This window comes from Niveispirillum fermenti (assembly GCF_052474395.1).
In genome coordinates, this window is the sequence record NZ_CP156679.1 from 633526 (window position 1) to 747352 (window position 113827).

General features: G+C 64.6%; 106 protein-coding genes and 1 pseudogene (2 of these 107 running past the window's edge). 42 read left to right on the plus strand and 65 right to left on the minus strand.

Annotated elements, in window-relative coordinates:
• The 8 genes from ABC728_RS07075 to ABC728_RS07110 all read right to left on the minus strand — a co-directional run.
• Nucleotides 1-69, minus strand: the 5' portion of a protein-coding gene (locus ABC728_RS07075; RefSeq protein WP_416617741.1) for a TonB-dependent receptor. 2379 nt of this gene lie to the left of the window's left edge; the window shows 69 of its 2448 coding nt (coding positions 1-69); the start codon lies at nt 67-69; its stop codon lies beyond the left edge, outside the window.
• A 340-nt stretch (nt 70-409) separates the two neighbouring features.
• Nucleotides 410-1066 carry an EthD domain-containing protein gene (locus tag ABC728_RS07080; protein ID WP_416617742.1) on the minus strand — a complete coding sequence of 219 codons (657 nt, stop codon included), beginning with the start codon at nt 1064-1066 and terminating at the stop codon, nt 410-412.
• Entirely contained in the window at nt 1063-1401 is a 339-nt protein-coding gene (locus ABC728_RS07085; protein WP_416617743.1) for an NIPSNAP family protein, read from the minus strand. The genes ABC728_RS07080 and ABC728_RS07085 overlap by 4 nt, the downstream gene beginning before the upstream one ends.
• Nucleotides 1398-2621: an iron-containing alcohol dehydrogenase gene (locus tag ABC728_RS07090; RefSeq protein WP_416617744.1), complete on the minus strand. Its 1224-nt coding sequence runs from the start codon at nt 2619-2621 to the stop codon at nt 1398-1400. Before ABC728_RS07090 ends, ABC728_RS07085 begins: the two co-directional genes overlap by 4 nt.
• A 13-nt stretch (nt 2622-2634) precedes the next feature.
• Nucleotides 2635-4182 (minus strand): long-chain-fatty-acid--CoA ligase, encoded by a 1548-nt coding sequence (locus ABC728_RS07095; RefSeq protein WP_416617745.1) that lies wholly within the window; start codon nt 4180-4182, stop codon nt 2635-2637.
• 23 nt (nt 4183-4205) lie between these two features.
• On the minus strand, nt 4206-5681 hold the full coding sequence (locus ABC728_RS07100; protein WP_416617746.1) for a 2-oxo acid dehydrogenase subunit E2: 1476 nt from the start codon (nt 5679-5681) through the stop codon (nt 4206-4208).
• Between the two features lie 5 nt (nt 5682-5686).
• Nucleotides 5687-6703: an alpha-ketoacid dehydrogenase subunit beta gene (locus tag ABC728_RS07105; protein WP_416617747.1), complete on the minus strand. Its 1017-nt coding sequence runs from the start codon at nt 6701-6703 to the stop codon at nt 5687-5689.
• Nucleotides 6704-6718: 15 nt separating this feature from the next.
• Entirely contained in the window at nt 6719-7687 is a 969-nt protein-coding gene (locus ABC728_RS07110) for a thiamine pyrophosphate-dependent dehydrogenase E1 component subunit alpha (RefSeq protein ID WP_416617748.1), read from the minus strand.
• Between the two features lie 260 nt (nt 7688-7947).
• Between ABC728_RS07110 and ABC728_RS07115 the strand changes: the two genes are divergently transcribed.
• From ABC728_RS07115 to ABC728_RS07150, 8 genes are all read left to right on the plus strand, one after another.
• Nucleotides 7948-8823, plus strand: a complete 876-nt coding sequence (locus ABC728_RS07115; RefSeq protein ID WP_416617749.1) for an enoyl-CoA hydratase — start codon at nt 7948-7950, stop codon at nt 8821-8823.
• 22 nt (nt 8824-8845) lie between these two features.
• Nucleotides 8846-9211, plus strand: a complete 366-nt coding sequence (locus tag ABC728_RS07120) for a Rieske (2Fe-2S) protein (RefSeq protein ID WP_416617750.1) — start codon at nt 8846-8848, stop codon at nt 9209-9211.
• A gap of 38 nt (nt 9212-9249) precedes the next feature.
• Nucleotides 9250-9567, plus strand: coding sequence for a 2Fe-2S iron-sulfur cluster-binding protein (locus tag ABC728_RS07125; protein ID WP_416617751.1), 318 nt, complete (start codon nt 9250-9252; stop codon nt 9565-9567).
• Between the two features lie 260 nt (nt 9568-9827).
• Nucleotides 9828-12638 carry a TonB-dependent receptor plug domain-containing protein gene (locus ABC728_RS07130; RefSeq protein ID WP_416617752.1) on the plus strand — a complete coding sequence of 937 codons (2811 nt, stop codon included), beginning with the start codon at nt 9828-9830 and terminating at the stop codon, nt 12636-12638.
• Between the two features lie 74 nt (nt 12639-12712).
• The gene (locus tag ABC728_RS07135) at nt 12713-13984 is read left to right on the plus strand and encodes a spinster family MFS transporter (RefSeq protein ID WP_416617753.1); all 1272 of its coding nucleotides are present in this window, start codon (nt 12713-12715) and stop codon (nt 13982-13984) included.
• Nucleotides 13984-14850, plus strand: a complete 867-nt coding sequence (locus tag ABC728_RS07140; protein WP_416617754.1) for an SDR family oxidoreductase — start codon at nt 13984-13986, stop codon at nt 14848-14850. Before ABC728_RS07135 ends, ABC728_RS07140 begins: the two co-directional genes overlap by 1 nt.
• Nucleotide 14851: 1 nt before the next feature.
• Nucleotides 14852-16042 carry a CaiB/BaiF CoA transferase family protein gene (locus tag ABC728_RS07145; protein ID WP_416617755.1) on the plus strand — a complete coding sequence of 397 codons (1191 nt, stop codon included), beginning with the start codon at nt 14852-14854 and terminating at the stop codon, nt 16040-16042.
• 26 nt (nt 16043-16068) lie between these two features.
• Nucleotides 16069-16992 (plus strand): SMP-30/gluconolactonase/LRE family protein, encoded by a 924-nt coding sequence (locus ABC728_RS07150; RefSeq protein WP_416617756.1) that lies wholly within the window; start codon nt 16069-16071, stop codon nt 16990-16992.
• Between the two features lie 73 nt (nt 16993-17065).
• On the opposite strand, the gene ABC728_RS07155 is transcribed toward ABC728_RS07150, so the two are convergent.
• Nucleotides 17066-19276, minus strand: a complete 2211-nt coding sequence (locus ABC728_RS07155) for a TonB-dependent receptor (protein ID WP_416617757.1) — start codon at nt 19274-19276, stop codon at nt 17066-17068.
• Nucleotides 19277-19317: 41 nt separating this feature from the next.
• Entirely contained in the window at nt 19318-20826 is a 1509-nt protein-coding gene (locus ABC728_RS07160) for an aldehyde dehydrogenase family protein (RefSeq protein WP_416617758.1), read from the minus strand.
• 315 nt (nt 20827-21141) lie between these two features.
• Between ABC728_RS07160 and ABC728_RS07165 the strand changes: the two genes are divergently transcribed.
• Entirely contained in the window at nt 21142-23346 is a 2205-nt protein-coding gene (locus ABC728_RS07165) for a beta-glucosidase (RefSeq protein ID WP_445376396.1), read from the plus strand.
• A 136-nt stretch (nt 23347-23482) separates the two neighbouring features.
• Here the strand turns inward: ABC728_RS07165 and ABC728_RS07170 are convergent, their stop codons facing one another.
• A complete protein-coding gene (locus tag ABC728_RS07170) occupies nt 23483-24745 on the minus strand; it encodes an NAD(P)/FAD-dependent oxidoreductase (RefSeq protein WP_416617760.1) in 1263 nt (420 codons plus the stop codon).
• A gap of 463 nt (nt 24746-25208) precedes the next feature.
• Between ABC728_RS07170 and ABC728_RS07175 the strand changes: the two genes are divergently transcribed.
• Nucleotides 25209-26840: a methyl-accepting chemotaxis protein gene (locus ABC728_RS07175; protein WP_416617761.1), complete on the plus strand. Its 1632-nt coding sequence runs from the start codon at nt 25209-25211 to the stop codon at nt 26838-26840.
• A 59-nt stretch (nt 26841-26899) separates the two neighbouring features.
• Here ABC728_RS07175 and ABC728_RS07180 read toward each other — a convergent pair whose 3' ends face one another.
• On the minus strand, nt 26900-27643 hold the full coding sequence (locus tag ABC728_RS07180) for an aspartate/glutamate racemase family protein (protein WP_416617762.1): 744 nt from the start codon (nt 27641-27643) through the stop codon (nt 26900-26902).
• 204 nt (nt 27644-27847) lie between these two features.
• Here ABC728_RS07180 and ABC728_RS07185 point away from each other — a divergent pair, with 204 nt between their 5' ends.
• The 6 genes from ABC728_RS07185 to ABC728_RS07210 all read left to right on the plus strand — a co-directional run bounded on the left by ABC728_RS07185 (nt 27848) and on the right by ABC728_RS07210 (nt 37363).
• On the plus strand, nt 27848-30553 hold the full coding sequence (locus tag ABC728_RS07185) for a LuxR C-terminal-related transcriptional regulator (protein WP_416617763.1): 2706 nt from the start codon (nt 27848-27850) through the stop codon (nt 30551-30553).
• Between the two features lie 131 nt (nt 30554-30684).
• Nucleotides 30685-32250: a hydantoinase/oxoprolinase N-terminal domain-containing protein gene (locus ABC728_RS07190; protein ID WP_416617764.1), complete on the plus strand. Its 1566-nt coding sequence runs from the start codon at nt 30685-30687 to the stop codon at nt 32248-32250.
• Nucleotides 32251-32262: 12 nt separating this feature from the next.
• Nucleotides 32263-33363: a DUF917 domain-containing protein gene (locus tag ABC728_RS07195; RefSeq protein WP_416617765.1), complete on the plus strand. Its 1101-nt coding sequence runs from the start codon at nt 32263-32265 to the stop codon at nt 33361-33363.
• A 192-nt stretch (nt 33364-33555) separates the two neighbouring features.
• Nucleotides 33556-35640 carry a TonB-dependent receptor gene (locus ABC728_RS07200; protein WP_416617766.1) on the plus strand — a complete coding sequence of 695 codons (2085 nt, stop codon included), beginning with the start codon at nt 33556-33558 and terminating at the stop codon, nt 35638-35640.
• Nucleotides 35641-36066: 426 nt separating this feature from the next.
• Nucleotides 36067-36891: a tetratricopeptide repeat protein gene (locus ABC728_RS07205; protein WP_416617767.1), complete on the plus strand. Its 825-nt coding sequence runs from the start codon at nt 36067-36069 to the stop codon at nt 36889-36891.
• Between the two features lie 238 nt (nt 36892-37129).
• A complete protein-coding gene (locus tag ABC728_RS07210) occupies nt 37130-37363 on the plus strand; it encodes a (2Fe-2S)-binding protein (RefSeq protein ID WP_416617768.1) in 234 nt (77 codons plus the stop codon).
• A 46-nt stretch (nt 37364-37409) separates the two neighbouring features.
• Here ABC728_RS07210 and ABC728_RS07215 read toward each other — a convergent pair whose 3' ends face one another.
• Nucleotides 37410-37859, minus strand: a complete 450-nt coding sequence (locus tag ABC728_RS07215; protein ID WP_416617769.1) for a tetratricopeptide repeat protein — start codon at nt 37857-37859, stop codon at nt 37410-37412.
• Between the two features lie 254 nt (nt 37860-38113).
• Here ABC728_RS07215 and ABC728_RS07220 point away from each other — a divergent pair, with 254 nt between their 5' ends.
• Nucleotides 38114-38632: a PAS domain-containing protein gene (locus tag ABC728_RS07220; RefSeq protein ID WP_416617770.1), complete on the plus strand. Its 519-nt coding sequence runs from the start codon at nt 38114-38116 to the stop codon at nt 38630-38632.
• Nucleotides 38633-38638: 6 nt separating this feature from the next.
• Here the strand turns inward: ABC728_RS07220 and ABC728_RS07225 are convergent, their stop codons facing one another.
• Nucleotides 38639-40576, minus strand: coding sequence for a cache domain-containing protein (locus ABC728_RS07225; RefSeq protein ID WP_416617771.1), 1938 nt, complete (start codon nt 40574-40576; stop codon nt 38639-38641).
• A gap of 343 nt (nt 40577-40919) precedes the next feature.
• Here ABC728_RS07225 and ABC728_RS07230 point away from each other — a divergent pair, with 343 nt between their 5' ends.
• Nucleotides 40920-41333 carry a VOC family protein gene (locus ABC728_RS07230; RefSeq protein ID WP_416617772.1) on the plus strand — a complete coding sequence of 138 codons (414 nt, stop codon included), beginning with the start codon at nt 40920-40922 and terminating at the stop codon, nt 41331-41333.
• On the opposite strand, the gene thiL is transcribed toward ABC728_RS07230, so the two are convergent.
• The 9 genes from thiL to rpiB all read right to left on the minus strand — a co-directional run bounded on the left by thiL (nt 41330) and on the right by rpiB (nt 48645).
• Nucleotides 41330-42331 carry a thiamine-phosphate kinase gene (gene thiL, locus ABC728_RS07235; protein WP_416617773.1) on the minus strand — a complete coding sequence of 334 codons (1002 nt, stop codon included), beginning with the start codon at nt 42329-42331 and terminating at the stop codon, nt 41330-41332. The genes ABC728_RS07230 and thiL overlap by 4 nt on opposite strands.
• Nucleotides 42328-42885, minus strand: coding sequence for a transcription antitermination factor NusB (nusB, locus tag ABC728_RS07240; RefSeq protein WP_416617774.1), 558 nt, complete (start codon nt 42883-42885; stop codon nt 42328-42330). The genes thiL and nusB overlap by 4 nt, the downstream gene beginning before the upstream one ends.
• A 15-nt stretch (nt 42886-42900) precedes the next feature.
• Nucleotides 42901-43365 (minus strand): 6,7-dimethyl-8-ribityllumazine synthase, encoded by a 465-nt coding sequence (locus tag ABC728_RS07245; protein ID WP_416617775.1) that lies wholly within the window; start codon nt 43363-43365, stop codon nt 42901-42903.
• Nucleotides 43366-43395: 30 nt separating this feature from the next.
• Complete coding sequence (gene ribB / locus ABC728_RS07250; RefSeq protein ID WP_416617776.1) at nt 43396-44538, minus strand: 3,4-dihydroxy-2-butanone-4-phosphate synthase; 1143 nt, start codon at nt 44536-44538, stop codon at nt 43396-43398.
• Between the two features lies 1 nt (nt 44539).
• Nucleotides 44540-45130, minus strand: a complete 591-nt coding sequence (locus ABC728_RS07255) for a riboflavin synthase (protein WP_416617777.1) — start codon at nt 45128-45130, stop codon at nt 44540-44542.
• Between the two features lie 80 nt (nt 45131-45210).
• Entirely contained in the window at nt 45211-46317 is a 1107-nt protein-coding gene (gene ribD / locus ABC728_RS07260; RefSeq protein WP_416617778.1) for a bifunctional diaminohydroxyphosphoribosylaminopyrimidine deaminase/5-amino-6-(5-phosphoribosylamino)uracil reductase RibD, read from the minus strand.
• 12 nt (nt 46318-46329) lie between these two features.
• A complete protein-coding gene (nrdR, locus tag ABC728_RS07265; RefSeq protein ID WP_416617779.1) occupies nt 46330-46794 on the minus strand; it encodes a transcriptional regulator NrdR in 465 nt (154 codons plus the stop codon).
• Between the two features lie 96 nt (nt 46795-46890).
• Nucleotides 46891-48180 (minus strand): serine hydroxymethyltransferase, encoded by a 1290-nt coding sequence (glyA, locus tag ABC728_RS07270; RefSeq protein WP_416617780.1) that lies wholly within the window; start codon nt 48178-48180, stop codon nt 46891-46893.
• A gap of 30 nt (nt 48181-48210) precedes the next feature.
• Nucleotides 48211-48645 carry a ribose 5-phosphate isomerase B gene (rpiB, locus tag ABC728_RS07275; protein ID WP_416617781.1) on the minus strand — a complete coding sequence of 145 codons (435 nt, stop codon included), beginning with the start codon at nt 48643-48645 and terminating at the stop codon, nt 48211-48213.
• A gap of 401 nt (nt 48646-49046) precedes the next feature.
• Between rpiB and ABC728_RS07280 the strand changes: the two genes are divergently transcribed.
• A complete protein-coding gene (locus ABC728_RS07280; RefSeq protein WP_416617782.1) occupies nt 49047-49469 on the plus strand; it encodes a MucR family transcriptional regulator in 423 nt (140 codons plus the stop codon).
• Between the two features lie 255 nt (nt 49470-49724).
• Here the strand turns inward: ABC728_RS07280 and ABC728_RS07285 are convergent, their stop codons facing one another.
• From ABC728_RS07285 to ABC728_RS07300, 4 genes are all read right to left on the minus strand, one after another.
• Nucleotides 49725-49928, minus strand: a complete 204-nt coding sequence (locus ABC728_RS07285) for a DUF6898 family protein (protein ID WP_416617783.1) — start codon at nt 49926-49928, stop codon at nt 49725-49727.
• A gap of 18 nt (nt 49929-49946) precedes the next feature.
• Nucleotides 49947-50420 (minus strand): MarR family winged helix-turn-helix transcriptional regulator, encoded by a 474-nt coding sequence (locus tag ABC728_RS07290; protein ID WP_445376397.1) that lies wholly within the window; start codon nt 50418-50420, stop codon nt 49947-49949.
• A 155-nt stretch (nt 50421-50575) separates the two neighbouring features.
• Nucleotides 50576-51106: a hypothetical protein gene (locus tag ABC728_RS07295; protein ID WP_416617784.1), complete on the minus strand. Its 531-nt coding sequence runs from the start codon at nt 51104-51106 to the stop codon at nt 50576-50578.
• Nucleotides 51103-51777 (minus strand): response regulator, encoded by a 675-nt coding sequence (locus tag ABC728_RS07300; protein WP_416617785.1) that lies wholly within the window; start codon nt 51775-51777, stop codon nt 51103-51105. The genes ABC728_RS07295 and ABC728_RS07300 overlap by 4 nt, the downstream gene beginning before the upstream one ends.
• Before the next feature lie 268 nt (nt 51778-52045).
• On the opposite strand from ABC728_RS07300, the gene ABC728_RS07305 reads away from it, so the two are divergent.
• The gene (locus ABC728_RS07305; protein WP_416617786.1) at nt 52046-52867 is read left to right on the plus strand and encodes a class I SAM-dependent methyltransferase; all 822 of its coding nucleotides are present in this window, start codon (nt 52046-52048) and stop codon (nt 52865-52867) included.
• 386 nt (nt 52868-53253) lie between these two features.
• Entirely contained in the window at nt 53254-53796 is a 543-nt protein-coding gene (locus tag ABC728_RS07310; protein ID WP_416617787.1) for a PadR family transcriptional regulator, read from the plus strand.
• A gap of 158 nt (nt 53797-53954) precedes the next feature.
• Here the strand turns inward: ABC728_RS07310 and ABC728_RS07315 are convergent, their stop codons facing one another.
• The 8 genes from ABC728_RS07315 to ABC728_RS07350 form a co-directional block, all read right to left on the minus strand.
• Nucleotides 53955-54200: a hypothetical protein gene (locus ABC728_RS07315; protein WP_416617788.1), complete on the minus strand. Its 246-nt coding sequence runs from the start codon at nt 54198-54200 to the stop codon at nt 53955-53957.
• Complete coding sequence (locus ABC728_RS07320; RefSeq protein ID WP_416617789.1) at nt 54200-54604, minus strand: hypothetical protein; 405 nt, start codon at nt 54602-54604, stop codon at nt 54200-54202. Before ABC728_RS07320 ends, ABC728_RS07315 begins: the two co-directional genes overlap by 1 nt.
• Nucleotides 54605-54672: 68 nt before the next feature.
• Nucleotides 54673-55587 carry a ribokinase gene (locus ABC728_RS07325; protein ID WP_416617790.1) on the minus strand — a complete coding sequence of 305 codons (915 nt, stop codon included), beginning with the start codon at nt 55585-55587 and terminating at the stop codon, nt 54673-54675.
• A 70-nt stretch (nt 55588-55657) separates the two neighbouring features.
• Nucleotides 55658-56242, minus strand: a complete 585-nt coding sequence (locus ABC728_RS07330; protein ID WP_416617791.1) for a hypothetical protein — start codon at nt 56240-56242, stop codon at nt 55658-55660.
• Nucleotides 56243-56344: 102 nt separating this feature from the next.
• Nucleotides 56345-57532: an acetyl-CoA C-acyltransferase family protein gene (locus tag ABC728_RS07335; protein WP_416617792.1), complete on the minus strand. Its 1188-nt coding sequence runs from the start codon at nt 57530-57532 to the stop codon at nt 56345-56347.
• Between the two features lie 137 nt (nt 57533-57669).
• On the minus strand, nt 57670-58452 hold the full coding sequence (locus ABC728_RS07340) for an enoyl-CoA hydratase (protein ID WP_416617793.1): 783 nt from the start codon (nt 58450-58452) through the stop codon (nt 57670-57672).
• Nucleotides 58453-58480: 28 nt separating this feature from the next.
• Nucleotides 58481-59623 carry an isobutyryl-CoA dehydrogenase gene (locus tag ABC728_RS07345; RefSeq protein WP_416617794.1) on the minus strand — a complete coding sequence of 381 codons (1143 nt, stop codon included), beginning with the start codon at nt 59621-59623 and terminating at the stop codon, nt 58481-58483.
• A 175-nt stretch (nt 59624-59798) separates the two neighbouring features.
• The gene (locus ABC728_RS07350; RefSeq protein WP_416617795.1) at nt 59799-61298 is read right to left on the minus strand and encodes a CoA-acylating methylmalonate-semialdehyde dehydrogenase; all 1500 of its coding nucleotides are present in this window, start codon (nt 61296-61298) and stop codon (nt 59799-59801) included.
• A gap of 915 nt (nt 61299-62213) precedes the next feature.
• Here ABC728_RS07350 and ABC728_RS07355 point away from each other — a divergent pair.
• From ABC728_RS07355 to ABC728_RS07370, 4 genes are all read left to right on the plus strand, one after another.
• Nucleotides 62214-62786, plus strand: a complete 573-nt coding sequence (locus tag ABC728_RS07355; RefSeq protein ID WP_445376332.1) for a helix-turn-helix domain-containing protein — start codon at nt 62214-62216, stop codon at nt 62784-62786.
• A 57-nt stretch (nt 62787-62843) separates the two neighbouring features.
• Nucleotides 62844-64223, plus strand: coding sequence for an aspartate aminotransferase family protein (locus ABC728_RS07360; RefSeq protein ID WP_416617797.1), 1380 nt, complete (start codon nt 62844-62846; stop codon nt 64221-64223).
• Nucleotides 64220-65608: a glutamine synthetase family protein gene (locus tag ABC728_RS07365; RefSeq protein ID WP_416617798.1), complete on the plus strand. Its 1389-nt coding sequence runs from the start codon at nt 64220-64222 to the stop codon at nt 65606-65608. Before ABC728_RS07360 ends, ABC728_RS07365 begins: the two co-directional genes overlap by 4 nt.
• A 112-nt stretch (nt 65609-65720) precedes the next feature.
• Entirely contained in the window at nt 65721-67364 is a 1644-nt protein-coding gene (locus tag ABC728_RS07370) for a YjbH domain-containing protein (RefSeq protein ID WP_416617799.1), read from the plus strand.
• Here ABC728_RS07370 and ABC728_RS07375 read toward each other — a convergent pair whose 3' ends face one another.
• Both ABC728_RS07375 and ABC728_RS07380 read right to left on the minus strand, forming a co-directional pair.
• Entirely contained in the window at nt 67365-68792 is a 1428-nt protein-coding gene (locus ABC728_RS07375; RefSeq protein ID WP_416617800.1) for an ATP-binding protein, read from the minus strand.
• A complete protein-coding gene (locus ABC728_RS07380) occupies nt 68789-69520 on the minus strand; it encodes a response regulator (RefSeq protein WP_416617801.1) in 732 nt (243 codons plus the stop codon). The genes ABC728_RS07375 and ABC728_RS07380 overlap by 4 nt, the downstream gene beginning before the upstream one ends.
• Nucleotides 69521-69710: 190 nt before the next feature.
• On the opposite strand from ABC728_RS07380, the gene ybaK reads away from it, so the two are divergent.
• Complete coding sequence (ybaK, locus tag ABC728_RS07385) at nt 69711-70193, plus strand: Cys-tRNA(Pro) deacylase (RefSeq protein ID WP_416617802.1); 483 nt, start codon at nt 69711-69713, stop codon at nt 70191-70193.
• A gap of 117 nt (nt 70194-70310) precedes the next feature.
• Nucleotides 70311-71330, plus strand: coding sequence for a GGDEF domain-containing protein (locus tag ABC728_RS07390; protein ID WP_416617803.1), 1020 nt, complete (start codon nt 70311-70313; stop codon nt 71328-71330).
• Between the two features lie 153 nt (nt 71331-71483).
• Here the strand turns inward: ABC728_RS07390 and ABC728_RS07395 are convergent, their stop codons facing one another.
• From ABC728_RS07395 to ABC728_RS07440, 10 genes are all read right to left on the minus strand, one after another.
• Nucleotides 71484-73196: a long-chain-fatty-acid--CoA ligase gene (locus ABC728_RS07395; protein WP_416617804.1), complete on the minus strand. Its 1713-nt coding sequence runs from the start codon at nt 73194-73196 to the stop codon at nt 71484-71486.
• Between the two features lie 238 nt (nt 73197-73434).
• Nucleotides 73435-73803, minus strand: a complete 369-nt coding sequence (gene mnhG / locus ABC728_RS07400; RefSeq protein WP_416617805.1) for a monovalent cation/H(+) antiporter subunit G — start codon at nt 73801-73803, stop codon at nt 73435-73437.
• Entirely contained in the window at nt 73790-74128 is a 339-nt protein-coding gene (locus ABC728_RS07405; protein WP_416617806.1) for a monovalent cation/H+ antiporter complex subunit F, read from the minus strand. Before ABC728_RS07405 ends, mnhG begins: the two co-directional genes overlap by 14 nt.
• Nucleotides 74125-74598, minus strand: coding sequence for a Na+/H+ antiporter subunit E (locus tag ABC728_RS07410; RefSeq protein ID WP_416617807.1), 474 nt, complete (start codon nt 74596-74598; stop codon nt 74125-74127). Before ABC728_RS07410 ends, ABC728_RS07405 begins: the two co-directional genes overlap by 4 nt.
• Nucleotides 74595-76166: a Na+/H+ antiporter subunit D gene (locus ABC728_RS07415; protein WP_416617808.1), complete on the minus strand. Its 1572-nt coding sequence runs from the start codon at nt 76164-76166 to the stop codon at nt 74595-74597. Before ABC728_RS07415 ends, ABC728_RS07410 begins: the two co-directional genes overlap by 4 nt.
• Nucleotides 76163-76522 carry a Na+/H+ antiporter subunit C gene (locus tag ABC728_RS07420; protein WP_445376333.1) on the minus strand — a complete coding sequence of 120 codons (360 nt, stop codon included), beginning with the start codon at nt 76520-76522 and terminating at the stop codon, nt 76163-76165. Before ABC728_RS07420 ends, ABC728_RS07415 begins: the two co-directional genes overlap by 4 nt.
• Nucleotides 76522-76920, minus strand: a complete 399-nt coding sequence (locus tag ABC728_RS07425) for a Na+/H+ antiporter subunit B (RefSeq protein WP_445376398.1) — start codon at nt 76918-76920, stop codon at nt 76522-76524. Before ABC728_RS07425 ends, ABC728_RS07420 begins: the two co-directional genes overlap by 1 nt.
• Nucleotides 76920-79238: a putative monovalent cation/H+ antiporter subunit A gene (locus ABC728_RS07430; protein ID WP_416617811.1), complete on the minus strand. Its 2319-nt coding sequence runs from the start codon at nt 79236-79238 to the stop codon at nt 76920-76922. Before ABC728_RS07430 ends, ABC728_RS07425 begins: the two co-directional genes overlap by 1 nt.
• A 244-nt stretch (nt 79239-79482) precedes the next feature.
• Complete coding sequence (locus ABC728_RS07435; RefSeq protein ID WP_416617812.1) at nt 79483-79611, minus strand: hypothetical protein; 129 nt, start codon at nt 79609-79611, stop codon at nt 79483-79485.
• 62 nt (nt 79612-79673) lie between these two features.
• Nucleotides 79674-80402 (minus strand): alpha/beta fold hydrolase, encoded by a 729-nt coding sequence (locus tag ABC728_RS07440; RefSeq protein WP_416617813.1) that lies wholly within the window; start codon nt 80400-80402, stop codon nt 79674-79676.
• Nucleotides 80403-80574: 172 nt separating this feature from the next.
• Here ABC728_RS07440 and ABC728_RS07445 point away from each other — a divergent pair, with 172 nt between their 5' ends.
• A complete protein-coding gene (locus ABC728_RS07445) occupies nt 80575-82215 on the plus strand; it encodes a DEAD/DEAH box helicase (protein WP_416617814.1) in 1641 nt (546 codons plus the stop codon).
• A 3-nt stretch (nt 82216-82218) separates the two neighbouring features.
• On the plus strand, nt 82219-82461 hold the full coding sequence (locus ABC728_RS07450; RefSeq protein ID WP_416617815.1) for an Lrp/AsnC ligand binding domain-containing protein: 243 nt from the start codon (nt 82219-82221) through the stop codon (nt 82459-82461).
• A gap of 141 nt (nt 82462-82602) precedes the next feature.
• On the opposite strand, the gene ABC728_RS07455 is transcribed toward ABC728_RS07450, so the two are convergent.
• The 4 genes from ABC728_RS07455 to ABC728_RS07470 form a co-directional block, all read right to left on the minus strand.
• The gene (locus ABC728_RS07455) at nt 82603-83328 is read right to left on the minus strand and encodes a hypothetical protein (RefSeq protein ID WP_416617816.1); all 726 of its coding nucleotides are present in this window, start codon (nt 83326-83328) and stop codon (nt 82603-82605) included.
• A gap of 144 nt (nt 83329-83472) precedes the next feature.
• Nucleotides 83473-84048, minus strand: coding sequence for a glutathione peroxidase (locus tag ABC728_RS07460; RefSeq protein WP_416617817.1), 576 nt, complete (start codon nt 84046-84048; stop codon nt 83473-83475).
• 64 nt (nt 84049-84112) lie between these two features.
• The gene (locus ABC728_RS07465) at nt 84113-84346 is read right to left on the minus strand and encodes a hypothetical protein (RefSeq protein WP_416617818.1); all 234 of its coding nucleotides are present in this window, start codon (nt 84344-84346) and stop codon (nt 84113-84115) included.
• Complete coding sequence (locus tag ABC728_RS07470) at nt 84334-84477, minus strand: hypothetical protein (protein WP_416617819.1); 144 nt, start codon at nt 84475-84477, stop codon at nt 84334-84336. The genes ABC728_RS07465 and ABC728_RS07470 overlap by 13 nt, the downstream gene beginning before the upstream one ends.
• Nucleotides 84478-84494: 17 nt before the next feature.
• On the opposite strand from ABC728_RS07470, the gene ABC728_RS07475 reads away from it, so the two are divergent.
• A complete protein-coding gene (locus tag ABC728_RS07475; protein ID WP_416617820.1) occupies nt 84495-85046 on the plus strand; it encodes an isochorismatase family protein in 552 nt (183 codons plus the stop codon).
• A 39-nt stretch (nt 85047-85085) separates the two neighbouring features.
• Here the strand turns inward: ABC728_RS07475 and ABC728_RS07480 are convergent, their stop codons facing one another.
• Together ABC728_RS07480 and ABC728_RS07485 are read right to left on the minus strand one after the other, a co-directional pair.
• A complete protein-coding gene (locus ABC728_RS07480; RefSeq protein WP_445376334.1) occupies nt 85086-87269 on the minus strand; it encodes an LPS-assembly protein LptD in 2184 nt (727 codons plus the stop codon).
• 250 nt (nt 87270-87519) lie between these two features.
• The gene (locus tag ABC728_RS07485; RefSeq protein ID WP_416617822.1) at nt 87520-89736 is read right to left on the minus strand and encodes an intermembrane phospholipid transport protein YdbH family protein; all 2217 of its coding nucleotides are present in this window, start codon (nt 89734-89736) and stop codon (nt 87520-87522) included.
• Between the two features lie 111 nt (nt 89737-89847).
• On the opposite strand from ABC728_RS07485, the gene ABC728_RS07490 reads away from it, so the two are divergent.
• The 8 genes and pseudogenes from ABC728_RS07490 to ABC728_RS07525 all read left to right on the plus strand — a co-directional run bounded on the left by ABC728_RS07490 (nt 89848) and on the right by ABC728_RS07525 (nt 97015).
• Nucleotides 89848-90426 carry a peptidylprolyl isomerase gene (locus ABC728_RS07490; protein WP_416617823.1) on the plus strand — a complete coding sequence of 193 codons (579 nt, stop codon included), beginning with the start codon at nt 89848-89850 and terminating at the stop codon, nt 90424-90426.
• 108 nt (nt 90427-90534) lie between these two features.
• Entirely contained in the window at nt 90535-91014 is a 480-nt protein-coding gene (locus tag ABC728_RS07495; RefSeq protein ID WP_416617824.1) for a peptidylprolyl isomerase, read from the plus strand.
• Between the two features lie 233 nt (nt 91015-91247).
• Complete coding sequence (locus tag ABC728_RS07500) at nt 91248-91496, plus strand: GlsB/YeaQ/YmgE family stress response membrane protein (protein WP_416617825.1); 249 nt, start codon at nt 91248-91250, stop codon at nt 91494-91496.
• A 148-nt stretch (nt 91497-91644) separates the two neighbouring features.
• Nucleotides 91645-92406: an ABC transporter ATP-binding protein gene (locus tag ABC728_RS07505; protein WP_416617826.1), complete on the plus strand. Its 762-nt coding sequence runs from the start codon at nt 91645-91647 to the stop codon at nt 92404-92406.
• A complete protein-coding gene (locus ABC728_RS07510) occupies nt 92403-93932 on the plus strand; it encodes a hypothetical protein (RefSeq protein ID WP_416617827.1) in 1530 nt (509 codons plus the stop codon). Before ABC728_RS07505 ends, ABC728_RS07510 begins: the two co-directional genes overlap by 4 nt.
• Nucleotides 93933-93996: 64 nt before the next feature.
• A pseudogene (locus ABC728_RS07515) lies at nt 93997-94953 on the plus strand (bifunctional transcriptional activator/DNA repair enzyme AdaA); the annotation flags it as partial.
• Nucleotides 94954-95093: 140 nt separating this feature from the next.
• A complete protein-coding gene (locus tag ABC728_RS07520) occupies nt 95094-95906 on the plus strand; it encodes an isocitrate lyase/PEP mutase family protein (protein WP_416617828.1) in 813 nt (270 codons plus the stop codon).
• 209 nt (nt 95907-96115) lie between these two features.
• Nucleotides 96116-97015, plus strand: a complete 900-nt coding sequence (locus ABC728_RS07525; RefSeq protein WP_416617829.1) for a DMT family transporter — start codon at nt 96116-96118, stop codon at nt 97013-97015.
• On the opposite strand, the gene ABC728_RS07530 is transcribed toward ABC728_RS07525, so the two are convergent.
• From ABC728_RS07530 to uxaC, 4 genes are all read right to left on the minus strand, one after another.
• Complete coding sequence (locus tag ABC728_RS07530) at nt 97016-98476, minus strand: ribonuclease J (RefSeq protein ID WP_416617830.1); 1461 nt, start codon at nt 98474-98476, stop codon at nt 97016-97018.
• Nucleotides 98477-98745: 269 nt separating this feature from the next.
• Entirely contained in the window at nt 98746-99504 is a 759-nt protein-coding gene (kduD, locus tag ABC728_RS07535; RefSeq protein ID WP_416617831.1) for a 2-dehydro-3-deoxy-D-gluconate 5-dehydrogenase KduD, read from the minus strand.
• Between the two features lie 32 nt (nt 99505-99536).
• Complete coding sequence (gene kduI, locus ABC728_RS07540; protein WP_416617832.1) at nt 99537-100382, minus strand: 5-dehydro-4-deoxy-D-glucuronate isomerase; 846 nt, start codon at nt 100380-100382, stop codon at nt 99537-99539.
• Between the two features lie 77 nt (nt 100383-100459).
• Nucleotides 100460-101872 (minus strand): glucuronate isomerase, encoded by a 1413-nt coding sequence (gene uxaC / locus ABC728_RS07545; RefSeq protein ID WP_416617833.1) that lies wholly within the window; start codon nt 101870-101872, stop codon nt 100460-100462.
• 405 nt (nt 101873-102277) lie between these two features.
• Here uxaC and ABC728_RS07550 point away from each other — a divergent pair, with 405 nt between their 5' ends.
• The 3 genes from ABC728_RS07550 to ABC728_RS07560 are packed head-to-tail and all read left to right on the plus strand — an operon-like array spanning nt 102278 to nt 104806.
• Complete coding sequence (locus ABC728_RS07550; protein WP_445376335.1) at nt 102278-103381, plus strand: methionine ABC transporter ATP-binding protein; 1104 nt, start codon at nt 102278-102280, stop codon at nt 103379-103381.
• The gene (locus ABC728_RS07555; RefSeq protein WP_416617835.1) at nt 103350-104015 is read left to right on the plus strand and encodes a methionine ABC transporter permease; all 666 of its coding nucleotides are present in this window, start codon (nt 103350-103352) and stop codon (nt 104013-104015) included. Before ABC728_RS07550 ends, ABC728_RS07555 begins: the two co-directional genes overlap by 32 nt.
• Nucleotides 104016-104026: 11 nt before the next feature.
• Nucleotides 104027-104806, plus strand: coding sequence for a MetQ/NlpA family ABC transporter substrate-binding protein (locus tag ABC728_RS07560; RefSeq protein ID WP_416617836.1), 780 nt, complete (start codon nt 104027-104029; stop codon nt 104804-104806).
• A gap of 45 nt (nt 104807-104851) precedes the next feature.
• On the opposite strand, the gene ABC728_RS07565 is transcribed toward ABC728_RS07560, so the two are convergent.
• From ABC728_RS07565 to ABC728_RS07585, 5 genes are all read right to left on the minus strand, one after another.
• Nucleotides 104852-105790: a hydroxymethylglutaryl-CoA lyase gene (locus ABC728_RS07565; protein WP_416617837.1), complete on the minus strand. Its 939-nt coding sequence runs from the start codon at nt 105788-105790 to the stop codon at nt 104852-104854.
• A 2-nt stretch (nt 105791-105792) separates the two neighbouring features.
• Nucleotides 105793-107001: a CaiB/BaiF CoA transferase family protein gene (locus ABC728_RS07570; RefSeq protein WP_416617838.1), complete on the minus strand. Its 1209-nt coding sequence runs from the start codon at nt 106999-107001 to the stop codon at nt 105793-105795.
• 25 nt (nt 107002-107026) lie between these two features.
• Nucleotides 107027-107635 (minus strand): 3-isopropylmalate dehydratase small subunit, encoded by a 609-nt coding sequence (gene leuD / locus ABC728_RS07575; RefSeq protein WP_029013476.1) that lies wholly within the window; start codon nt 107633-107635, stop codon nt 107027-107029.
• Nucleotides 107636-107638: 3 nt separating this feature from the next.
• Nucleotides 107639-109048: a 3-isopropylmalate dehydratase large subunit gene (gene leuC / locus ABC728_RS07580; protein WP_416617839.1), complete on the minus strand. Its 1410-nt coding sequence runs from the start codon at nt 109046-109048 to the stop codon at nt 107639-107641.
• A gap of 137 nt (nt 109049-109185) precedes the next feature.
• Nucleotides 109186-110598, minus strand: a complete 1413-nt coding sequence (locus ABC728_RS07585) for an aldehyde dehydrogenase family protein (protein ID WP_445376336.1) — start codon at nt 110596-110598, stop codon at nt 109186-109188.
• A gap of 115 nt (nt 110599-110713) precedes the next feature.
• Between ABC728_RS07585 and ABC728_RS07590 the strand changes: the two genes are divergently transcribed.
• Nucleotides 110714-111766: a nitrilase-related carbon-nitrogen hydrolase gene (locus ABC728_RS07590; RefSeq protein ID WP_416617841.1), complete on the plus strand. Its 1053-nt coding sequence runs from the start codon at nt 110714-110716 to the stop codon at nt 111764-111766.
• 22 nt (nt 111767-111788) lie between these two features.
• On the opposite strand, the gene ABC728_RS07595 is transcribed toward ABC728_RS07590, so the two are convergent.
• From ABC728_RS07595 to ABC728_RS07605, 3 genes are all read right to left on the minus strand, one after another.
• A complete protein-coding gene (locus ABC728_RS07595; RefSeq protein WP_416617842.1) occupies nt 111789-112097 on the minus strand; it encodes a DUF1330 domain-containing protein in 309 nt (102 codons plus the stop codon).
• Nucleotides 112094-113338, minus strand: a complete 1245-nt coding sequence (locus tag ABC728_RS07600; protein ID WP_416617843.1) for an MFS transporter — start codon at nt 113336-113338, stop codon at nt 112094-112096. Before ABC728_RS07600 ends, ABC728_RS07595 begins: the two co-directional genes overlap by 4 nt.
• A 129-nt stretch (nt 113339-113467) precedes the next feature.
• A protein-coding gene (locus ABC728_RS07605; protein WP_416617844.1) for an ABC transporter permease crosses the window boundary here: on the minus strand, nt 113468-113827 show its end. Its footprint extends 465 nt past the window's final position; the window shows 360 of its 825 coding nt (coding positions 466-825); its start codon lies beyond the right edge, outside the window — the gene reads right to left on this strand; its stop codon occupies nt 113468-113470.

Sequence of the window (113827 nt, forward strand, 5' to 3'; positions counted from 1 at the left end):
GCTGTCGCGCCGGGCGCGACATTGATTCTTGCTGTCGCGCCGGGCGCGACCTTGGTGAATATTGGACATTTTCCCTCCCTGGGTGGCGCTTATTTGCTTTTGTCGACTGACCCCTTGCGGGGCCGTCCAGGCGCCGTCTTGTTGATATCAGGCCGTGCCGCTCCTTTGCTGGATTGATTCCATACGTATGTAATCCAGGAAGGGCGTGTTTATGCAAGCTCGCTGATAATGGCCGTGCCGGACGGGGGTGGCGTGGTTACAAGACAGGCACTTTGGATGCCCGGTCGGACATCCATCGGCGGGTCTTCTTCTCCCTGCTGATGGTGATTCTTTTCGTTGGAAGGAAGCCTAGCGCGCAATCATGATACAGTCAATACTGACTGATAAAAAACGGAATGATTGCTTGTTTTCAGGATTGGTGAACCTCACCGTGCTGCCACAATACGGCTTCTTCCAGAATGACCATGCCATGAACCGTGACCGGACCAACCGTTTCCCAGGCGGATTGCAGGGATTGCGCGCTTTCCCACCAACTGCTTTCCACATGGCGGCAGCAGGGCCGCCCCAGGCTGTCGGGCCAGTTCCCGATCAGGATATCACGTTCCACCCGCAGCGCTTCGCCGTCCGGCAACAGAACGCTGTGCCGATCCTGGCTTGCCGGCGGCACGGGGCGGGCATCATCCAGGAACAGCATCAGCTTCACCCGGCCGGCCAGGGCCGGGCGTGTGGGGCCGGATTTCACGGTTCGCGTGGTCGTAATGGTCATGCGCGCACCACCGGACATGAAATTGGGCTCGTCCAGTGCTGCCCCGTGCAGATATTCCGGACAATCGCGCAGCCTTTCCACCGCGGTGGCATCGTCCACCCATACTTCCGGGCAGCCATCGCCAGCCCAGACCAGGCCGGGCAGGTCCAGCTCCGCGCGGTGGTTCTGGACATAGGCGCGCATGATGCCGGGCGCGACCAGGCGCAGTGCCAGTTCGCGATGGATGGTGCGCCAATGGTGGCTGAAGCTGGCAAGATCGATATCAGGCCGGCGATCCAGCAGGCTGATCAGCTTCATCATGCGGAAATCCCCGAACCGTCTTCGCCATAGGGCACGCGGGTCATCATGCTCACTACCTCCTCTTCCACGGCGCGGGATAGAATGGTGCGGTATTCGGCGAAGCGGGGATGCCGGGTGAAGGGCAGCCTTTCCTGGAAATAGGTGTCGGCGTCGGGCAGTTCCCAGATGACGCGCAGGGTGAACGCCCGGCCGACACGCACCTGCCAGGCCCCCACCAGCTTCCAGCCTGAGGCGATGATCAGCGGCGTGACTTCCTGCATCGTGTCCAGGAAGGTGCGGAATTCAGCCGGTACGATGCGCAGTTCGACATGCAGGAAAACAGGCTCGGCCATCATGCTCCCTCCCAGGCGGAACCATCTTCGGCCAGTCGCAGGATGGCCAGCACGTCATCCGGTCCATTCAGCGCGCGGGCATTTGTGCGGCCCCAGATATCGTGCAGGGTCTTTTCCGCGATCCGTGCATAAAGGTCCGGTCCCACCCCCACCTCTGCCAGGGTGCGCGGCATGCCCAGCCGCAGGATCAGCCGGTCCAGCACCTGCGGCACCGGCCGGTCACCGGCATCCAGGGCGCGGGCGATGCGCTGATGGGCGGCCGCGACCGTGGCACCGTTCCACAATTGCACGGCCGGCGCCATGACGCAGGAGGTGTGGCCGTGCGGCACGCCGGCCACCGCCCCCAGCGCATGGCCGATGGCGTGGCTGGCGCCCATCGGGATGCCGCCGGCCAGCGCCGTCATGGATTGCCAGACCCCGATCTGGCAGCGCAGGCGGGCCGCCAGGTCACCGGGCCGGTCCTTGACCCGGACCAGCCCTTCGCCCAGCAGGCGCAGTGCGCTTTCCGCCAGCCCGTCGCAATAATCATTGGAAAAGGGGGAGGTCAGCGTTTCCACCGCGTGGTCGATGGCCCGCACGCCTGTGGACAGGAACAGCCATTCCGGCGTGTGCAGCGTGATGGCCGGGTCCAGCACAACGCAGACCGGTGCCATGCCCGCATGCCGGAACCCGTGCTTTTGCGACAGCGCCTCGTCCTTGGCGCCGGCCAGGGTATTGAACTCGCCGCCCGACAGGGTGGCGGGCACGGCAACCAGGGGAATGTCGGGGGCTGCCAGACCCGCGTCGGCGATCCGGCCCTGTTCATCATAGTGAACCTTCAGCCGGTCCAGCCCTTCAAGATCATCCACCCCGTGGCGCAGCGCCAGGATCAGGATCTTGGCGGCATCGATGACCGATCCGCCGCCAACCGCCACGACCATATCGGCCCCGGCATCACGGGCGGCACGGGTGGCGATGACGATATCGGCCTTGGGCGCATGCGGGCGGATGCCGCAATGGGTGGCGACATGACGCCATGCCAGCGCATCGCGGATACGGGTGATCTCGCCGGTCTGCTCTGCGAGATGGCGCCCCGCCAGCAGGAAGACGCGCCGGGCCCCCTGGCGGGCCGCTTCGCCGGCCACGATGTCGGCGGCCGGATACCCCATGGTCACGCGGCCGATCCCGCTGCCAGCCAGCTCTGTCCGGGGCAGGCCTTCATGCGCGCTCTCAATTCCGCTCATGCGGCGGTTCCTTTCAATTGACGCGGCGGGAATGGCCCGCCCAGTAGCGTTCGCGCAGGTCGCGGCGCAGCACCTTGCCGGCCGCACTGCGGGGCAGGGCTTCGGCGAAATCGATGCTTTTCGGCAGCTTGTACCCGGCGATACGGCCGCGGGCCCATTCGATCAGGCCGGCCGGGTCGGGCGTGCAGCCCGGCTTGGGCACGATGACGGCCTTCACCGCCTCGCCCCAGCGCGGATCGGGAACGCCGACCACAGCCACATCGGCCACATCGGGATGACCGAAAAGCGCGTTCTCGACCTCTGCGGGATAGATGTTTTCCCCACCGGAGATGATCATGTCCTTCAGCCGGTCCTGGATGAACAGGTATCCCTGGTCATCCATCAGCGCCGCATCGCCTGTGCGCAGCCAGCCGTCGGCTTGCAACGCCGCCGTTTCCGCGGGCATCTGCCAATAACCCGCCGTGTTGGCAACCGACCGGACTGCGATCTCGCCTACCGTTCCGGCCGGCAGGGGCCGGCCGTTCCCGTCCAGAATGGCGATATCGATGCCCGGCAGTGCCCGGCCGGCCGACCGAAGGCGCGCCCTGTCCGGTGAAAGATGGTCCTCCGGTGACAGGGCGGCCACCGTACCGGAAGTTTCCGTCATCCCATACATCTGCACGAAACCGCAGCCGAACCTCTCCATGGCCGCCCGCAGCAGTTCTTCCGGAATGGGGGAAGCGCCGTACAGGACATGGCGCAGGCAGGAGAAATCGGTTTGCGCCGCCAGGGGATGACGGATGACCGACTGGATGGCCGACGGTACCAGGAACAGCTTCGTGACGCGGTGTTCGCCCACGGCCCGCAGGATGGCCTCAACCTCGAATTCCCGCTGCACAAGCAGCGTCGCCCCGCCCTTCAGCGCCCGCAGGCCTTGGCCCGTGCCGCCGATATGGAAACAGGGCATGGAAACCAGTGCCACCTCTCCCGGCGTCCAGGTGAACCAGTCCGGTTCCGTCAGGCAGACGCCGTCGCGCACGCGCAGCAGGTTGCGATGGCTCAGCATCACCCCCTTGGGCCGCCCGGTCGTTCCGGAGGTGTAGAGCAGCAGGACCGGATCATCGACCCATGATGGCGCGCCGGGGGATGCCCCGGCATCGCGTGTTGCCCAATCCCACAGGCCCGGCACCTCACCGGACTCTGTGGAGAGGACAGGGCAGGTGCCGGCGAGGACAGCCGCCCTGTCCATGAAATCGGGCGTGGCGAACAGCAGCGACGGTGTGCAGTCCGCCATCAGCCCGGCCAGTTCGGCCGCCGCCATGCGCCAGTTCAGCGGAACCACCATGGCGCGCACCCGTGCGGCCGCCAACAGCAAAATGAAATAGGCATCGCTGTTCTTGCCCAGATAGGCGATGCGGTCACCCGGACGGATGCCAGCCGCGATCAGCGCACCGGCCAGCCGGCCCATCATCTGGTCCAGACCGGCATAGGATGTCCGCCGTCCGTCGAAGATCAGCGCCGTTGCCGCCGGTCTGGCTGCCGCATGGACGGCGATCAGGTCCGGAAGGGTCGGATCATGCATGGATGTCCTCCTGTCCCGGCCCGTCAGGCCGTCAGTGCCGCTGGCTCTTCCAGCAATCCGCGCAATGTCGCCATGAACTGCGCCGCCAGGGCCCCGTCGATGGCACGATGATCGGACGACAGCGACAATTGCATCAATGTGGCGAAACCCAGCGCGTGGTTCATGTCGATGGGCTGCCGCCGGGCCGCACCGACCGCCAGGATGGCGCCCTGCGGCGGATTGATGATGGCGTCGAACTGGTCGATGCCGTACATGCCCAGGTTGGAGATGGAGAAGCTGCCACCCTGGAATTCGTCCGCCTGCAGCCGGTTGGCGCGCGCTCGCTCGGCCAGAGCCTTCACATCGGCCGCGATGCGGGCCACGGACTTGGTGTCGGCCGCCCGCACGATGGGGGTGACCAGCCCCTTTTCGGTCGCCACGGCGATGGCGATGTCGGCCTGCCCGAAACGGTGGATCTCGTCGCCATGCACCTGGATATTCATGGCCGGATGCCGTTGCAGGGCCAGGGCCACAGCGCGGACGACATAGTCGTTGACCGAGGGTGCTTCCCCCGTGGCCGCCTTGGCCGCAGCCCGCATGGCCTGCAGCGCGTCCACCCGCACGCTCATGCGCAGGTAGAAATGCGGAATCGTCTGCTTCGACAGGGACAGTTGCCGCGCGATGGCCTTGCGCATCGGCGACATCCTGACAATCTCCACCACGCCGGGATCCGCCGTCGCGGGTGCCGGCGGCGAGGCGACCGGTTCCGAACGGGGGGCCGGGGCGGGCGGGAGGGTTGCGGGCTGCGATGCCACACGTTCCACCCTGCCCAGCACATCCTGCTTGCAGATGCGCCCGCGCGGACCCGTGCCGGTGAGGCCGGACAGGTTCACCCCATGCTGCACCGCCAGGCGCTTGGCCAGGGGCGAGGCGAAGACGGTATCCAACCCCGTCGTGGTCGGCATGACGGATACCGGCGCACCGCCACCGACGCTGACCGGCGGCCGGCTGGCCTGATCCACATCCTGATGGGTCACGCGGCCATCGCGGCCCGATCCCGCGATGGCGCCCACATCCACGCCCCGGCCCAGGGCCAGTTCACGGGCAGCCGGACTGATGCGGACATGATCGGGGATGGGGGATGGAGCCGATGCTATGGGCGGCGGCGGGGCCGGGGGGGCAGCCGGGGAGGGGCCGGCCGCGTCACCTGCCGCCGTGGAAACATCGGCCGGCTTGAAGGCCGCGATGAAGGCATCCAGTTCGGCCGGCGACGCGGTGCCGTCGCTGAACACACCCAGCAAGGCCCCGACCGGCAGGGTCTGGCCGACCTGTGCCAGGACGCGGGCAAGCGTGGCGTCGAACTCTGCCTCGACCTCGTTGGTGATCTTGTCGGTTTCGATCAGGGTGATCAGCTGACCTTTCTTGAAGGCATCGCCTTCCTTCAGCATCCATTCCCCAATCGTCCCCTCTGTCATCTCGATGCCCCATTTCGGCATCGTGAAGGCGCGCAGTTTGGCCATGTCGCTCACCCCTGCCGATAGGCCAGCGTCCGGCGGACGGCATCGGCGATGGAGGTGGGGGAGGGCAGGTACGCCTTTTCCAGTTCACGGGCGAACGGCACCGGCGTGTGCGGCGGGGTCACCATCGACACGGGCGCCCGCAGGCTGGCGAACGCCTTCGATGCCACCAATCCCGCGATATCGACGGCCAGGCCGCAGCGCGGCGGCGCCTCGTCCACCACGATCAGGCGGCCCGTCGTCTCCACGCTGTCCAGGATCGCCTCTTCGTCCAGGGGGCTGGTCGTGCGCAGGTCGATCACGTCGCAGGCGATGCCTTCCGCTGCCAGCGTGTCGGCCGCACGTTCGGAGAAACCCACCATCTGTCCGCAGGTGACGATGGTGGCGTCGCGTCCCTCCCGCGTCAGCCGGGCATGGCCGAAGGGGATCATGTACTCCCCCTCCGGAACCTCACCCTTGGTCGCGTACATGGCCTTGTGTTCGAAGAACAGCACGGGGTCGTCGCTGCGGATGGCCGTGGTCAGCAGGCCCTTGGCATCGGCCGGCGTCGTGGGCATCACCACCTGCAGGCCGGGGATGGAGGTCATCATCTGATAGGCGGCTTGGCTGTGCTGGGCGGCGGCATTGACGCCGGCACCGTAGGATATGCGCACCACCGCCGGGCAGGTCGACTTGCCGCCAAACATGTAGCGGAACTTGGCCATCTGGTTCCAAAGCTGGTCCAGGCAGACGCCGATGAAGTCGGCGAACATCAGTTCGGCAACGGGACGCTTGCCGGCAAGGGCCGCACCGGCGGCGGCGCCGATGATGGCGCTTTCCGAAATCGGCGTGTCGATCACCCGGCCGGCACCGAATTTATCGTAAAGACCGATGCTGGTCTTCCAGATGCCGCCGATGGCCTCCGGTCCGCCCTCGGTTCCCATGCCGCCGACCACGTCCTCGCCCAGAAGGATGACGTTCGGATCACGCGCCATCTCTTGATGCAGGGTGAGGTTGATCGCCTCACGCATCGTCATGACAGGCATTGGCGCTCACTCCCCTCAATAGTTTATGTAGACGTCCTTCAGGACGTCCTCGGGCCGCGGCGGGGCGGCGTTGCGCGCGGCTTCCACGCTGGCATCGATCTGGCTGACAACGTCGGCATCGATCCGGTCCAGGTCGGCCCCTTCCAGCAGTCCTGCCTCCGTCACGCGCTGGCGGAAGATGGTCAGGCAATCGCGCTCGTTGCGCAGCCGCTCCACCTCGCCGGGGCCGCGATAGCGCTGCGGGTCGCCCTCGAAATGGCCGAAGAAACGCTCAGTATCCAATTCGACGGCGGCGGGGCCGTTGCCGGCACGGCAATATTCCACCACCTCGCGCATGATGGCGTGCGTCTCGAAGAAGTCGCAGCCATTGCCACGCCAGACCTTCATGCCGAAGGCGGCGGCGCGGCCCGCGATGTCACCGGAGCCGACGGCATATTGATGGCCGGTATGTTCGGAATAATGGTTGTTCTCGAACACGAAGATGCAGGGCGCCTTGGTGACGACAGCCATGTTCATGGCCTCGAACGTCGTGCCCTGGTTGCAGGCGCCATCACCGCTGAAGGCAACCGACACCTGGCCCTTGCCATCCAGCCTGGCCGCGATGGCGGCACCGACGGCAATGGGCGCACCGGCACCGACGATGCCATTGGCCCCCAGCATGCCCTTCGTCACGTCGGCAATATGCATGGACCCGCCCTTGCCCTTGCACAGGCCGTCGGCGCGTCCATAGATTTCCTTCATCATGCCATCGACATCGCAGCCCTTGGCGATGCAATGGCCATGGCCGCGATGGGTGGAGATGATGAAATCCTCATCCGTCAGGTTCTCGCAGACACCGACGGCCACCGCCTCCTGTCCGGCATAAAGATGGGTGAAGCCTGCGATCTCGCCCGTCATGATCTGGGCATGCAGGCGTTCCTCGAACTCCCGGATGGTGCGCATCTGCCGGTAGGCGCGCGTAAGGTCTTCCCGATTGAGCTGCATTTCCCTCGCCTCTCGGCCTTGTTGGATCGGCATGGCGGCGGGCCGGGCCGCCATCGCCTTCTGGATATGCGGCGGCGTCGCCGGCGGGGGCCGGGCACCGCCCGTCATCTGCCTGGTCTGTCGAATTTTCCGCGCTTTGAAGGCTTGCGGCGCGCGGCCAGGCGGTTATACTGCATGCGTGCATTATAAAGTCAGGACAGACTGTTTTTCAAGCGACAAAACACCGCCAGGACGAAGGCGGGCACAGGGGAGGCAAGGATATGGAAACGCCCCAGCCGGCGGCCACACCCGTCTACGAGACGGCAGAGCCGGTATTGACCCGTGTCGATGGCGCGGTGGCCTGGATCACGCTGAACCGGCCATCCTTCGCCAATGCCCAGAACGGGCAGATGACCTACGCCCTTGACGATGCCTTCCGCCGGGCGGTGGATGACGATGCCGTCCGGGTCATCGTACTGGCGGGAGCGGGAAAGCATTTCTGTGCCGGCCATGATATCGGCACGCCCGGGCGTGATGCCGATGTCACCCAGGACCGCCGCCACCTCTGGTACGATCATGTCGGCAAGCCGGGTGCGGAATGGGCCTATGCGCGCGAACAGGAACTGTATCTGGGCATGTGCCGCCGCTGGCGCGATATGCCCAAGCCGACCATCGCCATGGTGCAGGGCGCCTGCATTGCGGGTGGTCTGGCGCTGGCCTGGGTCTGCGACCTGATCGTCGCGTCGGAAGATGCTTTTTTTCAAGACCCGGTGCTGCGCATGGGCATCCCCGGCATCGAATATTTCGCCCATGCGTTCGAGATGGCACCCCGTATGGCCAAGGAGTTTCTGTTCTTGGGCGACAAGCTGCCGGCGCGGCGTGCCATGGAAATGGGAATGGTCAATCGCGTCGTCGCGCGGGACGAACTGGAAGCGACGGTGGCGTCCATCGCCGAACGCATTGCCGCCAATCCGCGCCTGGCGCTGGCGCTGGCCAAGCAGGCTGTCAACCATGTCGAGGAATTGCGCGGCAAGCGCACAGCCATGGATGCCGTCTTCCATATGCACCATTTTGCACATGCCCAGAACAACCTGCTGACCGATGACCGGATCGGCGGGGTGACACACCGCGACATCGCGCGGAACAACCGCTCCTGACAGATTGGAGAGAGAGAAGAAGATGAGTGAGACGTTTCACCGGTTCGGCGCCGTGGATGACATCGCGAACGGACAGAGCCGTGCGGTGGAGTTGAACGGCTGGCCGGTCCTGGTCTGCCGTCAGGAAGACAAGTTCTTCGCAGTCATCAACCGTTGCACCCATGCCGCTTCGGCCATGGAAGGGGGGCGCATCCGCCGCAACACGGTATCATGCCCGCTGCACGGCGCGCGCTTCGACATGGGCAGCGGGGCCTGCGTCGGCGCGCCCTACCTGCCCTTGAAGACATTTTCCGTGCGGGTGGAGGACGGGCAGGTGGCGGTGGCCGTGCCCGATACGCCGCCGGGCCCGGAACATATGCCGATCCGCGGCGCCTATCCGGCCGGCTGAGCGGAAACCATAAAGGTCGTAGACAAGGAGAAATGCGGATGGTGGACATCATCGTCACCGATCGCGACGCCAGTATCCACCGGCTGGATGTGGAGGATGGCCAGTCCCTGATGCGCGCCCTGACCGGAGCCGGGTTGGATGTGCCGGCCCTGTGCGGCGGTGCCCGCGCCTGTGCCACCTGCCACGTCCATATCGACCCGGACTGGGCCGGGCGTCTGCCGGCGCAGGAGGAGGGGGAGCGGGAGCTTGTGTCGGAGGAGCCATCCTTCATCGATGGCCGGTCACGTCTGTCCTGCCAGATACCGGTCACCACAGCGCTCGACGGGCTGGCCCTGACCCTGGCCCCCCTGGACTGATCGCGAGCGGCCTGTCGCTGGCGATACGCGCGAAAAATACAGTCATAGTTGACTGACACATTCATTTTGCATTTGAACAGTCACAAATGACTGTTATAGTGGGCTCTGCCTGTTACAGGGTGTCCGTTCTCATAGCCGGGCTGTTCCCTGTGGCCGCCAGCCCGCCGCGTCGGCCCGGGCACACAGGTTCAATCAAGCACCAATAACCCGCCCGGCCATCGGCCAGGGGCGGGAAGCCGACCTATAGGGGGAGGAAGAAAATGGCCCATAATCCCGACGCCATCCTTGCGTCCACGTCGCGGGCGGCAGGCCCGTTCCTGTCGTTACGTCCCTGGCTGCTGGCAGGTGCCGCCTTCATGGCCGCACTGCCTGCAGCAGCGCAGGGGCAGCCGGCCGAGATGGATCAACTGGAAGCCATCGTCGTCACCGGCAGCCGCATCGTGCGCGACGGGTACGAGGCACCGACCCCTGTCAGCGTCGTGACAGCCGTGGAAATCGCCAAATCGGCGCCCGTCACCATCGCTGATTACGTGAACCAGATGCCGGCCCTGTCGGGCTCCACAACCCCGCGCACCGGTCAGGCCCTGGTAGGCGGCGGCACGGCGGGTGCCAATCTTCTGAACCTGCGCAATCTGGGTCCGAACCGTACCCTGACGCTGTTGAACGGCCGGCGGGTCACGCCGTCCATGCTGACCGGGGCCGTCGATGTCAACACCATGCCGACCGCGCTGGTGCAGCGCGTGGATGTGGTGACGGGTGGTGCTTCGGCCGCCTGGGGGTCCGATGCCGTGGCCGGCGTCGTCAATTTCGTGCTGGACACGAAATTCAGCGGCCTGAAGGGCGAGGTGCAGGGCGGGGGGACGACGCATGGCGATGGCGGCAACTGGTCCGGCAACCTGGCCGGCGGCACGTCGTTCGCCGATGGTCGCGGCCATATCGTCGCGGCCCTGAACTATTCCAAGGCCAGGACGGTGCTGGCGGAGGACCGCGACTGGTTCCGGGGGCACAAGGTCGTGCCCAACCCCACACCGGGCAATGGCCAGCCGGCCCGCCTGCTGCTGCCGGGCACGTCGCTGAACGTCACGTCGGGTGGGCTTGTCACCACCGGCCCGCTGCGTGGCGTGCATTTCGATGCCAACGGGAATTACGACCCGACGCCCTTCAATTTCGGGCAGGAAAGCGGCATCTATGCCATTGGCGGCGACCAGGATGATTATTCGGGCCGCACGGCGGAAATCGCCCAGCCGCTGGAGCAGGGCAGCGTCTTCTCTCATGTCAGCTACGACCTGACCGAGAATATCAACGTCTTCGGCGAGTTCTCCTATGGCGATTCCCGCGCCATCAACCATTCCGGCCCCTTCTTCCGCACCAGCGGCCAGTTCGCCGTGCGGACGGACAATGCCTATCTGCCCGCGGATGTGAAGGCCATGGCCGATGCCGCCGGGATCAACAGCTTCGGCCTGGGCTTTTCGGGCGAGCGCTACGGCCGGCCGCAGGGTATCAACGACCGGTCGGTACAGCGCTATCTGGGCGGTTTCGAAGCGGAACTGGGCGGTGACTGGCGCATGTCGGGCTATGCCCAGCACGGCGTGTCCAAGGTCGGCAATGTCGTGGAAAACAATCCGATCCTGTCGCGTTTCTTCCTGGCGGCCGACGCCGTCGTGGACCAGACGACGGGCGATATCGTCTGCCGCTCCACATTGTCCAATCCCATGAACGGGTGTGTGCCCATCAATCCGTTCGGCGCCGCGGCCCCCACCGATGCACAGCGCAATTACATCTGGGGTCGCGCGGAACAGAATATCCGTATTCAGCAGGATGTCTTCGCGCTGGACTTCTCCGGTACGCTGGCCAGCCTGCCGGCCGGCGACCTGTCGGTCGCGTTCGGCGGTGAATACCGCAAGGAGAAGGGGGAAGCCGATGCCGATCCGATCTCGCAGCAGACCCAGTTCTATGTCGGCAACTACAAGCCGTTCAGCGGTTCATACGATGTCAAGGAAGCCTATGCGGAATTTCTGCTGCCCGTCTTCCGCGACAGCAAGCTGGGCCGTTCCCTGGAACTGAACGCGGCCGGGCGCATCGCCGATTATTCGGAAAGCGGCCAGGTGGAAACCTGGAAACTGGGCGGCACCTATCGACCCGTGGACGAGGTGCAGTTCCGTGTCACGCGGTCCCGCGACATCCGCGCGCCCAACCTGAACGACATGTTCCTGGGCGGTGCGACGGTCCTGACCAATCTGGTCGATCCCTTCCGCGCGAACGAAGCGATCCAGGTCAATGTGACCGTGGCCGGCAACCGCAATCTTCAGCCCGAAATCGCCAATACCCTGACGGCCGGCGTGGTATATCAGCCCGACTGGCTGCCCGGTTTCTCGGCGTCGCTCGATGTCTATGACATCAAGATCAAGGAAGCTATCGCCACATCCTCCGCCCAGCAATTGCTGAACGCCTGCTATGGCGGCGACCAGCTCTATTGCTCCTTCATCACGCGCGACGGGGCGGGTGGCCGGGTTTCCTCCGTCCGCGTGGAACCGTTCAACCAGCGGTCGGAGGTGGCGCGCGGCCTGGATATCGAATTCGGCTATCGCACCTATCTGGGTGAGGGGTCGCTCGACCTGCGCGGCATGCTGAACTATGTCGACAAGCTGGACATCAATTCCACCGTCGCCACCGTCTCCCGCGCGGGCGAGGTGGGCACCAATCTGGGCGCCGCGCAGGGCGTGCCGCACTGGCGCGGTCTGTTCACGGCCGGGTACAGTCTGAACCCGATCGATGTGCAGTTGAAGGCCCGCTTCATCGGCGCGTCCAAGATCGAGGCGGATTATGGCCCCGCCGACATCAACCGCAACAAGGTGCCGGCCATCGTCTATCTGGACGCCTTCTTCGGCTGGACCTTGCCCGTGGCGGAAGGCACGACGCAGCTTTTTGTCGGGGTGGAAAACCTGCTGGACCAGAATCCACCCATCTCGCAGTCGCAGGACAATTCCGGCTGCTGCTCGTCCGGCGCCAACCCCTTCGTTTATGACCTGATCGGCCGTTCCATCCGGGGCGGCATCCGGTTTAAGTTCTGATCGCATGGATCGCGGCCGGGGCCTGGGTCCCCGGCCGCAACCGCCTTCATGGACATGCGGAAGGGGATAAGGCCTTGCTGAAACGACTGGCGACCTCGCCGTCCTACGCGATGGTGCTGCTTTTCCTGGCCTATACGATGAATTTCGTGGATCGCCAGTTGATCACGGTGCTGCTCAATGACATCCGCGCCGACCTTGGTCTGAGCGATGCCCAGCTTGGCATCATCAGCGGCGCGGGTTTCGCGCTGTTCTACGTCATCGCGGGCGTGCCGCTGGGCTATCTGGCAGACCGCATCAACCGCAGCCGGCTGCTGGCCGCCTCCATCATCGTATGGAGCGGGATGACGGCACTCTGCGGTGCTGCGAGCAGCTTCACCCAGATGCTGCTGGCCCGGATCGGCGTGGCGGTGGGGGAGGCTGGTGGCACCCCGGCATCCCTGTCGCTGATCGGCGACTATTATCCGCCGGCTGTGCGTTCTTCCAAGCTCGGCATCTATTTCTCGGGCGCGGCGCTGGCCACCATGGTGTCCTATGCCGTGGGTGGCTGGGTGAACGAGATGTTCGGCTGGCGTGTGACCTTCGCCCTGTTCGCGCTGCCCGGCATCCTGATCGGGCTGGCGCTTCTGTTCACGATCCAGGAGCCGCCGCGCGGCCGGTTCGACGAGGGAAAGCCGGTCGCAGACCTGACGCTGCGCCGGGGCCTGGCCGTGCTGATGCGCACGCCGCTGTTCCCCACGCTGTGCCTTGGCTATGTCGGGTCGAATTTCGTGCTTTACACGGTGCTGACCTGGGGGCCCAGCGTGGCCATGCGCAGCTATGGGCTGGGCAGCGGCGATATCGGTCTCCTGATGGGACTGACATCCGGGATCGTGGCGGGTGCTGCCCATATCCTGGGCGGGTTGCTGGCCGACCGGTTGCGCCGGGCCGGCGGGCATGTGCCGCTCTACTACACTGCCGCGACCCAGGTGGCGTGCGCCCTGCTGGTCCTGGCCTTCCTGACAGCCGGCAGCTTCAGCCTGTTCGCCGTGTTCTTCGCACTGGCCTTCGGGGCCGGGGCGCTTTACGCCGCGCCATCCATGGCGGTGACGCAATCGATCCTGCCCCCCAACCTGCGGGCCATGGGTGCCGCCATCCTGCTGCTGTTCGGCACGGTGGCCGGGCTTGGGATGGGGCCGCTGATCGTCGGCGCGCTGAGTGATCATCTGCACCCCGTCCATGGCGAGCAGAGCCTGCGCCTGGCATTGCTGGTGCTGGTGCTGGTCGGGCTGCTGACATCGCTGGTCTATGCCTATGCCGCCTGGCGTTTGCGCGCCGATCCGCAAGACACAGCAATGGAGCCCGGCTGATGCAAACAAGGTCGCAAGCCTTCGGCCTGACCGACGCGGAACTGGCCACCCGCTCCACCGTCTATCGCGATGACGCGCTGCTGGGCCAGGTGATCCTGGTCACGGGCGGGGCCGGTGGGTTCGGCCGGGCAATGGCCATCCTGTTCACCCGGCTGGGGGCGGATGTGGTGATCGCCGGACGCGACGGCGACAGGCTGGCCGCCGCCGCCGCGTCCGTCGGCAATCTGACGGGCCGCACCCCCTTCCACCATCCCGTCAATATCCGCCAGCCCGACAGCGTCGATGCCCTGTATGACGCCGTCCAGGCACGGCACGGGCGTATCGATACGCTGGTCAATAATGCCGGCGGCCAGTTCGCGCAGAACGCTATCGATTTCAGCCGCAAGGGCTGGCTGGCCGTTATCGACACCAACCTGAACGGCACATGGTGGATGATGCAGGGCGCCGCCCAGCGCTGGCGCGATCAGGCCCGGCCCGGCAACATCATCAATATCGTTGTGCCCATCGCCCGTGGTATCCCCCAGACGGCACATACGACCGCGGCACGGGCCGGCATCGTCTATCTGTCCAAGACGGTATCGACCGAATGGGCGCCCTTGGGCATCCGCGTCAATTGCGTCGCCCCCGGCACCATCGAAAGCGACGGGTTCCAGCATTACGACCCGGTGGCCGTCGCCCGGTTCCGCAATGCCAATCCCTTGAAGATGCTGGGCGATGTCTGGGATGTGGCGGAAGGCTGCGCCTATCTGGCCGCCCCCTCCGCCAAGTTCATCACGGGCGAGGTGCTGACCATCGATGGCGGCATGCAGCAATGGGGTACGGCCTGGTCCGCCGGGCGGCCCGATTACTTCAAGGAAGGGGAATGACATGACGCAGATGGCAACCGGACCCCAGGCTGGTCCCCTGGCCGGACTGCGGGTGATCGACTGTACCCATGTCATCGCCGGTGCCTGGTGTTCCATGATCCTGGCCGACCTGGGCGCCGATGTGGTGAAGGTGGAAGGGCCACAGGGCGATGTGGCCCGCGCCCCCATCGGCCTGCACGGTTATGCCAACTATGATTATGTGAACCGCAACAAGCGTGGCCTGATGCTGGATCTGTCGCAGGAAGCGGGCCGTGATGCGCTGCGCCGGCTGCTGGTCACGGCCGATGTCTTTGTGGAGAACTACCGGCCCGGTGCCATGGACCGCATGGGGCTGGGGTATGCGGCGATGTCGGCCCGCAATCCGGGGCTGGTCTATTGCTCCGTCTCCGGCTTCGGCAACCGTGGTCCCTATCGCAACCGCGGCGGGCTGGACCTGGTGACCCAGGCGATGAGCGGGATCATGGGTTTCACGGGCCAGCCCGACGGCGATCCCATGCCCTGCGCCCTGCCGATTTCCGACCTGAATGCCGGCAGCTTCGCGGCGATCGGCGTGCTGGCCGCATTGCGGGAACGCGACCGGTCGGGGCATGGCCAGCATGTGGAGACCAATCTGCTGTCTTCCGCCTTCGCCTACACGGTCAACAACACCGGCGAATATCTGATGACGGGGCATCTGCCCCGGCGCACGGGCGGCCGTGGTGCCTATACAGCCCCCTATGAGGCGTTCCCGACGCAGGATGGCGATATCGTCATCGGGGCGGGGACGGAGGCATTGTGGCAGCGCACGGCCGCCGTGCTGGACGACCCGGTGCTGGCCACCGATCCGCGCTTCGCCACCACGCCGTCGCGGCTGGCCCATCATGCGACCCTGCGCGAACGCATGATCGCCGTGCTGACCACCCGGCCGCGGGCGCACTGGCTGGCGCGGCTGGGGGAGGCCGGTGTGCCCGTCAGTCCCATCAACAGCGTGGCCGAGGCCATCGATGACCCGCAGTTGCAGGAACTGGGCGCCGTGGTGACGGTGGAGGGCCGCCGCCATATCCGCACCCCCATCGATTTCAGCCGCACACCCGTTTCTGTGACGCGCGACGCCCCCCGGCTTGGCCAGCACGCGCGCGAGGTGCTGTCCGAGGCGGGCTTCACCGCCGACGAGATCGCCGCCCTGCTGGCCGGCCGCGAACCCACCGCCTGACCCAACCGACGCCCGAGGACAGATCCATGTGTGCCATCCGCGTGCTGACAGACAAGCTGCGCTTTCCCGAAGGTCCGGTCCCGCTGCCCGATGGCTCCGTCCTGGTCGTGGAAATCCAGGGACAGGCGCTCACAAGGGTTTATCCGGACGGCAGGGTGGAGGTGGTGGCCGAACTGGGCGGCGGCCCCAACGGTGCCGCACTGGGACCGGATGGCCGTGCCTATGTTTGCAACAATGGCGGCTTCCACTGGCCCGACCCCAAGGGGGGGGCGCTATTGCCCCATGGTCCCGCCCATGATTATCAGGGCGGCAGCATCCAGGCCGTCGACCTGTCATCCGGCAAGGTGGAAACCCTTTACACCCATTGCGGTGAGGTCGGCCTGAAGGGACCGAACGACCTTGTCTTCGACGAGACGGGTGGCTTCTGGTTCACCGATCACGGCGGGCACCATGGCCGCAGCGAATATCTGGGCACGATCTATTATGCCCGCCCCGATGGCAGCGCCATCAGCGAGGTGCTGTTTCCCTTCCGCCATGCCAACGGTATCGCGCTGTCCCCGGACGACCGGTCGCTTTACATCGCCGACAGTTTCGCCTGCCGTCTGTGCCGATACGATATCGTATCTCCCGGCGTGCTGGCGGATGACGGGCCTCGCCTGAGCGGACGGTCCACCCACTACCAGTCCCCGACCTATCGCGTGTTCGACAGCATCGCAGTGGAGGCGTCGGGCAATATCTGCATTGGTGTGGTGGCGGCGCAAGGCGGGATCGCGACCGTCAGCCCGCGGGGCGAACTGGTCGATTTCCTGCCGCTGCCCGACCCCGTCGTCACCAACATTGCGTTTGGCGGGCCGGATATGGACAAGGCCTATGTCACCCTGTCCAGCACGGGGCAGTTGCTGGAAATCGATTGGCCCCGGCCCGGCCATCCCCCGCATTTCGCGGGGTAAAGCCCGGCACGGGGGGCAATCGGGGGGCGGCTGGGTCACCCCGACACCATCCCCCCAACCGGAACGGACGGGTTCAGAACTTGTAACCCGCCGTCAGGGTCCAGGTCCGCGGTTCACCGACCGCGAGCGCCGCATTGCTTGGCGCCGTCGTGAAATATGAACGGTTCGTCAGGTTCTTGCCCGACAAGGTCAGGCTCCAGCTATCATTCTCCGACAGCAGGGCCAGCGAGGCCGCGAACAGGCCAACCGTGTCGGTCACGATCAGATTGGCGACGGTCGAATAATAATCGTCCTGATACTGATAGCTGCCGGACAGGCGCAGGCGGGCCTGATCCTGCCAGAAGGCGGGGGTTTCATAGGTGAACCCCGTCTGTACAGACCAGGGAGAGACCAGCGGCAGGTGTTTGGCACCGGCGGTGGCGCTGTCCGACAGCGGGTTCTTGGACTTGTACCTGTCATCCATCAGACCCAGGTTGGCGAAAAGATCCAGCCCGTCGGTGGCCCGCAGGGTCAGTTCCAGTTCGGCACCATTGACGCGGGCATTGCCGATATTGCGGATGGCATAGGAGCCTGCGGCCACCTGCTCGGTCTGCTGCAGGTCCTCAAGATCGTTGCGGTATACGGAAAGGTTTGCACGCAGGCGCCCATCCAGCATGGTGGCCTTCAACCCGGCCTCATAGGCCCAGACCGTCTGCGGATCGTAAACGGTGCCGAACACGACGGGGTTGGCAACAGCCAGCCCGTTGAACCCGCCGGCCTTGAAGCCCCGTGACACGGTGGCATACCCGAAGATGTCGTCGGTGAACTTATAATCCAGGCCAAGCTTGGGCGACCAGGAACTGAAGCGCGGCTCCCGCACGACGGGCACCAGCGCGATGGCCGGCCCGGGTGCAAAGGGCAGATAGTTCTGGATGGTGCCGTCCAGCTTCTTCTTGTCCTTCGTATAGCGCAGGCCGGCCGTGAACGACAGGCGGTCGTTCACATCATATGTACCCTGGGCAAAGGCGGCATAGCTGTCGGTGGTGCTGTCGATGGTCTGCGGCAGTACGGGCATGGAAAAGCCCGGCCCCAATACCAGCACATCCTTCATCACCTGCAGGCTTTCCTCACGGAAATAGTAAAGGCCGGTGATCCAGTTGAGGCGGCCGTCCAGCCCCTCGCCCTGGAACTGCACCTCCTGGCTGTACTGGTCGGTCCGGCCGCGGCCGTCCCGTACCAGGCCATTGGGGCGGTAGGTGCCATCGGGATCGCGGATGCCACCAGACAGGTCGAAGACGAAACCGTCGCTGGTGCCGACAAAGGCGGAGATGGAGCGCACCGTGACATCGCCCCAGTCGGCCGTGATGTCCAGAGACACGGCGGTCTGGTCGGTATAGCCGTCCGGTTCCGCCGTCGACAGGCTGACATAGCGCGAGCCCGCGCGCGCTGTGGCATCCCTGGTGGATACGGCGTTGGCCGCCTGTGTGGGGTAGGTGCCGGGGAAGGTGACAGGGATCAGGTTGGCCGGCCCGTCATTGCGATCCTGCGTGCGGGTGACCGACAAGGTGGCCTTCAGCCCGTCGCGGCCATAGAAATGCAGCTTGCCGCGCAGGGCCAGATTCTGCTGGCCGAACACATCCCGGTCCAGCGCTTCGTTATAGACATAGCCATCCTGGTCGCGGAACAGGACGGACAGCGACGCCCCCAGGCTGTCTTCGATCAGGTCACCGCCCCAGGAAGCCGAGGCATGGTATTCCTTGTGCGATCCGATGCCGGCCTGCACCTCGGCCCATTCATCCTCGCCCGGCGTGCGGGTGACCACCTTGATGGCACCGGAGAAGGAGTTGCGGCCGTAAAGCGTGCCCTGCGGTCCGCGCAGCACCTCGATCCGCTGGATATCGGCCAGTTCCAGGTTCGACCCGGCCAGACGGCCGCGATAGACATCATCGACATAGAAGGCGACGGCGGATTCGGAAGTGACCAGCCCGCCGGACTGTTCGGAGCCGCCACGCAGGCCAACCTGCAGGGTGGAGCGGCTGGCCGTCACGGGCATCAGCGTCAGGCCCGGCACGACGGCTGAAAGATCTTCGGCCGTGCCGATCTGCTGGTCGGCCAGGGCGGCGGCGGTCAGGGCCGTCACGGCGACGGGCGTGGTCTGCAGCGGCTGCTGCCGGCGTTGTGCTGTCACGATGATCTCGTCCAGCGTCAGCGTATCGGCAGCACCTTGGGCCAGCGCCGGCAACGTGGCGGCGGACAGCGCGGTCGCCAGCAACAGGGCACGTTGCCGTTTGACAAAGAAGTACATGAAAGAAGCATCCCTGCGTTTCTTGTTGCCATGCCCGTCGTTCAGACGACCATGCACACGGTTTTGATTTCCAGATAATTTTCGATGGCGCCGGCACCGCTTTCCCGTCCCCAGCCGGATTGCTTGAAACCGCCGATGGGCAGCGCGACGTCCCAGAAGGAATGGCAATTGACCCAGACGGTGCCGGCCCGGATGTCCGACGACAGGCGATGAGCCGCCGACAGGTCGCGGGTCCAGACGCTGGCGGCCAGACCGAACTCGGTATCATTGGCCGCGGCGATCACCTCGGTCACGTCATCGAAGGGGGCGGCCACCACCACCGGGCCGAATACCTCCTCGCAGACAATGCGCGATCCGGGATCGGCACCGGTGATGACGGTCGGCTCGATGAAGGTGCCGGCCGGCCCTTTCTGCCCGCCGCCTGTCACCAGCGTGGCCCCATCGGCGATGGCACCGTCGATATAGGCCTTCACCCGGTCAGCCTGACGGCGGCTGACCAGCGGACCCATCTGCGTCTCGGGCGCCAGCCCGTGGCCAAGGCGGATGGTGCGTGCGATCTCCGCCACGCCTTCCACCACCTTGTCGAAGACGGACCGGTGGATATAAAGGCGGGAACCCGCGACACAGACCTGTCCGCCATTGAAGAAGATGGCGTTGGCAGCACCGGCAATGGCGGCGTCAAGGTCGGCATCCGGCATGATGACGACGGGCGACTTGCCGCCCAGTTCCAGGGTGACCTTCTTCAGGTTGCCCCTGGCACCGTCCAGAATGGCGCGGCCGGTGGCCGTGGAGCCGGTGAACGCCACCTTGTCGACACCGGGATGGGCCGACAGCGCGGCACCCACGACCGAGCCAAGGCCCGTGACCACATTGACGACACCAGCCGGCACGCCGGCCTCCACCAGAAGTTCCGCCAGGCGCAATGCCGTCAGCGATGTCTCCTCCGCCGGTTTCAGCACCACGGTGCAACCCGCCGCCAGTGCCGGCGCCAGCTTCATGGCATGCATGATGAGGGGCGAGTTCCACGGCGTGATGGCGGCGACCACGCCAACCGGCTCCTTGGCGGTGAAGGCCTGGATGCGGGTGCCCGCCGGCTGATAGGTGATGGAAGAGGGGATCGTGTCGCCTGTCACCTTGGTGCAAAGACCGGCGAAGAACCGGAATTGCTCGGCCGCCATCGGGATTTCCGCCCAGCGGCCGACATAGAGGGCCTTGCCCTGGTCCAGGGTTTCCAGTTCCGACAATTCGTCGATATGGGCATCGATCAGGTCGGCGATGCGCCACAGGAGGCGGGCGCGCGCCGCCGGGACCATGGATCGCCATTCACCATCCTCGAACGCCTTGCGGGCCGCGGCGACGGCGCGATCCACATCGCCGGCATCGGCCGCTGCGATCTCCGCGATGGTCTCCCCCGTCGCGGGATTGACGGTGGGAAGGTAGCGTCCGGCGGCCGGGGCCACCCAGTCACCGCCGATCAGCAATCCGTGCCGGGGCTTCTTCAGCCACTCAAGGGCTGCCGGCTGTGCCGGCGCGAGATTTTCGATGCGCATTCCACCGCACTCCCAAGTTCGTAAGGGGCCGCCTCGGCCGGCGTTTTTTCTGCCAAGCAATAGAGTGCAGGGAAACGCAACCTGTCAGGGATGATCTGGCGTTTATCCGCTGTGTGGTGATAAACATTGCCTAATATGGGGCGCGGATGCCGGAAGAACGGTTTGTCGGACAATATCCATCTGGTTCTATGACCACCTGATGGACAGGTATGGCATTGGTGATGGTGATTGTTTCTTATCAGTGGATATTTGAAAACTTCACCCGCCAAATATTTGGCCGTATCAATATTGTTCCGGAGAGGTATGGTCATGTCAATGAACCGGGCCCTGAAGCCTGTGCTGGCTGTTGGTCTTTGCGCTGGCAGCCTCCTTTGCTACGCCGTGACGGCACAGGCGGCGGAGGGCTGGCGCAACCCGTCGCTGTCGCCCGATGAGCGGGCCCGCCTGCTGGTGCAGGAACTGACCCTGGATGAGCGGATCGGCCTGCTACATGGTCCCATGGCGCTGAGCTTTCCCGGCGGCCCGCCCTTGCCGGCCGGGTCGGTCGGCGGGGCCGGCTTCATTCCCGGTGTGCCGCGCCTGGGCATTCCGGCCCTGACGGAAACAGATGCAAGCCTGGGCATCACCAACCCGGGGAATGTCCGGCCCGGCGATACGGCCACCGCCCTGCCGGCCAGCATCGCACTGGCGGCCAGCTTCAATGCACCGCTGGCCTATCAAGGCGGCGTGATGATCGGGCGGGAGGCCGCCGCGCGCGGCTTCAACGTGCTGCTGGCCGGCGGCGCCAATCTGGCGCGCGACCCGCGCAATGGCCGCAATTTTGAATATCTGGGGGAAGACCCCCTGCTGGCCGGAGTGCTGGCGGGCGAGAGCATCCGGGGAATCCAGGACCAGAACATCATCTCCACGGTCAAGCATTTCAGCCTGAACGGGCAGGAAACTGGCCAATTCCACGCCAATTCGGTCATTGATGAGGCTGCACATCGCGAAAGCGATCTGCTGGCCTTTCAGATCGCCATCGAGAGGGGCCAGCCCGGCTCCGTCATGTGCGCCTACAACCTTGTGAACGGCGCCTATTCCTGCGGCAACGACCACCTTCTGAACAAGGTGCTGAAGGGGGATTGGGGCTACAAGGGCTGGGTGATGTCGGACTGGGGGGCCGTGCATGCGACAGATTATGCCCTGAAGGGCCTGGACCAGCAGTCGGGCGAACAATTGGATGAGCAGGTCTGGTTCGGGGAACCGCTGAAACAGGCGGTTGCCGCCGGGACCATCCCCGAAACCCGCCTGTCCGACATGGCGCAGCGCATCCTGCGTTCCATGTTCGCCGCCGGCCTGTTCGATGGCAAGCCGGTGAAGCCGGAGATCGATGCCGCGGCGCATGCCGCCATCGCCAAGCAAGTGGCAGACGAGGGGATCGTACTGCTGGCCAATGCCAAGGGCCTTCTGCCGTTGTCGCCGGCCGTCAGGACGATTGCCGTCATCGGCGGCCATGCCGACAGCGGTGTGCTGTCAGGCGCAGGGTCGTCGCAGGTGACGGCCACCGGTGGCAATGCGCGCGTTGTGCCGGTTGGCGGGGAGGGGCCGCAGGCCATGTGGGGCCGGCAGGTCTTTCATCCGTCCTCGCCGCTGAAGGCGCTGCGCGCGGTGCTGCCCGATGCCAGCATCACCTTCAATGACGGCCGGTATCCCGCTGCCGCGGCCGCGGCAGCGGCGCAGGCGGATATCGCCATCATCTTCGCCAATCAATGGATGGCAGAGGCGCTGGACGCCTATGACCTGTCGCTGCCGCAGGGCCAGGACGCGCTGATCGACGCCGTGACGGCGGCCAATCCCAACAGCATCGTGGTTCTGCAGACCGGCGGTCCCGTGCTGATGCCGTGGCTGGACAAGGTGGGGGGCGTGATCGCCGCCTGGTACAGCGGTCAGAAGGGCGGGGAGGCCATCGCCGATGTGCTGACCGGCCGGGTCAATCCGTCCGGCCGCCTGCCACAGACCTTTCCGGCCAGCCTGGACCAGTTCCCGCGTGCCGATCTGCCGGGCTGGGGCCTGCCGGCCAAGCAGCAATTCGACGTGGTCTATGACGAAGGGGCCGATGTCGGTTACCGCCTGTTCGCCGCCAGGGATATGAAGCCGCTGTTCCCGTTCGGCCACGGCCTGTCCTACACCAGCTTTGCCTATGACAAGCTGCGAGTGAGGGGCGGCGACACGCTGACCGTCAGCTTCGAGGTGAGCAATACGGGCGCGGTGGCGGGAAAGGACGCGCCGCAGGTCTATCTGGCCGACGCGGCCGGCACGCCGTTGCGGCGCCTGATCGGCTTCGACAAGGTGGAACTGGCGCCGGGTGAACACCGGACCGTCACCGTGAAAGCCGATCCCCGCCTGCTGGGGCACTTCGACGAAGCGGCCAACAAATGGCAGATCAAGGGCGGAAGCTACACGGTCGTCGTGGGCCCGTCGGCTGGCGTGGATAGCCTTTCCGCCAAGGCCCGCGTTCGCGCTCAACGCCTGAAGCCCTGAAGACGCGGAAAGGGCTGGCGGGCATCCCGCCAGCCCTTGTTCGGAATCCGAAGTTTTTCGCACTGTATTATGCATATTAAATCAATAGATAAGAAAAATTATCTTATCTATTGATTCATACGGAAAATATCCTGATCTATTCAGCCGGGGCCGGGGCCGGGGCGGCAGCCGCCATCAGGCTTTTCAGGTCGATGCCCGTATCAGCCAGCTTTTCCGGATCGACAGCGGCACGGGCCGTCACCAGCGCCCGGCACTGCATGAAATCCTTGGGCGAGCCCAGACAATCCAGCGCGATCAGCTTGCCCTGCTTCAGATAGGCGACGGAGAATGGAAGCTTGCCTTCCGTCCCACGGACCACGACCTGATCATGGCCGATCGACAGGCCTGCGGTCTGCATCTTCACCTCGTACTGGTCGGACCAGAACCAGGGCATTGCCGTATAGGGCTTGGGATTGCCCAGGATGACATCGGCCGCGACCTTCGCCTGATCGATGGCATTCTGCACCGATTCCAGCCGGATATGGGCGTCGGCGAAACCGTTGGGATGCAGGGCGCAATCGCCGATGGCCAGGATATGCGGGTCGGAGGAACGGCAGAACTCATCCACGGCCACGCCGTTGGGGCAGGGCAGCCCGGCCGCCGCCAGCGGTTCCACATTGGGAATGATGCCCACGCCGACCACCACCAGATCGGCCGGCAGCGTGCTGCCATCGGACAGGGCCACACCCGTGACGCGGCCATCCACGCCCGTCAGGCCGGTGACACCCGTGGACAGCATGACCTTGACGCCATGGCCTTCATGCAGGTTCCGGAAGAAGCGCGACACGGTGGGCGAGGTGACGCGCGCCAGCAGCCGGTCCTGCATTTCCAGGACGGTGACGCCATGGCCGAAGGACCGCAGCACCGCCGCCGCCTCCAGCCCGATATAACCACCGCCCACGATGACGATGCGGCGTCCGGGTTCGGTCAGGTCGGCCTTCATGCGGTCGATATCGGCGATGGAGCGGACATAATGGATACCTGCCAGCCCTGCACCTTCGCATGAAAGCTGCCGTGGCCGGCCGCCGGTCGCCCAGACCAGCCAGCCATAGGGCAGCGTTTCCCCGCTTTGCAGGGTGACGGAGCGTGCCGCGGCGTCCACCGCCGACACGCGCTGTCCCAGCCGCATGTCAACCTGACGCTCGGCCCAGAATTCCGGCTTGCGCAGGAAAAGGCGTGCGGCGTCGCGCTTGCCCGCCAGATAATCCTTGGACAGCGGCGGCCGCTCATAGGGCGGAAACGCCTCTTCCCCGATGACCGTGATGGTGCCCTTGAAGCCCCCCTGACGCAGGGATTGCGCCAGTTGCGCGCCGGCCTGTCCCGCGCCCGCGATGATGACCGGGTCCTGAACCTGTTCCATCTTCCTCGCTACCCTCCTCGTCTGGCGGGGAGACTGGTCCATTGTCCCTGTCCTGCGGGCATGGCGGGATCACGGCCCCTTGTCCTTGTTCTCTCCCCATGGGGGCAAAGCGATACAATGACAGGCGGGGTCTTGCCTACCCTCTTTGCTCCGGCAGGTTCACATATCGGCCTGTCGCTGCCCGGACCTGGGCTGCTGACTGCGACCCGGCTTGCATCTGAATGTTTCGTTTGGCTTGAAATTTAATAACCTGTTGTTCGAAATGAAAATATGAATATAGAAGTAATAAATACTGTAAATGTAAAATAAACCATTTTCATATCCCCTTGTATATCTGTATTTCGTGCGATGATTGTTTTAAATTAATGCTGAAACCATTTCCTTGGTTGTCCGCCTCAAGAGGATCATGATGGCTCTGTCCCGCTTCAGTATCGCGGTCCGCATTCTCTCTGTTCTTGGCTTGATGGGTATATTGACCGGCGTCATTGCGGTCTATGCCAGCGACCGGCTGTTTTCGATCGACGATCGCTATTCCCATCTGATCAACCATGAAGCGGCGGCGGCGGCCGAGGTCGTGACAAGTACCCGCGCCGTTATTGGGATCGGCCGCCAGACTTACAAGCTGATCGCCCAGACCGAAAAGGCTCGGATGGATGAAGCAGTTGTGACAGCCGCCACGAACGAAAGGCAAATGAGGGACACCCTTGCCGGTATCCTGAAGCTTCTCCCTGCCCGGGAACAGGAAATCAGCAAGTTGACCAGCCAGTTCGACAACCTGATGTCGATCTACAGGGAGATACAGCCCCTGGCCATGGCGAACAGGAACGAAGAAGCGCTCGACATCCTGAATACGCGCTTCGACCCGGCACTGGACAAATTGCGCGATGATACCGGGGAATTTGCCGAAAGCCTGCGTCGGGGGATGGCAGCCACATCCGATGCCGCCACGGAGAACTCAATCGCCACCCGGAACCTGTTGTTCACTTTGACGGCCCTGGGCCTTCTGCTCTGTGGCGGGCTGGCCTTCTACATCGCCCGGTTCACGATCACCAAGCCTGTCGCCCTGCTGACGGGTGCCATGACCCGCGTGGCCGGTGGCGACCTGACGGTGGATGTCCCCGGCGCGGGGCGCGGGGACGAACTGGGCCAACTGGCGGCGGCACTGGAGACGTTCAAGGCCAATGGCCTGGAGAACCGCCGCCTGGCGGAGGAGATGAAACTGGCCGAGAAGCGGGCCGAGGAGGACCGCCGCCGCGGCATGCTGAAGATGGCTGACAGTTTCGAGGCCAGCGTGATGGGGGTGGTGGCCCAGGTCGCGTCCGCCGCAACCGAACTGAACGCCAATGCCCAGTCCCTGTCGGCCGCGGCGGAACAGACCCGCTCGCAAAGCAGCATCGTGTCGGCCGCGACAGAGCAGACGAGCGCCAATGTGCAGACGGTCGCCGCCTCGGCGGAGGAGATGACCAGTTCGATCAGCGAAATCTCCCGTCAGGTGGGCACTTCGGCCAGCATTGCCCGTGCCGCCGCCGACCGGGCAGATGGCACGAACCGCACCATCCAGGAACTGGCAACGGAGGCCGACGCCATCGGCGCCGTGGTCAAGCTGATCGCCGAGATCGCCAGCCAGACCAACCTGCTGGCGCTGAACGCCACCATCGAGGCGGCCCGTGCCGGGGAAGCCGGCAAAGGCTTCGCCGTCGTGGCATCGGAAGTCAAGAGCCTGGCCAGCCAGACGGCCAAGGCGACGGAGGATATCTCCGTCCGCATCAACGGCATTCAGCAGGCCACCAACAGCGCGGTGACCGCAACACTGGAGATCACCCGCACCATTGAGGAGATCAACAATATCGCCTCGGCCATCGCTGCGGCGGTGGAGGAACAGGACGCGGCCACGCGGGAAATCGCGCGCAATGTCCAGCAGGCGGCCATCGGCACGCAGGAAATCAGCAGCAACATCGCCGGCGTCGAACAGACGGCCCAGAACACCAGCCAGGCGGCCGGCAACGTGCTGGAAGCGTCCGGTAGCCTCTCGCTTGAGGCGGAGACCCTGCGACTGGAAGTGGAACGGTTCATCCAGCAGGTCCGTGCCGGCTGATATAGCGTCGGGACGGAAGCCTGTCGCGCCGGGGTCCCCGTGGCCCCGGCGCCTGCCGTTTACCGGTCGATGGTGAACCCGATCAAGGGCTTGATGACGGGCGTGGCATAGGCCTTCTTGCTGTGCCGCAGGCCTGCACGCACCATGCCGGCCGCCATCAGGACCGTGGCCGGAATGGGGTCGATGACGGGGATGTCATACCCTTCCGCCAGCAGCCGCCGGCTGATCCGGTCGGCACAGCCAAGGAAACCCGTGCAGCCCAGCACGATCACGTCGGCATGCTGGTGCCGGACGGCCAGCAGCGCCTTTTCCGCCAAAGCTTCCTGCACCTCTTCCAGCCTTGCGTGCAGTTCCAGCACGGGAATGTCCACCACTTCCAGCGAGGCCAGCCGGTCGGCCACGCCATAGGCCCGTGCCAGATTGCCCAGCAGCGGTCGCACGCTTTCCAGCACCGTGACGATGCTGAACCGGTGCCCCAGCATGGACGCCAGATGCATGCAGGTTTCCGACGGGCCCAGGACCGGAACCTTGACCAGTTCGCGCACGGGCTTCAACCCCGGATCGGCCATGCAATCGATGACGATGGCATCCACCCCCTCGCGCTCCGCCTGCAATGCCTTGGCCAGGGTGCCGGGCACGGCCAGGGCATCATCGAACTCGCTCTCGATGGAGGGGGGGCCGATATCGATCATGGAATGGCTGAAGCCCAGATCAGCGCTTTCAAGATGCGCGATTTCCGCCAGGTCGCGGATGCCCGTTGTGGTGACGGGTGTGATCAGCCGGATATCGAATTTGCGTGCCATCGCCAGCCTTCCTTGTCATGGGATCGTGGAATGGCCGGATGATCGGGCCGTCCCGCCGCCCTGGGCAACCGGTCGCGGCGGGTAAGACCGTCCGTCCTACCCGCATCGCCCCCGTTTCCTACCCAAGGGCAGGCATGGCGGGGGCGACGCGGCATGGCATTGATGCTATGTGCGGATATCGGCTTTCCAAAACCGACGAGGCCCATGGACCCGATCCACGATATCCATCTTGCCGCCAAACTGACGCCGCCGCGCCAGATGGTGGCGCTGGTGGAAAGACCGGAACTGGCGCCCGTCGCCGACGGGCTGGCGGCGCGCGCCCTGACACTGGTGCGCACGCCGGCCGGCTATGGCAAGACGACGCTGCTGACCCAATGGTGGGCGGGCCTGGATGAAGGGGCGGTCCACCGGGCCTGGGTCACGCTGGAACCGGAGGACCGGGCGCCGCTGGCTTTCCTGTCCGCCATCGTCGCCTCGCTGCGCCGGGCCGGACTGGAGCTGGGGGAGGTGGTGCAGAGCGCGGAGCGCACGCTGCGCGACCTGCCGGCCAATTTCGTGCTGCGCCTGCTGCTGCGCGACGTGGAGACGGCGGCGCGCCCCATCGTGCTGATGCTGGATGATTATCATCTGGTGGAATCCAGCGACAATGACGCGCTGATGGGCTTCATCCTGCGCAACCGGCCGGAACACCTGCATCTGGTCGTCGCCATGCGCACGCGGCCCGGCTTTCCCGTTTCGGCGCTTCGCCTGGCCGGTGCGCTGGTGGAGGTGACGGAGGCGGCCCTGCGCTTCACCCCGGCCCAGATACAGCAATATTTCGCCGACCGGCTGGGACCCGATGATATCGCCCATCTGATCGACCGGACCGAAGGCTGGCCCGTCGCCCTGCAGCTTGTGCGCCTCTGGCTGGACCAGCAGGGCGATGTCGCGCAATGGGTACGCAGCTTCACCGGGTCGCGCGATGAGATGGCCGCCTATATCGCCGAGCAGGTGGTGGCCGGCCTGCCCGACAATCTGCGCGACTTCCTGGCCGCCACCTCCATCCTGGAACGGGTCAACGGCGAACTGGCCGATGCGGTGTGCGGCACGCAGGAAGGCTGGGCATTGCTGGACGAGCTGGCACGGCGCAATTCCCTGATCTTTCCGCTGGACCGGGAGGGGCATTGGTTCCGATACCACCAGTTGCTGCGCGAGTTCCTGGGCGGCTGGCTGCGCCGCTACCGGGGTCGTGATCTGCCGGCGCTGCACGGCAATGCCTCGCGCTGGTACGAGGCAAGGGGACAGTTGGTCGATGCCGTGCGGCATGCGGCACTGGCCGAGGACATGGACCGTGTCATCGACCTGATCGGCGGCAATGATTGCATGCTGGTGCTTCTGTCGCGCGGGGCGCATGTGGTGGATCTGATCCTGTCGCACGTGCCGCCGCATGTGGCCGCCCGCGAACCGCGCATTCAGGTGGCCCAGGCACTGCGTGCCGCCAAGCGGGGCCAACTGGCGGAGGCGCACCAGCTTCTGGACGCCATCCGCGCCCATCACCGGGCCGCCGATCCGGCCAGTCCCGATCCCGTGGAAGCCGACCTTCTGGTCATGGAAGGTCTGCTTGCGGCCTATCAGGACAATCGTCTGCCCCAGGCGCGGCTGGAGGCGCTGGAACAGGTGGGCGCCCGGCTGAACAGCAGCGATTATTACCAGGGGTTCGTGAACAATATCCTGTGCATCATCCATTACCGGCAGGGGGAGGTGGCCTTTGCCGGGGCCACGGCCGCCACGGCCGACCGGTTGTTCGTGCGGGCCAATTCCTCCTATGGCCGTATCTTCATCGCCATCCACCAGGGCTTCTTCCTGATTGAGCGGCTGCGCCTGGACGCCGCGGCCGAGGCTCTGGACCGTGCCCAATCCATGGCGAATACCGACATTCCCGACGATCGCCGCCTGCACGCCGTTCTGCAGGTCTTCCGCGCCACGCTGTTCTTCGAGCATGGCGAGCGGGAACCGGCGGAAGAACTGATCCTGGACGGGTTGAGCGGTGTGGAGGAGGGGGAGGGCTGGGTCGAGGTGTTCGCCACGGGATACCGCACAGCGGCCGGCCTCGCCTTTGCGCGGGCCGGGCTGGACGCGGCCCTGGCCATCCTGGACCGGGGAGAGGCCACGGCCCGCGCCCGTGCCCTGCCGCGCCTGTCCGCCCTGCTGCTGGGGCTGCGCATCGATCTGCTGCGCCGGGCGGGGCAGGTGGAGGCAGCCCGCCTGCTGGCCGATCGCTCGGGTTTCTCGGTGACCGGCGCCCATTGCACGCGACCCGAACTGATCCAGCGGCTGGAAGCGGTGGAAGCGGGGTTGACCCTGGCCGCCCTGGCCCTGGCGGAAGGACATCCCGACCAGGTGCTGGCCCTGCTGTCGCCCCTGGAGGCACCGGCGCGTGCCGGGGGCTTCGACCGCGGCGTGGCGCGCATCCTGCTGCTGCGCGCACTGGCGCTGGCCGCCAACGGCCGGCTGGAGCAGGCCGTGCCGGACCTGCGGCAATTGCTGGCCGTGACGCGGGAGGAGGGGGCGCGGCAGATCTTCATGGAACAGGGCGCCCCCGTCATCGGCCTGCTGCGCCAACTGGTGGTGCAGGTAGGTGCCGCGGGCCTGGCGCGCGCCAATCTTGACTGGATCGCCGACCTGCTGGTGGTCCTGGGGGACCATGATGGGGCGGCCGACCGCAGCCTGCCGGCCATGCTGCTGACCCCGCGGGAGCGGGAGATATTGCAGTCTCTGGCGGAGGGTGGTTCCAACAAGATCATCGCCCGGCGGCTGGACATGACGGACAATGCCGTGAAATTCCACCTGAAAAACATCTTCCGCAAGCTGGGGGCCAATGACCGCAAGCTGGCGCTGGCCATTGCCGAGCGGCAGGGGCTGCTGGAATAGCGACCGGGGAGCGGATGGCGGAATTCCGCTACCCATCACCGCCGCCCGGCCTACCCCCGGCCCCTGTCGCCTGCGCGTCCCGCCTTGGTCATGATCGGACCCAAGGAGCAAGCGACAAGGGAGCTGTGGCGATGCGCATAGGGGTGGATGTCGGGGGCACGAACACCGACGCCGTGATCATTCACGAGGGCAAGGTGATCGCGGCCCTGAAGACGCCGACCACCGATGATGTGGGCACGGGCGTGGTGCTGGCCATCCGGGGCGTTCTGGCCCAGGCCGGCGTGCCGCCGGCGGCCATCGGGCAGGTGACCATTGGCACGACCCATTTCACGAACGCCTTCGTGGAACGGCGGCGGTTGATGGAAGTGGCGGTGCTGCGCCTTTCGCTGCCGTCCAACACATCGGTGCGGCCCATGATCGACTGGCCGTCGGACCTGACGGCCGTCATCGGTGACCATATCTACTGGGCGCATGGCGGGTACGAGTTCGACGGGCGCGAGATCGCCCCCTTCGATGAGACCGAAATCGAGGCCGCGGCCCGTGACATGATGCGCAAGGGGCTGCGCCATGTCGCCATCTCCTGCGCCTTCTCCCCCATCAATGATGCGATGGAACAGAAGGCCGCGGCCATCCTGCGCGCCATGATACCCGGCGTGCATGTGACGCTGTCCAGCGAAGTGGGCCGCATGGGCATCATCGAGCGGGAAAACGCTGCCATCATGAATGCCGCGCTGTCGGCCATGTCGGGCACGGTGGTCGGCGCCTTCCGCTCGGCCCTGCAGAAACTGTCGATCACCGCCCCCTTCTATATCAGCCAGAATGACGGGACCATCATGGGGGCCGACCATGTGGAGCGGTTCCCCGTGCTGACCTTCGCATCGGGGCTGACCAATTCCATGCGCGGGGCGGCCTGGCTGTCGGGCCTGCAGGATGCCATCGTGGTCGATATCGGCGGCACCACCACCGATGTCGGCGTGCTGGCCCATGGCTATCCGCGGGAAACATCCATGGCCATCCAGGTGGGTGGGGTGCGCACCAATTTCCGCATGCCCGACCTTCATTCCATCGGCCTGGGCGGCGGCAGCCTTGTGGTGCGCCAGCCGGATGGCGCCGTCACCGTGGGGCCGCGCAGTGTCGGTTACGATCTGATCACCAAGGGGCTGGTGTTCGGCGGCGACGTGCTGACGGCCACGGACATCGCCGTAGCGGCCGGGCGCGGCGGGATCGGCGATGCCACCGCGGTGGCCGGTCTGGATCGCGGGCTGGTGCAAGGGGCGGTGGCGGCCATGCATGGCATGGTGGAAGCGGCGATCGACCGCATGAAGACCAGCGCCACGGCCGTGCCCGTCATCCTGGTGGGCGGCGGCGGGGTGCTGGTGTCCCGACCCTTGCCCGGCGTGTCGGAACTGCATGTTCCGGCCCATGCCGATGTGGCCAATGCCATCGGCGCGGCGATGGCCCAGGTGGGTGGCGAGGCCGACCGCATTTATTTCTATGACCGTATCGGCCGCGCGGCAGCCCTGGACAGCGCCAAGGCCGAGGCCGTGGAGGCCGCGGCAGCGGCGGGCGCCGATCCTGCCACGGTGCGCGTGATGGAGGTGGAGGAAACCCCTGTCGCCTACATGCCCGGCAATGCCATGCGCGTCCGCGCCAAGGCCGTCGGCGATCTGGCCACCCCATCGCGCAATGCCGCCTGAGGAACCGATACCATGCAGATTACCATCGACGATCTGGTTGATTTCGTGCGCGGTGCCGCCTTCCTGGGCACCGGCGGCGGCGGCGACCCCTATGTCGGCCGCCTGCTGTTGAAGCAGGAGATGGAGAATGGCCGCTCCCTGACCATCATCCCGCCCGAACAGGTGGATGATGGGGCACTGGTCATCCCCATCGCCGCGATCGGTGCGCCATCGGTCATGCTGGAGCGCGCACCGAAGGTGGAGGCACTGGAAGCGGCGCTGCGCACGCTGGAGGCCAAGCTGGGCCGCAAAGCCGATGCGCTGACCTGTATCGAATCCGGCGGGATCAACGCCACGCTGCCCCTGATCCTGGCGGCGCGCACCGGGCTGCCCATCGTGGATGCCGACGGCATGGGCCGCGCCTTCCCGGAATTGCAGATGGTCACCTTCAACATCTACGGCATGAAGGCGTCGCCCTTCGTCATGACCAATGACCGGTGCGAAACCGTGACCTTCGAGGTGGGCAGCAACCATTTCGCGGAGCAGCTTGCCCGCTCCACCGTCATGGCCATGGCAGGGGCCGCCCATCTGGCGATCTATCCCATGACAGGGCGGCAGTTGAAGGATGCGGGCGTGCCCGGAACCTTGTCGCTTGCCCTGGATATCGGCCGCGCCATCGCGCAGGCCCGGCGCGGCCGGGCCGACCCCGTGCAGGGATTGCTGGATTTCCTGCGCACCATGCCCCAGCCCCGCCACGCCGTCGTGCTTGCCGAAGGCAAGGTGGTGGATATCAGCCGGGAAACGCGCGACGGGTTCAATTTCGGCCGCGTGCTGGTGCAGCCCTTCGGCGATGCGGCGGGGGAGCCGGCGGAGATCGTCTTCCGCAACGAATATCTCACGGTCAGGCGGGGCGCCCGGTTCCTGGCCATGGTTCCGGATCTGGTCTGCGTGCTGGATGCGGAATCCGCCGAGCCGATCACCACGGAGACCTTGAAATATGGCGCCCGCGTCAAGGCTGTGGGCATCAGCACGCCACCCGTCATGCGTACCGATGCCGCCCTGGCCACGTTCGGTCCGCGCGCCTTCGGTATCGACAGCGACTACCTGCCGATCGAGGAACTGGTGCCCGCCTGACGGACCCACCCGCCGCTACCCTTTTCCGGGGCCGGGTCTACCCGCCCCCCGCTTTGACGGTGGCGGCGGGATTTCAGGAAGATGACGAACGGTAACACAAAGACGCGGGCGGCACCGGTGTGGCACACGGGCAAGTGTGTGCGAGACGAAACCGGTTCCGTGGCAAAACAATCAGCAGGAATGGGGATGCACATGGGACGGACCAATCACCACCGGTACTTGGGTGCCGGCATTTTCACAGGTTCCCTGGCCATTCTGGCCCTGGCGGCACCGGCCATGGCCCAGGATGGCCTGGTTCTGGAGGAAATCATCGTTACGGCGCAGAAGCGGGCCGAGCGGTTGCAGGAGGTGCCGGTTTCCGTCACCGCCTTTTCTGCCAGCACCATCGAGGATGCAGGCATCAAGACGGCGGAAGACTTCCTGTCCATGTCGCCGAACATCCGCATGGTGCAATCCTTCACGGTCGGCAACAGCTTCGTCACCGTGCGCGGCATTTCCCAGATCAACAACAATGACCCGTCGGTGGCCGTTGTCGTGGATGGCGTGCCGCAATCCAATCAGAAGCAGTTGGCCCAGCAATTCTTCGATATCGAGCGTATCGAAGTGCTGAAGGGGCCGCAGGGCGCCCTTTATGGCCGCAATTCGATTGGTGGCGCCATCAACATCATCACCCGCCAGCCCAAGGACAAGATGGAGGGTTCGGCTGAGGTCGGCTATGCCAGCGGCAATACATGGTCGGCCACGGCCGCCGTGGGTGGACCTGTCGTGCAGGACAAGCTGCTGTTCCGCGCCGCCGTCTCCTATCAGGACAGCGACGGGCTGATCACCAACACCTTCCTTGATCGCAAGGCCGATTTCTATCAGGACAAGACGGGCCGCCTGCAGGCCACCTGGATGCCGACCGACAGCATTTCCGTCGATGCCCGCGCCTCGCTGTCACGCACGGAAGGCGGCGCCGTTCTCTACAGCCAGTTGCCGACCAATGGCTTTTCCAACGCCACCTGGATCAAGCCGGAAGAGAATGTGCTGGGCGAAAGCCAGCGTGACATGGACGACCTGTCCCTGAAGGTCGACTGGGATTTCGGTGCCGCCACACTGACCGCCATCACGGCCTATTCACGGGTGAAGGAAAGCTATCGCGGCGATCTCGACTTCTCCTCAGTCCAGGCCCTGGGCCAGGGACAGGACCTGGATGTGGAGATGATCAGCCAGGAAGTGCGCCTGACCTCTCCCAACGATCAGCCTTTCCGCTGGATCGCCGGTGCCTATTACCTGCATACCGATCGCAGCCTGAGCACGACGGTGTTCGCCGACACCGACAGCACGGTCGCGGGCTTCGTTCCCCTCATGGTGTTCGGGGATGAAAGCAACGACAATGATGCCTATGCCGTCTTCGGGCAGGGGGCTTTCGACCTGACTGACAAGCTCGAACTGTCCGCGGCCCTGCGATATGACAGCGACAAGCGCGAACAGACCGACCTGCTGCGGGCCAGTGCCGTGCGGCAAAAGACCTTCAGCAAGTGGCAGCCCAAGGTCACCGCGAAGTACCAATGGACCGACGCGGTGATGACCTACGCCACCTATTCAACGGGTTTCCGCTCCGGCGGCTATAATGTTCCCACCGTGACGCCGCCCGTCTTCGCCAAAGAGACGACGACCAATTACGAGGCGGGCTTCAAGGCTACCATGGCCGACGGACGCCTGGTGCTGAACGGCTCCGCCTTCCATACCAGGCTCAGCAACGCGCAGATATTCAAGGTCGACCTGACCTCCGGTGCCCAGATCATCGACAATATCCGGCGCGCGACCCTGACCGGCCTGGAACTGGAGATGCAGACACGCCTGGCGCTGGGCTGGGACCTGTTCGGTGGAATCGGCCTGACGGACAGCGAGATCAAGGATTTCGACGGGACCGCCTCCTATCGCGGCAATCAGGTGCCGAACAATACGAAATTCACGCTAAACGCCGGCAGCCAGTACAGTTTCGAAATCACCGAAAATCTCGGTGGGCTTCTGCGTATCGACGTGGATCATCGTGGCAAGCAATATTACCATGCCGACAATACCGATTTCCGCCGTAAGATCACGCTGATCGATCTGCGGGCCGGGATGACTTATGAGAACTGGTCGCTGACGGCCTATGTCAAGAATTTGACCGATAAGCAATATTTCTCCGAATATGGCGATGCCTTCTGGACAGGCTCGCCGTCGGGGGAGGATGTCGGGCAATTGTCCCGACCGCGCACCTTCGGGGTAACCGCCAAGGTTCGTTTCTGAGTGTCCGTTCGAATAATTTCAGATGCTTCCAACTGTTTACAGGTCTTGTCTTTCAGCACCACCGTCACCCCGGCAAAGGCCGGGGTGACTGAATCAAGACATCAACATGCTGGAAAATAAGAAAACTTCTCAGACGGGCCCTAAGAATCACATTTTTTCGATTGGCTGCTGAAACTGGCCCCTGTCCATCCAGACAGGGGCCTCTTTTTGGCCGGTGAGTGCAAAGACCGTCTTTGTCTGCTATTGTCTCAATATTGGGTGAGTGAACGGGGCTGTTGCGGAATGAACCGGCGATGTGGGTTTTATGGCCAGCATGCGCAGCAACCACTCCGTCGATGGCTGCAACGCGGGGCATTAAAAGGCCTTTTGGCTGCGACTATCGTTACCGCCACATCCTTGGCCTCGGAAGTGAATGATGCAAGGGGAGTGGATGGCCTGCTGGTGAGGGTTTGCTCCGACGAGAGCTGTCTTCAGTCAGGCATCCGCTCTCTGGAGGGGCTGGCCGAACATGAGAAGGCTGCAGCGTTCAATACGTTGAAGCAAGCGGCATCGGGCAGAGATGCGTCATCCGTCAATGCAGCGAACCTTCTGGTCGGATGGTTTGTGCAAAGCCGTACTGCCGGATTAGGCAACATGTACGATCTTGCCCGCAAGGTGGCAGAGAGTGGCCATTACGTGTCGGGGGACGTCTATTATCTGCTTGCGCAATGCCATTTGGAGGCGCTTTGCGGGCAGGAACACGATGCGCATCTGGCGCTGCATTATCTTCGTATGGCAGCCGGAAAGGGGAATGCGAAGGCCATCAACAACCTTGTGCCCCACCTGGGCCGCGACACCGAAGAGGGCCGGACGACAGTGGCGGCATTACAGCGACTGGCGGAAGCAGGGGACTTACGCTCCATGCACAACGTAGCGGTTCTTCATGGAACCGGTTGGTTCGGGCAGGTGGATAATGACTTAGCGCGGCACTGGTACCACAAGGCATCGGCCAAGGGAGACAGAACCTCCCTTTTTTCACTGGGCCGGATGATGGTGATGGGCGTGGGCGGAGAGCAGAACCCGGCTCTGGGATATGCTCTGATAACCTTGGCAGCAGATGCGGGAGAACCGAACGCCAGCCGATACATCCGCGACAAGGGGACAGCCAGTATCGACGACGCGCAGGTGGCGGCGCTAAGACGGCAATGGCTGTCGATAAATGCATTGCCAGTATGTTTTGTGCCTGGGCGCTGTCCGAACCTCCACCCTTGAAGAGGCGCATCAATCCGGCGCCGTTCCGCCAAACTCAGGTGCGAATAATGCTCTCCCATGGCAGCATCCATTGCTAACCACCTGATTATAAAGAAGAGTCGCACTTCAAAATAGAATCTACCCCGCCCAAACGGGAAAGATTGATAATTTATCTTATGGAAAATATCTATATCGCGAATGGCTCGCAGAATCTGCTGGATTATGAGAGTGATTTGCAGTAACTATCTGACCAACACCCATGCACGAGCCTGGATTCGTTTCGACCATGTATGTCTGCATCTGCAACGCGATCAATTGCAAGTCGGTCCGCCGCAGTGTCGATGGCGGCGCGGGCAGCGTCGCCGGTGTATTCAAGGCCTGTGGCAAGACCCCGCAATGTGGTCGCTGCTTCACGACCATCCGGGAAATGGTCGGTTCGGCCAAGTCCGCCGCGGTGGCCGGGGGCATGGCGCCGGCTGTGGCTGCTGAATAACGGACGGCGGCGTAACGCTCGTTCAAATGTTCCGACCAATCTTCGGCTATTCGTTCGGTGTCACTGCCATTGCGGGCCTGTGTGCCTCGTCAAGACCCAGACGGGCGCGTAACAGCAATACCTGCTCCTCTGCCGCCTGGAACATCGGCACCGTTCCGCGTTGTCCGTTGAAAAGGAGCGCCGGCTTCCTTTCCCCGGACACATAGACGATGCGGTAGAGCCGATGGGCCTCTTCGTATCGCCCCAGTTCCTGGTTGATCTGGGCCAGGGCGAAATGGGCCTGCATATTGTTGGGCTGATCGCGGACGATCTCCTCATAGAATTGCAGCGCCATGACATAATCACCGGCTTCCCGTGCGGCAACCGCACGATCCGTGGCGCCGTTGCGCCAGGAGCCTGCCCCCTTCCCGCCCGGCGACCCCGAACAGGCAGGAATGGCTATCATGGTTGCCAGGATCAGCAGGCACAGTGGCAGGCGGGTCCTTTTATCCCTCATGATTTCGCCTTCCGTTCCTGTCCCCCTGCGGCCGCATCCACAGCCATTGCTGTCAGGGTGGCGCAACAGCGCTGAGCCTGCAAGAGGGGCTGCCGGTTACGATGTGCATGTGTATAGGATGGTATACGGTTGTTTACCAGGAACGGCGGAATACCCATCCTGCCGGCAAGTGAAGAACAGGAACAAAGAAGGCGGTTGGCGGCGTGATTGGTCCTGAACAGTCAGACATATCCATCCTCATGGCGGATCGCGGAATGCGGGCGCTGATCACCTTGTGGTGGCAAGAACGGGCGGCAGGCGGCGGCTCTGTGGTGCCGGCGCGCGCGCAGTTGGACCCCTGTGCCATTCCGCGCGGCATCCTGCCTTATATGTTCATTTATGAACGGGTGGCCGGCCGGCTGCGCTGCCGGCTGGCCGGTACCCGGCTCCGGGATATTTTCGGGCGGGATGAAACCGGTTGCCATCTGGACGAAGTCATCGCCCCGCAACATCTGGCAGGACGAACCGCCCTGTTCGACCGGTGCCTGGATGCCGGTCTGCCCCTGTTCTATCGCGGGTATCTGGTTCCAGCCGGCCGGCATTGGCGGGCTTTCAACCGGCTGCTGCTGCCGGCGGCCGCCAAGGCCGGGCAGCCGGCAACACAGGTGATGGGCCTGCTCAGGGTCTATGACCCGTCGCAGGCCAGGACCGTCGCCACCCTGCCTGCCGATGCGGACGGCTTGGTCGATTTCCGGCTGCTGGGTGAGGATGATTGCCGGTCGTTGCTGCTGTGACCGCCGTCAGGCCGCTGCCAGAACGGTCGCCAGCCTCTGCGCCGTTGCGTCGTCCATGCGGAACTGCACGCGCAGGACGCCGTCATCATTGCTGATCACACGCGCCGGCAACGCCGCGCCGTCCAGACCGGAGATATCGATCTCGTCCCCCGGGCCGGCATCAAGGGTGATGCGAAGAGCGGCGCCGGCCGTCGACAGATCGACCACGCGCCCCGCTACATCGGCGGCGGGCCGGTTGCGCCGCGCCCGGCTGGCAACACGGACCGGAATGTCAACGGCACGCCGTTCCACGGTGCGGCGCTCCCCGGCATGTTCCATGGACCGCAGGAATTCCTCCACCTCGCTGCGCAACTGTTCGGCCTGTTCGGACAGTTCGCCGGCTGCGGCATGCAACTGGCTGGACGCGGACATCGTGAAATGGGCGCCCTCCCGCACCGTCACGATGCTTTCCGAAACGTCCCCCGTGCGCAAGGCGGCTTCATGCACATTGCGGCTGATCTCTGCCGTGGCGGCGCCCTGCTGGTTCACGGCACTGGCGATGGCGCTGGAATTGTGCCCGATGCTGTCGATGATATCGGCAATGGCACTGATCATGCCGGCCGCGTCATCGGCAGCGGTCTGGACGGCGCGGGCCTGACTGCCGATATCATCGGTGGCGCGGGCCGTCTGCCCGGCCAGATTCTTCACCTCGCCGGCCACGATGGCGAAGCCCTTCCCGGCCTCCCCTGCCCTTGCCGCCTCGATCGTGGCGTTCAGGGCCAGCAGGTTGGTCTGGCTGGCGATCTCGCTGATCAGGCCGACCACGCCCTGCACATTGGCCACGACGGCCGACAAATCATCGACGATGCGCCTGGCATTGTGTGCCTTGTCTACAGCTTCCGCGGTGATCTGGGCTGTGATGCCCACCTGCCGGCCGATCTCCGCGCTGGATGCCGACAATTCCTCCGTCGCGGCGGCCACGGTTTGCGCGTTGTCACGCGCCACCTGGGCATTGTCGGCGACCAGGTTCGACTGGTCCCCCGTCATTTCGGCCTGCTTCTGCAATGCACCTGATGTGGCTTCCAGTTCCGTCGCGGCGGCGGCCACGGTCTTCAGCTTGCCGGCCACGGCCAGCTTGAAATCGCGCGTCAACACCTCCAGTGCCTGGCGGCGACGCTCCTTGGCCTCCTCCTCGCGCTGCTTCTCCGCCTCCAGCGTTCGGGCGTGCAGGGCGTTATCGCGGAAGACGGCAACGGCCCGTGCCATGGCACCCAGTTCATTTCGCGCATTGGTATCGGGTACATCGACTTCCAGCCGACCGGCGGCGAGACTTCCCATGAGGTCCGTCATGCGCGACAGCGGCCGGGCCAGCGTGCGGGCAATGGCGCTGGATGCGCCGGCGGCAAGCCCGCCCAGAACAACGACGGCACCGATCAGCACGATCAGCATTTCCCGGTATTTACGGCCGACATCATCCAGATAGACACCAGAACCGACCACCCAGTTCCAAGCGGGCAGCAACGTCACATAGGAAATCTTGTCCACGGGCCTGTCATGGCCGGGCTTGGGCCACATATAGGGCACGAACCCGGATTGTCCGGCACCGGTCGCCGCCTTCACGAACTCCCGGAACATCAGCGTGCCGGCCGGGTCCTTGAAGTGGGACATGTCCTGCCCGTCCAGTTCAGCGCGGATCGGATGCATGATCATCTGGTGATTGGTATCATTCACCCAGATATATTCCCCGGCGAACCGCATCGCCTTGACCGCTGCGAGCGCACGGGCCTGCGCCTCATCCCTGGTCAGGGTGCCCGCCCTCTCCTGCGCCATGTAGGCGTTGATGACGGACGCGGCCCCCTCCACCGCAGCCTGGGCGCTGGCATGGTACCGATCGCGCAATTCGGTGCGCTGAAGTTCACTGGCCAGAACGGCAAAAGCCAGGAGACCGGCAATCGAGAATATCACAACAAGGCCGAGTCTTTTTGAAATACTCGTATTATGGAACCAAGCCGAAATATTCGCTAACCACACCATTTTTATCCGCCCTAAATCTCATTATTTCTGCGATTGCAGCATATCGATGTCTTAAAGCGGGATTATACGAAAGTGAATATCCCGCCAATAGGGGATATTACCTATTGGCGGGATATTGTACGGAAACACTGGGTGGAGACGTGTATGGTCTTGATTTTCAAGGATACTGACCCGATGATTCTTGGTGAGAGAAGCCCGACCAACGTACATGTGTGCGGTATTGCGACACTGCGCCGCACCGAAAGGCGGGGCCATGAACAGGGGAGGAACGACGATGACAGTGCCCTTTGAACTCAAGGGACTGGACCATATCGTCCTGCGTGTTCGCGACATCGACCGGATGATCGGCTTCTACACCGATATACTGGGCTGCCGGATGGAGCGGATATTGCCGGAGGTAGGGCTTTACCAACTGCGGGCCGGCAACAGCCTGATCGATCTTGTGCCATTGGATGGCAAGCTTGGAGCGGCCGGCGGCGCCGGGCCGGGGGCGGAGGGGCGCAATCTGGAGCATTTCTGCCTGGAAATCAGCCCGTTCGATGAAGCGGAGATCAAGGCCCATCTCGCACGCCACGGCGTGGAGGCCGGCCCTGTCGGCCAGCGCTATGGCGCCGGCGGCGAGGGGCCGTCTCTCTATCTCCGCGATCCGGAGGGCAACAATGTGGAGTTGAAGGCCCGCTTGCCCTAAAAATGGCGCCAGCCACCGATGCCGAAATCAGGTGACATCCCTTCGGTACCCGATACGTCCAGCCCCGGGTCACCTTCAATCACCTTGCCGATGCGGGTAACCGCGATCCCGGCACTGGCGGCGGCGGCGGCGATGTCTTCCGCCTTTTCCTGCGGGGCCGTGAAGGCCACTTCGTAATCGTCACCGCCCGTCAACATCAGGGACCGCAGAGCGGGCTGGGACAGCAGGACGCGCAAGGCCGGGGCCGAAAGCGGCACGGCCCGGGCATCCAGGTGCAGGCGTACCTTGCTGGCCAGGGCCAGGTGACGCAGATCCGCGATCAGCCCGTCCGATATATCCAGGGCTGCCGTGCCGAACACGCGCAGGGATGCCACGAAATCCAGCCGCGGGCTGGGCCGGCGCAGCCGGGACAACAGATAGGCCCGGTCATTGTCCGCCACAGGGCTGGTCAATGTCCCCTGGGCCAGCTTCAAGCCAAGGGCCGCATCGCCGATATGGCCCGTCACGAACAGCGCGTCGCCCGGCCTGGCTCCCTTGCGGCGGATCATGCGCTGGAACGGCACCAGTCCCAGGGCGGTGACGGTCAGCGACAAAGGACCGGAGGTCGCAACCGTATCGCCCCCCAGCAGGTTGACCTTGAATTCCTTCTGCGCCCTGCCCAACCCGCCGGCAAAGGCACCGACCCATTCGTCCCCGACCGCGCGCGGCAGGGCCGTCACCAGGCTGTAGGCCAATGGCTCGGCCCCCTTGGCGGCAAGGTCCGACATATTGACGGCCAGCAGCTTGTACGCCAGGTCGGCCGGATCGTCCTGCGGCAGGAAATGCACGCCGGACACCATGGCGTCGGTCGTGACGACGAGTTGCTGGTCCGCGGGAATGTCCAGAACCGCGGCATCATCGGTCAGGTCGAAGGCACCGGGCACACCGACAGCCAGCGGCCGGAAGAAACGCTCGATCCGGCCGAACTCCCCCAGCCTGTCGCCAGCCTGTTCCGTCACGGCGTTCCCGCCCCGCCTTTTGCCGCCGTCCGGGCCGCCATTTCAGCCGGACGCAGGGTGCGGGCCAGCTTGTCCAGCACCCCGTTCACCATTCCCGGTTCCCGACCGGAAAAGAAGGCATGGGCCACATCGATATAATCATTGATGATGATGTGGGGCGGCACGGCCTCGTTGGCCAGCAACTCCCACGCCCCGGCCCGCAGGATGGCGCGCAGCAGCAGTTCCATGCGTTCCAGCGACCATTGCTGGCTCAGCAGGCCCCCCAGCATCTGGTCCACATCGGCCAGGCGGGCCTGCACGCCGCGCACGATGTCGGCGAACAATTGCGGCTCGGCCGTCACGAACTCGTCGCCATCCTGTTCCTGCCCGATCCGGTGACGAACGAATTCATGGATCACCGTCTCGCTGGAGGCGCCGGCCAGATCAATCTGGTAAAGGCCCTGGACAGCGGCCAGCCGGGCGGCACTGCGCCGGGCCTTGGCGGAGCCGGTGGGCTTGATCTTGGGCGGCGGCTCCGGCTTGGCGGGCGCGGTGATCTTCTTGCGGGGGGGCATGTCGGGACCTGGAACTCAGCGGGAATAGAGACGGAATTGCTTCTTCAGCTCGATCATCTGAAGGCAGGCATTGGCGGCGAATCCGCCCTTGTTCTTCTGGTTGACGGCGGCGCGGGCCCAGGCCTGCTCATAATTCTCCGTCGTCAGAATGCCGTTGCCGATGGCCAGCGTGTGGCGCAATGCCAGTTCCGACAGGCCACGGGCGCTTTCCTGACAGACATAGTCGTAATGCGTTGTCTCACCACGGATCACGCAGCCCAGGGCCACATAGCCGTCGAAACGGCGGCGACCGGAATAGAAATCCATCGATCGCACGGAAAACTGGATGGCGGCCGGGATCTCATAGGCGCCGGGCACCTGGAAAATCTCATAGGTCGCACCGGCCGCTTCCAGCGCCGCCACGGCACCCTTGACCAGTTCATCGGCAAGGTCGTCGTAGAAACGGGCCTCGACGATCATGATATGGGGCGCGTCGGCCATGGTCGTATCCTGTCAGACTGAAGGAATGGATCAGAAGAGGCTGGGTATGGCCCGCTGGCCGACAATGGTCAAGCCATAGCCTTCGAGGCCCACCACCGTCTTTTTGGTATTGCTCAGCAGGACCATGCGCTTCACACCCAGATCGTTGAGAATCTGGGCGCCGATGCCATAGTCGCGCAGCTCGCCCGCCAGGTCGGCATTGCCATCATCGATGGCGCGCAGCCGGTCAGCCAGCGAGAAGGGCTGTGCATCGCGCATCAGCACGATGACGCCGCGCCCATCGTCGCCCACGGCCTTCATGGCAGATTCCAGCCCGCCCACGGGGCCGTGGCGGTTGTCGCCCAGCAGGTCCTTCACGATGTTCAGGGAGTGCATGCGTACAGGCACCGGCACACCATCATGGATGTCGCCCTTGACGAGGGCGATATGTTCGGCCCCGCTGATGCGGTTGCGATAGACGATCATCTCGAACCGCCCGCCATGGTGGCTGTCCAGCACGGTGCGGTACGAGCGCTCGATGATGGTTTCCGTCCGGCGGCGATAGGCGATCAGGTCGGCGATGGTGCCGATCTTCAGGCCGTGCAACTGCGCGAACTTCACCAGGTCCGGCATGCGGGCCATGGTGCCGTCATCATTCATGATCTCACAGATCACGCCGGCGGCAGGCAGGCCGGCCAGACGGGAGAAATCAACAGACGCCTCGGTATGCCCGGCCCGGACCAGCGTGCCGCCATCGCGTGCCAGCAGCGGGAAGACATGGCCCGGCGTGACGATGTCGCGCGGGTCCACATTGGGATCGATGGCGACCTGGATGGTCCGCGAACGGTCGGCAGCGGAAATACCGGTCGTGACACCTTCACGCGCTTCGATGGAAACCGTGAAGGCCGTCTGGTGACGGGTGCCATTCTGCTGTGCCATCAGAGGCAGCCGCAGGCGCTCGTTCATCGGGCTGTCGATGGCCAGACAGATCAGGCCACGGCCGAACCGGGCCATGAAATTGATGGCCTCGGGCGTGGCCGCCGATGCGGGGATCACCAGATCCCCCTCATTCTCGCGATCCTCGTCATCGACCAGAATGAACATGCGGCCCTGGCGCGCCTCCTCGATCAGTTCCTCCGTGCTGGACAGCACGGGCCGATCCTCTTCCGTCAGGCGGGTTTCCGTGGCCGACATCTCAGGCTTCCTTTCCAACCAGCCGCGCGACGTAGCGCGCCAGCATATCCACTTCAAGATTGATGCGCGCGCCCGGCCCGATCAGGCCGAAGGTCGTCTGTTCTGTCGTGTGCGGGATGATGTTGACGCCGAAGACATCGTCCTCCACCTCATTCACGGTCAGGGACACGCCGTTGAGCGCCACCGACCCCTTGGCCGCGATGAAGCGTTTCAAAGTGCCCGGTACGCGAAAGCGCCAGCGATGGCTGTCGCCGTCGGGCGTCACCGAAACGACCTCTGCCACACCGTCGACATGGCCATAGACCAGATGTCCGCCCAATTCGTCCCCCAGTTTGAGGGATCGTTCCAGGTTCAGCGGCGTACCGACGATCCAGTCGCCGACGGTGGTCTTGGCAATGGTTTCTGCGGACACATCAGCCTTGTAGGCATGCGCCAGCTTCTCCACCACGGTCAGGCAGACCCCGTTGGACGCGATGGACGCACCCATGGCGACATGGTCCAGGTCGAACCGCGTCTCGATGGTCAGTCTCAGGTCGCCACGGCGCTCGATCTCCACGACGCGGCCGACATCGGTGATGATTCCGGTAAACATGGGCGATAACCTAGGGCTTGGCGCGACAATGCGCGAGAGGGCGATGGTTGCGCGGGGCGCATGGCGGGGGGGACCGGCCGTCAGCCTGACAGGCGATAGGACACCTGCTGGTCATCGGGGGGCAGAAAACGCAGGGCCTGGGCCAGGATGTCGGTTCCCAGCGGACCGATGGCCGCCAGCCCGTCACCACCGATCAGCATCGGCGCCCTGAACCATTCCACACGATCGACCAGTCCGGCCTTCAGGAAGGATGTAGCGACCGCCGCCCCGCCTTCCACCAGCACCCTGGTGATCCCCTGTCCGGCCAGCGTGGCCAGCGCGCCGGCCACCGGCAACCGGCCATCGGCATCGGGTGCCACGCGAAGCACCCGCACGCCCAGCGTCTCCAGCGCCGCGATACGGTCTGCGTCCGCGTCCGCAAGGGTGACGACCCAGGTGGGAGTCGCGGCTGCGCCGACCGCCAGCTTCGAGGTGACGGGCAGGCGCAGGCTGCTGTCCAGCACGACGCGGATGGGGCTATGATCCTCCAGCCCCGGCAGGCGGCAGGTCAGTTCCGGATCATCGGCCAGAGCCGTGCCGATGCCGACCAGGATGGCATCATGGTTGGCCCGGAGCATGTGCCCGCGCGCACGGCTTTCGGGGCCCGTGATCCATTGACTGTGACCGCTGACGGTGGCCACCCGCCCGTCCAGGCTGGTGGCCAGCTTCAGGGTGACGCCGGGTCGGCCTTTCACAATGCGCGTGATGAAACCGAAATTGACGTCCAGCGCTTCCTGCGCACACAGCCCCACATCCACGCGGATGCCGGCTTCGCGCAGCCGGCGGATGCCACCGCCCGACACGCGCGGGTCGGGGTCCTCGCAGGCCACCACGACACGCGCCACGCCGGCGGCGATCAGCGCCTCCGAACAGGGGGGCGTCCGGCCGTGATGATTGCAGGGTTCCAGGCTGACATAGACCGTGGCCCCGCCCGCGCCGGCACCCGCCTGTGCCAGGGCCTGCGGTTCACCGTGCGGCCGGCCGCCGGGGGCGGTGACGCCGCGGCCCAGGACGCGACCATCGCCGCCAACCACGATGCAGCCCACCGACGGGTTGGGCCAGACCCGGCCCAGATTGCGCCGCGCCAGCGCCAGGGCCGCCCCCATATGCGCGCGGTCATCCTCGGTGAAGGCCGGCAGGACGGTCATGCGGGAGCCGCCTCAGTCCGTCTTGGTGTCGGGCCGCAGCGTTTCGACGAACTGGTTGAAGTCCGACGCCTCGCGGAAATCCCGATAGACGGATGCGTAACGGATATAAGCCACCTTATCGATGCCGTTCAGATGGTTCATCACCATCTCGCCGATCTGGGTGGACGGGATTTCGGTCTCGCCGCTGCTTTCAAGCTGGCGCACGATGGAATTGACCACGCGGTCGACCCTGTCGGCATCGACGGGACGCTTGCGCAGGGAAATGCGCATGGACCGCAACAGCTTCTCCCGGTCGAATGGTTCCCGCTGACCAGAGCTTTTGACGACATACAACTCGCGCAACTGCACCCGCTCGAACGTGGTGAAGCGGGCCCCGCAGGCGGGACAGAAACGGCGGCGGCGGATGGCGGACCCGTCTTCGGTCGGACGGCTGTCCTTCACCTGGGTGTCGTCATTCCCGCAGAACGGGCAGCGCATGAAACCCCTCCGTCGTTATTGTCGTTGCACCAGCGGCCACTGCCAGAAAAGGCCCCCGGCCCTGTCACAGGATCCGGGGGCGGTACTCACGAGAAATCAAAGCGTCGGATAAATCGGGAAGCGGCGGCACAATTCCTGGACGCGGGCCCGTACCCTGCCTTCCGCGGCACTGTTGTCGCCATTGCTGACGGCCAGCGCGTCCAGCACCTCAACGATCATGTCGCCGATCTGCGCAAACTCCGCCGTGCCGAAACCGCGCGTCGTGGCAGCCGGGCTGCCCAGGCGCACGCCGGAGGTCACGAACGGCTTTTCCGGGTCGAACGGCACGCCGTTCTTGTTGCAGGTCATGCCGGAATTTTCCAGGGCATGCTCGGCAGCCTTGCCCGTCAGCTTCTTGGGGCGCAGATCGACCAGCACGATGTGGCTGTCGGTGCCGCCGGACACGATGTCCAGGCCGCCGGCGATCAGCCGTTCCGCCAGGACCCGCGCATTGGCCACCACATTGCCGGCATAGGTCTTGAATTCCGGCTTCAGTGCTTCGCCGAAGGCCACGGCCTTGGCAGCGATGACATGCATCAGCGGGCCGCCCTGCAGGCCCGGGAACACGGCGGAGTTGATCTTCTTGCCCAATTCCAGGTCATTGGACAGGATCATGCCGCCGCGCGGACCGCGCAAGGTCTTGTGCGTGGTGGTCGTGACGATATGGGCGTGCGGCAGCGGCGAGGGATAGACGCCGGCCGCCACGAGACCGGCATAATGTGCCATGTCCACCATGAGATAGGCGCCGATCTCGTCCGCGATCTTGCGGAAGCGGGCGAAATCGATCTGGCGCGGATAGGCCGAGCCGCCGGCAATGATCAGCTTCGGCTTGTGCTCACGCGCCTTGGCCTCCATGTCGTCATAGTCGATCAGGTGGGTGTCGCGGGTCACCCCATAGGACACAACCTTGAACCACTTGCCCGACTGGTTGGCCGGCGCGCCATGGGTCAGGTGGCCGCCGGCCGCCAGATCCATGCCCATGAAGGTGTCGCCGGGTTGCAGCAGCGCCATGAACACGGCCTGATTCGCCTGCGCGCCGCTATGCGGCTGCACATTGGCATAGGCGCAGTCGAAAAGCTGCTTGGCCCGCTCGATCGCCAGCGTCTCGGCAATGTCGACATATTCGCAGCCGCCATAATAGCGCTTGCCCGAATAACCTTCGGCATACTTGTTGGTCAGGACGGAGCCCTGTGCCTCCAGCACGGCGGTGGAGACGATGTTCTCCGACGCGATCAGCTCGATCTGGTCCTGCTGCCGGCCCAATTCCTTGCGGATGGCGGCGTGGAGATCGGGATCGGCCTCGGCCAGACTGTCGGTGAAGAAACGGGAACCCTGAATGCTGTCCATTTGCTCTTGGTCCTCATATACCGGTCGGGATCAACCCAACATGGCAACGCGGCGGGCATGTCGGCCGCCTTCGAATTCCGTGGAGAAGAAGGTGGCGACGCAGTCCTTCGCCACTTCCACCCCGATGGTACGGGCGCCCAGCACCAGGACGTTCGCATCATTGTGCAGGCGCGTCAGGCGGGCATCGGTGGGTGTATGGCAAAGGGCGGCGCGCACATGGCTGTGGCGGTTGGCGGCAATGGAAATGCCGATGCCGGTGCCGCAGATCAGGATGCCCATCTGGGCCCGGCCATCGGCCAGGGCCGCGGCCACCGCATCGGCGTAACGGGGATAATCGACCGATTCCGGACCGTTCGTGCCCAGATCCAGGACCGTGTGGCCGGCCTCCCGCAACTGTTCCGACAATTGCGCCTTCAGTTCCGGTCCGGCATGATCGCTGGCAATCGCGATGATCTGCGCACCCATGGACAATCCTTTTCCGGGCCGCATGCCCGGCGCAGAGAAATGGTTGCCGGCACCCAAACATAGTGGGTACCCGACGCGCTGGACCCTAGCAGAAGTGTTGCGCTTACACCAGTTTCCGCCCCCGGACGCCAAAGCAGCCCGGCATTGCCCATCACGCGCGCCTCATGCCCACCCTGTCCAAAAGGTAGATATTTCAAAATGGAAACAATTGAAACATGCAATCTGCAATGTCTCCACAAAGGAGATATGACATCAGGCCGAGCGCGTCACACAGGGGATACAAGAGCGCACAATGAAATATAAGTAATCAACACGAATACCCACTCAGTTCTTGTTGACAGCCGCGGGTGTGCATGCCATGTGACACATGCATGATGTTTACTGTTCAGGACCCAGAAAAAATGGATCAGCCGGACAACACTATCTCGGCCAATGAGCTTCTGCGGATGACGACGGACATCGTTTCCGCCTATGTGGGCCACAATACATTGTCCACGCAGAACCTGCCGGATGTGATCAACGCGGTCTATGGCACCCTGTCCGGCCTGCATGAAATCCCCGAAGAGGTGCCGGTGGAGCCGGTGCGTCCCGCCGTGCCGATCAAGAAGTCGGTGACGCCGGAATACATCATCTGCCTGGAAGACGGGAAGAAGCTGAAGATGCTGAAACGGCATCTGCGCTCCACCTACAACATGACCCCGGACGAATATCGGGCCAAGTGGGGGCTGCCGCCCGACTACCCGATGGTTGCACCGAACTATGCCGCGCAGCGGTCGGAATTCGCCAAGCAGATCGGTCTTGGCCGCGGCCCCTCGCGCCGCTGACGGCAGGGGGTGCCGTCCCAACCCGCTGTTTTAATTACCACCATGGCCATCCGCGTAAACCAGCCGGGCGGCCATGGTGCTTTAATACTATTTTGCGGTGACCAGAACCTATAGATTCTGGTCACCGCCCTCAATTGCCCGCGCCAACATTCGTTGGCGCGGGCGACGCCGCACGAGCGGTGCTGTGGCAGTCGCCGCCGGACCAAATTGCGTTGAGTTCTACTCATCGCACGTTGGTATAAGCAGGCAGGAACGTCACGAAACGCCGCCTGCCTTACGCAGCACATAATTCAACTTGGCCAGCGCGTTACGGGTCAGAACAAGGCGCCCGGCATTGGCCGGCCCCTGTATGACCACCTCCGTGTTGGTCACGGGGTCGATGGCGCTCACCCTTACGATGGCGCCCATCGGCTGGAATTCAATGAGCACGTCGCCTTCGTTGAGGGGGCGTCGCGGCATGATGCAACCCCATCCCGATCACTGCGTTCCCGGCGCCACATAGGCGCCATAGGAAAGCGAGGAGGTCCAGAACCGTTCCAGTTTGCGCATGGTGTCGTTAGCATTGGCCAGTTCGCCAGCCGCCAGGCCGTTCCGGTCCAGGGCATCTACCTGACGGGCGAACAGTTCGCTGATCCGGTCACGCAGCAGCAGGCCCTTATCCGACAGGCGCACCCGTACCGACCGGCGATCATGAGGCGAGCGTTCCTGCGTCAGATACCCGTTTTCGTGCATCTTCTTGACATTGTAGGACACGTTGGAGCCGAGGTAGTAGCCCCGGGCCGTCAACTCCCCAACGGTTAGCTCGTCATCGCCAATATTGTAGAGAATCAGGCTCTGAACATTGTTGATGTCCTGCATGCCGAGACGATCCAGCTCTACCTTCAGCACTTCCAGGAAATGGCGGTGCAGCCGCTCAATAAGCAGGATGCTATCGTAATAGGGTTGACGCAACGCCATCTCCATCCGTCGCAGATAATCGGCGGGAAGTGAACCAAGCAACAAACATCGCGTTTTAACACGATATTGCATAATGCCTAGTCAAAAACGATACCCCATTCGCGCCGCGATGGCCTCGCGGCACGGGAGAATATGGTTTTCCCGTTTAATCAGCTTGTTCGCTTGGCACCCAGCTTGGTCCGCGCCATCTGAAGCGAAAGGGCCAATGCCTGTCCCAATTGCCCGCCATCGCCCTTGATATCGTCACGGACCAGCGCGTGCATGGCATCAATATGCAGGCCGACCACCTGGAGCTGGGCCACCGTAGGAGCCGAAAGCGGGACGAGAAAATGGTTGAGCGAATTTGCAAAGTCCGACAGCAGATCATAGCCGAAGGTCTTGCCCAGCGTCATGATGCCGTCACTGATCTTGATGATGCGGCGCAGATGCTGGGCCCGCCCGTCCGTATCGGTCAGCGCCTGCTGATAGGCCTGCTGCAGGTCGGAAATGTCGAGCCGGGTCTGGGCATTGTGGGCATCCGACATGCGGGAGACATGCGTCATCGCCCGTGTCAGCGACATGGGATCAATGCGGCCCGGCTTGCCATCCGGCGAGCCACCCACCTTCTCGCGCAGCTTGTTGGGCCGCTTTATGATCTCAACACCGGATGCCAATGCTTCAGGCCTGAAATTGTCGTTCATGCGCTCACCCGACGGGTTCCGGCCTCACTATTGGCCGCACCCTCCTCCGTCACGGGAAGATCGGGATTCTCCATGGTTTCGGGCGCGCTGTCGATAACCATATGCGCGCCTTCGTCCACAACGCGCACATCTTCGGGGTTCATCAGACGTTTTTCGGGCCCGTCATAGGAAGTGGATTGTCGCCGCCGGTCCGGCCCGAAATAATTCGGCGCGCGGACGAACGATCGTGGCCGATCGATGATGGCCAGAAGCCGGGTGGCAACATTCATCACCGACATGGGCTTGGCCAGGTATTCCGTGACGCCATTGTCGCGGGCCAGCCGCACGGCAGCCTCGTCGGCCTCGCCGCTCATCATGACGAACGGCAGGAACCGGACCTTGTCGCTTTCGTGGCCGCGAACCCATTTCAGAAGGGCCACACCATCCATCGGTTCCATCAGATGGTCGGCGAAGATGATATCCACATCCCTGCCGGCCGTGCTGTCCATCTGCGCCGAAACGTCCAGGATGGCCATCGCCTCCTCACCATTGTCGGCCTGCAGCACCTTGCCGACCCCCAACGCCTTCAGGATGGTTACCATGATGGACCGTACGAAGCGGTTGTCATCCGCGACCATCACGGACAATCCGTCGAAGCGATAGAATTTTCCGGTGGAGGATTGCTTGCTCATCGGCCTGAATGCATGGGAGCGGGAAAGGCGTGATTAAACCTTCCACAGCTATCGGCCCGCAATCCATCGATTGCAAGCGCTGAAATGATATTCTTAAGCATAAGTTTATGGAGTCCCAATAGGCGGCGCCACCTTACGCAGGTGTTCATGCCTCATTAACATACGATTTCGCTTTTACATTGATCCTATTACAAAACGAACGCATGCCGAGAACAGTGGTACAACCGATGTTAATCATTTCTTAAAGCTAATGCAGAAGGGTGCAGTCATGGACTTGCAGGAACAGCTGCGCTGGACGCAAAGTGCCGACGCCTGGAGCCGATGGGCCGAACAGGTCGCGGACCCGGCGATCCGTATCAATATGCCGTTGTTGGACCTGGCGGCGGCAGCGCCGGGCGCACGGGTCCTGGACGTTGCGGCCGGTGTCGGCGAACCCTCCTTGAGCCAGGCGGAGAGGCTGGGTGGCAACGGGCTGATCGTGGCCTGCGATCTCGTGCCTGACATGCTGCGTACCTTGCGGGCGCGCGCTGCGGGCCGGACATCGGCGGCACCAGTACCTGTCGCGGCCGACATGACCGCCCTGCCCTTTCCGGACCGGAGCTTCGACCATGTCCTGTGCCGTTTCGGGCTGATGTTCGTGCCGGATGTGCCAGCCGCATTGCGGGAGATGCACCGCGTTCTGCGACCGGGCGGCAATGCTGCCCTGGCTGTGTGGGGAAACCGGGCGGAGAACAGCCTGTTCGATCAATTAGACCAGTGCCTGGACACTGTTCTGGGGCCCGATCCGGCGTCCTTGTTGCCGCCGCTGTTCCGTTTCGCCGATCCGGCCCCGCTCTTGCCCGCCGCCCGGCAGGCGGGATTTGCAGCGGCCGAATACAGGACGCTGCGGCTGCGCACCATGGCGGACGGGACAAGGCCATTCTGGCGCGCCACGCTGGACATGGCCTTCACACCACGGCTGGCCGGGGCGGACACCATGGCCACAGCCCGCCTTCACGACCATATCGCCAGCCATTACAGGGCCCTTGCGGACGCCCAGCACCGAGTCGAGGTCAGGAGCGCCGTCCACTTGCTGTGCTTCCAGGCCTAATACTATTTTGCGGTGATCAGAACCAATTGGTTCTGATCACCGCCCTCAGTCGCCGGCGCCAACATACGTTGGCTCGGGCGACGCCTCACGAGCGGTGCTGTGGCGGTCGCCGCCGGACCAACGTGCGATGAGTTCTACTCATCGCACGTTGGTATAAGTGCCAAATTACGATCACGAGAAGGCAGGGGTCCAGAATGACAGGGCCATGCTCGACGATCTGGCCCCTGGCCTTCGCCGGGGAGGTGGGAAAAAAGCAGCTAGAAAAAGAATAACTTCTCGACCGCCCCTCACCAAAGGGATTAGCGGTCCGAGATATATCAATTTGATGCATGCCTTGACTAAGTGAAGCCACGCTATATCGTGTCGGGACTTCAGACAGGTGTGTGATGATTGACGTTAAGACACTATGCCTTGGGGTTCTCAGCCGCGGCGACGCATCGGGGTATGAGATCCGCAAGGAGTTCGAGGACGGGCCGCTCAGCCATTTCAGTGATGCCGGCTTTGGTTCGATTTATCCGGCGTTGCGGCGCCTGCTGGACGATGGCCTGATCGTCATGTTGCCGCACAATGGCGATGGCCGCCCGGACAAGAAACTGTACCGCATCACGCCGGCGGGCCGCCATGCGCTGTATCAGACGCTGACCCGGACCCCCGCGCCGGACAAGCTGCGGTCAGACCTGATGTTCATCCTCAGCTTCGGGCATCTGCTGCCGCCGCGGCATCTGGACCGGATCATCGGGGACAGGATCGCCGATTACCGCCGGATCATCGCCACGCTGGAAGTGGAGGGGGAAACAACCCTGCGCACTCCCGGTGAGCGGTTCGTGGAGGGCATGGGTCTTGCCATCTACCGGGCCGTGGCAACCTATCTGGAGGAGCACCGTCATGAACTCGTGGCGGCTGCCCTGATGGAAAGCCAGGTGGCGTAACCGGTCCGCTTATCCGTATCTGCATTGATCAGAACCTATGATGCTGATCAATGCATCCCTCATGCGCCGGGCGCCGCCATCCGTGGGTTGGCTACGCGGCACGGGCCGCGCGGCGGCAGTCGCCGCCGGATCGGATTTCCCGTCAACGGAAAACCGCTCTAACGCAGCACGGTGCAGGTCCGGTCCCGGCACTGGATGACGACAAAAGCGTCCTTCTGGCCGGTACAACTGACCTTGTAAATAGTCTCTCCGACGCGGCCTGTGACCTGCTTCAGCACCTCCAGCTTGCCCGGGGCGCAATTGGCAGATCGGGCCGCTTCCTTGGCTTCCGCCTGCTGTGCGGCGGCAGGCATCGTCACAGACACCAGGACGGCCAGCAGAAGGATGGCGGTGATGCGCCGCATCACGGCTTCTTGCGCTGGGTGAACGCGGCGGCCAGTGCCTTCAGGTTGTCGGCCTGATCCGGTGCCCCGTCATCGGGTTTGGGCGGGGTGCCTCCCGTTCCCATGCGGGCGATGATGGCATCCATCATCTGCGGTGACAGCTTCTTCGGGCCGCCGGCCGGCCGGGCGGATCGGGCGATACCCTGGCCCGGCGCCGGCGACACCGGCGCGGCTGCGCCGCCGCCCCGGGCCACGCGATCCACGGCACTGCCGGCAATGGCCTTCAGAAAGGGCTTGCACAGGCCCCGAAGCAGTTGCTCGTCATCCAGCGCCCAGGTGATCAACACGCGCTGTGCCTGGGCACGACTGCCCTGGGCCACCTTCAAGGCTTCGCGAATCTTGAGCGTGACATAGGTGTCGCTCATGGCAAGGGCTCCCCTGGCTGGGTCCTTCCGCCAGAGTAACGAACCCGGCGGTCGATCCCAAGGCAATTTCACATGGCGGCGAGGACCTCTGTCGCTGTGGGCATGGCCGTTCCCGTCCCGATGCGGGTGCAGGCGATCGATGCGGCGACATTGGCATAGCGCAGCGCATCCCGCATGTCGTCACCGGCTGCCAGCCGCGCGGCCAGGCTGCCGACAAAGCAGTCACCGGCGCCTGTCGTATCGATGGCGGCTACTTTGCGGCCGGGCACCAGCACATGGGCATCCGCCGTCACGGCCAGCGCCCCCCGCACCCCCAGCGTGGCAATCACCGTCTGCCCCGCGCGGCGGAACAGGCGGCGGGCCGCATCGGCAATCGCCGCCTCGGTCGCATCGCCGGCCAGTTCGACGCCGGCGAAATGGCCCAGCTCGGTTTCATTGACGACGAGGATATCGGTATCGGCCCACAGGCCGGGCGGCGCGTCATCCAGCGCCGGCGCGGCATTCAGCAGGGTGCGGGCACCGGCGGCGCGGGCGCGGGCAAACAGGGTAGCGATGGTGTCCCGGGGCACCTCGAACTGGCTGACCAGCAAATCCCCCGCCCTGATGGGCAGACCGTCGGCGTCGGCCGGCACGATCTGCCGGTTCGCCGCGGGAATGACGACGATACGGTTTTCCCCTGTCGCCTCCACCAGGATCAGGGCGGAACCCGTCGCCTCGTCGGGGGACCGTCCCACATGGGTCGCCGCGATCCCCTTATCCTTGAAGAAGGACAGAATCCGGTCACCGAACATGTCCTGTCCGACCCGGCCGACGAAATGCACCTCCAGCCCCTGCTGCGCGGCGGCCACGGCCTGGTTCAGGCCCTTGCCGCCGGGCATCAGTTGCACCGTGTCGCCATTCACCGTTTCGCCGGCACGGGGCGCACGCCGCATGGTGGACAGGATATCGTAATTGATGCTGCCGACGACAATGACCTTGGACATGGGGCTTCCCCTCTCATTGGAGAGCCCTTCCTATCGCGTTCGCCGTCGGCTGCAAAGCCTTACGCGCGGCTCACTCGTGGCCCCAGGGCGCCGGCGGCGGGGGCACGGGACGGGTCAGGTCGAAAGTGACACGGAACAGCCGGCCCGGACGCGACAATTCATAGATGAACTCGGAACCCGGCTTCACCTCCATGGCCCAGACATTCTGCTGTGCGCCGGGCGGCAGCTTCTGCTCGGCGAACATGGTCTGTGAGAAGGAATCGACGGGAAATTCCTGACGCTCCGCCGTACCGGGGGCGGACGTGTCGCCGCCATATTGCGTGACGGCATCCTCGGACCCGTCCTCATGCCGATGGTCGTGCTTCAGGCGCAGCCCGTCCGCCGTGCGCGTCAGCACCCAGGTGCGCGACCGATCATCGCCCACATGAAAGGGCACCTTGACCTGATCGGCGGCACATTCGCGCACATGCATGACAAGCCGCTTGCCGGCGAACGGATCGTTGCCCGGATTGGGGTCACTGTTGGCCGTGATGCTGCCTTCGAACGCCTGACCGCACAGGGCGTTCAACCGGGTCAGGAAATCATCGGCCGGTGCCGCGGCCGACGGGGAGGCAAGGCCAAGCGAAAGGATCGCCAGGGTCAGGATTTTGCGCATGGATCCAACCTTTTATCGTTCGTTCTTCATGTGGCCATAAAAGAAAAGGCCCGCCGCACCATTCCGGTGGGCGGGCCGATCCTAACCGCAATCGCGGGATGATTACAGCCGTTCGATCACCATTGCGATGCCCTGACCGCCGCCGATGCACATGGTGACCAGGCCGTACCGCCCGCCTGTGCGCTCAAGCTCGTACAGCGCCTTCACCGTGATGATGGCCCCGGTTGCGCCCACCGGGTGGCCCAAGGCCACGCCGGAGCCATTGGGATTGACCTTTTCAGGATCGAAGCCCAGCACCTTGGACACGGCACAGGCCTGCGCGGCAAACGCCTCGTTGCTTTCGATGACATCAATGTCCGCCAGGGTCAGGCCGGCACGTTCCAGCGCCACCGGCACGGCATGGACGGGCCCCAGTCCCATCACCTCCGGCTCCAGGCCGGCATGGCCCCAGGCCACGATACGGGCCTTCGGGGCCAGCCCGCGCTTCTCAGCCTCCGCAGCGGACATCAGCACCAGGGCGGCAGCCCCGTCATTGACGCCCGAGGCATTGCCGGCCGTGACCGTGCCATCCTTCTTGAACACAGGCTTCAGCTTGGCGAAGTCGGCTTCGCTGGCGTCGGCGCGGAAATGCTCGTCCGTGTCGAACAGGCGGGTGCCGCCCTTGGCCTTCACCTCCACGGGCAGGATCTGCGACTTGAACCGGCCCTCCGCCGTGGCGCGGGCGGCCCGGCGATGGCTTTCCAGGGCCAGCGCGTCCTGCGCGGCGCGGTCGATATCATGCCGCGCTGCCACATTCTCCGCCGTGACCCCCATATGGATCTTGTGGAACGGATCGGTCAGTACCGTGACCATGGCATCCACCACGGCGGCATCGCCCATGCGCTGCCCCCACCGCACCGACGGGATGATGTGGGGCGACCGGCTCATGCTTTCAGCGCCGCCGGCGACGGCGACCTCGCACTCGCCCAGCTTGATCATCTGCGCCGCGGAGATGATGGCCTGAACCCCGGACCCGCACAGGCGGTTCAGCGTCAGGGCCGGCGCCGCCACGGGAACGCCGGCTTCCACGGCGGCGACGCGCGCCAGATAGGCGTCATGCGGCCCACTGGGAATGACCTGGCCCAAAACGACATGCTGCACGTCGCCGGGCGTGATGCCGGCACGGCTGACGGCTTCCTTGATGACCAGGGCACCCAGTTCGGCCGGGGTGAAATCCTTCAGGCTGCCGCCGAAACCGCCGATCGCGGTACGGGTGCCCGCTACGATGACCACATCATTCAACGCGCTCATGGAAATCCCTCCGGTCTATTTTATTGCACCGCAGCGAACCTAAGCGGTCGGTAGCGGTCTGGCAACCGTTACAACAGGTGCCCTGCGAAAGAGGGGGCGGGAAAGCCGTCTGCCTTCCCGCCCCCTCTCTCCTGTCGTCAGCGATCCGTGAAGTTCGGGGGACGCTTGTTCACGAAGGCGTCCATCCCCTCCTTCTGGTCGTCCAGCGCGAAGGTCGCATGGAACACGCGGCGCTCGAACAGCAACCCGTCGTTCAGGCCGGTTTCCAGGGCGCGGTTCACGCTTTCCTTGGCCATCATGGTGACGGGGCGGGAGAAGCCGGCGATCTTCTCGGCCGTCTTCAGTGCTTCGTCCATCAGGTCGGCGGCCGGCACGACGCGGGCCACCAGGCCGGAGCGCTCGGCCTCCTCGGCATCCATCATGCGGCCCGTCAGGCAAAGCTCCATGGCCTTTGCCTTGCCGACGGCGCGGGTCAGGCGCTGGGTGCCGCCCGCGCCGGGAATGGTGCCGATGGTGATTTCGGGCTGGCCGAACTTGGCATTGTCGGCGGCGATGATGAAATCCGCCATCATGGCCAGTTCACAGCCGCCGCCCAGGGCATAGCCGGCGACCGCGGCGATGGTTGGCTTGCGGCATGTGGCCAGACGACCCCATTTCTTCGTGATGAAATCGTTGAGATAGGTGTCCTGATAGGTGAACTTGGCCATTTCCTTGATGTCGGCGCCGGCCGCGAAGGCCCTTTCCGACCCGGTGACGACGATGACATGGATGGCCGCGTCATCCTCGAACGCATTCAGCGCCTTTTCCAGGTCCGTCACCAGGCCGTCGGACAGGGCGTTCAGGGCCTTGGGCCGGTTCAGGCGGATAATGCCCACCTTGCCCTTGGTTTCCACCAGGATGTTCTCGTAGGTCTCGGTCATTTCCCTCGTTCCTGTCTTGGTGTCAGGATCAGCCTTCGGCCAGCAGCCGCCGGGCGATGATCACGCGCATGATCTCGTTCGTACCTTCCAGTATCTGGTGGACGCGCAGGTCGCGCAGGATGCGTTCCACCGGATATTCACGGATGTACCCGTAACCGCCGTGAAGCTGAAGCGCATCATTGGCAACCTTGAAGCCCGCATCGGTGGCAAAGCGCTTTGCCATGGCACAGTAAAGGCTGGCATCGGGGTCGCCGGCATCCAGCTTCACGGCCGCCCGATGCACCATCAGGCGGGCCGCTTCCAGCTCCGTCGCCATATCCGCGAACTTGAACTGGAGTGCCTGGAAATCGCTGAGCTTGCGGCCGAACTGCTGGCGCACGGCCATGTGCGCCCGCGCCGCATCCAGACAGGCCCGCGCGCCGCCCAGCGAGCAGGAGGCGATGTTCAGCCGGCCGCCATCCAGCCCTTTCATGGCGATCTTGAAGCCGTCCCCCTCCCCGCCCAGCCGGTTCGACACAGGCACCCGGCAATCCTCAAAGATGACCTGGGCAGTGGGCTGGCTGTTCCAGCCCATCTTCTTTTCCTGCTTGCCGAAGGACAGGCCGGGCGTCCCCTTCTCCACCACCAGGCATGAGATGCCCTTGGGGCCAGCCCCGCCGGTGCGGACCATGACCACATAGATGTCCGACGCACCGCCACCGGAAATGAAGGCCTTGGAGCCGTTCAGCACGTAATGGTCACCATCCCGGTCCGCCCTGGTGCGCAGCGACGCGGCGTCGGAGCCGGCGCCCGGCTCGGTCAGGCAATAGCTGGCGAAGGACGCCATGCTGAACAGGCCCGGCAACCATCTCGCCTTCTGGTCCTCGTCACCGAAGGTGTCGATCATCCAGGCGGCCATGTTATGGATGGAGATATAGGCGGCGGTCGATGGACAGGCCGCCGACAGTTCCTCGAACAGGATGCTGGCATCCAGCCGGCCAAGGCCCGTGCCGCCATGGGCCTCGCTGCTATAGATGCCGGCGAAACCCAACTCTGCCGCCATGCGCAGCGTATCGATGGGGAAATGGTGATGTTCGTCCCATTCGGCGGCATGGGGGGCCATATATTCGGCCGCAAAGCCGCGGGCCAGGTCCTGGATGGCGCGTTGATCCTCGGTCAGGTCGAAATCCATCGCGGGCGATCCTGTCTTCTCTTTCAGGAGTTCGGGCATTCCCAAGGGTCAGGATCGCCCAACGGAAAGATGGACGGCACCGCCGGCGGGACCAGGCCCGGCAGCGACACCGCCCCAGTTTGGCGGCTCCCCGGCTGGGAGAGCGGAAAGGAGCCGCATGAACGCGACGCCGCGGTCAGCCCATGGTCGGAATGACGAAGCTGGCGCCCGATCGGATGCCCGACGGCCAGCGCTCCGTCACCGTCTTGGTGCGGGTATAGAAGCGCACGCTGTCCGGGCCATGCTGGTTCAGATCACCGAAGCCCGACCGCTTCCAGCCGCCGAAGGTGTAATAGGCCAGCGGCACGGGAATCGGCACATTGATGCCGACCATACCCACATCGACGCGCGCCGCGAAATCACGTGCCGTGTCACCGTCGCGGGTGAATATGGCAACACCATTGCCATATTCGTGCTCATTGGGCAGGGCCAGGGCCGCCTCATAATCGGGGGCGCGCACGATCGACAGGACGGGGCCGAAGATCTCCTCCTTGTAGATGCGCATGTCCGGCGTGACACGGTCGAATAGGACGCCACCCATATAGAACCCGTTCTCGTAGCCCTGCAGGCGCATCTCGCGGCCATCGACCACCAGTTCGGCCCCTTCCTTGACGCCGATATCAACATAGGACTTGACCTTGTCCAGGTGCTGGCGGGTCACGACGGGGCCGTAATCGGCCTTCTCGTCCGTCGACGGACCGACCTTCAGCGCCCGGACGCGCGGAGCCAGGCGGGAGACCAGCTCGTCCGCCGTCTTCTCGCCGACCGGAACGGCGACGGAAATGGCCATGCAGCGTTCCCCGGCCGACCCGTAGCCGGCACCGATCAGCGCGTCCACCACCTGATCCATGTCGGCATCGGGCATGATCAGGGCATGGTTCTTGGCGCCACCGAAGGCCTGCACGCGCTTGCCGTTGGCGGTGCCGCGCGTATAGATGTATTCACCGATGGGGGTGGAGCCGACAAAGCCGATGGCCTTGATGTCGGGATGGTCCAGGATGGCGTCCACTACCTCCTTGTCACCATTCACGACATTCAGGATGCCCTTGGGCAGCCCGGCCTCATACATCAGTTCCGCCAGCATCAGCGGCACCGACGGATCACGCTCGGACGGCTTCAGGATGAAGGCATTGCCGCAGGCGATGGCCGGCGCGAACTTCCACATCGGGATCATGGCGGGGAAGTTGAACGGCGTGATGCCAGCCACGACCCCCAGCGGCTGCCGCATTGAATACATGTCGATTCCGGGGCCGGCGCCTTCGGTATATTCACCCTTCAGCAGGTGCGGGATGCCGATCGCGAACTCCACCACCTCCAGGCCGCGCTGGATGTCGCCGCGGGCGTCGGGCAGGGTCTTGCCATGTTCCAGTGCCAGCTTCAGGGCCAGTTTCTCATAGTCGCGCTGCAGAAGTTCCAGGAACTTCATGAGGACGCGGGCCCGCTTCTGCGGGTTGGTGGCGGCCCAGCCCGGCTGCGCCGCCCGGGCATTGGCCACGGCCCCGGCCAGTTCCGCGGTGCTGGCCAGCGGAACCTCTGCGGAAATCTCGCCCGTCATGGGCGTGAAGATGGGGGCGAAACGGCCGGACTTGCCCTCGACTCGGGCACCGCCGACGAAATGATACAGCTTCTCGACCAACTGAACCTCCCTGGGTGTTTGGCCTGGACAGTGGCACGTGACGACGCGCACGACAAGGCGCGCATAAACCCATTCCATCGTGCATAAACCCCCACACCGTCCCCGGACATCCCTAAATGGGGATCACCGCAGCAAGAGCTTGGAGGGCAAACATTTCCATCCTTGCGATCCTGTCTCCGCCCCCTTGCCAGAACGGGGCGGAGACGGACCGGGAACCTTGCACATGGGGAGCGGCCATCCTATCCGATTGTCGGATTTTTATGATTCCGTCCAGTTCACATGCGGGGTTTCTACCTGTCGGTTGATATGGAACCAAGGAAGAAAGGTATAGGATATCCGTCAAAAAGTTCGCCTATCGCATCTTCCATGATACTGGAATCGATCGAAACTTTGCGCATGATTACTTAAATTATTTTTTCCTTATATAATTATATTCTTATATTTCTCTAGGATAATGGGATAAATTTCACATACAATCCGATAAAAATCACAAGACGAAAGTATAATTTCTTATAATCCTGGAATGCGCCTTAAAACAACGAATTAAAAATTATTGCCTGCCTTCATCAGTTTTGAAAGTCCCGTTTTGAATATGGGAGCATGCAACCGATGATATTTGATGTTGATCAAGAAATGCGTCTTTTCCTATCGGATAACTTTTCATAAGGTGAGATTATCGCCGGGCAGACGGCACCCGTTGGCAGTGACGGCACAGTGCCGAAAGCGATTGTCCGCAGGCAAATCAACCTGGGTAGGGAGGATACAACCTAACCCTTTGGACGATGCGCCCGGCCTTTCCGGTTAAAATCAATGCTGTATGTTTCTGCCTGACTGTACAAGGATACACAGGGGAGACACGGTCAAGTGCAACATCATGACGGTATCCATCTGCGCATGATGCGGACCTCCCGGGGTATGAGTTTAGCTGCCCTGGCGACATCCGCCGGCCTTTCCAAAAGTGAAATCTCCAAGCTGGAGAACGGGGTCCGGCCCTTTCGGCCCGATCATGTCATCCGGCTGGCCAAGATTTTCGGCGTCGGGCCCATGGAGATGCTGTCTCCGGCCAGTCCGCTGCGCACAATGTTGAGCGACAGCAAGACGGACAGTGAGTTGCCATTGTTCGATGGCCGCGATCTGGCGCGGGAAGGGGCCAATGCGACGGCACGCAGCAGCGTGCCCCGCCCGCCGCAGATGCGCGGGACCACGCAGGCCTATGCCGTGACGGTGGCCGATCTGTCCAACGCACCGGCCCTGGCCATCGGTTCGACATTGCTGGTCGATCCCGACATGCCTGCCAATGTCGGTGATCTGGTCGTCAACCGCGTTTCCTTCGCACCGCTGGCCTTCTATCTGCGCCAGGATGACGAGGGCGGCATCTACGGCATGACGCTGTCACGCCGCCGTGTTGATCTGACCATTGAGGATGTTGAGAAACTCCACCGGGTCATCGGAGTTCTGGTTTCCTCACTGACCTTTTCCCGTGCTTGACGGCCGACCGTACCACGCCGGAAAATCATCGCCGTCGCAGTCAACGGGGTCAATGGAATGGCGGATGGGCCGGGTGGGGTCGGACAGGCGGCGATCGATGCGCTGATGAAGGCGGAGCAGGCGCGTTTCCGGGCGGGCCATCCGCAATCAATGGCCCTGGCGGGCGACGGGGCCGACGGCTTCTATCAGGGCGTTCCCATGCACTGGATGCGGGACTGGCCCCTGCCGTTTCCCCTGATCGTCACGGGTGCCCGCGGCGCCACCCTGACCGATGCCGATGGTCATGAACTGGCCGATTTCTGCCTGGGCGATACCGGGGCAATGTTCGGCCACTCGCCGGCGCCCGTGCGCGATGCCATCCGGGAACAGGCGGAGCGCGGTCTCACCTACATGTTGGCGACCCTGGATGCGCTGGTGGTCGGCCAATTGTTGCGGGAGCGGTTCGGGCTGCCGTTCTGGCAGGTCGCGACGACGGCCACGGATGCCAACCGTTTCGCTCTGCGCGTCGCCCGCGCGGTTACGGGACGGCCGAAAATTCTGGTCTTCAACGGCTGCTACCACGGCACGGTGGACGAGACCTTCGTCCGCCTGATCGACGGCGTTGCCGTCAACCGGCCGGGATTGCTGGGGCAGTTCACCGATCTGACGGCGGACACCAGGATCGTGGAATTCAACGATCTGCCGGCCCTGGAAGCGGCCTTGTCCGGCCGGGACGTGGCCTGCGTCATCACCGAACCGGTACTGACCAATTGCTGTATGGTGCTGCCCGATCCGGATTTCCATGCCGGGCTTCGCCGCGTGACGCGCGAGACCGGTACCTTGCTGCTGATCGACGAGACCCATACGATTTCCACCGGTCCCGGCGGCTATACCCGCGCCCATGGGCTGGAGCCGGACCTTTTCGTGCTGGGCAAGCCCATCGCTGGCGGGGTGCCGGCCAGCGTATGGGGATTCACGGATACCGTGGCGAATGCTTTGGACCGCGTGCGCGCCGATCTGCCGGCCGGCCATTCCGGTATGGGAACCACCTTGTCGGCCAACGCGCTTTCCCTGGCGGCCATGCGTGCCACCCTGGAACAGGTGATGACGGACGGGGCTTATGCCCATATGGAACGGCTGGCCGCCCGCCTGGCCACGGGGCTGACCGCCGCCATCGCACTACGGGGCCTGCCATGGCACGTCGTGCGGGTGGGGGCGCGGGTGGAGTTCATCTGCGCGCCCGGCCCCTTGCGCAACGGAACCGAGGCGGAGGCCGCACATGCCGGCCCGCTGGAACAGGCCATTCATCTGGCACTGCTGAACCGCAATATCCTGATCGCCCCCTTTCACAGCATGATGCTGGTCTGCCCGGCCACAACCGGGGAGCAGGTGGAAGCGCTGATCACCGCTTTCACGGAAGTGATCAGCCTGTTGGCCGGCGAAGGGGAACCGGCATGAGCGCTCCTTTCGACTATGGCGACGAGGCCACCGATTTCCTGGCCCGGCATCCGGAAATCGAGGCCATCGACATTGTGCTGACCGACGCCAACGGCATTGGTCGCGGCAAGATCATCCGTCGGCATGAACTGGCGGGGCTTTACCGCGACGGCCGGCACCTGCCCAGTTCCATCCTGGGCCTGGATGTGACGGGGCAGGATGTGGAGGAAACGGGCCTGGTCTGGTCGGTCGGAGATGCCGATCTGCGGGCCTGGCCCCTGCCCGGCACCCTGGTGCCCCTGCCCGGCACCGAACCGGCGCGCGGACAGGTACTGATCAGTCTTTATCAACTGGACGGGCGCCCCCATGGGGCTGATCCCCGCCATGCGATGGCGGCCCGGCAACGGGCGCTGGTGGCCGATGGACGGCACCCGGCCGGCGCCTTCGAACTGGAATTCTACCTGCTGGACCGGGAAGCCGGTCCGGATGGCAGGCCACGTCCGGCCGCCATGGCGCTGGACGGCCGTCGCCACGACCAGACCCAGGTCTATGGGCTGGATGACCTGGATGGCATGCAGCCTTTCTTCGGGCCGGTCTATGCGGCAGCCAGGGCGCAGGGACTGCCGCTGGAGACGCTGATCGCCGAATATGCGCCGGGCCAGTATGAACTGACCTTGCATTACCGGCACGACCTGCTGCGCGCCGCCGATGATCTGGTGATGTTGAAACGGCTGGTGCGTCTGCTGGCACGGCGCCAGGGGATGATGGCCTGCTTCATGGCCAAGCCGTTTGCGGGGCTGGCAGGATCGGGGATGCACCTGCATGTCTGCCTGAACGACAGGGAAGGCCGGAACCTGTTCGCGGAACCCGATGGACAAGGTCCGCCCGCCGAGATGCTTCGTCATGCCATCGGCGGTCTGGCCGCAACCATGGGCGACGCCATGCTGGTCTTCGCCCCTCACGCCAATTCCTGGCGGCGATATGTCAGCAACCTCTACGCGCCCGTACAGCCAAGCTGGGGCATCAACGACCGGTCCGTCGCCCTGCGTATCCCGGCCGGCCCGGCCGCATCGCGTCGCGTGGAGCACCGGCCGGCCGGTGTGGATGCCAACCCCTATCTGGTGGGGGCGACCGTGCTGGCCGGCATCCGGCATGGCATCGCCCTGTCCGTCGATCCCGGCCCCATGGCGCAAAATGACGGTTTCACCAGCGCCACACCGTTCACCAGCCAGATGCCGGCGGACTGGCGCACGGCCTGGGTCCAGGCCGGACGGTCGGACTTCCTGCGCGAAGCGCTGGGGTCGGACCTGCTGCGCGCTTTCCTGGCGATCAAACAGGCAGAGATCGGCCGTGTGGCTGGAACCATCCCCGATACCGATTACCTACTATATATAAATCACGTCTGATCATCGCTTTATGGTTGATCGGGCGGGCGGGTTGGGGAGATAGTGTGCCTGCACTATTCATCATCGCCTGCCATTGATGCGCCTTGGACTTGTTCTGATCCTTTTCTGCCTGATGATTGGTGCGGTCCGGGCGGAAAGCCCGCCGGCCGGCACACCGACAGCCTGGCTGCCGCCCGTAGGGTCCGCATGGATGCGGGTGGACGGCACGACGGACGGACGCCAACCCGTGGGGGGATTTGGGCTGCGTCCCGTGCGCCCCCTGGTGGCCGGCGTCCGGCAGGGGCGGACAGGGATGCTGGCCGATCTGACCTTCGAACTGCTGCCCCTGGACGAGGACTGGCCGGCCCTGGTGCTGGATGCACGCGGTATCGGTGGAGCCCCGGACGAACAGACGGACAGCTTGTTGCTGGGGCTGGATTTGTCGGGGCTGGAGGTTTCCGCCGGTGTCGGCTGGCATGGTACAGGGGCGAAACGGCCCGTCCTGCATCTGCGCCGGGAATTGCCGATAGAAGGCCGGCTGTGGATTGCCGGGGGTTTGGGCGGCCCGGACGGTCCTGCCGTCACGGCCGGATGGTACCCGCTGCCCGGCCTGTCCCTGCATGGCGGGTGGCAGCGGGACAGGGGTGCGGTGTCGGGCTTCTCCCTGATGCTGGCCGCCGATCGCTTCAACCGTCCCTGGCCGTTTGGAACAGGCAGGCCTGCCACGGGGTCTTCGCCGGCCGCCGCCAGCCCATGGCGGTCATCGGCCGCGCACTTGGCAACGGCCATGCCGGACAATGCGCAGGCACCTGTCACACTGGCCACCCACCGCCTGGGCCTGCCCGGCACGATGGTCACCATACCGGCCCGGGACATCGCCCCCTGGCACGTCCACCGGCGTAGCGGCGCCGAAATCCGCCGGCACGCACGTTTCCAGCGGGCCGGCACACCGTCGCACCTGGACCGGCACTGGGAACTGGTTGTGGATACAAGCCTGGACCTGGAGCCTCCCGGCACCGACCGGCAATGGCCACGGCGCCTGTCTGCCGGCCTGCTGGCCCATATATTGCCCTGGCCCGGCTGGATCGCCACAGCGTCCGGCCGGGCCGGCTGGTCGTCCGGTCTGCCGGCGACGGAAACGACATCAGCCATGGCCGGCAACGGCGACGCCGGCTGTTACCTGCGGCGGCATCTCATGTTGGAAAGGTTGCAACTCGCCCATGCCACTGCGCTGACCCCCGCCTTCGATCTGTTGCTGGAAGCCGGCTATCTTGATGCAATGCATGGCGGGGGTGGCGGAGAACTGCGCCTGCAGCCGCCGACAGCACGCTGGTCCGCCGGTCTGGCGGCGCATCAGGTCTGGAAACGGACACCATCAGATGGTCTCACCCTGGCCCGCGGAAGCCGCCGGCACAGCCTTCACGCCACCCTGGGATGGGACAGCGCCGATGCCGCAACCCGCACGCAATGGCTGGCCGGCCGATATCTCGCCGGCGACTGGGGCGGCGGCCTTATCCTGTCCCACCAGGCAGGAACGGGCGCCGTGCTCGCACTGGAAGCCACGGCGACGACACGGGCCAGCCATCTGGGTCTGACCCTGACATTGCCACTGGGCGGACCGGCGGACGGGATCGACCTGCTGGCACAGATGCGGGTGCGAAGGCTGGCACCGACCGGCGGGGCCCGGCCAGACCGGGTGCTGACCCTGGCCGACCTGCGTCACACCGCAGGCTATGGAAGGCTGATCACGGATTGGGACCGACAATTCCGTCCCTGATCAGGCCGCCTTCTTCAATGGCAGACTGTCATGCAGCGGCCGGGCCGTGATGGGCAGCATGGCGATGGCATCCAGTCCGCCATCCGACCGGTTGACCAGCCGGACATCGCCGCCATGGCCGCGGATCACAGACCGCGCGATGGACAGCCCCAGCCCGACCCCGCCCGTGCGGCGGTTGCGGGAGGATTCCAGCCGCACGAAGGGTTCGAATACCCGCTCCATCTCCGCTTCGGGGATGCCGGGACCATGGTCGGACACCACGATCTCGGCATGTGGCCCGACCACCCGGACCGACACCTGCGCATCACCGCCATAGGCCAGGGCGTTTTCGATGAGATTGCGCACGGCGCGGCGCAGGCTGCCCGTCCGGCAGACAACCGGCAGGCGCGCCGCGGGAGAGAACGCAACGGGGCGGCCGACATCGGTGAAATCGTCGCAAACACTTTCCACCAGGGAGGTGAGGTCGGCCCGTACCGCCTCCTCCCCCAACTCCTCCCGCGTGAAGGACAAGGTCGCCTCTACCGTGCTGCGCAGTTCGTCGAGGGTTTCCAGCATGCGGGCCTTGGTCTCGCCTTCCTCCAGCAACTCCACGCGCAGGCGCAGGTTGGTGATGGGCGTGCGCAGGTCGTGGCTGACCGCAGCCAGGATGCGGGTGCGGTCATCCACGAAGCGACGGATACGCTCGCCCATCGCATTGAAGGCGTGGGTGACGCGCCGTACCTCTTCCGGTCCGCGGCCGGCATCCAGAATGGTCACCGTCTCCCCCCGACCCAGCCGGTCGGCACTGTCGGCCAGTTGGCGCAAGGGACGGGAAATGCGGCGGGAGATATAGAAGGCCGCCGCGGCCACCATCAGGATGGAGGAAATCAGCCCCAGCGTAGCCGTGGTGCTCCACACTGTCGGTTGCACCATGCGGCGGTTGATGGCGTTCAACCATTGGCCATCGGGAAGCTGAATGGCGAATTTCATGCCCATGGCAACGGGATCGATCGCAGCCCAGGGATTGTGCAGGAAACCGGGATCGGCATTTTCCGACCGGTACCAGATCTTCAGCCGGACCTGGCCCTCCTCCAGCCCCAGCAGGTCGCGCAGGCGCGCCCTGGCGGCCTCCACCTGCTGCGGGTCGCTGCCGACATAGTCGGCGCGCACGGCCGGCTTGTCCTCCAGCATGAAGCGGGTCTCCGTCGTGCCCAGGGCCGACAGGGCATTCGCCCGGTGTTCGGCCGGCAGGCTGGCCATCACGCGCGTGGTGGCCGCCACTCGGAGCAGCATTTCCTCCACATGCGTGCGCCTCACCGCGGCGGCGCGGTCGTCAAGCGACACCGTCCAACTGCCGAGCTTGCCCATCAGCACGGCCGCAATCAGCAGCGCCACCATATGGGTGAACAGGCTGCGCGGCCGCAGCAGGAACCGGAAACCACGCATCATGAGCCCCGGACCTCCGTCGCCAGGCAATATCCCCCGCCCCACACCGTCTTGATCAGGGTCGGGTTGCGGGGGTCGGGCTCGATCTTGCGACGCAGGCGGCTGACCTGGTTGTCGATCGACCGGTCGAACACATCGGCTTCCCGGCCCTTGGTCAGGTCCAGCAACTGTTCCCGCGTTAGGACCATGTTGGGATGGCGAACGAACGCCTCCAGCAGCGAGAATTCCGCCGTGGACAATGACACGACGACCCCGTCGGCCCCGGTCAGTTCCCGCCGGCCGAGATCCAGCACCCAGCCATCGAAGGTCAGCCGCCGTTCCTCTGCCCGGCGCCGGGCGACATTGACTGGCAGGCTGTGGCTGCGCCGCAGCACGGCGCGGACACGGGCCAGCAATTCCCGCGGCTCGAACGGCTTGGTCACGTAATCGTCGGCACCCATTTCCAGACCGACGATACGGTCCGTCGGCTCCCCGATCGCCGTCAGGAAGATGACGGGCGTATCCGTTGTCTCCCGGATATGGCGGAACAGGGAAAGGCCATCCTCTCCCGGCATCATCACGTCCAGCACGATAAGGTCCGCCGCGCAGGCCCGCAGACGGCGGCGAGCGGTCGCCGCATCCTCCGCCGCGGTCACGCGCATGCCGTGCTTTTCCAGAAAGCGCGTCAGGGTTTCGCGGATGTCGCGATGGTCATCGACCAGCACGATATGGGGGGACTCGACGGGAAGCATTCTCTTATCAGCGGCAACATGACGGATCGGGGCAAGTGCGATCTCACCTTCGCATGGGGCCGGCCCGACCGGAAGCACAGGTTGGTATCAAAGTGTATCAAGGCGCGTTCCACCGGATGGCTTGACCGTCGGGGTGTCGCGCATTGAAAATGGCACCTTGCCAACTTCCTGAAAGCACGTGTCCCTTCCCATGTCCGCGAAATCGACCCCGGCGGTGATGGCCCTGAAGATGGCGGGCGTGGCCCACCGGCTGCTGGAATATGATTATGATCCCGATGCCGATGCCATTGGCATGGCGGCAGCGGCGGCGCTGGGCGTGGACCCCGCCACCCTGTTCAAGACACTGGTCACGGATGTCGAGGGGGCGGGCCTGGTGTGCTGCGTCATCCCCTCCCCCGCGCGGCTGGACCTGAAGGCCGTGGCTGGCGCCGCTGGCGGCAAGCGTGCCGCTCTGGCCGATCCCCGGCACGCGGAAAAGATATCCGGTTACGTGATCGGCGGCATCAGCCCGCTGGGCATGCGCCGCCGGCTGCCGACCCTGATCGACCGCAGCGCCGAAACCCTGCCGGAAATGATCATGAATGGCGGGCGGCGTGGCCTGCAGATCGCCGCTGCCCCGGCCGACATCGTGCGCGTCCTGTCGGCGCGACTGGCTGCCATTACCGCCCGGTGAACTTTCGGTCTAGGACCTGCTGTATCTATATTGATGGTGCTCACTACCGCCCCTGTCTGACTTGCATATACAAGTCTGTCGTAACACCTTGTCAGACAAGATTTGCAAGGAGGCGGAATGGACCAGGGTACGGTAGGTGGTTTAACCGAGGTCGTCGGCCGTGAAGGTTCACGGCTGTCGGCCCTGCATCGATATGATATCCTTGACACACCGCCAGAGCCGCAGTTCGACCGCATCGTGTCCATGGCTTCGCGGATGACGGGTGCCCCCATAAGCCTTCTGAGCCTGATCGCCGAAGACAGGCAGTGGTTCAAGGCCCAGGAAGGACTCGGCAGTACGCAGACACCACGCTCGCTTGCCTTTTGTGACCATGCCATCCGGCATCGCGGCGTCATGGTGGTAAAGGATGCGCTGACCGATGCGCGTTTTGCGGACCATCCGATGGTGACCGGCACCCCGAACATTCGCTTCTATGCCGGTGCCCCCCTGATCACGCGCGATGGACACGTCCTGGGTACGCTGTGCATCATCGACCGGCAGCCGCGCGCGCTTTCAGTGCGTGAGGAGGGGTTCCTGCTGGATCTGGCCGCCATAGCCATGGATGAGCTTGAGTTGCGCCTCGCCAACCGGGAACTGGCGGCGCTGGCCCGCACGGATCCGCTGACGGGATGTTTCAATCGCCGCACCTTTCTGACCCTGGCGGAACGGGAGATCGGGCGCCTTCAGCGGGCGGGCAATGATCTTGCGGTGATGCTGCTGGACATCGACCATTTCAAGCGGGTGAATGACCACAATGGTCACGAAGCCGGCGACCATGTGCTCAGCGCCTTTGCCCGGCGGATAAGTGACACGGTGCGTGTACAGGACATATTTGCCCGCCTGGGCGGCGAGGAATTCGGTCTGATCATGCCCGACACAAATCTGACCGCCGCACAGCAAACCGCAGAACGGCTTCGCGAGGCAGTGATGGCAACACCGGTGGAAACCGGCAGCCTGTCCATCCCCGTGACTGTCAGTATTGGCGTCGCTCAGGTGAAAAAAGGAGAAAGAAGCATCGACATCGCCATGCGTCGCGCCGATTGCGCCCTGTACCTTGCCAAGCTGGAAGGCAGGAACCTCGTGCGTACACATATTTGACACCCCGCTGCATTGATCAGAACCTGTTGCTCTGATCAATGCAGCCCAGGTGCCGGGCGGCGACATCCGGCGAGCGCGCTACGCGCGCCGAGGCTTGCGGGCGCTCAACGCGCCAATGATGCGGTGATGAATTGCTCTCGCCGCTGCCTGCGCTCAGCCTGTCTTTTTGCTATTGGCTTCCAACTCGTCCAGCAGGGCCTTGCGCGACAATTTGCCGATCATGGTCTTCGGCAGTTCATCGCGGAATTCGTAAAGCTTGGGCTGCTCGATGGTGGACAGCTTGTCCTCCAGGAAGGCCTTGATGTCCTCCTTGGTCAGGTCCTGTCCTTCGCGCTTCTTGATATAGGCCTTGACCGTCTGGCCGCGATAGGGGTCCGGCACGCCCAGCACGATGCATTCCGCGACGCCGGGATGCTGGTAGATCGCTTCTTCCACATTGCGGGGATAGACATTGTAGCCACCGGCCAGGATCATGTCCTTGATCCGGTCGACGATGAAGATATAGCCGTCATCATCGAAATAGCCGACATCGCCCGTGTGCAGCATGCCGCCGTCCAGCGTCTCCGCCGTGGCCTCCGCCTTGTTCCAGTAACCTTTCATGACCTGCGGGCCAATGATGCAGATTTCGCCCCGCTCACCGTGCGGCAGTTCCGTCTTGCGGTCCTCCAGGCTGATGATCCGGATCTGCGTGCCGGGCACCGGCAGACCGATCGAGCCGGCCCGATTGGCATGCGGCGGATTGATCGTGGCGATGGGGGAGCTTTCCGACAGGCCATAGCCCTCGACCAGCTTGCAGCCGGACAGTTCCTCGAACTGTGCCTTGACCTCCACGGGCAGCGGCGCGCCGCCGGAGTTGCAAAGCTTGATGGAGGACAGGTCGTACTTCGCCACATCCTTGTGATTGTTGATGGCCGTATAGATGGTCGGCACGGCCGGGAACTGGGTCGGCTTCTTCTTGTCGATGACCTGCATGACCTGGTCCAGTTCGAACCGGGGCAGCAGGATCATCTCCCCGCCCTTCATCAGGCTGAGATTCATCACGCAGGTCATGGCGAAGACATGGAAGAAGGGCAGCACGCCCAGCATCCGTTCCTCTCCGTCGACCGCCTCATGGAACCAGGTCACGGCCTGGCGGGTGTTGGCTGTGATGTTGAAATGGGTCAGCATCGCGCCCTTCGGCGCCCCGGTGGTGCCGCCGGTATATTGCAGCACGGCGACATCGTTCACGGCATCGATCGCCACCGGCGCCGGCCGGCCGTCATTGGCGATCAGGTCCTTGAACCACACATGTTTGTCGTCCGACGGGATGGTGGCGATTTCCTTGCGCTTGGCCAGCGGAAACAGCCAGTTCTTGGGAAAGGGCAGGACGCCGGCCATCGGCACGACGATGATCTTCTGCAACCGCGTCTGGCCGAACATCCTGGCCAGCTTGTCATAGGTCACCTTCAGATCGAGACTGACGATCCAGTCCGTCTCGCTGTCATTGATCATATGGACGATTTCCCGCTCGGCATAGAGCGGGTTGTAATTCACGACGGTGCCACCGGCCTTCAGGATGCCGAAATAGCAGATGACCGAGTAAGGCGTATTGGGCAGGAACAATCCCACCTTCTGCCCCTTCTTCAATCCCAGCTTCTGCAACCCCGCAGCGAACCGGTCGACCAGGGCGCCGACCTCCGCATAGGTGTATTTCTTGTCCAGGAAGTCGATGCAGGGCCGGCTGGCAAACCGCGCAACGGCATTGTCCAGCATGGCGGGCAATGATTGGGCGGGCAGGTCGATATCCCAGGAAACATCTGGCGGATAGCTCTTCTCCCAGATAAAGGGCTCGCGCTGTCCTTGCGGCTTCACTGCGGCATCGGCCATATCCGTCCTCCCGGTCCCGTGTCGTTGAGCGCCCGCTGCCCCGGCGCTTTCATTGACCTATATCGGGTGGGAAATCGCAACCTCAAGCGATTATTCCGGGTGACGTTACGGAAAGTGTGCCGATTTTTCGCAGAATGGAAGTCAAGTGGATTTTGAACGCTCGTCCCACATTTCCGGACATGCCGGCAAACCGGCGGTCAATGGCCCGCGAACCCGCTGTGTCCCTGGCAAATCCGTATCAATTCCCGCCCAGCCGATTGGCCGGATCATCGGGCGTGCCGCGCAATTCATCAACAACCATCCCACTCCACAATTTCTCGCTGCTGGCATAAAGCGCGCGGCCGATCATATGGGCGGCCACGGGGGTGGTCAGCAGCAGGAAAAGAATGGCCGCCCCCGCGCGCGCCACCACGTCGATACCGGGAAAGAACAGCGCCACGGCCACCAGGATCATGCCGCATCCCAGCGTGCCGGCCTTGCTGCTGGCATGCATTCGGGTCAGTGCGTCGGGCAGCCGGATGACCCCGATGGCGGCGATCAGGCTGAAAATGGCGCCGGCCAGAATCAGCAGGCCGAGAAATCCCTGCCAGATATCAAGGAACGTCATCTTTGTCCTCCGCGGCTTGCTTTTCCGGTGTTTCCGCCATCTTCTGATTGTAGACTGCCGCCTTGTGTTCCAGGAACCGTGCATAGGCGACCGTGGCAAAGAAGGCCACCAGCGCCAGCGCAATCGCGGCATCGAGGAAGACCACCTGATCGATATGGATGGCGAACAGCGCGATGAACGCCACGGCCAGCACCGTGAACAGGTCGGCCGCAACGATCCGGTCCCCTGCCCGCGGCCCGCGCAGCACGCGATACATGGTCATGACCATCGACAGGATGAGGATCACCAGCGAGACCTCAAGGCAGATATAGAAGAAGAAGGTCATCGCAGCACCTCCAGAATCCGCCGTTCCATGTTCGACTTGATTTCACGGCGCACCGCGTCCGGGTCGGAACCGAACATGGCGTGGATGTAAAGCGTCCGCCGGTCCGGCGCGACGTCCAGCGACAGGGTGCCCGGCGTCAGTGTGACGGCGCAGGCGAACAACTCGATCTCCCAGTCTGTCTCGACATCCAGCGGAATGGCGACCACGGCGGGTTGTACCTTCTCCCCGATGCCCACGATGCCGGCAGCCACCTTCAGGGCCGACCAGACGATCTCCTTTGCCAGCCACAGGGTGAAGCCGAGCCCGCCCCAGAGCCGCTGGAAGTAGCTCTGATCCGGATAGAGCGGCCTGGCGATCCACAGGATGAAATGCGACAGCACGATGCCCGAGATGAAGCTTTCCAGGCTGAAATCAGCCATGATGCCCATCCAGGCAAGCGCCAGCAGGATATTGACGACCAGCAGGCTCATTCCATGCCCTCCCCGCCCGCATCTTCTTCAGCGTGAAGGCCACCGATCAGCGTAGGCTGGCTGGCAGCAGGCCCCAGCACGGCATCCACATAGGTGGCCGGATCGCTGAGGCTTTCGGCGACACGGGTGACCGCGTTGGCCAGCGGTTCCGGCCGCAGGCCGATGGCGACCGTGATGATGGACAGCAGCAGCAGCGGGAAGACCAGCGGATAGGACCGGGCCGCGGGCATCTCCTCCAGGCTGGTCGTCCCCTCCTCCGGCGCCCGCTTCCATATCATCTCCACCCACACCCGGCCCACCAGCCAGAAGGTGAGCAGACCGGTCAGCAGCAGGGCCCCGACGATCACATAGTTCCCGGCCCCCAGACCGGCCTGGACCAGCATCAGCTTGCCCCAGAAACCCGACAGCGGCGGAAAGCCGGCCAGCGAGGCCATCGGAATGAACAGCAGGATGCAGAACCACGGCGCCGCCTTGAACAGGCCACCCAGCCTGTCATAGTCGGCGCTTCCCCCGGCCAGCCGCCGCACGACGCCCGCCCCCAGGAACAGGTTGGTCTTCACCACGATGTCATGCACCAGATAGAAGCTGGCCGCGGCCAGGGCCAGCGGGGTGGCGATGGCCAGCCCCATGACCATGCTACCGATATGGGCCACCACCTGCCAGGACCAGGCACGCTGAAGGTTCCGCACGGCCAGCGACGCCAGCACACCCGTGATCATGGTCAGCCCCGCCAGCCAGAGCAGGATGCCATGGGTCCAGGGCTGGTCGCCCGTGAAGATCAACGTGAACATGCGGATCAGCGCATAGACGCCGACCTTGGTCAGAAGCCCCGCGAAAATGGCCTGCACGGTCACCGCAGGGGTGTGATAGGCGGCGGGCAGCCAGGCGAAAAAGGGAAACAGCGCCGCCTTCATGCCAAACGCGATGATGAACAGCACGGCGATGGTGCTGACCAGCCCCTGATTGGCCACCTGCGGCAGGCGCACCGCCAGGTCGGCCATGTTCAGGGTGCCCGTGACGCCGTAAAGCAGCGCCACAGCCAGCAGCAGGCACGTCGTGGCCACCAGGTTGATGCCGACATATTTGACGGCACCGTCGATCTGCTCCCTCGTGCCGCCCAGCGACAGCAGCACGAAGCTGCTGATCAGCATGACTTCGAACCAGACATAGAGATTGAAGACGTCGCCTGTGATGAAGGCGCCGCAGACACCGACCATCAGCACCTGGAAGATGGCATGGAACCCGCCCTGTTCGCGCACCGGATCGATATCGCCCAGGCTGTAGATGGCCACACAAAGGGCCATGACGGACGAAATCCAGACCAGCAGGGCGGCCAGCGGGTCGGCCACCAGCGTGATTCCGAACGGGGCCGCCCAGGATGCCATCTGCACGACCTGGATACCATCATCCATGACGACGGACATCAGCAGGCCCGACAGGATGGTCAAGACCAGCGCACCGGCCAGCGAAAGCACGCGCTGCACCACCGGCCACCGCCAGAAGACCATGCAGAGCGCCGCGGTGACCAAAGGTGTCAGAATGGGGGAAACGGTCAGCCAGCCATTCATGATCTGTCACCCGGTTCCGCCGCACGCATATCGTTCGTGTCCAGCGTGTCCATTTCCTGATAGGCGCGCCAGCCCAGCGCCAGGGCAAAGGACAGAAGGCCGAAGCCGATCACGATCGCCGTCAGGATCAATGCCTGGGGCAAGGGGTTGGAAACGACCGTGGCCATCACCTCTTCCCCCTGGCCGATAAGCGGGGGCATGCCCTGGGTGATGCGCCCGACGGTCAGGATGGAGATGTTGACGGCGTTCGACAGCAATATGACGCCGAACATCATGCGCAGATATTGCCGTGACAGAAAAAGATAGACGGCACAGGCAACCATGCCGCCCACAACCAGGGCCATGATCACTTCCATCAGGCGGGCCCCCCTTCTTCCATCAGGGTCTGGACCATGGCCAGGATGCCGCCCAACACAACCAGATAGACGCCGATATCGAACAGCACCGGCGTGCCCAGGGCACCCAGCCAGAGAGCCGTCATGTAATTCTCTTCCGCAAAGGCCGCCAGCATGCCGGACAGCACACCCAGCAGCAGCCCGACGCCCAGAATGGTGCGGGGGGCGATCCGCAGCGCTTCCTTCATCGAAGCGACGCCGAATGCAAGCGCGTGCAGCGAAAAGGCCACGGCACAGATCAGACCGCCGACGAAGCCGCCACCGGGTTCATTATGGCCGCGCCACAGGATGAAGATGCTGAACAGCATCATCAACGGCATCAGCAGGCGCACACCCGTGCGCAGGATAAGACTGTCCATCATGGCTGTTCATCCTTGTCCTTGCGCCCGGACACACGCGCCTTCAGCAGGGCCAGCACGCCCAGCCCCGCCGTGGCGACCACCGTGATCTCGCCCAGCGTATCGAAGCCGCGGAAATCGACCAGGATGACATTCACCACATTGCGGCCATGGGCCTCCACATAGGACACGTCACCGAAGAAGCGGCTGAGATCGAGCGCCAGCGGCTGGTCCAACACGGCCAGCAGGATGGCGCTGGTCACGCCCCCAATGCCGATGGCGATGCCACCATGCAGCAGGCGCGCCGGGGGGGGCCTGTCACGGCCCTTTGGTAGCAATGGCAGGCGCGCCAGCACCAGGACCAGGATGATGGCCGTCAGCGTTTCCACCATCAACTGCGTGATCCCCACATCCGGCGCGCCGGACACCAGGAAGAACAGCGCGATGGAGACGCCCGTCACCGACAGCGACAGGATGGCCTCCATACGCGACACGGCCCGGACGGCACCGATGGAACCGATCAGCATGCTGACGGCCAGCGCGATCCCCACCGCGTCACTGCCGGCGACGGACAATCCCGGCCATGCCAACGCATCACGGAAGATCAGCGTGGCGCCCAACAGTACCAGAATGCCCGTGAACGCCATCACGAGATACCGGTTGAGCAGACCAGCCTGCAGGATCCCTGTCTGCCACGTGGCCAGACGATCGATCGCCGACAGGATGCGGTCCCAGGCCCTGTCGTGATCGATATGTGTCCTGGCCTGCAGGCGCTCCAGCGCCGCCTTGACCTGCGGCAGCTTGTGGAACAGCCCGACACCGATGGCGATGGTCACAGCCGACAGGCCCAATGCCGGGGTCAGCCCGTGCCACAGGGAAAGCCCCAGCGGAATTGCATCACCACGCACCGCCGACGCGGCCGCTGCCACCAGCCCCTGCGGCAGCCCGCCCCAAAGACCGAACAGCAGCGAGAGGGACGCCAGGAAAGCCGGACCCAGCCAGAGCTCCGGCCCCCCTTCATGCGCATGGCCGGTCGCCTTCGTGGGAGCGCCCGTGAAAGGCTTCAGGAAAACGAGGCCGGCGGCCCCCAGCATGGTGGCATTGGCCAGCACCAGCACCGCCAGCACCAGCCAGTTACCCCGCTCCAGCACACCCTCGTAGATGAGTTCCTTGCCAATGAAGCCGAAAAAGGGCGGCAGGCCGGCCATGGACAGCACGGCCAGCGCGATGAACAGCCCCGTGACGGGCATCTTGTGCCGCAGGCCACCCAACTCCCCCACCTCGCGCGTGCCGGTACCGTGGTCGACGGCGCCGGCACCCATGAACAAGGCCCCCTTGTAAAGGCTGTGGGCCAGCAGGAAAGCGGCGAAAGCGCCGACGGCCCCGTCCGTGCCCGTGCCGATCAGCAGCACCAGCACCCCCAACGCCATCAGCGTCGTGTAGGCCAGAATTTTCTTCAGGTCGGTGGAGCGCAGGGCCATGCCCCCGCCCCACAGCGCCGTGATGCCGCCCGCGATGGTCAGTGACCAGTACCAGGCTTCCGTGCCACCCATTTCGGGGTTCAGCCGGGCCAGCAGATAGACGCCAGCCTTCACCATGGTGGCGGAATGCAGATAGGCGCTGACCGGTGTCGGCGCGTCCATGGCGTTGGGCAGCCAGAAATGGAACGGCACCTGGGCCGATTTCGTGAAGCTGGCCAACAGCAACAGCACGAGCATGGCGGGATAAAGCGCGTGGGTGCGCAGATCGGTTCCCGATGCGGCGATGCCCGACAGGGTCCATTCCCCCGTCGCCTGCCCCATCAGCACCAGCCCGGCCAGCAGCGCCATGCCGCCCCCGCCCGTGACAAGCAGCGCCTGGATCGCGGACCGACGGGACCTTGCATCCTCATGGTTGAAACCGATCAGCAGGAAGCTGGTGACACTGGTCAATTCCCAGAACACGAACAGGCTGACAATGTCATCGGCCGTGACAAGCCCCAGCATCGCCGCCATGAAGCCCATCATGAACAGGTAGAACCGGCCTTCCCGCGGATGGCCACGCAGATAACCACCCGTATAGAGGATGATGAAGGTGCCGATGCCGCTGATCAGCAGGGCAAAAAGCAGCGACAACCCGTCCAGCCGGAAGGAAAGGCCCACCCCCAGCGATGGTGCCCAGGGTGTGTATTCCATCACCGGTTGCCCGGCGGCGATGCCGGGGACCTGCGTCAGGAACCAGCAAAAGGCCCCCAGCGGGACCATGGCCAGAAACCAATGGGATATGGCCGGAAAAATCCGGTTCAAGGTCGGCGCCACAGCCGCCGCCAGGATGATTGCGATGATCGATGTCAGGATCAAGGAACCGCCCGCCGTCATTCATGCTTATAGTTGACGGTGAATATAGGGATTGGCCCGTTCCAGCTTCAACCACTACCGGGAACATATGTGTCGTTTTGTCGCCACACCGTTCCCAAATAGCAACTCGCCAACAGGAAAAGCCGCCCTCGGCCGGTCCGGGCGGCTTTCTAATTCAAGGGGATGATGGGGAATGCCGGGAACCGGCTGTCTGCCGTTACCTGTTCCCGCCCGGTCACCCGCCTGCTTAATGGTGGCCGTGGCCACCATGATGCCCGTGATGAGCGTCATGGCCTTCGGGTGCCTTGATGGCGGCGATGCACAGGGCCGAAAGGACGCTGGCGGCGATGAACAGACCGATGGCGGCGAAACTCATGGGGAATCTCCAAATCCCGGAACGGCTGTAAACTTACCGGCCGGTGGACCGGCATGCAACCGCTATGGTGCCGCCGGCAGCGACAGCCAGTCTCTCATCAGTCCCGTCACCGTCTCCGGTTGCTCCAACGGGGCCAGATGCCCGCATCGCGGGATCACATGCAGCGCCGCGCCACGGATCATCCCCGCGATCTCATGTGAACGGTCCGGCGGCGTCTGGGCATCCTCGGCACCGACAATGACCAGCGTAGGCACCCGGATGGCAGGAAGATCCGGCCGGCTGTCGGGTCGCGACAGGATGGCAGACTGCTGACGACAGAAGGCGTCCCGGCCCACACGGGCCGTCATGGCCAGGACCACCCCGCCGATCTCCGGCACCTCAACATGGTCGGGATGGACCTGCGTGGCCAGCAGGCGGGGTGACATCCCGCGAAACCTGCCCATCCGGGCCAGCGTCAGAAGCGCCTGGCGCCGCTGGCGCTGTTCATCGGTATCGGCACGCGCGCTCGTATCCACCAGGCACAGGCGCGCCACCCGCTCGGGTGCCTGGCGCATGATCTCCATCGCGACATAGCCGCCCATCGACAGGCCGGCCAGCGCGAAACGCGCCGGTGCCTGCGCCAGCACGGCCGCTGCCAGCCCGCCCACCGAGTCCGCCATTGTCAGGTCCGGGACATGGCAATGGGCGATATCAGCAAGCTGCTCTGTCTGGTGCGCCCACAACGCATGGTCGCATAACAGCCCCGGCAGCAGGAGGAGGGGCTGCCTTGCGTCCGGCGTGGGGTGCATCATCGCCCGAAATCCTTGCTCTCAAAGGCCGAAATTGTTATCGAGAGCGCGACCGTAATCGAAGTGCCCCCCTCAAGGCCAATGCCGGGGACGCAAGGTTGTCAACGGTCGCTGTAAACCGCCGCCGACGTCACGGTGTTGTGCTTCGACGTCACTCAAGCCTGACGAAGGTCTAATGCTGTTCTCGGAACTTGGGCTCGGGTCCGAAGTCCTGCGCGCCGTTGAAGAAGTCGGTTACACCACGCCGACGCCGATCCAGGAGAAAGCCATCCCCTGGGTGCTGCAGGGCCGCGACGTGCTGGGCTGCGCCCAGACCGGCACGGGAAAGACCGCCTCCTTCACCCTGCCCATGATCGAAATCCTGGGGCGGGGCCGTGCCAAGGCACGCATGCCCCGGTCACTGATCCTGGAGCCGACGCGCGAACTGGCCGCACAGGTGGCGGAAAATTTCGAGCTGTACGGGAAATACCACAAGCTCTCGATGGCGCTGCTGATCGGCGGCGAGAGCTTTGGGGACCAGATCAAGAAGCTGGAACGCGGTGTGGACGTCCTGATCGCCACGCCGGGCCGCATGATGGATCTGTTCGACCGCGGCAACATCCTGCTGACTGACATCAAGGTTCTGGTGATCGATGAGGCCGACCGCATGCTCGATATGGGGTTCATCCCCGATATCGAGCGGATCGTCAGCCTGTTGCCGCGCAAGCGCCAGACCCTGTTCTTCAGCGCCACCATGCCGCCGGAGATCAAGCGTCTGGCCGACAAGTTCCTGACCTCTCCGGAAGAGGTGACGGTCAGCGCACCCGCCAGCACGGCCACCACCGTGGCCCAGCATCTGCTGGTCGTCCATGACGAGGACAAGCGCGGCGCATTGCGCCATCTTCTGTCGACCGACGACGTGAAGAACGCCTTCATCTTCTGTAACCGCAAGAAGGATGTGGCCGTCGTCCATGGCTCGCTGGTCAAGCACGGCTTCAATGCCGGCGCGCTGCACGGCGACATGGTGCAGTCCAAGCGCACCGAAACGCTGGAGGCCTTCAAGGCCGGCACCATCGATCTGCTGGTCTGTTCCGATGTGGCGGCGCGCGGCATCGATATTTCCAATGTCAGCCACGTGTTCAATTTCGACACGCCGCACCATGCGGAGGATTATGTCCACCGGATCGGCCGGACCGGGCGCGCCGGCAAGTCCGGCCGCGCCTTCACCATCGCCACGCCGGAAGACGGCAAGCTGGTGCAGGCCATCGAAAAGCTGATCGGCAAGGAAATTCCCCGGTTCGAGGTGGAAGGGATCGAGAAGGCTGAGCTGTCATTCGACGATGATGGCCGCCGCCGCCGGGGTGGGCGTCCCGAGAAGAAAGACGACAGGCGCCGTCCGGAACCCCGCAACCGCCGTGACCGGCCGGTGCGCGAAGCTACGGCCGAGCCCGTGGAGACAGTGGAAGCCGCTGCCGCGCCCGAGTCGCGGGAACAGAAGCGTGAGCGCCCCGACCGTGGCCGGTTTGAGGCCCGCGGAGAGGCGCGGGGCGAGTTCCGCCGGGACGAACATCGGCGCGAGCGCGATGACCGGCGTGACGATCGGCGTGATCGCCGTCCCCGCCGCGATGATCTGGACGATGATCGCGGCCCGCCCGTGGTCGGCTTCGGTGACGATGTTCCCGCCTTCATCCTGCGTCAGGCCCGTCCGCCGCGGGCGGCATCGGCCGTTGAATCGGAAGCGGGCACAGACGACCATAAGGCCGCCACGCCGGCCCGCCTTCCGTCGGAGCAAGCGCACATTCCTATTGCCGGTGAAGTCGATACCGCGGGGTCGTGAGCGATGCAGACGATCTTCATCCTGGTGAAGTGCGATTTGGGTCGGGCCTATGACGTCGCTGATCTGGCGGTGCAAAGCATCCCCGAAGTGTCGGAGGTGCATTCCACCTCCGGCCAGTATGACCTGATGATGAAGTGCTTTCTGGAAGATGGTGAGGATATCGGCCATTTCGTGACGGGACAGATACAGACATTGTCCGGCGTGAAGGACACCTTCACCATCATCACCTTCAAGGCCTTCAGTTGAAGGATTTTGACCAGAATTGAATGAACGAAAAAGGGTGGAACCACGTGGTTCCACCCTTTTTCGTTTGCAGAGACCTATGGTTAGAGCGGTTTTCCTTTGGACTTGAAACTGCTCTGGCGGCGACTGCCGCCGTCCGGATTTTCAGGGGAAACGGCAGACCTGTCCGGTGACTTCCACGAAGGAACGGGCGCCGACAGCGACAGTCAGGCGTATTTCCTTGTCGGCGGTGATCAGGGAATGTTCCAGGGGCAACACCCCGCTGGCCTGCGTGGCCTTGCCGGCTGCATCTGTGAACTGGATATTCACGGGCTTGGCCGGATCGTACCACGCCTCCGGATTGCCGCCCATATTGCGGGCCGGCACGCCTTCCCCCGTCACGGTGATGGCACCGTCCGCAAAGGCAACCGACGTGTTGGCCCCACGATAGATGGGCGTCGGCAGGACGAACCGCTTCGTCTCCGACTGGCCGCAGGATTGGGGATTGCTGGTCTGTTCAATAACGAAGGCCATGCGGTCGGGATTGACGCCTTCCGCCAGCTTGCGGGCCATCAATTCGTTCAGCTTGGCCAGGTCACCGCTGGGAATTTCGCGCTGCAGGCGGATTTCCAGTTCGTTGGCCCTGATCTCATGACTTTGGGCAATCTGCTGGACCTGCTGGGCACGTCGCTCCGCCTTTTCCCGCGCGGCGATGGCGGCGGCCAGTTCCTCCTGCATCGACCCCTCGCGGGATTTGAGCTGTTCGACACCGACCAGATAGGAAAAGCCGGCAACGACGCCCAGCACGCCCAGCCAAAGACCGGCCTTGCCAAGCCGCACCCAGAAGCGCCGGCGGTACCGCCGCTGATGATCATAAAGCCCGTAGCTCATCGCACACTGATAAATCAAGGGGATGACAGGCGCATCCACCTATGTGGACGCGCTCGCCGACCCTACTCCAGCCGGTCATGTAAATACAAGGGACGGGGAGCTGTCCTGAACAGGCAAGGGCCAAGGGGCGCCGCTCTGGTCCGTTCAGCCCTTGGGCAGTACCTGTTCGATCGCCGTCGCCAGTTCGGTAGAATCCGGCGTCACCTTGGACGAAAACGCTTCCACAAGGCTGCCATCCGGACCGATCAGATATTTATGGAAATTCCATTTCGGCTCACCCTTCTGGGCGGTCACCCATTTATAGAAGGGGTGCGCGGCACCGCCCTTTACGGGCTCCTTCGTCGTCATGGGAAAGTCGATGGCGAAATTGACCTCGCAGAACTCCTTGATCTCCTTGTCGGATCCCGGCTCCTGCCCGCCGAAGTCATTGGACGGCACGCCCAGAACGACCAGACCCCTGTCACGGTACTTGTCCCACAATTCCTGCAGGCCCTTGTATTGCGGGGTGTAGCCGCACATCGACGCGGTATTCACCACCAGCACCGCCTTGCCACGATACCCATCCAGCTTCAGCGGGCCGCCTTCAATGGCGGTAAAGCTGAAATCATGGGCGTTTTCCGCCTGGGCCGGGCCGGGCAGGCCCATCACCCCCATCATTGCGAGGCCACCGGCCAGCGCCAGAACAGCCCTGCGGCCCACGATCCCTGCCTTGTCGTCCATGATGCACCCTGCTGCGCGTCGATCCAGCCTGACAATGTAGTGCGCGAACACCATTCGTCCAGCATTACAGACGGGTCGCGACCTGCGCACCCGTCTGGCTGTTACGGACAAGGCACCGTTCCAGGGCGGCGCCGCGGACGGCGTTGGCCCCATCGCCCGGCATGGAGACCTGGACATAGTGGGCACAATTGGCGAAATGCGGATGTTCGTCGGCGATCTGCAGCGGCGGCGATACCGGTGCCCCGCCACAGGCGGCCAGCAAGGATGCCAGCGCCAGGATCGAAATCAAGCGGCCCATTGCCGCCTCCCTTTCATCATCGTGAAATTGCGAATATTGATGCCGACAATCACGTCTTCGCGCTTGCGGCGAAGTGATCCGCCGCACAGAGTCGCGATCGGGCGGGCATGGACGATGCGCGCATCCTGCATGGACCGGAGGAACCGTGATGACGCAGAATCCCCTGCCCCGCTTGCTGCTGTCGGATGACAGCCGGCTGGTCGTCATCGACATGCAGGACCGGCTGCTGGCCGCCATCGACCAGGGCAGCGCGGTCGTCACCCGGTGTGAAATCCTGTTGCGGGCGGCCCATCGCCTTGGCATCCCCATCGCCGCCACCGAGCAGAATCCGGCCGGCATCGGCCCCACGACGGCGGTATTGGGCGCGCATCTGCCGCTGCGGTTCGGGAAGGTCCATTTCTCCGCAGCGGAAGAAGCGGATTTCCTGGCCTGGGCGGCATCGGGCGGATCGGTGGTGCTGACCGGGACGGAGGCCCATGTCTGCGTGTTGCAGACGGCACTGGGTCTTCGGGCGTTGGGATTGCGGGTAGCCGTCGTCGCGGATGCCGTCGGCTCCCGGCATCCGGCCGACAAGCAGGCGGCACTGGACCGCCTTCGCCATCACGGGGTCGACATCGTGACGACGGAGATGGTCGTCTTCGAATGGCTGGGCCGGTACGACCGGCCGGAATTCAAGGAGTTGCTGCGGCTGATCAAATAGATCGGCCCCCACCGTCTCCCCTGCCCCCGCCTGTCTTTCCTATTGCTGCTGCCCGAATACCGACCCTGACAGGGACGGGCTCAGGAATTCGCCCAGATTCTTCAGCACGACGCGGAAGAATAGCCGGTCACCCGTGTCGATGCCGATCCGGCGGGTATAATTGCGCTCGCCGACAAGCTGGAAGGTCAGGCATTCCTCCTGATAGGTCAGGGTCGCGCTGCTCAGCACCGGGCCCCCGTCAGGGGCGAGATCACGGCGATGGCTGACGCCGACGGACCAGCGATCGGTCAATGCCGAACTGACGCCCAGCGACAATTCCTCCCGGTTGCGGGTGGCAAGTCCGCCATCCTGGATCTGCTTGTCCAGATAGATATAGCTGCCGGTCACGCGGAACTGCGACGGGCCGAAGACGCCCGACACGTCGTGCAACCGCTGGGCCAGCGTTTCGCTGTCCAGCCGGAACGAGTAGCTGACATCCAGCCAGGGGCTCGGCGTCAGCTCGACCTTGCCGACCACGTCGGAGGTGCGGCGGCGCAGGCCCGATCCATTGGGGAAATCGGTGTCGCCCTGCAGGCGATGGCTTTGCCCCAGGAACAGCGTGCTGGACCCGCCGCTGAAGCCGTAGAAGCCGGCCTTCATGCCGTAGGTCAGGCGCTGTCCGCCCTCCAGCCGGTCGATGCCGGGATAGCGCGAGGCCCGGAACAGGTTCGTGTAGTCGAACTCGATATCCTGGCTGTCCTCGTTGGGGATGTTGCTGCTGTTGGAGATATTCGGCGCCACCGACAGCATGACCAGGGGTTCCAGCAGCGTCTGGACCGTGCCATCCTGGCGCGCCAGCGGATAGCTGACGGTCCAGTCGGCATGGGTGAATCCGCGGAACCGTACCTTGTCGTCATCCAGCACGGTACCGTCCGACCGGCGCAGGTTGCTGACCCAATACCCATCGGTCCGTGCTTCGGCCTGTACGGTGGAAACCAAGCCGAATCCGGTCACATCGTCACGGCGCCAGCCCAGGCTGCCCGACACACGCCGCGTATCGTTGCCGTTGGACCGCAACAGCGACAGGAAACCGGCATCGGCCGACCAGCGCCCGCCCATCACGCCGCCGGGTTCCCCCATCGCGGCATAGGTCACCATGGGCAGGACGACGGGTTCCTCTTCCGGGTTGCCGGGGCGAAGGTCCTGGAAATCATAGACATTGATGGACAGGTAGTTCCGGGCGTCGAACTGCTCGACGAAGGCGCGGCTGGCCAGGATATCCTCTGTCGAATAATCGTAGCGCAGCAGGTGCGTATTGTCGGTCACCCGGCGCAGGTCGAAGCCCCAGCGCCATTGCTCATCAATGTCGAAACGGCCGGTGGCGAAGATATGGCCGCGGAATTCCTTCTTTTCCACCACGCCGGCCCCGGTATCGCGGGCGCGGTCGGTATAGACAGCGCTACCGGCCGCCGTGATGGAGCCTGTGGCGAAACGCTGCCGATATTCACCGCCCAGCAGCAGGCCGTCCTTCGTGCTGGGCGTCACCTCCAGGGTGAAATCCTTCGACTCGTCGATATCGAAGAAATAATAGAGCCGCGCATAGGTACCGAGATCGGAACTGATGCCGCCACCGGGGGAAAGAAAGCCGCTCCGCCGTTCCACGGTCGGGTCGGGATGGCCGAAAAACGGCAGCCAGAAGATGGGAATGCCCGCCACCTCCAGCGTGGCATCGCGATAATAGACGTCGCGCTTTTCCTGGTCATGGGTGATACGGGCCGCCCTGATCTGCCAGATGGGCGGGCGCGACGGGTCCTCCGCGCACAGTTCGCAAGGAGAGTAGACGGCATTTTCCATGCGCGTGTAGCGCCCCTCCAGCCGTTCCCCCTCAAGCGCGGCAAACTTGGAATTGTCCGACATCAGAATTCGGACCTGATCCACGAAGCCGCGCGACATGTCGTCGGTCAGTTCCAGGTAGTTGGCGAACAGCACCTCGCCCGTCGGCTCCAGGATGGAGACGTTACCCGATGCCGTGACGACATTGGTCTTTTCAGAAAAACTGACCGTGTCGGCCAGCAGCAACCGGGCCCCCTGGCTCAGTTCGACCTGTCCCCGCGCCGTGACGATCCCCAGGTCCTGATCATAGTCGACCCGGTCGGCATAGAGCAGGACCGGCTGCCCCTGGCCCTGCCCGGTACCGTCGGCTGCAGGGTCTGCGCCCGGGCCATGGGCACGGCCAGCCCGCAAGCCAACGCCGTGGACAACAGCAAGCGGCGAAAGGAACGGGCGCTGTTCATCGTCTTGGTCGTCTCACGGATCACGGGACATGGTCGAATGCTTGTCCCCGACCGCTGCGCATGTGTCAACTGAAGCCTCCCGCGGCGCAACCGCGCCATGCCATGGTCGCGCGGCAATCATATGCTGGTTTCAGCAAGGGGATAGGGTCCGTCTGCGGCATTTTCATGCCCTTTTTGCCGCCGGCTCGACAGATGGAGACCTATTCCCCCATCGCCTTGAAGGCGGCGATGGCCGACGTGATGTCGTCCGGCGGCGCCGACGGTGGCGGCGGCGGCACCCGGAATGGGGCCAGACGCAAGGACATGTTCATCGGATAGCCGCCATAAAGGCCGGGACTGGCCCCGGACAGGTCCAGCCGGCGTTCCAAACCATCAAACGACAATTCCAACCCGTCATAACGGTAGTCATTCAGCGCACGGGTCACCAGCGCCAGGCTGTCATTGTGGCCGGGGTCCAGCCAGACAGGTATGGCCGGAGAGGCCAGCGCCAGGCGCCCGGCCCCGCCGGCATGCAGACGGCCGGGTCCCAGCCGGACCCCGGCCGCATCCCATCGCAGCGGCAGCCGCCCCGACAGCGCGCCATCGGCATTCAGCCCCATCACCCCCACCGCCCGCAACGCATCCGCCAGCGGCAGGCCAGCCACCTCGATCCCCATATCCAGTCGGGAACTGCCCAACCGATAGGTGGTGGCTGCGACCGTCACGGGATTGTCTGTCCACCTGAAAGCCTCCGGTGTCAGCCTCAGCACGCCATCACCCGGCAGTTCAAGGCCGACGGCGCCCGCGCGCAACGGGACGCCGACATCGGCCAGCGCCACGGACAGCCGCTGGGCCGGCATGGACAAGGGGGACAAGCGATCGAAGCGCAGGACGCCGTTCACCCCGGCCAGCCGCAATCCCGGCCGCTCCAGCGCCACCTGGTCCAGCAGCAGGTCGGCGGTACCGTCCAGGGTGCCCTCGTGCCACCCGGCCCGCAGACGTGCCGCGATGGTGCCGGAAAGACCGGCGGGCAGCGGACTGCCAGGGAACAGGCTTTCCACACGCCGTCCGTCCGCCCCGACCCGCAACGGAGAGAGCTCCAGCATCGCCCGGCCACTGCCATCCGGCAGGTGCAGGGTGACCTCGCCCTTCAGCGAAACAGCCCGATCCACCCCGCCGGCCGTCCAGTCCAGGCGTACTTCGCCGGCGGGGTCGCCGTGCAGACGGCCATCGACGGGCAAGGCGGCCGTCCACCCCGTGCGCAGCGACGCCACCCCCAGCCGCAGATCAAGCGGGGTGATCACGGGACCGGCCACCATCAGGCCCCGCCCCTCCACCCCCAGCGTCGGCAGGTTCACACTGCCCGCCGTAACGGGATCCGGCGCCAGCCACCATCCCCCGTCGCGACGGACCAGCAGCAGGCCAAGCGACAGTGAATTGTCACGAGGGCCGCCACCGATGCCGATGCCATCGGCTGTCAGACGCAGCGCCACAGTTGGTCCCGTGGCGGGAATCGCATCCAGCGAAAGCAGGTTGTCGGCCTGGAGGGCCAGCAGGACGGGACCACCGGTCAATCCGGGATCAGGCAGCCCTGCCCTTGTCGCGAACTGCGTGATATCGGTGATGGTCAGCCCGCCTTCCAGCCGGTGACGCCCCTGCCCGTCATCCTTCACGGAAAGGTTCAGCCGGGCGGCTGTCGCCCAATCGGCCCGCACCGTCCCTTGTCCGTCATGCCAGTTCAGCACCAGATCGGGCAGGCCCCTGCCCAGGCCGGCAGCCTGCAGATCGATCGCCGCCGTCCAGTTGCTGCGGTCCGGGCGCACCAGCCGTCCCTGCCCTGACAGACGGCTTTGCCCCGCCTCGTCGCGGGGGGTCAGCCGATAGTTCAGTTCGGTCAGTCTGCCAGCGTCCCAGGCTGCCGCAGCCTCCACCCCCGCCTGTGCCACGCCGAAACGCGCGGTGCCGCCGATGCGGCCTTGCCAGCCGTCAGGTCCCCTATCCAGGCGGCCATCGCCCTTGATAATCAGCGGGGGCAATCCGACGTCGGATGTCAGGGCGATGCGTGCCCCCCCGAACGTGACGGGACCGGTGATCGGCAAGGCGGTGCCTTGCGGCAGCCGGATACCGTCCGGCCCCACGGGCAGTGACAGATGCAAGCCTTCGATATGCAAAGGGCCGATCCGTCCATGCCAGAGATCGGCGGGGCTGAAACGCAGGCTGAACTGGTCAGCCCCCTGGTCGCCGCCCAGGCTGAAGGCGCCGGATATCCCTCCAGGCCCCAGATGATCGACGGCCAGTTCCGCCTGTGGATATCCCCAGGCCCGCAGATCGGCCGTCCAGCGGGCGGCCAGCATGGCCGGCAGCAGCATCCAAAGAAACATTGCCCCCGCCAGCATCAGGGCCGCGAGAACCAGTCCCATCCTTGTCGCGCGCGTCATCCCACGGCACCACCCGGCAATTCCCGCCGCCCCTGCGGCCATACCGCCCTTGTTCTTGCAAGGATGCTGCCGTTATCGTGGCCACGCAACCGATGCACGATGATGCCGCCAATGTTGAAGCGCCTTGCCTGTCTGATCATCCTTCTCCTGCTGGCGCCGGCCGCCCTGGCAGAGCGTCCGCCGGCCATGCCGGAGCACATGCTGGTCATGGAACTGGCCACCGGCACCGTCCTCATCCAGATGCGCCCCGATCTGGCGCCTGTGCATGTGGCGCGCATCAGGCAACTCGTGCGCCGGGGCTTCTATGACGGCCTGCCCTTCCACCGCGTCATTCCGGGCTTCATGGCCCAGACGGGGGACAATAGCGGGACCGGCCATGGTGGCACGGGGCGTTGGCTGGACCTGGAGCCCTCCGCCGAGCCGCATGTGCGCGGCGCCGTTTCCATGGCCCGCGGCATGAACCGCAACAGCGGCGACTGTCAGTTCTTCATCCTCACAGGGGGTGACCCATCACTGGACGGCAATTACACGCTCTGGGGCCATGTGGTGCAGGGGATGGACCTGATCGACGGGCTGAAGACGGGGGATGTAAAGAAGAACGGCTATGTCAAGGACCCGGATCGCATCCTGTCACTGCGCGTGTCGGCCGATCCGCCACGCCCGCCCAAGGCCGTGCCATCCCGGAATTAGCGGGTAGCCATCGCGCCCGCCCCTGTTCCCAACCGCCGTCCGTGCCGTTATGGTACGCGCAGCATGCAACCGACAGCCGGGCAGCATCCGGCGACAAGGAAGACCATCATGGACCTGGAAAATACCCTCTATCTCGACTTGGCATCGGGCCGCGTCACCATCCAGCTTCGCCCCGACCTGGCGCCCAAGCATGTGGCCCGCATCAAGGAACTGGCGCGGGAGGGTTTTTACGACGGCCTGACCTTCCATCGCGTGATCGAGGGGTTCATGGCCCAGGGTGGCTGCCCGGACGGTAACGGCATGGGCGGTTCCGGCCAGAACCTGCCACAGGAATTCAGCCGCGAACCGCATGTGCGCGGCACCTGCTCCATGGCGCGCGCGGCCAACCCGAACAGCGCCGACAGCCAGTTCTTCATCTGCTTCGCCGACGCCCGGTTCCTGGACGGCCAGTACACCGTGTGGGGCCAGGTCACCGAGGGCATGGAGCATGTGGACAATATCAAGCGCGGCCAGGGCCGCAATGGCGAGGTCCGCGACCCCGATACGATCGTGAAGCTGTCCGTGGCGGCGGATCAGGCCGCCGCCTGACGGGCACGCCTTACATCTTCGTTTCGCTGCCGATGACGCCGCCCGCAGGTCAATGCGGGCGGCGTTTTCATTTTGAAATTTACATCCGCCGCTTCCGCGCGCCTCATGGTCGGTGAACCGGCCGGCAATTCCGGGGCAGCCAATTCGGACGGGAACCATCGCCGGTGATAATCCGTTATGTCATCTGCCGGTGAAGGCCGGTGGCAAGCACCCAACATCCATAGAGGTTGCTGATGAACGACGCGAATATCGGCTGGATCGCAGCCATCATCATCGGGGGCCTGGCGGGCTGGATCGCCTCGATGCTCATGAAAAGCGACACGGGTGTTCTTCTGAACATCATCCTGGGCATCGTGGGAGCGGCGCTGGCCAGCTTCCTGTTCGGCATCCTGGGTGTCTATTTCGGCGGCTGGCTCGGCTATCTGGTGGCCGGCATCCTGGGCGCCTGCATCCTGATCGGGGGGGTGCGGGCCATCCGGTAGGTTTTCCCCGCTGAAACCAGACGGGTTGAACGGTTTCGCCCCGCCGGCCGCGCGGGGCGAAAGCCGTTGTGGTGTTCCATATGGTTGCGAAACTCTTTAATCTGCTCCATGCAAACCTGTCCCCGCGCCCGCATGGAGACCCGCCGAGATGATCGACCCCTCCCTTCCCCCCGCATTGGAAATCCGGGGCCTGCGCAAATCCTATGGCTCAAAAGAAGCGGTCCGCGGCATCGATCTCAGCATCCGGCAGGGGGAGTTCTATGGACTGTTGGGGCCCAATGGTGCCGGCAAGACCACGACGCTGAAGATGGTCGTCGGGCTGCTCAACCCGACGGCAGGCAGTATCAATGTCTTCGGCTTCGACACGGGCCGCGACCCCGTGGCAGCCAAGCGGCAGACCGCCTGGCTGCCGGATGAGCCGATGCTTTACGACAAGCTGACGCCGCTGGAATATCTGGAATTCGTGGCAGGTTTGTGGGGTATCGACGCAAGCGTCGCCAGCGACCGCGCGGACGAACTGCTGATCCGGCTCGACCTGCATGACCACCGGCATGAACGGTGCGAGGGGTTTTCACGGGGAATGAAGCAGAAGGCGGCGCTTGCCGGCGCGCTGATCCACGATCCGCGCCTGCTGATCCTGGACGAGCCGCTGACGGGGCTGGATGCGGCCATCGCCCGGCAGGTGAAGGACCTGCTGGTTGAGCGCGCGCGCAACGGCTGCACCATCATCCTGACCACCCATATTATGGAGGTGGCCGAACGGCTGGTGGACCGGATCGGCATCATTCAGCACGGGCTGCTCCTGGCCGAAGGGACGCTGGATGCGTTGCGCCGGCAGCATGGGCGCGACGGCGCAACGCTGGAGGATCTGTTCCTTGATCTGGTGTCCGGCAAGGCGGTGGCCGCATGACATTGCTGAAGCCCGGCAGCCTGCCCTGGCTGCTGCGTCATGAACTGCGTCTGGCCCTGCGGACCCGCAAGGTCGGCCCCTGGGCCTGGGCCGCTCTGATCTTGGGCGTCCTGTTCCTGCATGGGGTTGGCGTGCTGTCCGCCTTCGGCTTTGCCAAGATCAGAATCTCGCCGGAAGCCGTTCAATTGATCTTCGGCGGTGCAGCCATCTTCGCCGTGGCCGTGATGCTGGCCGGGGCCATGCAATTGACCGTGAACGCCTTCTATACGCGCGGCGACATGGACCTTCTGCTGTCTTCCCCGCTGCCGGCGCGCACCATCATGCCCGTGCGACTGCTGGCCGTCGCCATCACCATCATGTCCGGTACGGTGCTGACCACGGCCGCCTTCATGAATACCGGGGCCGTGATCGTGTCGGGCCGTTGGCTGGTCGGCTATGTCAGCCTGCCGGCCGTGGCGCTGCTGGCCACCACGCTTTCCTTTCTGATGGTGCTGGGACTGGTGCGCCTGCTGGGACCGCGGCGGGCGCGGACCGTGGCGCAGGTCATTGGCGGTGTGATCGGCATCGGGGCGGCCGTGGCGGCGCAAATCCCCAATATGAACAGCACGGCCGACAGCGCCACAAGACGGCAGAACTATGCGGAGATGGCAGCCTTTTCCGACCATCCCATGGCGGAGCCGGTACGCTGGCTGGGTGCGGCGATCACCGGGGAGCCGATACCGCTGGCCATCCTGCTGGTTCTGTCGCTGGGGGGATTCGCAGCCTGCACCCTGCTGCTGGGGCCGCTTTTCGTGCGGTCTGTCAATGCGGCCGCGGGCACCGATGCCACCCCGCGCAAGCGAAAGACGGATGGCAAACCCGTCGCTCTCAAGGTGCGTGGTGCCACGTCGGCCGTGCTGTGGAAGGAATGGCGGCTGATCCTGCGCGATCCCAGCCTGCTGACACAGGTGGCCTCCATCCTGCTTATCGCCGTACCGGTGGCCCTGCCCACGCTGGGCAAGACCATCGACACTGCGACGGGAGAGGCATTGGCCTTCGCCTGGCTCAGCGTCGTACCGGTGGCGGGGCTGCTCTCCGGGGCGCTGGTCTGGCTGGCCCTGGTGGCGGAGGATGCGCCGGACCTTCTTGGCACCGCACCCGTCCCTGCCCGACGGCTTCTTGCCGACCGTTTGCTGGCCGCGGCCCTGCCAGCTCTGGTGCCGTCCACGCTGATCTGGCTGTATATCGCGCCGTCGGCCCCCTGGTCCGCCCTGGTTCTCTGGCTGTCGACGATACTGGGCATCGCGCTGTTCCTGCTGCTGGACATAAGGCAGAGCCCTGTGACCGGTGGGCGCAAGGCGTTCCAGAAACGCTACCAGGGCAACCTGGTCGCTCTGTTCGCTGAAATGCTGCTGGCCTTCGCAATGTTCGGACTGGCCATCGTCCTTGTGCAGTTCCTGCCCCCTCTCTGGGCCGTGCCCTTGTTGTTGCTGGGCAACGCGGTGGCGGTGGGTTGCTTGATCCTGCCTGCGCGCAAGGAATACTGAGCCCCCTGTGGCGATGTCCGAAAACCGCGAGCGGGCCGCCCCCGGCCGTGGCAGGATCGACGCCATGGAAATGCTCGATCCCATCGCCTGTTACCGCGCCGTGCAGACACGGGACGCCCGATTCGACGGGCGTTTCTTCACGGCCGTGCTGACCACCGGCATCTATTGCCGGCCGGTATGCCCGGCGCGCACGCCCAAGGTGGACAATTGCCGTTTCTATCCCAGTGCCGCGGCGGCACAGGAGGGGGGGTTTCGCCCCTGCCTGCGCTGCCGGCCGGAGGCGGCACCCGATCTGGCCGTATGGCGTGGCACATCCAACACCGTGTCGCGTGGACTGACGCTGATCGCCGACGGGGCCCTGGATGGGGATGATGCCAGCGTGGATGCGCTGGCTGGTCGGCTGGGCGTCGGGGAACGACAGTTGCGTCGCCTGTTCAAGCAGCATCTGGGGGCCAGCCCTGTCGCCGTGGCCCAGACGCGCCGTGTGCTTTTCGCCAAACAGTTGCTGCACGAAACCCGTCTGCCCATGGCGGAGGTGGCGCTGGCCGCCGGGTTCAGCAGCATCCGCCGTTTCAACGAGACATTCCAGGCGCTTTACGGTCGCCCCCCGCGCGACCTCCGCCGCCAGGCGGTGGCGTCGGATCAGCCGGAAGGCAGCGTCGCACAGGATGGTATCCGGTTGCGTCTGCGCTACCGCCCGCCGCTGGACTGGCCGGATCTGCTGTCGGCCATCTCGGCGCAGGCCGATCCGGCCGAACAGGTCGGCGAGGGCCGCTGGCAGCGACGTCTGCCGGACGGGGGCGAGGTGACGGTGACCTGTCTGCCGGACCAGCATGCGCTGCAGGCGGTTATCCGCACGGCCGACATCCGGACCCTGTCTGCCATCGCCAGCCGCCTGCGCCGCCGGTTCGACCTGTCGGCCGACATGCCGACCATCAATGCCCATCTGTCGCTGGACCCTGTTCTCGCCCCCCTTGTCGCGGCGTGCCCGGGCCGCCGCGTACCCGCCCCGTGGGATGGCGCACTGCCCCCATCCTCCCCCACCGGCAAACGGCAATGGGAACCCTGGGGCGCCTATGCCCGGCGGCACATCACAGGCCCTCTCCCCTGACCGGCCGGGCGAGGTCTTTCCGCATCCACCCCCTTCCCCCTGGAACAGACATGATGACCCACGATCTGCCCACCTTCTTCCGGGCCCTGCATAGGGGACCTGACCCGTTGATCCTGTGCAATGCCTGGGATGCCGGCAGCGCCCGGATGATCCGCAGCCAGGGCGCGCGCGCCATTGCCACCACCAGCGCGGGGATGGCCTGGGCCCTCGGGATCGCCGATGGCAATCATCTGCCGGCCGACCTTCTGCTGGCCATGTCTGCCGGCATCGTGAAGGCGGTGCCCGACCTGCCGGTCAGCATCGATATGGAAGCCGGTTACAACGATGATCCCGCGACCGTGGCCGATCTGGCGCGCCGTGTGGTGGAAACCGGTGTTGCCGGCATCAATATCGAAGATGGAACGGACGCACCCGACCTGCTGGCCGCGAAGATCGCCGCCATCCGGAAGGCGGTCGGCCCTGCCCTGTTCATCAATGCGCGGACGGATGTGTATCTGCGCCAGCTCGTGCCCGGCGAAAGCCGGGTGGCAGAGGTGATCAAGCGCGGTGAATTTTATGGAGCCGCCGGCGCCGATGGGCTGTTCACACCGGGCCTGATGGACAGGGCGGCAATCGGGGACATCGCCGCCGGGACAAGCCTGCCCTTGAATGTCATGGCTGTGCCTGGCCTGCCGGCCGTGGCAGAACTGGCAGCACTGGGCGTCCGCCGGCTTTCATCCGGATCGGCATTGCCGCAACATCTCTGGGCGCGCGTAGCCTCCCTGGCCGGTGCCTTCCTGACGGATGGGGCATCGGACCCGCTCTGGGTGGAAAGCATGGCCTATCCGCAGATCAACGCCATGATGGCAGGGGCGTCGGCGTGATATCAAGTACCGGTGATCGCAACCGATCACCGGCCTCCATCGCCGGCGCCGGCATTTCGTGGAAACACGGCTCCAGCCACACAGTGGACCCCTTTCCCCACCGTTCTTGCCCCTGTCAATCCACCACCGCAAGATGCCACCATGATCATTCCGCCTCATGGGGGCGACCAGACGGATGGACCGGCTGCGAAACCGATACAGGACCCTTCATGACCGCCGCCAGCCCGCCGCTTTCCCCTTCCCGGAACCGCGCCACGATGGTCGCCGTCGCGGCGATGCTGGTCACCGTCACCAGCTGGGGCTCCGCCTTTCCCGCCATCCGGCTGGCACTGGACAGCATGGACCCGCTGCCGCTGGCCGCGGCACGGTTCGCCATGGCCGGGTTGATGGCCCTGGCCTATCTGGCCTGGACGCGGCCCGCCCTGCCGCGCGGTCTGGATCTTGTGCGGGCCGGCCTGTGCGGTGGCATCGGCATTTCGCTGTACAATCTGCTGCTCAATACCGGACAGCAGACGGTGGCAGCCGGTGCTGCCAGCTTCATCGTGAACATTGCACCCGTGCTGACCGTGATCATGGCCACCCTGTTCCTGAAGGAACGGTTCCGCGCCTGGGCATGGGCCGGCATGGTGCTCAGCATGGCCGGCGTCGGGCTGATCGCATCCGGCCAGCCGGGGGGAATGCGGCTGGGCGCCGGGACCAGCCTGCTGGTGGCGGCCGCCATGGCGACGGCCTGCTACTTCGTATTGCAGCGTCCTCTGGTGGGTCGCTATGGACCGCTGACCTGTTCGGCGCTGACCTTGCTGACGGGCGGCTTGTGGCTGCTGCCCTGGCTGCCGCAGGGAATTGCCCAAGCGGCGGCGGCGCCGGCACCGGTACAATGGGCGCTGGTCTTCCTGGCAGTTTTCCCCGCCGTCATCGGCTATGCCGCCTGGATGCTGGTGCTGGGCCATTTCGGGGCGGCCCGCGCATCCAACTTCCTCTATCTGGTGCCCGTCGTCGCTTCCACCGTCGCCATCCCGTTGACCGGAGAGGTGCCGGTCTGGACAACGCTGGCCGGGGGGGCGCTGGCCCTGGCCGGCGTGGCGCTGGTCAATATCAGGGGGCGGTGATCACACCTGTCCCGCCACCAGCACCCGGCCGGGATCGTAGGAGACGCGGTCGCCATCGGGAGAACTTTCCAGCGCCAGCAGCGGAGCGTTCACGCGGCCCAGGACCCTTGATCCCTGCGGTGACAGGCGGATCACTTCCGCTTCCTCCGCCACGATGGCGGCCTCACAGCCGGCGGCACGGGCCAGGCGGGCATGGGCGGCCAGATGCATATCGGTGCCATGCACAGGCAGCGCGATGCGCGGACGGACCAACTCGTAAAGCGCCCGCAGCTCGTTGGCGCCGGGGTGGCCGGAAACATGCAACGGTTCCCCGCCCAGCAGGTCGGTGCCCATCAGCACTTCCACCCCACGGGCCCGCAGCTTGGAGACGACCTTTTCCACCGCCTCCTCGTTGCCGGGAATGATCCGCGCGGACAGGACCACGGTGTCACCGGCCCCGAACGGCGGGAAGCGCCGCTCGCCTCGGGCCAGCTTGGCCAGGGCCGCCTTTTCCTCCCCCTGCCCGCCGGTGCAGACCAGGGCGACCTGTGTCCGGTCCAGCCCCTTCAGGTGGGCCGGTTCGGCCAGCGGCACGGGCACATGGTCCAGCATGCCCAGCGCGCGGGCCGTCTCGTCGCAATTGCGCATGGAACGGCCGGCCAACGCCACATGACGGCCCGCGGCCACAGCCGCTTCAACCGCCGACGACACGCGCGCCACATTCGTGGCGAAGCAGCAGATGGCGACCTGACCCTTGCGGCTGGCGAACAGCCGGTCGAAAGCGCGTCGTACCTGTGCTTCGGACGTGGCGGGCAGGTCCTTGTGGGCATTGGTGCTGTCGCACAGCATGGCCAGCACGCCGTCATCCCCCAGCCGGCGCAGCGCGTCGAGATCAGTGGGTTGGCCGATGCGCGGGTCCGTATCGAATTTCCAGTCGCCGGTATGCAGCACGGTGCCCGCCCCGGTATCGATGGCCAGTGCCACCGGTTCCGGGATGGAATGCGTCATGCGGATGGATCGGATGTGGAATGGCCCCACATCGAACGCCCCGCCCACCGGATAGGCATGCAATGCCACCTTCTCCAGCACGCCCGCCTCGTCCAGGCGGCGGGTGATCAGGCCCAGCGCGAAGGGCGTCGCCCAGATGGGGCAATCGATCCCCTGCGGCCAGAGCCGGTCGATGGCGCCGATATGGTCTTCATGGCCATGGGTGACAACCAGACCCAGCAGGCGGTCGCGGATGGGTGCCAGGAAGGCCGGGTCGGGAATGATGCAATCCACCCCCACAACCCCCTGATCGGGGAAGGCGATGCCGGCATCGACCAGCAGCCAGGCGCCGTCATGGCCGTAAAGCGTCCAGTTCATGCCGATGCGGCCCAAGCCGCCCAGGGGCACGACCAGCACCTCGCCCTGCCCCGGCACGGGCCAGCGGCGATCAAATTCAGTATAGCGGTGAAAGGGGATGACCGTGGCATCCGCCAAGTCTGTCGCCGCGGGGGCCCCGATGCGGGGGGAAGCGGCGGCGCTTTCGTCCAAAGCGCCAGAAATTTCTTCTCTCATGTGCAGGTATGATTCTGCATTGCAACATGAAAGTCAAAGGGTGCCAACGCGGGGCAGGCATCGCCTTATGGCGGGTGTTGCGCTCGCAACCACCAAAAAGAACCCCCGCCCTGGATGAAGGGCGGGGGAGCAGGTGGCATGCGCATCTGCGCGATGCCGGGAGGTTGAGGGGGAAAGAGGACAGTCCGGCTTTAACGGGCCAGCCAGCCGCCATCCACGGGAAGGGTGACGCCGTGGATATAGTCGGCTGCCGCGGAAGCCAGGAACACGGCCGCCCCACCCAGATCCGACGGTGTCCCCCAGCGGCCGGCGGGGATACGGGCCAGGATGTCGCGGTTGCGGTTCTCATCGGCGCGCAGCGCCTCGGTATTGTTGGTGGCGAAATAGCCGGGGGCGATGGCGTTCACATTGATCCCCCTGGCCGCCCATTCATTTGCCAGAAGCTTGGTGACACCGGCGATCCCGCTTTTCGACGCGGTGTAGGAGACGACGCGGATGCCGCCCTGGAAGGACAGCATGGAAGCGATATTGATGATCTTGCCGCCAGACCCTTGCGCGATGAAATGCCTCGCCACGGCCTGGGACAGGAAGAAGGGCGTCTTCAGGTTGACGTCCAGCACATCGTCCCAATCCTGTTCGGAAAAATCCAGCGCATCGGCGCGGCGGATCGTGCCGGCATTATTGACCAGAATGTCGATGCGCCCGAAGGCGGCGGCCACCTTGTTCACGATATCGGCGATCGGCGCGCCCGTTCCCAGATCGGCGGGCACGAACGCGAAGCGACCACCGACCCCCTCCACGGCAGCCTGGGTATCGCCGGGCGTCGACCGGCCGACGGCCACGATGGCGGCGCCCGCCCCGGCCAGTGCCAGTGCGATTCCCTGGCCGATGCCGGTATTGGCACCGGTGACAACAGCCACCTTGCCGGAAAGGTCGAAGGGATGGGTCATGACTGGAGTTCTCCCGCTGGCAGCCGTACTCTTCAACGCAACTGGCAGATATCGATGACGTTCATGTCGGTATAATCGAGATTCTCGCCGCCCATGGCCCAGATGAAGGAGTAGTTGGCGGTGCCGCTGCCCATATGGATGGACCAGGGCGGCGACATTACGGCTTCCCCGTCGCCAACCACGATGTGGCGGGCAGCCTCCGGCTCGCCCATGAAGTGGAACACGCGGTTGTCACCGGGAAGGTCGCAATAAAGGTAGACCTCCGACCGGCGATCATGCAGGTGCGGCGGCATGGTGTTCCAGACGGAACCCGGCTTCAGCATGGTCAAACCCAGCAGCAATTGCGCCGACTGACAGGTTGCCGGCACGATATACTGATAGATCGTGCGCTCGTTGCTGGTCTCCAGCGCGCCGCGATCCAGCGCGACCGCATCCTTGATACCGATCTTCCTGGTGGGAAAGCTGGCATGGGCCGGTGTGGATACCAGATAGAACCGGGCTGGATTGCCGGCATCGGCTGAGTCGAAGGACAGATCGGCCGCCCCCATGCCAACATAAAGCCCGTCCTTGTTGCCCAGTTCATGCACGGTGCCGTCGACCGTGACGCTGCCCGCCCCACCGATATTCACGATGCCCAGTTCGCGCCGGGACAGGAACGGGTGGCCGGCTGCCGATGCCGGTTCCGTCTGGCGCGGCAGGTCCAGCGTGCCGGACACGGGCGTGGCGCCGCCGACGATGAAACGCTCATTGTGGCTGTAATTCAGCACCACCTTGTCGGCCACGAACAGGCCCGTCATCAGGTAGCGGTCGCGCAGATCATCGTTGCTGGCGCCCTGCATCATCACGGGATGGGTGGCGTGATAGGTCTTGGCAAACATGGGGCTTCCTCCCGCTATATTCGTCATTAACTGTGAGGGACCCGCCAGGCGGCAGGCCTTCCCCCCTCAGCGATGGGTCAAAGCTTGTAGGCGCGCTTGGGCAGATTATAGGCGAGGTCGACGGCGACTTCTGCCGCATCGTCCTCGTGCAGGCGGTGTTCGGCCACCATCCGGGCCAGGAAGGCGCTGTCGACACGGCGCGCGACGTCATGGCGGGCCGGAATGGACAGGAACGCGCGCGTGTCGTCGTTGAACCCGACGGTATTGTAGAATCCGGCGGTCTCCGTCACCTGCTCACGAAAGCGCATCATGCCTTCCGGACTGTCATGGAACCACCAGGAGGGGCCGAGCTTCAGCACCGGATAATGGCCGGCCAGCGGCGCCAGTTCACGCGCATAGGTCGTTTCATCCAGGGTGAACAGGATGATCGACAGGCGCGGATCATTGCCATACCGGTCCAGCAGCGGCTTCAGCGCCCGGATGTAATCGGTGCGCGACGGCACATCGCCGCCCTTGTCGCGGCCGAACCTGTCGAAGACCTGGCCGTTGTGATTGCGGAAGGCACCGGGATGGATTTGCATGACCAGTCCGTCCTCGATGCTCATCCCCGCCATCTCGGTCAGCAACTGGCCCCGGAAAACCTCTGCCTCGGTAGGGGTGAAATCCCCTTTCAGCACCTTGCGGAACAGCTTTTCCGCGTCAGCTTGAGAGAGATCGGCCGTGTTGGCCGTAATGTGGCCATGGTCGGTGCTGGTGGCGCCGACGGCCATGAAATCGCGCCGGCGCTTGCGATGGGCGTTCAGATAGCCCTTCCAGTCATGCACATCCTCCCCCGTCACCTCGGCGAAGAGGTGGAGCGCGGACTGGAAATCCTCATGCTCGGGATCGACGACGGGGTCGGGACGGTAAGCGGTGACAACCCGGCCGGGCCAGCCGCTGGCACGTATGGCGTGATGATGGTCCAGCGTGTCCGTCGGCGATTCCGTGGTGGCCAGCAGTTCGATGTTGAACCGGTCGAACAGGGCGCGGGGCCGGAAAGCGTCGGTCTTAAGCGCGGCATCGATCGTATCGTAGTAAAGATCGGCCGTGTCGGCAGAAAGGGCCACTTCCATACCGAAGACATGCACGAACACATGGTTCAGCCACAGCCAGGACGGCGTGGCGCGGAACAGGTGGAAGTTGCCGGCGAACAGACGCCATGCGGCCCGCGGATCGGCCTTGGACGGGCCGGACCGGTCCCCCACCCCGATATCCCCCATGGCGATGCCCTGGCTGTAGAGCATGCGGTAGAGATAGTGGTCAGGCGCCAGAAGAAGCTGCGTGGGGTTGCCGAAATGGGCGTTGCCCGAGAACCAGGCCGGGTCCGTATGGCCGTGCGGGCTGATGATCGGCAGATCCCGGATCAGGCCATAAAGCCGCCGCGCGATGGCGCGCGTGCCGGGATCGGCGGGAAACAGGCGATCATCATGAAGGGCCAGGGGTTTGGGCATGTTCCGGACTACCTTGGACACGAACCGTTGGCGAGGGTGAGCACCACCCCGGCACTATCTGCGGCACTCCATTGTGGTAACCGGTGTCATATCGAATTTCAACAGGATTGTTTGGTAGCCTGCCGAAAGCACAGGCCAGGCAACGGATCATAGGATACCGATACCAATGACACACGGTTACCGCTGTGGAGCAGCATGCCCGGCGCTGCGGCCATGAAAGCCCGTGCCAGTCGCACCAGCAAACTATCAACGAACATCATGTGTTATTTTTCCAACAACACATGGCAGGAACGTGAATTATCCGGTTGTGCGTGCCGGGCCGTCGTTTCACCCTTTGCGCAAAGCAGCAATCGGGGCAGGATCGGACAGAAGCCACCCGGAATGGCCGTCCGGCATGTCAGGACAATGGATCGGATATTGACGCAGCAGGCAACGGGCGCCCCACCCGCATCGATGGTGCGGTTGTCGGGCATCGCCAAGATTTTTCAAAGCAAGGACGGTACGCCGGTCGCCGCGCTGGATGGGATCGACCTAGATATCCCCCATGGCGGCATCACGGCCATCGTCGGCCCCAGCGGGGCGGGCAAAAGCAGCCTGTTGCGCGCCGTCAACATGCTGGAACGGCCGGATGCCGGCCGCGTCGTGGTGGACGGGACGGACCTGACCATGCTGGACGAGCCGGCATTACGCCGTGTGCGGCAATCCATCGGCATGATTTTCCAGCATTTCAACCTGCTGGCCAACCGGACGGTGGCGGGCAATGTTGCCCTGTCGCTGGAACTGGCCGGCTGGAACCGGGACCGTATCGGCCCGCGCGTGGCCGAACTGCTGGCTCTGGTCGGGCTGACGGAAAAGGCGGGCCAGTACCCGGCGGCCCTGTCGGGCGGGCAGAAGCAGCGCGTCGGCATTGCCCGCGCGCTGGCGCCCAGCCCACGCCTGCTGCTGTGCGATGAGGCGACATCGGCCCTGGACCCGGAGACGACGCGGCAGATCCTGGCGCTGATCCGGCGCATCAACCGCGAACTGGGCCTGACCGTCCTGCTGATCACGCATGAGATGGGCGTGGTCCGCGAAGTGGCCGATCAGGTCGTGGTGCTGGAAGCCGGCCGCATCATCGAACAGGGGCCGGTGGCCACCGTTTTCGCCCACCCGCGCCATCCCACCACGCGCCGCTTCCTGTTGGGGGAGACGGGAACGGCTTTGCCGCCGGCACTGGCCACACGCCTGTCATCCGCGCCGGTGCAGGACGGGGCCGTGCTGATACGCCTGCATGCCGTGGGCGGGCTTGCCGCCTCCCCCCTCCTGTCCGATCTGGGGCGGATGGGGATCGGGGTGCGGCTGGTGGCCGGGCGCGTGCAGTCCCTGGGCGACCAGCCCTTCGCCGGCCTGGTCGCGGCACTGACGGGACCAGCCGGCGGCATCAATGACGCCATCCATCAATTGCGCGCCCAAGGGGCGGAGATCGAGGTTCTGGGCCATGTCGCCACAGATGCTGTCACTGCTGTCTGACGCCACCGTGCAGACATTGGTCATGGTGGCCGTGGCCGGCAGTCTGGCCACGCTTGCCGGGGTTCCGCTGGGCCTGTTCCTGGCCCTGTCCGGTCCCGGCGACCTGATGCCCCGCCCTGCCCTGCAACGCCTCTTGGGGCTGGTCGTGAATGCCGCGCGTTCCACCCCCTTCATCATTCTGGTGGTGGCCATCGTGCCGCTGACCCGGGCGCTGACCGGAACATCCATCGGGACGGCAGCGGCCACCGTGCCCCTGACCCTGGCCGCCATTCCCTTCATCGCGCGCGTCGTGGAAGCCGCCGTGCGCGATGTCGATCATGGATTGCTGGATGCCGCCCGCGCCATGGGCGCGCGGCCGGGCCAGATGGTCACCAAGATCCTGCTGCCCGAGGCACGGGCCGGCATCGTGCGCGGCCTGACCCTGGCCGCCGTCAACCTGGTCGGCTATTCGGCCATGGTCGGGGCCGTGGGGGGTGGCGGCCTGGGCGATCTTGGCATCCGTTATGGCTATCAGCGCTTCATGCCGGAAATGATGCTGGCCGTCGTGCTGATCCTGATCATCCTTGTACAAGCCCTGCAATCGGGCGGCGAGGCGCTGGCCCGCCGCCTGGACAAGCGCAACCCCGGCAATTGAGGACCTTTCCCATGCGCATTCCCGCCCTGCTGGCCCTGGCCGCCGCGTTGATCCTGTCCCCCGGTGCCGGGGCGGAAACCATCCGCGTCGGCGTTTCCGCCGGTCCGCATGCCCAGATCATGGAAAAGGTGAAGGAACAGGCCAGGGCTGACGGCCTGGACATCCGCATCCTGGAATTCAGCGACTATGTCGTGCCGAATGCCGCCCTGGACAGTGGCGACCTGGAGGCCAACAGCTTCCAGCACCAGCCCTATCTGGACAACCAGATCGCCGACCGGCGTTACAAGCTGGTGGCCGTCGGCCAGACCGTGACCTTTCCGCTCGGCCTGTTCTCCAGCAAGGTCAAATCATTGGACATGCTGCCCCGCCGGGCCCGGATCGCCATTCCCAACGACCCGACCAATGGCGGCCGCGCCCTGCTGCTGCTGGCCCGCGAAGGGCTGATCGGTCTTGATCCCAAGGTTGGATTAAAGGCAACCGTGCTGGACATCACCGACAATCCGCGGCGGCTGGACATCATCGAACTGGACGCCGCACAATTGCCGCGCAGCCTGGGTGATGTGGATGCCGCCGCCATCAATGGCAATTACGCGCTGGAAGCCGGGCTGGACCCGATCCGCGATGCCATCGCACGCGAACCCGCCAACGGCCCCTATGCCAACATCATCGCCGTGCGGGAAGCCGACAAGGACAAGCCCTGGGTGAAGAAACTGGTCGCCGCCTACCATTCCGAGCCCGTGAAGGCCTATATTGAGGAAACCTTCAAGGGGGCGCTGGTGCCGGCCTGGTAAGGTGACGTCCAGGGGAAAGGCCCTTGCCTTTCCCCTGGACCGGGATCACACGCCCCAGGCGCCGCAGAAGCCTTTGGGCAGACCGGCATCGGGGGTGAAGCCGTACATTTCCGTATCCGGCAAGGCCTGCTTCACCACATCGCGCACCGCCAGCAGCTTTTCCAGGTCGATCCCGGTGTCATAGCCCATGGCGGCCAGCATGAAGGCCAGATCTTCCGTCACGATATTGCCCGACGCGCCCGGCGCGAACGGGCAGCCACCGATACCGCCCAGGGAGGCGTCCAGCGTCGTGATCCCTTCATCCAGGGCGGCCAGCGCATTGGCCAGGCCCAGGCCGCGCGTATTGTGCAGATGCACGCCGGAACAGGCATGATCGCCCACCACGCCACGCACCGCGCGGATCATGCGCTTCAATTGCGCCGGGTTGGCGTAGCCAGTGGTGTCGGACAGGCCGACCTCGTCACAGCCGGCCTTCATCAGCGCCTCGGCGATTTCCAGCACCTTGGCCTCCGGCACCACCCCTTCCAGGGTGCAGCCGAAAGCAGTCGACAGGCCGCCTTCGAATTTCGGGCGGTTTTCCGGCGGCTGCGCCTTGATCAGTGCCGCGATGGCCGCCGTCTCCTCCAGCATCTGCGCGTGCGTGCGCCGCACATTGCGCAGGCTGTGGGTTTCCGACACCGACAGCGGGATGGTGATCTTATGGGCACCGGCCGCCACGGCGGCTTCCGCGCCGCGCAGGTTGGGCACCAGCACCGCCACGGTCAGGCCGGGGATGGTCCGGGCATAGGCCACGATCTCCGCCGTGTCGGCAAGCTGCGGCAGGATCTTGGCCGGCACGAAGGAGCCAACCTCGATCTCCCGCACCCCTGCCGCCGCTTCCGCCGCGATCCAGGCCTTCTTGGCTGCCGTCGGCATGATCGGGCTGATGCTCTGCAGCCCGTCGCGGGGACCGACCTCGGAAATCTCGATGAATGTGCCCGCCATGATCAACCCTCCGCCTGCACGATGATGCCCCGCGCCGTCAGATCGGCGATCCGGTCGCTGCCATAGCCCAGTTCGGCCAGGACTTCGGTTGAATGTTCACCCGGCTTGGCCAGATCACGCACCAGGGCCGGGCGCTGGCCATCCAGTTCCACCGGCAGGGCCGGCAGGCGGATCGGGCGGTCATCGCCCGGCAGGTGCATATCCAGCAGGCCGCCGGATGCCGCCAGATGCGGGTCTTCGAACAGATCTTCCGGCCGGTTGATGGGGGCGAACGGCAGTCCGATCTCCTCCAACCGGGCCAGCAGCTCTTCCTTGGTAAAGGTCTTGAACAGTTCCTGCACGCGCGGGATGATGCGGTCGCGCGCCTGTACACGGCCATTATTCTTGGCCAGTGTCTCGTCAGCGGCGAAATCATCCAGGCCGAACGCCTTGCAGAAGCCGACCCACTGACCATCGGTGACGACACCGGCAAAGACCGTCTGCTCGTCCTTGGTCTGGAACTGGTCATAGATGGCCCAGGCGGAGATGCGCACCGGCATGGGGCGGGCCGCCGTGCCCGTCACCACATATTGCGCCATATGCTGACCGACCAGGAACACGCAATTCTCGAACAAAGCCGACTTGACTGTCTGGCCACGGCCCAGCGTGCCGCGCTGGATCAGGGCTGCCAGCACGCCGATCACACCGAACAGCCCGCCGATCACGTCGATCACCGAGGCGCCGGCACGCAAGGGGCGGCCCGGCGGGCCGGTCATATAGGCAAGCCCGCCCATCATCTGCGCCACCTCGTCCAAGGCTGCGCGATGTTCGTAGGGGCCGGACAGGAAACCCTTGGCCGAGCAATAAACCAGGCCGGGATTACGCGCCTTCAGCGCTTCCTCGCCAAAGCCCAGGGCCTCCATGGCGCCGGGGCGGAAATTCTCGATCAGGACATCTGCCTTGTCGATCAGTTCCAGGGCGATGGCTTTGCCTTCCGGTGATTTCAGGTCAATCGACAGGCTGCGCTTGTTGCGGCCATACATGGGGAAATAGCCGGCACCCGATCCCAGCAGGCGGCGGGTATTGTCGCCGCCGATCGGTTCCACCTTGATGACATCGGCGCCCAGGTCACCCAGCACCATGCCGACCGTGGGGCCCATCACCATATGGGTGAATTCAATGACTTTCAGCCCGGCCAGCGGCAGGGGGGCGGCATTATCATTCTGCGACATGGCGCAACCTCGGCAATCGGATGGTTCAGAAAAAAAGCCACGGATGGCGCGCGCGATAGGCGCCTTCGAATGACTGGATGGTGGGCAGGCGCTTCAGGGTGACGCCGATGGCGTCCAGCCCTTCCAGCAGCATTTCCTTGTCGGCCGGCGGGATGGTGAAGGGCAGTTCCGTCCCGTCCGGCGTGCGCACGGTCTGCGCCGCCAGATCAATGGTCAGGATCTGCGGGTCTGCTTGTTCCACCAATGCGACGATCGACGGTTCCGGCAGGACCAGCGGCAGGATGCCGTTGCGTACACAATTACCCTGGAAAATGGCGCCGAAACTGGGGGCGATGACGCAGCGCACGCCATAATCCTGCAGGGCCCAGACCGCATGTTCACGCGAGGAGCCGCAGCCGAAATTGGGCCCGCCCATCAGGATGGGGGCCTTGCGGTAGGGCTGGCGGTTCAGCACGAAATCCGGATTTTCCACACGGGCGGCCACATCGCTGTAGCGCCAGTCGGCGAACATGCCCTCCCCCAGCCCTTCCTTCGACACGCGCTTCATCTCCCGCGAGGGAATAATGGCGTCGGTGTCGATATTGGCGCGGAACAGGGGGGCGGCAACGCCGGTCAGTCGGGTGAATTTTTCCATGGCTCAAGCCTCCCCCAGGCGACGCGGATCGGCGATATGGCCGGCAATGGCGGATGCCGCCACCGTCACGGGGCTGGCCAGATGCGACCGGGTCCCCGGCCCCTGCCGGTTTTCGAAATTGCGGTTGGTGGATGTCACCACCCGTTCGCCCTTGCCGAAATGCTCCCCACCAGCAAAGAAGCACATGGAACAGCCGCTTTCCCGCCATTCAAAGCCGGCTTCCTGGAACAGAAGGTGCAGGCCCTCGGCCTCCGCCGCCGCCTTCACCTGCATGGAGCCGGGAACGCAAATGGCGCGCACGCCCTTGGCCACCTTGCGCCCCTTCAGGATCGCGGCGGCGGCGCGCAGGTCGGACAGGCGGCTGTTGGTGCAGCTTCCGATAAAGGCGCCGTCGATGGGCAGGCCGATCAGACTGTCACCGGGGGCAAGGCCCATATATTCCAGCGCCCGGCGCTGGGCCTGGGCGGCCACGGGATCGGCGATGCCTGCCGGGTCCGGCACCTGGCCCGTCACCGGCACGGCATGTTGCGGGCTGGTGCCCCAGGTGACGGTGGGCGCGATATCAGCGCAATCGACCCGGATTTCCTTGTCGAAAACGGCATCCGCGTCACTGGTCAGGCTCTGCCAGTCGGCCGCCGCCTGTTCCCACAAATCGCCCGCAGGTGCGAAGGGCCGGCCCTTCACCCAGTCGATGGTCTTGGCATCCGGCGCCACCAGCCCGGTCCAGGCGGCGAATTCCACCGCCATGTTGCACAGGGTCATGCGCGCTTCCACCGACAGGGCTTCCACCGCCGGACCGGCAAATTCAATGGCATAGCCGGAACCACCACCGGCCCCATGGGAAGCGATCAGGTGCAGGATCATGTCCTTCGCGCCGACGCCCGCCGGCAAGGCCCCCTCAAACCATACCCGCATGGTGCGGGGCCGTTTGACCACCAGTGTCTGTGTCGCCAGCGCGTGCGCCGCCTCGGTAGAGCCAATTCCCCAGGCCAGCGCGCCCAGCCCGCCCTGGGTGCAGGTATGGCTATCCGGGCAGACCAGCGTGGCACCCGGCAGGGCGATGCCCTGTTCCGGTGACACGACATGCACAATGCCCTGGCGATTATCGCCAATATCGAAGATGCGGATGCCGGCTTCCGTCGCCGCCTCCCGCGTTTCCCGGATGAAGGCGATGCCACCGGGCATTGTCGTCTCGTCCCCCCTACCAGGGAACGTATCGACAATATGGTCCATGCAGACGAATGCCCGGTCGGGATGGCGCACGGGCCGCCCCTGCTCCTTCAGGCCCTTCAGGGCCATCGACCCCGTGCGCTCGTGCAGCAGCACACGATCGATATAAAGCAGGTCCGTCCCGTCGCCCAGATCGGCGACACAGTGGCGGTCCCACAATTTCTCGATCAGCGATTGCCCCATACCCGTTCCCCTTGAACTGCCAACCGGCGGATCGATCCCGCCGTGGGATGATCCCCTTGCGACTTTATAATGACCTTAAAGCATATAATGATCTATTGTTAGGTCATTAATACAACAACCATGATTTGTCACGTTCTTCAAGTCTCTTCCGCGAAGGCCGACAGCGGCAGCGGGCGGCCCGTCTGGGCAATCAGGGCCTGACGACGGAAGAAGCGGGTATAGCCATCAAGGCCCATGCGCGACGGCCCCAGGCCGCTCTCCCGAAAGCTCTGCTTGGGAGCCTCATGGAAAAGCGCGGTCAGGGCGGCATCGTTCAGGCTGACGGCACCGGCCACCAGACGGCGGGCCAACGCCGCCGCCCGGTCCAGGTCGCCCGCGAAAACCGCAGCCGACAGGCCATATTGGCCATCATTGGCCAGGGTGATGGCCTCCTCTTCACTGTCGAACGGCATGACGGGCAGCAGCGGGCCGAAGGTTTCCTCCCGCATCACGGCCATGTCGTGCGTGACATCGACAAGGATGGTGGGCCGCAACCACAGCCCGCCATGATCTTCCACTACCCCGCCGCTCAGCACGCGCGCGCCCTGATCGACGGCATCACGGATCTGATGCTCCAGTATCTCCGCCTGACGGGCAAAAATGATGGGCCCCAGTTCCCCCTTGGCACTGCCGGGTACGTTCAGGCGCACCGCTTCCGCCTGTTCCACCAGCCAACTCAGGAAATCGGCATAGAGCGGCCGGGCGACATAGATGCGTTCGATCGACTGGCAGGCCTGACCCGTGGCCAGCACCGATCCCCGCAGGGCCGCCGTGACGGCGGCGTCCAGGTCCGCGTCCGCCAGCACGATCAGCGGGTCCTTGCCCCCCAGTTCCAGGAAGCTGGGGATCAGGCGGCCGGCCGCCTGCATCGCCACCTTGCGGCCCGTGCTGACGGACCCGGTGAAGCAGACGCAATCCACGGCATCGACCAGCGCCTGCCCCGTGCCCCCGCCGCCCAGCACCAGGGCCAGCACATCGCCCAGCCCGGCAGCGGCCACGGCATCGGCCAGCGGGCGGGCAAAGCGCGGCGTCACTTCCGACGGCTTGATCAGCACCGCACTGCCGGCCAGCAACGCCGGAATGGCGTCGATCAGCGACAGGGTCAGGGGAAAATTCCAGGGACTGATCACCCCGACCAGATCATAGGGCACCCAGTTGGGCGCATGCCGGATGGCAGGATTGGCGCGGCCCTGCACCCAGCCTTCGGGCAACAGGCCGGGCGTGGCGGCGATCCAGCCCCCGATGGCGCCCCGCACACCGTCCAGTTCCATGCGCGCAATGCGCTGCCGGCCGGTATCGGTCGCCAGCGCCGCGACAATGGCCTGTCCATGATCACCCAGGGCCGTGGCGAAGCGGGCCAGGGCCGCGGCGCGCCCTTCCAGCCCCAGCGCGCGCCATTGCAGCTGGCCCGCGCGCAGGTGCGCGGCAACGGCCATCACGGTTGCCGTATCGGCGCCATCGATATGATCATCGACCTTCCCCGTGCGGGGATTGCGGACCGGAATTTCCATGGCGCCCCTCCTGCTCTATTGATATAAAGTTATATCATTGGAAATTACGCCACGATAGACATATCGCGCAATGCCCGGCCATGCAGTCGGGGCCATGCCGACCAAGGAGATGCCGATGACATCCACCCCTGCCGCCTACATGGCCCTTGCCCTGCAGGTGACCTGTCAGGCCGTGAACAATTGCCCCGACAAGGCGACGGCCCGGACACGGATGCTGGCCAGCATCGCGCGCATCCGGGCACAGGTGATCGCGTCGAAGCGGTTCATCGGTCCCGATGTGCGGCTGGTGGTGCTGCCGGAATATTTCCTGACGGGCTTTCCCATGGGGGAAAGCCCGGCCGAATGGGCGGACAAGGCGGCGCTGGACCTGGACGGGCCGGAATATGCGGCATTGGGGGAGTTGGCGCGGGCGGCAGACAGCTTCATCGCCGGCAACGCCTATGAGCGCGATCCGCATTTTCCCGGTCTCTATTTCCAGGCCAGTTTCGTGGTGGCGCCCGATGGCCGCGTCATCCTGCGCTATCGCCGTCTGATCTCCATGTTCGCGCCCAGCCCCTACGATGTCTGGGACCGGTATATCGATGTCTATGGCATCGACGCCGTCTTCCCTGTGGCGGATACGGAGATCGGGCGGCTGTCGGCCATCGCGTCGGAAGAGATCCTGTATCCGGAGATCGCCCGGGCGCATGCCCTGCGCGGCGCTGAGATTTTCGTGCATTCATCCTCCGAGGTGGCAAGCCCCCTGCCCACGCCGAAGAACGTGGCCAAGCAGGCCCGCGCCATCGAGAACCTTGCCTATGTGGTGTCGGCCAACTCGGCAGGCATTGCGGATATCGCCATCCCCGCCGCCTCCACCGATGCCGGTTCCAAGATCATCGATTTCCGCGGGCAGGTGCTGGCCGAAACCGGATATGGTGAAAGCATGACCGCCAACGCCACCATCGACCTGGGCGCCCTGCGTGCCTGGCGGCGGCGTCCCGGCATGGGGAACATGCCGGCCCGCCTGCCCCTTCCCCTGTTCGCGCAAGCCTATGCCGGCGCCCAGGCGCAATTGCGCAACGGCATGATCGGGCCGGACGGACAGGTGATCCCACCGGCCGGCCCCGCCTTCTACCGCGAGCGGCAAGCGCGGGTCATCGATGCACTGGACAAGGCGGGGATCATCTGAGATTGGCGGGTGGGCAGCGTGATCAGCCCACCCAGTCCCCCTCCACGGCCAGCACGCGCACAGTGGCCAGCCCCTGGCGCGCCTGCTTCAGCACGGCATAGTCGGGGCTGTCCCAGAACCGGCGCAGGGACGCCATGTCGGGCCAGCGGCTGACCAGGGTGACGGCACCATCATGGGCATCGCCCTCCAGCGCCACGGCTGGCCCCTTGCCGCGCAGAACATATTCGCCGCCATGACGGGCCACCAGTTCGGCGGCGGCCTTGGCATAGACGGCCACGAACCCTTCCCGGTCATGGATATGGGCGGTGATGATCATATAGGCAGGCATCATTTTGTCTCCGCATCGGCGGCGCGCAGGCTTTCCGCGCTGGGATAACGGCCAAGGGTCAGCAGCAGGGCGGCGCCGAACACGAACCCCACGCCGCCATAGATCAGGCCGATGTCGTAACTGCCGGTCTGCACAAAGATACGGCCGAAGGCCCAGGGGCCGAACCCGGCCCCCAGCGCGAAGAAGCCGTACATCATGCCGTAAATGGCACCATAGGCCTTCATGCCGTAATAGCGGCTGACCAGGAAGGCCATGATGTCATATTCCACACCGGCCGCGAATCCGATCAGGATCACGGAGAAGGCCGCCGCCATGGTGCTGACCTCTCCATGCGTCAGCAGCCAGCAGGCCAGGGCCGGCATGGCCAACAGCACAAAGGCCACGCCCGGCGCCCAGAACCGGTCGATCAGCCAGCCGCCCAGGATGCGCCCGGCAATGACGGCCGGCCCCATCAGGCTGGCGATCTGCACGGCCTGCTGCACATCCATGCCCTTGGTGCCCAGGATCTTCTCCAGGTTGGGGATGGGGCCGCCGACCGCGAAGGAAATGGGCACAAAGGCCAGGCCCAGCACCCAGAAACGGTAGCCGCCAATGGCCTGGCGCAGGCTAAGGCCCCCTTCCGCGCGCTTGACGGGCGCCCCCTTGGCCTTGACATCCGTGGTGTCGTGGAAGAACAGCAGGCCGACGGGCAATGCGATCAGCAGCGGCAGCAGCGCCAACCCGACATAGGCCACGCGCCAGCCGAACTCCCCGATCAGGAAATTGGCATAGAGCTTGGCGGCGGCACCGAACAGGCCCGTGCCCAGCAGGGCCAGCCCCAGCGCCAGACCACGGTTGGCGTTGAACCAGTTGTTGACGGCGCGGGTCCAGGTGATGGGCAGCGTGCCGGCACCCAGCGCCGCCATCAATATCCAGTTCGCATAGAACATCACGAGCGAACCGTTGGACAGCGCGAAACCCGCCAGCGTCAGCCCGAACAGGGCAACCGACGACAGGGCGACCAGCCGCACCCCGAACCGGTCGGCCAGCAGGCCAGCCACCGGACCGGCCACCAGGGCGCCCAGGGTCATGAACATCATGGAAACCATGATCTGGTCCACGCCCCAGCCGAATTCCTGGGACAGCGGCCCCACGAAGACGCCCAGCGTATAGATCGGGATGGGCGACAGGCCCGTGCCGATACCCAATGCCGAGGCCAGGACGACCCGCCAGCCTTCCCTGAATTCCGACCGATCGACCGACATCTGCGCCCCGGCTTAATTGGTATATTGATCGATCATTATTGCGGACAGAGAAGGCAAGCGGCAATGGGAAAGGGGTGAGGCGCTCCCCCTTTGTCCACTGTATGGTCAACGGCCCGGCGGGCGCTCATCCTACGCCTTCAACCGCCACCCGCGGCGCAGCAGCAGCCAGGTGACTGTTCCCAACACCAGGTTGGCCAGCAACAGAACGGCCGCCCCCGTCAGAAGGCTGAAATCGGCAGTGCCTATGAAGCCGGCGCGAATGCCGCCGATCATCATATGGAAAGGGTTCCAGTATGCGATCGTGATCCAGGGTTCCGGCAGCGTATCCAGCGCATAGAAGGTGCCCGACAGCAGCGACAAGGGCTGGATGACGAAACTGGTCACCGCCGACATATGTTCGAACTTTTCCGCCCAGATGCCGGTCAGAAGCCCCAACAGGCCCAGAAGACCCATGGCCAGCGTACCGAACAACAGCAACAGCAACGGTTC

What these genes read in the sequence shown, in the direction of transcription:
- ABC728_RS07080 (WP_416617742.1), bottom strand. Translation starts at nt 1,066, where the DNA reads ATGATGAAGCTGATCAGCCTGCTGGATCGCCGGCCTGATATCGATCTT.
- ABC728_RS07085 (WP_416617743.1), bottom strand. Translation starts at nt 1,401, where the DNA reads ATGATGGCCGAGCCTGTTTTCCTGCATGTCGAACTGCGCATCGTACCG.
- ABC728_RS07090 (WP_416617744.1), bottom strand. Translation starts at nt 2,621, where the DNA reads ATGAGCGGAATTGAGAGCGCGCATGAAGGCCTGCCCCGGACAGAGCTG.
- ABC728_RS07095 (WP_416617745.1), bottom strand. Translation starts at nt 4,182, where the DNA reads ATGCATGATCCGACCCTTCCGGACCTGATCGCCGTCCATGCGGCAGCC.
- ABC728_RS07100 (WP_416617746.1), bottom strand. Translation starts at nt 5,681, where the DNA reads ATGGCCAAACTGCGCGCCTTCACGATGCCGAAATGGGGCATCGAGATG.
- ABC728_RS07105 (WP_416617747.1), bottom strand. Translation starts at nt 6,703, where the DNA reads ATGCCTGTCATGACGATGCGTGAGGCGATCAACCTCACCCTGCATCAA.
- ABC728_RS07110 (WP_416617748.1), bottom strand. Translation starts at nt 7,687, where the DNA reads ATGCAGCTCAATCGGGAAGACCTTACGCGCGCCTACCGGCAGATGCGC.
- ABC728_RS07115 (WP_416617749.1), top strand. Translation starts at nt 7,948, where the DNA reads ATGGAAACGCCCCAGCCGGCGGCCACACCCGTCTACGAGACGGCAGAG.
- ABC728_RS07120 (WP_416617750.1), top strand. Translation starts at nt 8,846, where the DNA reads ATGAGTGAGACGTTTCACCGGTTCGGCGCCGTGGATGACATCGCGAAC.
- ABC728_RS07125 (WP_416617751.1), top strand. Translation starts at nt 9,250, where the DNA reads ATGGTGGACATCATCGTCACCGATCGCGACGCCAGTATCCACCGGCTG.
- ABC728_RS07130 (WP_416617752.1), top strand. Translation starts at nt 9,828, where the DNA reads ATGGCCCATAATCCCGACGCCATCCTTGCGTCCACGTCGCGGGCGGCA.
- ABC728_RS07140 (WP_416617754.1), top strand. Translation starts at nt 13,984, where the DNA reads ATGCAAACAAGGTCGCAAGCCTTCGGCCTGACCGACGCGGAACTGGCC.
- ABC728_RS07145 (WP_416617755.1), top strand. Translation starts at nt 14,852, where the DNA reads ATGACGCAGATGGCAACCGGACCCCAGGCTGGTCCCCTGGCCGGACTG.
- ABC728_RS07150 (WP_416617756.1), top strand. Translation starts at nt 16,069, where the DNA reads ATGTGTGCCATCCGCGTGCTGACAGACAAGCTGCGCTTTCCCGAAGGT.
- ABC728_RS07155 (WP_416617757.1), bottom strand. Translation starts at nt 19,276, where the DNA reads ATGTACTTCTTTGTCAAACGGCAACGTGCCCTGTTGCTGGCGACCGCG.
- ABC728_RS07160 (WP_416617758.1), bottom strand. Translation starts at nt 20,826, where the DNA reads ATGCGCATCGAAAATCTCGCGCCGGCACAGCCGGCAGCCCTTGAGTGG.
- ABC728_RS07165 (WP_445376396.1), top strand. Translation starts at nt 21,142, where the DNA reads ATGAACCGGGCCCTGAAGCCTGTGCTGGCTGTTGGTCTTTGCGCTGGC.
- ABC728_RS07170 (WP_416617760.1), bottom strand. Translation starts at nt 24,745, where the DNA reads ATGGAACAGGTTCAGGACCCGGTCATCATCGCGGGCGCGGGACAGGCC.
- ABC728_RS07175 (WP_416617761.1), top strand. Translation starts at nt 25,209, where the DNA reads ATGGGTATATTGACCGGCGTCATTGCGGTCTATGCCAGCGACCGGCTG.
- ABC728_RS07180 (WP_416617762.1), bottom strand. Translation starts at nt 27,643, where the DNA reads ATGGCACGCAAATTCGATATCCGGCTGATCACACCCGTCACCACAACG.
- ABC728_RS07185 (WP_416617763.1), top strand. Translation starts at nt 27,848, where the DNA reads ATGGACCCGATCCACGATATCCATCTTGCCGCCAAACTGACGCCGCCG.
- ABC728_RS07190 (WP_416617764.1), top strand. Translation starts at nt 30,685, where the DNA reads ATGCGCATAGGGGTGGATGTCGGGGGCACGAACACCGACGCCGTGATC.
- ABC728_RS07195 (WP_416617765.1), top strand. Translation starts at nt 32,263, where the DNA reads ATGCAGATTACCATCGACGATCTGGTTGATTTCGTGCGCGGTGCCGCC.
- ABC728_RS07200 (WP_416617766.1), top strand. Translation starts at nt 33,556, where the DNA reads ATGGGACGGACCAATCACCACCGGTACTTGGGTGCCGGCATTTTCACA.
- ABC728_RS07210 (WP_416617768.1), top strand. Translation starts at nt 37,130, where the DNA reads ATGCACGAGCCTGGATTCGTTTCGACCATGTATGTCTGCATCTGCAAC.
- ABC728_RS07215 (WP_416617769.1), bottom strand. Translation starts at nt 37,859, where the DNA reads ATGAGGGATAAAAGGACCCGCCTGCCACTGTGCCTGCTGATCCTGGCA.
- ABC728_RS07220 (WP_416617770.1), top strand. Translation starts at nt 38,114, where the DNA reads ATGCGGGCGCTGATCACCTTGTGGTGGCAAGAACGGGCGGCAGGCGGC.
- ABC728_RS07230 (WP_416617772.1), top strand. Translation starts at nt 40,920, where the DNA reads ATGACAGTGCCCTTTGAACTCAAGGGACTGGACCATATCGTCCTGCGT.
- nusB (WP_416617774.1), bottom strand. Translation starts at nt 42,885, where the DNA reads ATGCCCCCCCGCAAGAAGATCACCGCGCCCGCCAAGCCGGAGCCGCCG.
- ABC728_RS07245 (WP_416617775.1), bottom strand. Translation starts at nt 43,365, where the DNA reads ATGGCCGACGCGCCCCATATCATGATCGTCGAGGCCCGTTTCTACGAC.
- ribB (WP_416617776.1), bottom strand. Translation starts at nt 44,538, where the DNA reads ATGTCGGCCACGGAAACCCGCCTGACGGAAGAGGATCGGCCCGTGCTG.
- ABC728_RS07255 (WP_416617777.1), bottom strand. Translation starts at nt 45,130, where the DNA reads ATGTTTACCGGAATCATCACCGATGTCGGCCGCGTCGTGGAGATCGAG.
- ribD (WP_416617778.1), bottom strand. Translation starts at nt 46,317, where the DNA reads ATGACCGTCCTGCCGGCCTTCACCGAGGATGACCGCGCGCATATGGGG.
- nrdR (WP_416617779.1), bottom strand. Translation starts at nt 46,794, where the DNA reads ATGCGCTGCCCGTTCTGCGGGAATGACGACACCCAGGTGAAGGACAGC.
- glyA (WP_416617780.1), bottom strand. Translation starts at nt 48,180, where the DNA reads ATGGACAGCATTCAGGGTTCCCGTTTCTTCACCGACAGTCTGGCCGAG.
- rpiB (WP_416617781.1), bottom strand. Translation starts at nt 48,645, where the DNA reads ATGGGTGCGCAGATCATCGCGATTGCCAGCGATCATGCCGGACCGGAA.
- ABC728_RS07280 (WP_416617782.1), top strand. Translation starts at nt 49,047, where the DNA reads ATGGATCAGCCGGACAACACTATCTCGGCCAATGAGCTTCTGCGGATG.
- ABC728_RS07285 (WP_416617783.1), bottom strand. Translation starts at nt 49,928, where the DNA reads ATGCCGCGACGCCCCCTCAACGAAGGCGACGTGCTCATTGAATTCCAG.
- ABC728_RS07295 (WP_416617784.1), bottom strand. Translation starts at nt 51,106, where the DNA reads ATGAACGACAATTTCAGGCCTGAAGCATTGGCATCCGGTGTTGAGATC.
- ABC728_RS07300 (WP_416617785.1), bottom strand. Translation starts at nt 51,777, where the DNA reads ATGAGCAAGCAATCCTCCACCGGAAAATTCTATCGCTTCGACGGATTG.
- ABC728_RS07305 (WP_416617786.1), top strand. Translation starts at nt 52,046, where the DNA reads ATGGACTTGCAGGAACAGCTGCGCTGGACGCAAAGTGCCGACGCCTGG.
- ABC728_RS07310 (WP_416617787.1), top strand. Translation starts at nt 53,254, where the DNA reads ATGATTGACGTTAAGACACTATGCCTTGGGGTTCTCAGCCGCGGCGAC.
- ABC728_RS07315 (WP_416617788.1), bottom strand. Translation starts at nt 54,200, where the DNA reads ATGCGGCGCATCACCGCCATCCTTCTGCTGGCCGTCCTGGTGTCTGTG.
- ABC728_RS07320 (WP_416617789.1), bottom strand. Translation starts at nt 54,604, where the DNA reads ATGAGCGACACCTATGTCACGCTCAAGATTCGCGAAGCCTTGAAGGTG.
- ABC728_RS07325 (WP_416617790.1), bottom strand. Translation starts at nt 55,587, where the DNA reads ATGTCCAAGGTCATTGTCGTCGGCAGCATCAATTACGATATCCTGTCC.
- ABC728_RS07330 (WP_416617791.1), bottom strand. Translation starts at nt 56,242, where the DNA reads ATGCGCAAAATCCTGACCCTGGCGATCCTTTCGCTTGGCCTTGCCTCC.
- ABC728_RS07335 (WP_416617792.1), bottom strand. Translation starts at nt 57,532, where the DNA reads ATGAGCGCGTTGAATGATGTGGTCATCGTAGCGGGCACCCGTACCGCG.
- ABC728_RS07340 (WP_416617793.1), bottom strand. Translation starts at nt 58,452, where the DNA reads ATGACCGAGACCTACGAGAACATCCTGGTGGAAACCAAGGGCAAGGTG.
- ABC728_RS07345 (WP_416617794.1), bottom strand. Translation starts at nt 59,623, where the DNA reads ATGGATTTCGACCTGACCGAGGATCAACGCGCCATCCAGGACCTGGCC.
- ABC728_RS07355 (WP_445376332.1), top strand. Translation starts at nt 62,214, where the DNA reads ATGAGTTTAGCTGCCCTGGCGACATCCGCCGGCCTTTCCAAAAGTGAA.
- ABC728_RS07360 (WP_416617797.1), top strand. Translation starts at nt 62,844, where the DNA reads ATGGCGGATGGGCCGGGTGGGGTCGGACAGGCGGCGATCGATGCGCTG.
- ABC728_RS07365 (WP_416617798.1), top strand. Translation starts at nt 64,220, where the DNA reads ATGAGCGCTCCTTTCGACTATGGCGACGAGGCCACCGATTTCCTGGCC.
- ABC728_RS07370 (WP_416617799.1), top strand. Translation starts at nt 65,721, where the DNA reads ATGATTGGTGCGGTCCGGGCGGAAAGCCCGCCGGCCGGCACACCGACA.
- ABC728_RS07375 (WP_416617800.1), bottom strand. Translation starts at nt 68,792, where the DNA reads ATGATGCGTGGTTTCCGGTTCCTGCTGCGGCCGCGCAGCCTGTTCACC.
- ABC728_RS07380 (WP_416617801.1), bottom strand. Translation starts at nt 69,520, where the DNA reads ATGCTTCCCGTCGAGTCCCCCCATATCGTGCTGGTCGATGACCATCGC.
- ybaK (WP_416617802.1), top strand. Translation starts at nt 69,711, where the DNA reads ATGTCCGCGAAATCGACCCCGGCGGTGATGGCCCTGAAGATGGCGGGC.
- ABC728_RS07390 (WP_416617803.1), top strand. Translation starts at nt 70,311, where the DNA reads ATGGACCAGGGTACGGTAGGTGGTTTAACCGAGGTCGTCGGCCGTGAA.
- ABC728_RS07395 (WP_416617804.1), bottom strand. Translation starts at nt 73,196, where the DNA reads ATGGCCGATGCCGCAGTGAAGCCGCAAGGACAGCGCGAGCCCTTTATC.
- mnhG (WP_416617805.1), bottom strand. Translation starts at nt 73,803, where the DNA reads ATGACGTTCCTTGATATCTGGCAGGGATTTCTCGGCCTGCTGATTCTG.
- ABC728_RS07405 (WP_416617806.1), bottom strand. Translation starts at nt 74,128, where the DNA reads ATGACCTTCTTCTTCTATATCTGCCTTGAGGTCTCGCTGGTGATCCTC.
- ABC728_RS07410 (WP_416617807.1), bottom strand. Translation starts at nt 74,598, where the DNA reads ATGAGCCTGCTGGTCGTCAATATCCTGCTGGCGCTTGCCTGGATGGGC.
- ABC728_RS07415 (WP_416617808.1), bottom strand. Translation starts at nt 76,166, where the DNA reads ATGAATGGCTGGCTGACCGTTTCCCCCATTCTGACACCTTTGGTCACC.
- ABC728_RS07420 (WP_445376333.1), bottom strand. Translation starts at nt 76,522, where the DNA reads ATGGAAGTGATCATGGCCCTGGTTGTGGGCGGCATGGTTGCCTGTGCC.
- ABC728_RS07425 (WP_445376398.1), bottom strand. Translation starts at nt 76,920, where the DNA reads ATGGACAGTCTTATCCTGCGCACGGGTGTGCGCCTGCTGATGCCGTTG.
- ABC728_RS07435 (WP_416617812.1), bottom strand. Translation starts at nt 79,611, where the DNA reads ATGAGTTTCGCCGCCATCGGTCTGTTCATCGCCGCCAGCGTCCTTTCG.
- ABC728_RS07440 (WP_416617813.1), bottom strand. Translation starts at nt 80,402, where the DNA reads ATGATGCACCCCACGCCGGACGCAAGGCAGCCCCTCCTCCTGCTGCCG.
- ABC728_RS07445 (WP_416617814.1), top strand. Translation starts at nt 80,575, where the DNA reads ATGCTGTTCTCGGAACTTGGGCTCGGGTCCGAAGTCCTGCGCGCCGTT.
- ABC728_RS07450 (WP_416617815.1), top strand. Translation starts at nt 82,219, where the DNA reads ATGCAGACGATCTTCATCCTGGTGAAGTGCGATTTGGGTCGGGCCTAT.
- ABC728_RS07455 (WP_416617816.1), bottom strand. Translation starts at nt 83,328, where the DNA reads ATGAGCTACGGGCTTTATGATCATCAGCGGCGGTACCGCCGGCGCTTC.
- ABC728_RS07460 (WP_416617817.1), bottom strand. Translation starts at nt 84,048, where the DNA reads ATGGACGACAAGGCAGGGATCGTGGGCCGCAGGGCTGTTCTGGCGCTG.
- ABC728_RS07465 (WP_416617818.1), bottom strand. Translation starts at nt 84,346, where the DNA reads ATGGGCCGCTTGATTTCGATCCTGGCGCTGGCATCCTTGCTGGCCGCC.
- ABC728_RS07470 (WP_416617819.1), bottom strand. Translation starts at nt 84,477, where the DNA reads ATGCAGGATGCGCGCATCGTCCATGCCCGCCCGATCGCGACTCTGTGC.
- ABC728_RS07475 (WP_416617820.1), top strand. Translation starts at nt 84,495, where the DNA reads ATGACGCAGAATCCCCTGCCCCGCTTGCTGCTGTCGGATGACAGCCGG.
- ABC728_RS07485 (WP_416617822.1), bottom strand. Translation starts at nt 89,736, where the DNA reads ATGACGCGCGCGACAAGGATGGGACTGGTTCTCGCGGCCCTGATGCTG.
- ABC728_RS07490 (WP_416617823.1), top strand. Translation starts at nt 89,848, where the DNA reads ATGTTGAAGCGCCTTGCCTGTCTGATCATCCTTCTCCTGCTGGCGCCG.
- ABC728_RS07495 (WP_416617824.1), top strand. Translation starts at nt 90,535, where the DNA reads ATGGACCTGGAAAATACCCTCTATCTCGACTTGGCATCGGGCCGCGTC.
- ABC728_RS07500 (WP_416617825.1), top strand. Translation starts at nt 91,248, where the DNA reads ATGAACGACGCGAATATCGGCTGGATCGCAGCCATCATCATCGGGGGC.
- ABC728_RS07505 (WP_416617826.1), top strand. Translation starts at nt 91,645, where the DNA reads ATGATCGACCCCTCCCTTCCCCCCGCATTGGAAATCCGGGGCCTGCGC.
- ABC728_RS07510 (WP_416617827.1), top strand. Translation starts at nt 92,403, where the DNA reads ATGACATTGCTGAAGCCCGGCAGCCTGCCCTGGCTGCTGCGTCATGAA.
- ABC728_RS07520 (WP_416617828.1), top strand. Translation starts at nt 95,094, where the DNA reads ATGATGACCCACGATCTGCCCACCTTCTTCCGGGCCCTGCATAGGGGA.
- ABC728_RS07525 (WP_416617829.1), top strand. Translation starts at nt 96,116, where the DNA reads ATGACCGCCGCCAGCCCGCCGCTTTCCCCTTCCCGGAACCGCGCCACG.
- kduD (WP_416617831.1), bottom strand. Translation starts at nt 99,504, where the DNA reads ATGACCCATCCCTTCGACCTTTCCGGCAAGGTGGCTGTTGTCACCGGT.
- kduI (WP_416617832.1), bottom strand. Translation starts at nt 100,382, where the DNA reads ATGTTTGCCAAGACCTATCACGCCACCCATCCCGTGATGATGCAGGGC.
- uxaC (WP_416617833.1), bottom strand. Translation starts at nt 101,872, where the DNA reads ATGCCCAAACCCCTGGCCCTTCATGATGATCGCCTGTTTCCCGCCGAT.
- ABC728_RS07550 (WP_445376335.1), top strand. Translation starts at nt 102,278, where the DNA reads ATGGATCGGATATTGACGCAGCAGGCAACGGGCGCCCCACCCGCATCG.
- ABC728_RS07555 (WP_416617835.1), top strand. Translation starts at nt 103,350, where the DNA reads ATGTCGCCACAGATGCTGTCACTGCTGTCTGACGCCACCGTGCAGACA.
- ABC728_RS07560 (WP_416617836.1), top strand. Translation starts at nt 104,027, where the DNA reads ATGCGCATTCCCGCCCTGCTGGCCCTGGCCGCCGCGTTGATCCTGTCC.
- ABC728_RS07565 (WP_416617837.1), bottom strand. Translation starts at nt 105,790, where the DNA reads ATGGCGGGCACATTCATCGAGATTTCCGAGGTCGGTCCCCGCGACGGG.
- ABC728_RS07570 (WP_416617838.1), bottom strand. Translation starts at nt 107,001, where the DNA reads ATGTCGCAGAATGATAATGCCGCCCCCCTGCCGCTGGCCGGGCTGAAA.
- leuD (WP_029013476.1), bottom strand. Translation starts at nt 107,635, where the DNA reads ATGGAAAAATTCACCCGACTGACCGGCGTTGCCGCCCCCCTGTTCCGC.
- leuC (WP_416617839.1), bottom strand. Translation starts at nt 109,048, where the DNA reads ATGGGGCAATCGCTGATCGAGAAATTGTGGGACCGCCACTGTGTCGCC.
- ABC728_RS07585 (WP_445376336.1), bottom strand. Translation starts at nt 110,598, where the DNA reads ATGGAAATTCCGGTCCGCAATCCCCGCACGGGGAAGGTCGATGATCAT.
- ABC728_RS07590 (WP_416617841.1), top strand. Translation starts at nt 110,714, where the DNA reads ATGACATCCACCCCTGCCGCCTACATGGCCCTTGCCCTGCAGGTGACC.
- ABC728_RS07595 (WP_416617842.1), bottom strand. Translation starts at nt 112,097, where the DNA reads ATGATGCCTGCCTATATGATCATCACCGCCCATATCCATGACCGGGAA.
- ABC728_RS07600 (WP_416617843.1), bottom strand. Translation starts at nt 113,338, where the DNA reads ATGTCGGTCGATCGGTCGGAATTCAGGGAAGGCTGGCGGGTCGTCCTG.